This window comes from Candidatus Pantoea rara, from assembly GCF_051136265.1.
Taxonomy (GTDB): domain Bacteria; phylum Pseudomonadota; class Gammaproteobacteria; order Enterobacterales; family Enterobacteriaceae; genus Pantoea; species Pantoea rara.
The window spans coordinates 1,947,150-2,061,498 of record NZ_CP194942.1; the positions used below are offsets into that span (position 1 = coordinate 1,947,150).

General features: G+C 55.8%; 106 protein-coding genes (2 of these 106 only partly in view). 56 read left to right on the forward strand and 50 right to left on the reverse strand.

The window, feature by feature from the left end; all coding sequences use genetic code 11:
• From ttcA to ACR8BF_RS09175, 4 genes are all read right to left on the reverse strand, one after another.
• Positions 1–536, reverse strand: the 5' portion of a protein-coding gene (ttcA, locus tag ACR8BF_RS09160) for a tRNA 2-thiocytidine(32) synthetase TtcA (protein ID WP_434745896.1). The gene continues 400 nt to the left of window position 1, outside the view; 536 of the gene's 936 nt are visible here — the first part of the coding sequence; its start codon is at positions 534–536; the stop codon falls past the left edge of the window.
• A gap of 189 nt (positions 537–725) precedes the next feature.
• Positions 726–884, reverse strand: coding sequence for a hypothetical protein (locus ACR8BF_RS09165; protein WP_434745897.1), 159 nt, complete (start codon positions 882–884; stop codon positions 726–728).
• 685 nt (positions 885–1,569) lie between these two features.
• Positions 1,570–1,827 (reverse strand): hypothetical protein, encoded by a 258-nt coding sequence (locus ACR8BF_RS09170; RefSeq protein WP_434745898.1) that lies wholly within the window; start codon positions 1,825–1,827, stop codon positions 1,570–1,572.
• A gap of 207 nt (positions 1,828–2,034) precedes the next feature.
• A complete protein-coding gene (locus ACR8BF_RS09175; RefSeq protein WP_179895675.1) occupies positions 2,035–2,691 on the reverse strand; it encodes an MgtC/SapB family protein in 657 nt (218 codons plus the stop codon).
• A 184-nt stretch (positions 2,692–2,875) separates the two neighbouring features.
• On the opposite strand from ACR8BF_RS09175, the gene ACR8BF_RS09180 reads away from it, so the two are divergent.
• On the forward strand, positions 2,876–3,151 hold the full coding sequence (locus ACR8BF_RS09180) for a putative hemolysin (RefSeq protein WP_179895676.1): 276 nt from the start codon (positions 2,876–2,878) through the stop codon (positions 3,149–3,151).
• Between the two features lie 46 nt (positions 3,152–3,197).
• Here the strand turns inward: ACR8BF_RS09180 and ACR8BF_RS09185 are convergent, their stop codons facing one another.
• Positions 3,198–4,190, reverse strand: a complete 993-nt coding sequence (locus ACR8BF_RS09185) for a 2-hydroxyacid dehydrogenase (protein WP_179895677.1) — start codon at positions 4,188–4,190, stop codon at positions 3,198–3,200.
• A 145-nt stretch (positions 4,191–4,335) separates the two neighbouring features.
• Between ACR8BF_RS09185 and ACR8BF_RS09190 the strand changes: the two genes are divergently transcribed.
• Genes ACR8BF_RS09190 through ACR8BF_RS09200 form a run of 3 tightly spaced genes read left to right on the forward strand, consistent with a single transcriptional unit; the run spans position 4,336 to position 7,501 of the window.
• Complete coding sequence (locus ACR8BF_RS09190; protein WP_434745899.1) at positions 4,336–6,966, forward strand: YdbH family protein; 2,631 nt, start codon at positions 4,336–4,338, stop codon at positions 6,964–6,966.
• Positions 6,963–7,151 (forward strand): YnbE family lipoprotein, encoded by a 189-nt coding sequence (locus ACR8BF_RS09195; protein WP_003853757.1) that lies wholly within the window; start codon positions 6,963–6,965, stop codon positions 7,149–7,151. Before ACR8BF_RS09190 ends, ACR8BF_RS09195 begins: the two co-directional genes overlap by 4 nt.
• Positions 7,152–7,162: 11 nt before the next feature.
• Positions 7,163–7,501: a YdbL family protein gene (locus ACR8BF_RS09200; RefSeq protein WP_434745900.1), complete on the forward strand. Its 339-nt coding sequence runs from the start codon at positions 7,163–7,165 to the stop codon at positions 7,499–7,501.
• A 65-nt stretch (positions 7,502–7,566) separates the two neighbouring features.
• Here ACR8BF_RS09200 and ACR8BF_RS09205 read toward each other — a convergent pair whose 3' ends face one another.
• Complete coding sequence (locus ACR8BF_RS09205; protein WP_434745901.1) at positions 7,567–8,166, reverse strand: FMN-dependent NADH-azoreductase; 600 nt, start codon at positions 8,164–8,166, stop codon at positions 7,567–7,569.
• Positions 8,167–8,422: 256 nt separating this feature from the next.
• On the opposite strand from ACR8BF_RS09205, the gene hrpA reads away from it, so the two are divergent.
• Positions 8,423–12,325: an ATP-dependent RNA helicase HrpA gene (gene hrpA / locus ACR8BF_RS09210; protein WP_434745902.1), complete on the forward strand. Its 3,903-nt coding sequence runs from the start codon at positions 8,423–8,425 to the stop codon at positions 12,323–12,325.
• Positions 12,326–12,382: 57 nt separating this feature from the next.
• Here hrpA and ACR8BF_RS09215 read toward each other — a convergent pair whose 3' ends face one another.
• The 5 genes from ACR8BF_RS09215 to rstA all read right to left on the reverse strand — a co-directional run bounded on the left by ACR8BF_RS09215 (position 12,383) and on the right by rstA (position 17,704).
• On the reverse strand, positions 12,383–13,192 hold the full coding sequence (locus ACR8BF_RS09215; protein ID WP_179895682.1) for a trypsin-like serine peptidase: 810 nt from the start codon (positions 13,190–13,192) through the stop codon (positions 12,383–12,385).
• Between the two features lie 291 nt (positions 13,193–13,483).
• Entirely contained in the window at positions 13,484–14,014 is a 531-nt protein-coding gene (gene asr, locus ACR8BF_RS09220; RefSeq protein WP_179895683.1) for an acid resistance repetitive basic protein Asr, read from the reverse strand.
• Positions 14,015–14,173: 159 nt separating this feature from the next.
• A complete protein-coding gene (locus ACR8BF_RS09225; RefSeq protein WP_179895684.1) occupies positions 14,174–15,661 on the reverse strand; it encodes a carboxypeptidase M32 in 1,488 nt (495 codons plus the stop codon).
• A gap of 19 nt (positions 15,662–15,680) precedes the next feature.
• Positions 15,681–16,982, reverse strand: coding sequence for a two-component system sensor histidine kinase RstB (rstB, locus tag ACR8BF_RS09230; RefSeq protein WP_434745903.1), 1,302 nt, complete (start codon positions 16,980–16,982; stop codon positions 15,681–15,683).
• Positions 16,979–17,704, reverse strand: a complete 726-nt coding sequence (gene rstA, locus ACR8BF_RS09235) for a two-component system response regulator RstA (RefSeq protein ID WP_179895686.1) — start codon at positions 17,702–17,704, stop codon at positions 16,979–16,981. Before rstA ends, rstB begins: the two co-directional genes overlap by 4 nt.
• 178 nt (positions 17,705–17,882) lie before the next feature.
• Between rstA and ACR8BF_RS09240 the strand changes: the two genes are divergently transcribed.
• A complete protein-coding gene (locus ACR8BF_RS09240) occupies positions 17,883–18,296 on the forward strand; it encodes a hypothetical protein (protein WP_179895687.1) in 414 nt (137 codons plus the stop codon).
• A gap of 18 nt (positions 18,297–18,314) precedes the next feature.
• Here the strand turns inward: ACR8BF_RS09240 and ACR8BF_RS09245 are convergent, their stop codons facing one another.
• Both ACR8BF_RS09245 and ydgH read right to left on the reverse strand, forming a co-directional pair.
• The gene (locus ACR8BF_RS09245) at positions 18,315–19,706 is read right to left on the reverse strand and encodes a basic amino acid/polyamine antiporter (protein ID WP_179895688.1); all 1,392 of its coding nucleotides are present in this window, start codon (positions 19,704–19,706) and stop codon (positions 18,315–18,317) included.
• A gap of 205 nt (positions 19,707–19,911) precedes the next feature.
• Positions 19,912–20,865 (reverse strand): DUF1471 family protein YdgH, encoded by a 954-nt coding sequence (gene ydgH / locus ACR8BF_RS09250; RefSeq protein ID WP_179895689.1) that lies wholly within the window; start codon positions 20,863–20,865, stop codon positions 19,912–19,914.
• A 539-nt stretch (positions 20,866–21,404) separates the two neighbouring features.
• Between ydgH and pntA the strand changes: the two genes are divergently transcribed.
• Positions 21,405–22,937 (forward strand): Re/Si-specific NAD(P)(+) transhydrogenase subunit alpha, encoded by a 1,533-nt coding sequence (gene pntA, locus ACR8BF_RS09255; RefSeq protein ID WP_434744819.1) that lies wholly within the window; start codon positions 21,405–21,407, stop codon positions 22,935–22,937.
• A 3-nt stretch (positions 22,938–22,940) separates the two neighbouring features.
• Complete coding sequence (gene pntB, locus ACR8BF_RS09260) at positions 22,941–24,329, forward strand: Re/Si-specific NAD(P)(+) transhydrogenase subunit beta (RefSeq protein ID WP_179895691.1); 1,389 nt, start codon at positions 22,941–22,943, stop codon at positions 24,327–24,329.
• Positions 24,330–24,375: 46 nt separating this feature from the next.
• Here the strand turns inward: pntB and uspE are convergent, their stop codons facing one another.
• A complete protein-coding gene (gene uspE, locus ACR8BF_RS09265) occupies positions 24,376–25,332 on the reverse strand; it encodes a universal stress protein UspE (RefSeq protein WP_179895692.1) in 957 nt (318 codons plus the stop codon).
• Positions 25,333–25,449: 117 nt separating this feature from the next.
• Positions 25,450–26,202 (reverse strand): FNR family transcription factor, encoded by a 753-nt coding sequence (locus ACR8BF_RS09270; RefSeq protein WP_010244686.1) that lies wholly within the window; start codon positions 26,200–26,202, stop codon positions 25,450–25,452.
• A gap of 317 nt (positions 26,203–26,519) precedes the next feature.
• On the opposite strand from ACR8BF_RS09270, the gene smrA reads away from it, so the two are divergent.
• A complete protein-coding gene (gene smrA / locus ACR8BF_RS09275; protein ID WP_292992390.1) occupies positions 26,520–27,086 on the forward strand; it encodes a DNA endonuclease SmrA in 567 nt (188 codons plus the stop codon).
• Here smrA and ACR8BF_RS09280 read toward each other — a convergent pair.
• A complete protein-coding gene (locus ACR8BF_RS09280) occupies positions 27,083–28,003 on the reverse strand; it encodes a LysR substrate-binding domain-containing protein (RefSeq protein WP_150010199.1) in 921 nt (306 codons plus the stop codon). The genes smrA and ACR8BF_RS09280 overlap by 4 nt on opposite strands.
• A gap of 320 nt (positions 28,004–28,323) precedes the next feature.
• Here ACR8BF_RS09280 and ACR8BF_RS09285 point away from each other — a divergent pair, with 320 nt between their 5' ends.
• From ACR8BF_RS09285 to ACR8BF_RS09300, 4 genes are all read left to right on the forward strand, one after another.
• Entirely contained in the window at positions 28,324–29,658 is a 1,335-nt protein-coding gene (locus ACR8BF_RS09285; protein ID WP_314983977.1) for an aromatic acid/H+ symport family MFS transporter, read from the forward strand.
• A gap of 67 nt (positions 29,659–29,725) precedes the next feature.
• On the forward strand, positions 29,726–31,069 hold the full coding sequence (gene hglS, locus ACR8BF_RS09290; RefSeq protein WP_179895695.1) for a 2-oxoadipate dioxygenase/decarboxylase HglS: 1,344 nt from the start codon (positions 29,726–29,728) through the stop codon (positions 31,067–31,069).
• Positions 31,070–31,473: 404 nt separating this feature from the next.
• Complete coding sequence (locus tag ACR8BF_RS09295) at positions 31,474–32,994, forward strand: carboxylesterase/lipase family protein (protein ID WP_434744820.1); 1,521 nt, start codon at positions 31,474–31,476, stop codon at positions 32,992–32,994.
• Positions 32,995–33,211: 217 nt separating this feature from the next.
• A complete protein-coding gene (locus tag ACR8BF_RS09300; RefSeq protein WP_292992394.1) occupies positions 33,212–34,882 on the forward strand; it encodes a methyl-accepting chemotaxis protein in 1,671 nt (556 codons plus the stop codon).
• Here the strand turns inward: ACR8BF_RS09300 and ACR8BF_RS09305 are convergent.
• Positions 34,840–35,721: a LysR substrate-binding domain-containing protein gene (locus ACR8BF_RS09305; protein ID WP_292992395.1), complete on the reverse strand. Its 882-nt coding sequence runs from the start codon at positions 35,719–35,721 to the stop codon at positions 34,840–34,842. The genes ACR8BF_RS09300 and ACR8BF_RS09305 overlap by 43 nt on opposite strands.
• 125 nt (positions 35,722–35,846) lie before the next feature.
• Between ACR8BF_RS09305 and ACR8BF_RS09310 the strand changes: the two genes are divergently transcribed.
• Positions 35,847–37,013: a methionine aminotransferase gene (locus ACR8BF_RS09310; RefSeq protein WP_434744821.1), complete on the forward strand. Its 1,167-nt coding sequence runs from the start codon at positions 35,847–35,849 to the stop codon at positions 37,011–37,013.
• 57 nt (positions 37,014–37,070) lie between these two features.
• A complete protein-coding gene (locus ACR8BF_RS09315) occupies positions 37,071–37,847 on the forward strand; it encodes a transporter substrate-binding domain-containing protein (protein WP_292992397.1) in 777 nt (258 codons plus the stop codon).
• A 36-nt stretch (positions 37,848–37,883) separates the two neighbouring features.
• On the opposite strand, the gene pepT is transcribed toward ACR8BF_RS09315, so the two are convergent.
• Entirely contained in the window at positions 37,884–39,110 is a 1,227-nt protein-coding gene (pepT, locus tag ACR8BF_RS09320; RefSeq protein ID WP_434744822.1) for a peptidase T, read from the reverse strand.
• A gap of 127 nt (positions 39,111–39,237) precedes the next feature.
• Here pepT and ACR8BF_RS09325 point away from each other — a divergent pair, with 127 nt between their 5' ends.
• Positions 39,238–40,833, forward strand: a complete 1,596-nt coding sequence (locus ACR8BF_RS09325) for an ABC transporter substrate-binding protein (RefSeq protein ID WP_434744823.1) — start codon at positions 39,238–39,240, stop codon at positions 40,831–40,833.
• A 43-nt stretch (positions 40,834–40,876) separates the two neighbouring features.
• Here the strand turns inward: ACR8BF_RS09325 and ACR8BF_RS09330 are convergent, their stop codons facing one another.
• The gene (locus ACR8BF_RS09330) at positions 40,877–41,791 is read right to left on the reverse strand and encodes a LysR family transcriptional regulator (protein ID WP_179895703.1); all 915 of its coding nucleotides are present in this window, start codon (positions 41,789–41,791) and stop codon (positions 40,877–40,879) included.
• Positions 41,792–41,931: 140 nt separating this feature from the next.
• Between ACR8BF_RS09330 and ACR8BF_RS09335 the strand changes: the two genes are divergently transcribed.
• Both ACR8BF_RS09335 and ACR8BF_RS09340 read left to right on the forward strand, forming a co-directional pair.
• Entirely contained in the window at positions 41,932–43,353 is a 1,422-nt protein-coding gene (locus ACR8BF_RS09335; protein WP_292992400.1) for a M20 family metallopeptidase, read from the forward strand.
• Positions 43,350–44,618, forward strand: a complete 1,269-nt coding sequence (locus tag ACR8BF_RS09340; protein WP_434744824.1) for an MFS transporter — start codon at positions 43,350–43,352, stop codon at positions 44,616–44,618. The genes ACR8BF_RS09335 and ACR8BF_RS09340 overlap by 4 nt, the downstream gene beginning before the upstream one ends.
• A gap of 71 nt (positions 44,619–44,689) precedes the next feature.
• On the opposite strand, the gene aldA is transcribed toward ACR8BF_RS09340, so the two are convergent.
• Entirely contained in the window at positions 44,690–46,126 is a 1,437-nt protein-coding gene (gene aldA / locus ACR8BF_RS09345) for an aldehyde dehydrogenase (protein ID WP_434744825.1), read from the reverse strand.
• A gap of 195 nt (positions 46,127–46,321) precedes the next feature.
• On the opposite strand from aldA, the gene ACR8BF_RS09350 reads away from it, so the two are divergent.
• Complete coding sequence (locus ACR8BF_RS09350; protein ID WP_179895707.1) at positions 46,322–46,588, forward strand: DksA/TraR family C4-type zinc finger protein; 267 nt, start codon at positions 46,322–46,324, stop codon at positions 46,586–46,588.
• Positions 46,589–46,591: 3 nt separating this feature from the next.
• On the opposite strand, the gene ACR8BF_RS09355 is transcribed toward ACR8BF_RS09350, so the two are convergent.
• Entirely contained in the window at positions 46,592–46,690 is a 99-nt protein-coding gene (locus ACR8BF_RS09355; protein ID WP_008925225.1) for a YoaK family small membrane protein, read from the reverse strand.
• 42 nt (positions 46,691–46,732) lie between these two features.
• Complete coding sequence (locus ACR8BF_RS09360) at positions 46,733–47,056, reverse strand: hypothetical protein (protein ID WP_434744826.1); 324 nt, start codon at positions 47,054–47,056, stop codon at positions 46,733–46,735.
• A 359-nt stretch (positions 47,057–47,415) separates the two neighbouring features.
• On the opposite strand from ACR8BF_RS09360, the gene rhaT reads away from it, so the two are divergent.
• Positions 47,416–48,450 (forward strand): L-rhamnose/proton symporter RhaT, encoded by a 1,035-nt coding sequence (gene rhaT / locus ACR8BF_RS09365; RefSeq protein ID WP_314983962.1) that lies wholly within the window; start codon positions 47,416–47,418, stop codon positions 48,448–48,450.
• Positions 48,451–48,627: 177 nt separating this feature from the next.
• Here rhaT and rhaR read toward each other — a convergent pair whose 3' ends face one another.
• Both rhaR and rhaS read right to left on the reverse strand, forming a co-directional pair.
• On the reverse strand, positions 48,628–49,494 hold the full coding sequence (rhaR, locus tag ACR8BF_RS09370; protein WP_434744827.1) for an HTH-type transcriptional activator RhaR: 867 nt from the start codon (positions 49,492–49,494) through the stop codon (positions 48,628–48,630).
• A gap of 10 nt (positions 49,495–49,504) precedes the next feature.
• Positions 49,505–50,326 carry an HTH-type transcriptional activator RhaS gene (gene rhaS / locus ACR8BF_RS09375; protein ID WP_179895711.1) on the reverse strand — a complete coding sequence of 274 codons (822 nt, stop codon included), beginning with the start codon at positions 50,324–50,326 and terminating at the stop codon, positions 49,505–49,507.
• Between the two features lie 291 nt (positions 50,327–50,617).
• On the opposite strand from rhaS, the gene rhaB reads away from it, so the two are divergent.
• From rhaB to rhaM, 4 genes are read left to right on the forward strand one after another with little or no spacing between them, the layout of a single operon-like run.
• Positions 50,618–52,090: a rhamnulokinase gene (gene rhaB, locus ACR8BF_RS09380; protein ID WP_292992410.1), complete on the forward strand. Its 1,473-nt coding sequence runs from the start codon at positions 50,618–50,620 to the stop codon at positions 52,088–52,090.
• The gene (locus ACR8BF_RS09385; RefSeq protein WP_434744828.1) at positions 52,083–53,339 is read left to right on the forward strand and encodes an L-rhamnose isomerase; all 1,257 of its coding nucleotides are present in this window, start codon (positions 52,083–52,085) and stop codon (positions 53,337–53,339) included. Before rhaB ends, ACR8BF_RS09385 begins: the two co-directional genes overlap by 8 nt.
• 10 nt (positions 53,340–53,349) lie before the next feature.
• Positions 53,350–54,192 (forward strand): rhamnulose-1-phosphate aldolase, encoded by an 843-nt coding sequence (gene rhaD / locus ACR8BF_RS09390; protein WP_313699429.1) that lies wholly within the window; start codon positions 53,350–53,352, stop codon positions 54,190–54,192.
• Complete coding sequence (gene rhaM, locus ACR8BF_RS09395) at positions 54,182–54,496, forward strand: L-rhamnose mutarotase (RefSeq protein ID WP_179895715.1); 315 nt, start codon at positions 54,182–54,184, stop codon at positions 54,494–54,496. Before rhaD ends, rhaM begins: the two co-directional genes overlap by 11 nt.
• Positions 54,497–54,529: 33 nt before the next feature.
• Here the strand turns inward: rhaM and ACR8BF_RS09400 are convergent, their stop codons facing one another.
• Entirely contained in the window at positions 54,530–55,180 is a 651-nt protein-coding gene (locus ACR8BF_RS09400) for a TetR/AcrR family transcriptional regulator (protein ID WP_313699431.1), read from the reverse strand.
• A 308-nt stretch (positions 55,181–55,488) separates the two neighbouring features.
• Between ACR8BF_RS09400 and bhsA (ACR8BF_RS09405) the strand changes: the two genes are divergently transcribed.
• On the forward strand, positions 55,489–55,746 hold the full coding sequence (gene bhsA / locus ACR8BF_RS09405; RefSeq protein ID WP_003853680.1) for a multiple stress resistance protein BhsA: 258 nt from the start codon (positions 55,489–55,491) through the stop codon (positions 55,744–55,746).
• Between the two features lie 39 nt (positions 55,747–55,785).
• Positions 55,786–56,043, forward strand: a complete 258-nt coding sequence (gene bhsA, locus ACR8BF_RS09410; protein ID WP_179895717.1) for a multiple stress resistance protein BhsA — start codon at positions 55,786–55,788, stop codon at positions 56,041–56,043.
• A 78-nt stretch (positions 56,044–56,121) separates the two neighbouring features.
• On the opposite strand, the gene ACR8BF_RS09415 is transcribed toward bhsA (ACR8BF_RS09410), so the two are convergent.
• The 3 genes from ACR8BF_RS09415 to ACR8BF_RS09425 all read right to left on the reverse strand — a co-directional run bounded on the left by ACR8BF_RS09415 (position 56,122) and on the right by ACR8BF_RS09425 (position 59,271).
• On the reverse strand, positions 56,122–57,306 hold the full coding sequence (locus ACR8BF_RS09415) for a sugar transporter (RefSeq protein WP_179895718.1): 1,185 nt from the start codon (positions 57,304–57,306) through the stop codon (positions 56,122–56,124).
• A 295-nt stretch (positions 57,307–57,601) separates the two neighbouring features.
• A complete protein-coding gene (locus ACR8BF_RS09420; protein WP_179895719.1) occupies positions 57,602–57,862 on the reverse strand; it encodes a hypothetical protein in 261 nt (86 codons plus the stop codon).
• Positions 57,863–58,020: 158 nt separating this feature from the next.
• Positions 58,021–59,271, reverse strand: coding sequence for an MFS transporter (locus ACR8BF_RS09425; protein WP_314983953.1), 1,251 nt, complete (start codon positions 59,269–59,271; stop codon positions 58,021–58,023).
• A gap of 95 nt (positions 59,272–59,366) precedes the next feature.
• On the opposite strand from ACR8BF_RS09425, the gene ACR8BF_RS09430 reads away from it, so the two are divergent.
• The 4 genes from ACR8BF_RS09430 (at position 59,367) to ACR8BF_RS09445 (ending at position 63,977) form a co-directional block, all read left to right on the forward strand.
• Positions 59,367–60,260 carry a LysR family transcriptional regulator gene (locus ACR8BF_RS09430; protein WP_179895721.1) on the forward strand — a complete coding sequence of 298 codons (894 nt, stop codon included), beginning with the start codon at positions 59,367–59,369 and terminating at the stop codon, positions 60,258–60,260.
• Positions 60,261–60,390: 130 nt separating this feature from the next.
• Entirely contained in the window at positions 60,391–61,608 is a 1,218-nt protein-coding gene (gene mlc / locus ACR8BF_RS09435; RefSeq protein ID WP_179895722.1) for a sugar metabolism global transcriptional regulator Mlc, read from the forward strand.
• Positions 61,609–61,721: 113 nt separating this feature from the next.
• Positions 61,722–62,420, forward strand: coding sequence for a dethiobiotin synthase (gene bioD, locus ACR8BF_RS09440; protein WP_434744829.1), 699 nt, complete (start codon positions 61,722–61,724; stop codon positions 62,418–62,420).
• Positions 62,421–62,600: 180 nt separating this feature from the next.
• Positions 62,601–63,977: a nucleobase:cation symporter-2 family protein gene (locus ACR8BF_RS09445; protein ID WP_434744830.1), complete on the forward strand. Its 1,377-nt coding sequence runs from the start codon at positions 62,601–62,603 to the stop codon at positions 63,975–63,977.
• Positions 63,978–64,221: 244 nt separating this feature from the next.
• Here the strand turns inward: ACR8BF_RS09445 and osmV are convergent, their stop codons facing one another.
• Genes osmV through osmY form a run of 4 tightly spaced genes read right to left on the reverse strand, consistent with a single transcriptional unit; the run spans position 64,222 to position 67,660 of the window.
• Positions 64,222–65,358 (reverse strand): osmoprotectant ABC transporter ATP-binding protein OsmV, encoded by a 1,137-nt coding sequence (gene osmV / locus ACR8BF_RS09450; RefSeq protein WP_292992426.1) that lies wholly within the window; start codon positions 65,356–65,358, stop codon positions 64,222–64,224.
• Positions 65,358–66,005, reverse strand: coding sequence for an osmoprotectant ABC transporter permease OsmW (gene osmW / locus ACR8BF_RS09455; RefSeq protein ID WP_003853661.1), 648 nt, complete (start codon positions 66,003–66,005; stop codon positions 65,358–65,360). Before osmW ends, osmV begins: the two co-directional genes overlap by 1 nt.
• Positions 66,006–66,014: 9 nt before the next feature.
• On the reverse strand, positions 66,015–66,926 hold the full coding sequence (locus ACR8BF_RS09460; RefSeq protein WP_179895726.1) for a glycine betaine ABC transporter substrate-binding protein: 912 nt from the start codon (positions 66,924–66,926) through the stop codon (positions 66,015–66,017).
• A 17-nt stretch (positions 66,927–66,943) separates the two neighbouring features.
• Positions 66,944–67,660, reverse strand: coding sequence for an osmoprotectant ABC transporter permease OsmY (gene osmY, locus ACR8BF_RS09465; protein WP_136197944.1), 717 nt, complete (start codon positions 67,658–67,660; stop codon positions 66,944–66,946).
• A gap of 391 nt (positions 67,661–68,051) precedes the next feature.
• On the opposite strand from osmY, the gene ACR8BF_RS09470 reads away from it, so the two are divergent.
• The gene (locus tag ACR8BF_RS09470) at positions 68,052–69,518 is read left to right on the forward strand and encodes an MDR family MFS transporter (RefSeq protein ID WP_314983944.1); all 1,467 of its coding nucleotides are present in this window, start codon (positions 68,052–68,054) and stop codon (positions 69,516–69,518) included.
• A 39-nt stretch (positions 69,519–69,557) separates the two neighbouring features.
• Here ACR8BF_RS09470 and ACR8BF_RS09475 read toward each other — a convergent pair whose 3' ends face one another.
• Together ACR8BF_RS09475 and ACR8BF_RS09480 are read right to left on the reverse strand one after the other, a co-directional pair.
• A complete protein-coding gene (locus tag ACR8BF_RS09475) occupies positions 69,558–69,854 on the reverse strand; it encodes a DUF1161 domain-containing protein (RefSeq protein WP_434744831.1) in 297 nt (98 codons plus the stop codon).
• Positions 69,855–69,899: 45 nt separating this feature from the next.
• Entirely contained in the window at positions 69,900–70,223 is a 324-nt protein-coding gene (locus ACR8BF_RS09480; RefSeq protein ID WP_179895729.1) for a DUF1283 family protein, read from the reverse strand.
• Between the two features lie 290 nt (positions 70,224–70,513).
• On the opposite strand from ACR8BF_RS09480, the gene ACR8BF_RS09485 reads away from it, so the two are divergent.
• Positions 70,514–70,843 carry a YnfA family protein gene (locus ACR8BF_RS09485; protein WP_314983940.1) on the forward strand — a complete coding sequence of 110 codons (330 nt, stop codon included), beginning with the start codon at positions 70,514–70,516 and terminating at the stop codon, positions 70,841–70,843.
• Positions 70,844–70,874: 31 nt separating this feature from the next.
• Here ACR8BF_RS09485 and ydfG read toward each other — a convergent pair whose 3' ends face one another.
• Complete coding sequence (ydfG, locus tag ACR8BF_RS09490) at positions 70,875–71,621, reverse strand: bifunctional NADP-dependent 3-hydroxy acid dehydrogenase/3-hydroxypropionate dehydrogenase YdfG (RefSeq protein ID WP_292992433.1); 747 nt, start codon at positions 71,619–71,621, stop codon at positions 70,875–70,877.
• Positions 71,622–72,021: 400 nt separating this feature from the next.
• On the opposite strand from ydfG, the gene guaD reads away from it, so the two are divergent.
• The 5 genes from guaD to dcp all read left to right on the forward strand — a co-directional run bounded on the left by guaD (position 72,022) and on the right by dcp (position 80,015).
• Positions 72,022–73,350 carry a guanine deaminase gene (gene guaD / locus ACR8BF_RS09495; RefSeq protein WP_434744832.1) on the forward strand — a complete coding sequence of 443 codons (1,329 nt, stop codon included), beginning with the start codon at positions 72,022–72,024 and terminating at the stop codon, positions 73,348–73,350.
• Positions 73,347–74,789 (forward strand): xanthine dehydrogenase small subunit, encoded by a 1,443-nt coding sequence (gene xdhA / locus ACR8BF_RS09500; protein WP_434744833.1) that lies wholly within the window; start codon positions 73,347–73,349, stop codon positions 74,787–74,789. The genes guaD and xdhA overlap by 4 nt, the downstream gene beginning before the upstream one ends.
• Complete coding sequence (xdhB, locus tag ACR8BF_RS09505; RefSeq protein WP_434744834.1) at positions 74,779–77,145, forward strand: xanthine dehydrogenase molybdopterin binding subunit; 2,367 nt, start codon at positions 74,779–74,781, stop codon at positions 77,143–77,145. The genes xdhA and xdhB overlap by 11 nt, the downstream gene beginning before the upstream one ends.
• The gene (gene xdhC, locus ACR8BF_RS09510; RefSeq protein ID WP_434744835.1) at positions 77,132–77,908 is read left to right on the forward strand and encodes a xanthine dehydrogenase accessory protein XdhC; all 777 of its coding nucleotides are present in this window, start codon (positions 77,132–77,134) and stop codon (positions 77,906–77,908) included. The genes xdhB and xdhC overlap by 14 nt, the downstream gene beginning before the upstream one ends.
• Before the next feature lie 61 nt (positions 77,909–77,969).
• The gene (gene dcp / locus ACR8BF_RS09515) at positions 77,970–80,015 is read left to right on the forward strand and encodes a peptidyl-dipeptidase Dcp (protein WP_434744836.1); all 2,046 of its coding nucleotides are present in this window, start codon (positions 77,970–77,972) and stop codon (positions 80,013–80,015) included.
• Positions 80,016–80,054: 39 nt separating this feature from the next.
• On the opposite strand, the gene hpxO is transcribed toward dcp, so the two are convergent.
• Positions 80,055–81,212 (reverse strand): FAD-dependent urate hydroxylase HpxO, encoded by a 1,158-nt coding sequence (hpxO, locus tag ACR8BF_RS09520; RefSeq protein WP_292992439.1) that lies wholly within the window; start codon positions 81,210–81,212, stop codon positions 80,055–80,057.
• 630 nt (positions 81,213–81,842) lie between these two features.
• On the opposite strand from hpxO, the gene ACR8BF_RS09525 reads away from it, so the two are divergent.
• From ACR8BF_RS09525 to ACR8BF_RS09545, 5 genes are all read left to right on the forward strand, one after another.
• Entirely contained in the window at positions 81,843–83,024 is a 1,182-nt protein-coding gene (locus ACR8BF_RS09525) for a glycosyltransferase family 4 protein (RefSeq protein ID WP_434744837.1), read from the forward strand.
• A 67-nt stretch (positions 83,025–83,091) separates the two neighbouring features.
• Positions 83,092–83,337 (forward strand): hypothetical protein, encoded by a 246-nt coding sequence (locus tag ACR8BF_RS09530; protein ID WP_179895738.1) that lies wholly within the window; start codon positions 83,092–83,094, stop codon positions 83,335–83,337.
• Between the two features lie 31 nt (positions 83,338–83,368).
• Positions 83,369–84,523 carry a class C beta-lactamase gene (ampC, locus tag ACR8BF_RS09535; protein WP_434744838.1) on the forward strand — a complete coding sequence of 385 codons (1,155 nt, stop codon included), beginning with the start codon at positions 83,369–83,371 and terminating at the stop codon, positions 84,521–84,523.
• A gap of 88 nt (positions 84,524–84,611) precedes the next feature.
• Positions 84,612–85,064, forward strand: a complete 453-nt coding sequence (gene parS, locus ACR8BF_RS09540; protein ID WP_314983931.1) for a type II RES/Xre toxin-antitoxin system antitoxin — start codon at positions 84,612–84,614, stop codon at positions 85,062–85,064.
• Positions 85,064–85,534 (forward strand): RES family NAD+ phosphorylase, encoded by a 471-nt coding sequence (locus ACR8BF_RS09545; protein ID WP_313702066.1) that lies wholly within the window; start codon positions 85,064–85,066, stop codon positions 85,532–85,534. Before parS ends, ACR8BF_RS09545 begins: the two co-directional genes overlap by 1 nt.
• 34 nt (positions 85,535–85,568) lie before the next feature.
• On the opposite strand, the gene ACR8BF_RS09550 is transcribed toward ACR8BF_RS09545, so the two are convergent.
• The 3 genes from ACR8BF_RS09550 to ACR8BF_RS09560 form a co-directional block, all read right to left on the reverse strand.
• Complete coding sequence (locus tag ACR8BF_RS09550) at positions 85,569–87,386, reverse strand: glycoside hydrolase family 15 protein (RefSeq protein WP_434744839.1); 1,818 nt, start codon at positions 87,384–87,386, stop codon at positions 85,569–85,571.
• A gap of 100 nt (positions 87,387–87,486) precedes the next feature.
• Positions 87,487–88,380, reverse strand: a complete 894-nt coding sequence (locus ACR8BF_RS09555) for an SDR family oxidoreductase (RefSeq protein WP_010244858.1) — start codon at positions 88,378–88,380, stop codon at positions 87,487–87,489.
• A gap of 263 nt (positions 88,381–88,643) precedes the next feature.
• On the reverse strand, positions 88,644–89,678 hold the full coding sequence (locus ACR8BF_RS09560) for a LacI family DNA-binding transcriptional regulator (protein ID WP_179895744.1): 1,035 nt from the start codon (positions 89,676–89,678) through the stop codon (positions 88,644–88,646).
• Positions 89,679–89,901: 223 nt separating this feature from the next.
• On the opposite strand from ACR8BF_RS09560, the gene ACR8BF_RS09565 reads away from it, so the two are divergent.
• The 4 genes from ACR8BF_RS09565 to ACR8BF_RS09580 all read left to right on the forward strand — a co-directional run bounded on the left by ACR8BF_RS09565 (position 89,902) and on the right by ACR8BF_RS09580 (position 95,111).
• Positions 89,902–90,924: an ABC transporter substrate-binding protein gene (locus ACR8BF_RS09565; RefSeq protein ID WP_434744840.1), complete on the forward strand. Its 1,023-nt coding sequence runs from the start codon at positions 89,902–89,904 to the stop codon at positions 90,922–90,924.
• Positions 90,925–91,012: 88 nt separating this feature from the next.
• Positions 91,013–93,238, forward strand: coding sequence for an ABC transporter permease (locus ACR8BF_RS09570; RefSeq protein WP_434744841.1), 2,226 nt, complete (start codon positions 91,013–91,015; stop codon positions 93,236–93,238).
• Positions 93,235–94,296: an ABC transporter ATP-binding protein gene (locus ACR8BF_RS09575; RefSeq protein ID WP_434744842.1), complete on the forward strand. Its 1,062-nt coding sequence runs from the start codon at positions 93,235–93,237 to the stop codon at positions 94,294–94,296. Before ACR8BF_RS09570 ends, ACR8BF_RS09575 begins: the two co-directional genes overlap by 4 nt.
• 23 nt (positions 94,297–94,319) lie before the next feature.
• Entirely contained in the window at positions 94,320–95,111 is a 792-nt protein-coding gene (locus ACR8BF_RS09580; protein WP_434744843.1) for an inositol monophosphatase family protein, read from the forward strand.
• A 35-nt stretch (positions 95,112–95,146) separates the two neighbouring features.
• Here the strand turns inward: ACR8BF_RS09580 and ACR8BF_RS09585 are convergent, their stop codons facing one another.
• Positions 95,147–95,578: a GNAT family N-acetyltransferase gene (locus tag ACR8BF_RS09585; protein ID WP_434744844.1), complete on the reverse strand. Its 432-nt coding sequence runs from the start codon at positions 95,576–95,578 to the stop codon at positions 95,147–95,149.
• A 178-nt stretch (positions 95,579–95,756) separates the two neighbouring features.
• On the opposite strand from ACR8BF_RS09585, the gene hipB reads away from it, so the two are divergent.
• From hipB to ACR8BF_RS09610, 5 genes are all read left to right on the forward strand, one after another.
• Complete coding sequence (gene hipB / locus ACR8BF_RS09590; RefSeq protein WP_434744845.1) at positions 95,757–96,005, forward strand: type II toxin-antitoxin system antitoxin HipB; 249 nt, start codon at positions 95,757–95,759, stop codon at positions 96,003–96,005.
• Positions 96,005–97,318 carry a type II toxin-antitoxin system HipA family toxin gene (locus tag ACR8BF_RS09595; RefSeq protein WP_434744846.1) on the forward strand — a complete coding sequence of 438 codons (1,314 nt, stop codon included), beginning with the start codon at positions 96,005–96,007 and terminating at the stop codon, positions 97,316–97,318. The genes hipB and ACR8BF_RS09595 overlap by 1 nt, the downstream gene beginning before the upstream one ends.
• Before the next feature lie 94 nt (positions 97,319–97,412).
• Entirely contained in the window at positions 97,413–97,619 is a 207-nt protein-coding gene (locus ACR8BF_RS09600; protein WP_136198629.1) for a type II toxin-antitoxin system MqsA family antitoxin, read from the forward strand.
• 242 nt (positions 97,620–97,861) lie between these two features.
• Positions 97,862–99,235, forward strand: a complete 1,374-nt coding sequence (locus tag ACR8BF_RS09605; protein WP_313699170.1) for a M24 family metallopeptidase — start codon at positions 97,862–97,864, stop codon at positions 99,233–99,235.
• A 114-nt stretch (positions 99,236–99,349) separates the two neighbouring features.
• The gene (locus tag ACR8BF_RS09610; RefSeq protein ID WP_434744847.1) at positions 99,350–101,395 is read left to right on the forward strand and encodes an FUSC family protein; all 2,046 of its coding nucleotides are present in this window, start codon (positions 99,350–99,352) and stop codon (positions 101,393–101,395) included.
• A gap of 195 nt (positions 101,396–101,590) precedes the next feature.
• Here ACR8BF_RS09610 and ACR8BF_RS09615 read toward each other — a convergent pair whose 3' ends face one another.
• The gene (locus tag ACR8BF_RS09615; protein ID WP_434744848.1) at positions 101,591–101,926 is read right to left on the reverse strand and encodes a gamma-glutamylcyclotransferase family protein; all 336 of its coding nucleotides are present in this window, start codon (positions 101,924–101,926) and stop codon (positions 101,591–101,593) included.
• A 645-nt stretch (positions 101,927–102,571) separates the two neighbouring features.
• Entirely contained in the window at positions 102,572–103,087 is a 516-nt protein-coding gene (locus tag ACR8BF_RS09620; RefSeq protein WP_434744849.1) for an O-acetyl-ADP-ribose deacetylase, read from the reverse strand.
• Positions 103,088–103,534: 447 nt separating this feature from the next.
• On the opposite strand from ACR8BF_RS09620, the gene uraH reads away from it, so the two are divergent.
• Complete coding sequence (gene uraH / locus ACR8BF_RS09625) at positions 103,535–103,957, forward strand: hydroxyisourate hydrolase (protein WP_292992473.1); 423 nt, start codon at positions 103,535–103,537, stop codon at positions 103,955–103,957.
• 17 nt (positions 103,958–103,974) lie between these two features.
• On the opposite strand, the gene ACR8BF_RS09630 is transcribed toward uraH, so the two are convergent.
• Positions 103,975–104,892 carry a LysR family transcriptional regulator gene (locus ACR8BF_RS09630; RefSeq protein ID WP_434744850.1) on the reverse strand — a complete coding sequence of 306 codons (918 nt, stop codon included), beginning with the start codon at positions 104,890–104,892 and terminating at the stop codon, positions 103,975–103,977.
• A gap of 152 nt (positions 104,893–105,044) precedes the next feature.
• Here ACR8BF_RS09630 and ACR8BF_RS09635 point away from each other — a divergent pair, with 152 nt between their 5' ends.
• Together ACR8BF_RS09635 and ACR8BF_RS09640 are read left to right on the forward strand one after the other, a co-directional pair.
• Complete coding sequence (locus ACR8BF_RS09635; RefSeq protein WP_434744851.1) at positions 105,045–105,794, forward strand: SDR family oxidoreductase; 750 nt, start codon at positions 105,045–105,047, stop codon at positions 105,792–105,794.
• A gap of 180 nt (positions 105,795–105,974) precedes the next feature.
• Positions 105,975–107,075: an NADH:flavin oxidoreductase/NADH oxidase gene (locus tag ACR8BF_RS09640; RefSeq protein ID WP_292992475.1), complete on the forward strand. Its 1,101-nt coding sequence runs from the start codon at positions 105,975–105,977 to the stop codon at positions 107,073–107,075.
• A gap of 43 nt (positions 107,076–107,118) precedes the next feature.
• Here the strand turns inward: ACR8BF_RS09640 and ACR8BF_RS09645 are convergent, their stop codons facing one another.
• Complete coding sequence (locus ACR8BF_RS09645; protein ID WP_313699157.1) at positions 107,119–107,703, reverse strand: NUDIX domain-containing protein; 585 nt, start codon at positions 107,701–107,703, stop codon at positions 107,119–107,121.
• Positions 107,704–107,786: 83 nt separating this feature from the next.
• Between ACR8BF_RS09645 and ACR8BF_RS09650 the strand changes: the two genes are divergently transcribed.
• Positions 107,787–108,536, forward strand: coding sequence for a DeoR/GlpR family DNA-binding transcription regulator (locus ACR8BF_RS09650; RefSeq protein ID WP_434745929.1), 750 nt, complete (start codon positions 107,787–107,789; stop codon positions 108,534–108,536).
• On the opposite strand, the gene ACR8BF_RS09655 is transcribed toward ACR8BF_RS09650, so the two are convergent.
• Positions 108,529–109,047 (reverse strand): glutamate racemase, encoded by a 519-nt coding sequence (locus tag ACR8BF_RS09655; protein ID WP_434745930.1) that lies wholly within the window; start codon positions 109,045–109,047, stop codon positions 108,529–108,531. The genes ACR8BF_RS09650 and ACR8BF_RS09655 overlap by 8 nt on opposite strands.
• Positions 109,048–109,173: 126 nt before the next feature.
• On the reverse strand, positions 109,174–109,572 hold the full coding sequence (locus ACR8BF_RS09660) for a VOC family protein (protein ID WP_434744852.1): 399 nt from the start codon (positions 109,570–109,572) through the stop codon (positions 109,174–109,176).
• A gap of 319 nt (positions 109,573–109,891) precedes the next feature.
• On the opposite strand from ACR8BF_RS09660, the gene ACR8BF_RS09665 reads away from it, so the two are divergent.
• Entirely contained in the window at positions 109,892–110,923 is a 1,032-nt protein-coding gene (locus ACR8BF_RS09665) for an NADP-dependent oxidoreductase (RefSeq protein ID WP_434744853.1), read from the forward strand.
• Between the two features lie 41 nt (positions 110,924–110,964).
• On the opposite strand, the gene ACR8BF_RS09670 is transcribed toward ACR8BF_RS09665, so the two are convergent.
• The 4 genes in view from ACR8BF_RS09670 to ACR8BF_RS09685 are tightly spaced (at most 32 nt apart) and all read right to left on the reverse strand, a layout consistent with a single transcriptional unit that may run on beyond the window.
• A complete protein-coding gene (locus ACR8BF_RS09670; RefSeq protein WP_434744854.1) occupies positions 110,965–111,825 on the reverse strand; it encodes a PfkB family carbohydrate kinase in 861 nt (286 codons plus the stop codon).
• Positions 111,826–111,827: 2 nt separating this feature from the next.
• A complete protein-coding gene (locus ACR8BF_RS09675) occupies positions 111,828–112,685 on the reverse strand; it encodes a MurR/RpiR family transcriptional regulator (protein ID WP_090961029.1) in 858 nt (285 codons plus the stop codon).
• Entirely contained in the window at positions 112,685–113,656 is a 972-nt protein-coding gene (locus tag ACR8BF_RS09680) for an ABC transporter permease (protein WP_434744855.1), read from the reverse strand. Before ACR8BF_RS09680 ends, ACR8BF_RS09675 begins: the two co-directional genes overlap by 1 nt.
• A 32-nt stretch (positions 113,657–113,688) precedes the next feature.
• Positions 113,689–114,349: the 3' end of a sugar ABC transporter ATP-binding protein gene (locus ACR8BF_RS09685; RefSeq protein WP_434744856.1), read on the reverse strand. Its footprint extends 842 nt past the window's final position; 661 of the gene's 1,503 nt are visible here — the last part of the coding sequence; the start codon falls outside the window, past its right edge — the gene reads right to left on this strand; its stop codon occupies positions 113,689–113,691.

The following is a 114,349-nucleotide window of genomic DNA, read 5'->3' on the forward strand; positions in this document are numbered from 1 at the left end:
TCATCGCTCATCAGCTTTGGCGGCATACCTTTCAGTTTTCCGCCGTAGAACATGTTCAGGAACAGCGTCTGCAGGATGTCATCGCGATGGTGGCCCAGCGCAATTTTAGTACAACCCAGTTCAGTCGCAACGCGATAGAGAATGCCACGGCGCAGGCGCGAGCAGAGTGAGCAGGTGGTTTTGCCTTCCGGGACTTTCTCTTTGACGATAGAGTAGGTATCTTCTTCGATAATCCGGTACTCAACGCCCTGGGCTTTAAGATATTGCGGCAGGATGTGCTCGGGGAAGCCTGGCTGTTTCTGGTCGAGGTTAACGGCAATCAGGCTAAAATTGACCGGCGCACTTTTTTGCAGACTGCGCAAAATCTCCAGCATGGTGTAGCTGTCTTTACCGCCTGACAGGCAGACCATGATGCGGTCGCCTTCTTCAATCATATTAAAATCTGCAATGGCTTCGCCGACATTACGACGCAGTCGTTTCTGAAGTTTATTCAGATTGTACTGTTCTTTCTTGTCAACCGTTTGATTATCTTGCATTTTCACCTATCTCAAAAACCAGAAAGCGTAGCTGAAGGGCAAATTACTGTGCGCGCTCAGCCAGACACTTCACTGCGGTGTCACGAATATGCAGCGTATGGTACGGATTGTTGCCACGAATGCCAGTACTGGAGTGAAGTAATCAGCGGATAATCGCTGCCGGAGGCGGCGAGTCGTGGATGCGCGATGTCAGCGGGTGGGAACATTTTCCCACTGACAATCGATCTCACTACTGTACGTTGAGCAGAAGGGCAGTGATGCCTGATTAGCATCAGCCTGCAAATGTTCTTTTTTTGTCGCACAGCCGGCGGTCATTAATATGACAGTGAGAAGTAACAGCGTTTTCATTCATGCTTCCGGATGCGGGAATAAAAACAGCATGCGCCGCTATTAATCAATCCCCTATAAACAGAGGTCCTGTTGGTGCGCTTATGATTTTGCACGAATCAAATTAAATATTTTTTCATAAATCCATTAGCGATGAGTTTGTGAACCGTGATTGATTTTCAGATATCGCATGCTGATAAGTGCCGCCTGTTGAGTATGCGTTAATACTGCGCGTATATAATTACACTTCATCTTGCTGAAAAATAATGTATCGCATTAAAATCAAACCGTTTTGTGTCAGGCTTGTAGATGTTGATGTCGTCTTATTTAGCGCGAATATGTATCATTTACGTCATGATAATCAGTAAATTGTTAAGGAACAGGCGATGGATTGTGCGTATCAGGGAATTATTATAATGTCTGCTTCGACAGCTTATTCGTTTCGCACATTTCGGCAATACAGGCTGCAGATGAAGCCGTTTAATGTCCGGTTATATATGTGAGTAAAATGAATCAAATATTAACGATTATGAGACTTTCGGTTAGACGTCAAAAAATAAAAAAGTATGGCCTCAAATTTATTATGATGCTGTTACTCTTTTTACTCTGCTATGTTGCAGTCATGTATTGTGGCATTTTGCTGCTGGTAAACCGACACGGATTACTGCATTTTCTGCTGCACTGAATGTGCAATGGAGTTGTACTGTCAGCCACAGGCTCTGAAAATCCAGCGATAGGCGTGATGTAAAAAATGCCTGAGTGCTTCAAATAAATCTTCTGCCCCTTCCTCAGCGAGACATTGCCCGGTCTCCAGCGCATTATTTACCGTATTACGATGATCCAGAATCACCATGATGGCGATAGCACCCGCAATCAGCGTAAAAATCAGCACGCTTATCGCTACCCGATTTTTAGGCGCTGAAGCGCATAAGGCATCTTCAGGAAGGTCAGATTTATGAGGCATTGGTTTCCGGATAAAATTATCACACTAATAAACAGTGACAGATTATGCCATCAATTCCAGGCGGGCTCTATGTTTCAGGTCAGGCTGCCAGCGATTCTGATTTTTACAGAAGAGAGTTGAATAGCCAGCAGAGGGCGGTGACTGCCCTCTGCTGGCGGCGGATGCCTGTCTGGCCGTGTCTGAAGAGAAGGGTATATAGAGGGGGAGTTACATCATCTCCAGTGACTGCACGCCCTTAATCTCCATGACCTTATCATAGAGGTGGGCATCGTTTGACTTGCGAGATAGCGTCACCTGAACGCTGAGTTCACACAGACCACTTTCCTCATCACGATTAACCACTGTCACGTTGCCGTAGCGAATGCCTTCGCGCTGCATAACCAGCAGTACCAACGGCACACTTTTAGGCTTAAGGAAAACCAGCAGCGTATGATGTTTGCCGATTAAAAGATGGCTCAGACGGCGGAACACTTCCAGCACCACCAGCGCCAGCACCGTACCATAAATGCCGATCTCATACATGCCGCTGCCGATCACCAGACCAATCGCCGCCGTCACCCATAATCCCGCCGCCGTGGTTAAGCCTTTCACCACCTGCTTCTGAATCATAATGGTCCCCGCGCCCAGGAAGCCCATGCCGCTGACAACCTGGGCTGCAATACGGCTGGGGTCCAGTGCCACATGGTCGCTGGTGAGCATGTCGGCGAAACCATATTTTGACACCAGCATGAACATAGCACTGCCGATACCAACCAGAATATGGGTACGCAGTCCCGCTTCTTTGGCCCGCATCTGGCGCTCCAGGCCAATCAGGCCGCCGAGGATACCGGCCAGGGCGATGCGAATTAACATATCCATTAACATGGCTTAACTCCGAAATAATAGGGGCCGAAAAAGGGTGCCAGTTCAGCGATAACAGGTAAACAAGATAATTCTGCTTGCAAATGATGTCGGAGAATTTTGTAAAAAGCTGTTTCACCTCTCGACCCCTTGTGCTGCCTGACATATGCTGAGCCAGCCTATTACCCCCATTCCCGGAGTCCGACTGATGAAAGCAGCCCCCTTTTTGCTGGCTGGTGCCGCGTTATTACTCTCTGCCTGCAGCAGTAACAGTGATGATAACGAGCCACCGCAACAAGCCACCGCCGCCCATATCCAGCCACGTGTGGTGATGTCTTCCCTGGCAGAAAGCACCTGTTCGAATGCGGGTGGAACGCTGGCGTTTTCGCATCAGCTGGATGGAACGCGTGTGGGAATGTGTCAGTTAGTGAATGGTCGTCGCTGTGATGAGCAAGCGTTGATTGGCGGGAATTGCGCACGCTGATAGACAGGCCGGATGGCTCCGGCCCGCACAGTCATCCTGAGATTAGTCAGGCAGTGAGTCGGTTCGGGCAGTCTTCACCCCGGTCGAGCTGGCTGAGATTATTCAGTGTCGTTTCAGAAATGGCGGTCAGCGCTTCGGCGGTTAAAAACGCCTGATGGCCAGTGAACAACACGTTATGGCACGCTGACAGACGGCGGAAAACATCGTCCTGAATCACATCATTCGACTTATCTTCAAAGAACAGGTCACGTTCATTTTCATAAACATCCATGCCGAGTGCGCCAATCTTCTGCTGTTTTAGCGCGTCAATCGCAGCCTGGGAATCGATTAAACTACCGCGACTGGTGTTGATGATCATGACCCCATCGCGCATCTGTTTAAACGCATCGGCGTTGAGCAGATGATGATTCTCCGGTGTCAGCGGGCAGTGCAGCGTAATAACGTGGGATTCCGCAAACAGCGTCTTCAGATCGACATATTCCGCACCGAGTTCCAGCGCCTGCTCACTTGGGTAGGGATCAAATGCCAACAGCCGCATACCAAAACCTTTCAGAATGCGCATCGTCGCAATCCCGATTTTACCGGTGCCGATAACGCCAGCGGTCTTGTTATGCATGTTGAAGCCGGTCAGCCCATCAAGCGAAAAGTTTGCGTCACGGGTGCGCTGATAAGCACGATGAATACGGCGGTTCAGGGTCATCATCAGGCCGATCGTATGTTCAGCGACCGCTTCCGGTGAGTAAGCCGGCACCCGCACCACCTCCAGCCCCAGCTCTTTCGCCGCGGTCAGATCAACATTATTGAAGCCGGCACAGCGTAGCGCGATAGTTTTCACACCCAGCCCGGCCAGCTCCTCCAGTACCGGACGGCTGCCATCATCGTTTACAAAGATGCAGACGGCATCGCATCCCACAGCGGTTTTGGCCGTACTTTCAGAGAGTAAAAAGTCAAAAAAAACCAGTTCAAAGCCGAACTGCTGATTAACCTGCTCAAGGTATTTCTGATCGTAATGTTTGGTGCTGTATACCGCGATCTTCATCGTTATGCTCCTGCAGAGTGATATTTCAAGGATAACGTTTTCTGACTGACTTTGCTGAAACAGCTGACCTGCACCTGGCGCAGTCCTTCACCTCAGGCAGATTACATGCCATCATCGGCGTCAGGATAGGGTAAGGGAAAGGATTATGGCTTTTATGCCACGGATTTTTCGGCGACGGCTGGCGGCCATTCTGGCGCTGATTCTGCTGCTGCTCGGCCTGATGTTGACAGTGACACAATGGCTGCCAAGGCTGGTCGGCATCTGGCTGCCTGATACGACCCGCATTGAGCTGACCGGTGCACCGCGCTGGCGTGAGGGCGGCCTGTGGTTGCCCCGGATTCGTTATCTCGCAGGCGATTGCTCGCTGGCAACCGTAGAGGCGGTATCACTGGGCTGGCATCAGTCCCGGTGGAAACTCAATGCGGAAGAGCTGACGCTGGATAGCACCTGTCTGCAAAAATTACCTGTTGGTGACGGCAGCACGACAGCGCCCAAAACCCTGGCCGAATGGCAGGCCATGTTGCCGGGCGCTGACGTTCATCTGGGCAAGCTGATCGTCGCGCCGTGGCAGACCTATGCGGGCGCGCTGGATCTGACGCTGGAAAAAGATCGCCAGCAACTCAATTACCAGGGCGATAATCTGCAACTGGCGGCTACGCTGACCGGTCAGCAACTCGCGATCAGCCGCCTGACGCTCACTCATCCCGCACTACCTGAACCCATCACGCTGAGTGGTCATCTTGAGTTACCCACCTTCGCCACGGATCTGCCGGTGAATGGCGAGGTAGCCGGAAAGCTGGCACTCAATGCATTGCCGCATCCGCTGCAACTGAGCCTTAACTGGCAGCATCAGCAGGGCGAGCTGCGCGTGGCAATGGCGGAAGAGAACCGGCCGCTTCTCAGACTGCCCTGGCAGATTAGCCGCGATCAGATTCGGATTGAAAAGGGCGAATACGTCTGGCCACTGGCGGCCCAGCCGCTGTCAGGGTTTGTTAACCTGACGCTGGATAACTGGCAGTCGGGCCTGGAGGGCAGTCAGATCACCGGTCGCATCAACCTGCTGACTCAGGGACGCGGCGGCAAGGGCAACGTGGTCCTGGGCCTCGGTCCCGGCAACCTGAGCCTCACCAACAGCAATCTGCCATTTCAGCTGACCGGCGAAAGCAAGCTGGCTGATCTGCAACTCTATGGTTCCATCCCAGGCGTACTCAGCGGCTCGCTGCTCGATCCTCAGTTAGTACTGCAACCCAAATCGCTGCTGCGTCTGCGGGGTCGACTGCTGTCAACGCTGGAGGTTGATGAGGCGCGCTGGCCGCTGGCGGGTGTGCGACTCTCCTCGCAGGGTATTGATGGCCGCCTGCAGGCTATTCTCAACGCGCACGATGCCAGCTTTGGCCGCTTCCGGCTTCATCTTGATGGTCGCGCCACGGATTTCTGGCCTGATAAGGGCGAATGGAACTGGCGCTACTGGGGAGGTGGCGAGATGTTGCCGCTGCAGGCGCGCTGGGATGTTAAAGGCACTGGCGGCTGGCACGACACAATGATCCACCTGGATACGCTCTCCACCGGATTTAATCAGCTGGCCTATGGCAGCGTTAACGTCGCAAACCCGCGTCTGACACTGACTGAACCCGTAAAATGGCAGCGCGATGCGGCGCAACCTTCCTTCAACGGCCATTTCAGACTGCAGGCGGGGCCGACCCGCTTCAGCTATGGCGGCCGTCTGGCTGACTCCACGCTGGACTTCGAGGCGAAAGGCCGCGATCCCGGCTATTTTCTCTGGCGTGGCGAATTAAAAGCGGGCAAGGTTGGCCCGCTGCGGGTGAACGGCCGCTGGGACGGCGAACGGTTACGCGGCCAGGCGTGGTGGCCGGCACAGTCGCTGACCGTGTTTCAGCCGCTGCTCAGCCCCGACATGAAAATGCAGATTCAGGGCGGCAGTTTGCAGGCACAGGTCGCTTTCTCCGCCGCCAGTGAGCAGGGCTTCCAGGCCGGAGGCCACTGGACGGTTAAACAGGGCAGCGTCTGGACGCCGGACAGTCAGGTGAACGGTATCGACTTCTCACTGCCGTTCAGGTTCCATGAGCAGCAATGGCAGTTTGGTCAGCATGGCCCGGTGTCACTGCGCATTGCCGAGGTGAAGAACCAGTTTGCGATGCAGAATATTCGTGCCGATCTGCAGGGTAACTGGCCGTGGTCTGAAGAGACACCGCTGACATTACAGGATGTCAGCCTTGATGTGCTGGGCGGGCAAATCACGCTGCCATCTCTGCGTATGCCGCAGCATGAACCTGCCAGGGTGTCGCTGCGTAATATCAGCCTTAGCGAGCTGGTGACGGCGCTGAAGCCTAAACAGTTTGCCATGTCAGGCAAGGTTAACGGCGAGCTGCCGCTGTGGCTCAATAACCCGCGCTGGCTGGTGGAGAAAGGGTGGATTGCCAACAGCGGTCCGCTGACTTTCCGGCTGGATAAAGATATGGCAGATGCGATTACCCGCAACAACGTAGCGACCGGCGCCGCACTGGACTGGTTACGCTATATGGAAGTCTCCCGCACCTGGGCGACAATCAATCTGAATAACCTCGGCGACCTCACCATGGCGGCGCAGGTACAGGGCGTCAGCCAGTTCAGTAACCGTCGTCAGACGGTCAATCTCAACTATCGTCATCAGGAAAACCTGTTTCAGCTCTGGCGCAGCCTGCGCTTTGGCGATAATTTGCAATCCTGGTTAGAGCAACATGCGACTTTGCCATCGAACAAGGACACTTCACCATGAGCCTGAGGCCACTACTGGTTCTGGCAGCCGGACTGCTGAGCATCGGCTGCGTGCCGCGCATTGAAGTCACGGCACCCAAAGACCCCATCACCATCAACATGAACGTGAAAATCGAGCATGAGATTCACATCAAAGTTGATAAAGACGTGGAGGCGTTACTGAAAAACCAGAGCGGACTGTTCTGAGGAGATCCACGATGAAACGCATAAGCGCGGCGCTGTTACTCGCCCTGACGATGACGCAACCTGCCTGGGCACTGACGCTGGATGAGGCAAGGCAATCAGGCCGTGCAGGTGAAACGCTCTCCGGCTATCTGGCGGCACGTTCGCAGGACAGTGATACGCTGGCGCTGGTGCAGCGGATTAATGCCGGGCGTCAGCAGGAGTATCAGCGGCTGGCAGAGCAAAATAATCTCTCCACGGCCGACGTTGCCAGTATTGCCGGACAGAAGCTGGTGAGCCGTGCGGCTGCAGGAGAGTATGTGCGCGGCATAAATGGTCAATGGTTGAGAAAAGAAGCAGACAGCAGTCAGTAACAGGCGAAAAAAAACCGGGCGCGAGGCCCGGTTTTTTTACAGCGTCATCCTGAGATGGCTCAGACTTATGCGGTCACGATCTGCTTAATAGCGTCTTTCGCTTCAGCCGTCGCTTTGCTGGCCACTTCCGGACCGTAAGCGATGCCTTCAGCAAACACGAACTCAACATCAGTGATGCCGATGAAGCCCAGGAACAGCTTAACGTATGGGGTCAGCAGGTCGGTTGGGGTGTCTTTATGAATGCCGCCACGGCTTGAGATAACGACCGCAGTTTTGCCTTTAACCAGACCTTCCGGGCCTGCTTCGGTGTAGCGGAACGTCACGCCAGCACGGGCAATCAGGTCGAAATAGTTTTTCAGTTGCGTAGGAATATTGAAGTTGTACATTGGCGCGGCAATGACCACTTCATCATGAGTCTGAAGTTCTGCAATCAGTTCATCGGACAGGTCCAGTGCTTCCTGCTGACGCGGTGACAGTGGCGTATCGGAAGGGCGCATTGCACCCACTAACTCGCCATCCAGAACCGGAATCGGGTTAGCAGCCAGATCACGTACAGTCACTTCTTTACCCTGTGCCTTTGCCTGTTCAACGTAGAAGTCAGCGAGCTGGCTTGATTGTGAGTAGCCTGCGAGGATGCTTGATTTCAGAACTAAAACTTTGGTCATGGTGGTTTCCTGTCTGTAACGCGGAAGAGTTTCCGCTCAATGGTTTACACTCTACGGTTATCGATGGCGCGGTGAAAGCGCAATATTTCGAGACCCATGTTCGAATTTATTGAATAAGCGCAGCCGGGGCCAGCCGCCTGAACGGTTCAGAATGTGCTAAGATACGCGCAATTATTATATTAGATCAGCTGGTTATCCCGGCTTGCAGGGCGCTGCTTCAGGCAGCGACACCGTCTGAGTAAGGTACGTCACAATTATGTCATCTCCCGATACTTCCCCACTGGCAGCGCTCTGGTCACGGCTCGACGGTTTAATGCTGCGCGATCGCCAGCGGCTACAGCGCCGTTTACAGGGTGCCAGAAAAGCCAAAAATCCTGAGGCTCAGCAGGGCATCGCCAGCGAGCTTGAGCAGGAATTTATCACCGCTGAACAGCGCGTGGCCCAGCGCCGCGCGGCGACGCCAGCGATTTCCTTCCCGGATAATTTGCCGGTCAGTCAGAAGCAGCAGGATATTGCTGAGGCGATTCGCAACCATCAGGTGGTGATTGTTGCCGGTGAAACCGGTTCGGGTAAAACCACCCAGCTGCCGAAAATCTGTCTGGCGCTGGGACGCGGTATCACCGGTCTGATTGGCCATACCCAGCCGCGCCGTCTGGCCGCCCGGACCGTGGCAAACCGCATTGCCGATGAGCTCAGCACCTCACTGGGCGGCTGTGTCGGCTATAAAGTGCGGTTCAACGACCAGGTCAGCGATCTGACGCAGATTAAACTGATGACGGACGGGATTCTGCTGGCGGAAATCCAGCAGGATCGCCTGCTGATGCAATATGACACCATCATCATTGATGAGGCACACGAACGCAGCCTGAATATCGACTTCCTGCTCGGTTATCTGCGTGAGCTGTTGCCGCGCCGCCCCGATCTGAAAGTCATCATCACCTCTGCGACCATCGATCCACAGCGCTTCTCCCGTCATTTCAATAATGCGCCGGTGATTGAAGTTTCTGGGCGGACTTACCCGGTTGAAGTGCGCTACCGCCCGGTGGTCGAAGACGCGGAGGATGGCGATCGTGATCAGCTGCAGGCGATTTTTGATGCGGTGGATGAACTGGGGCGGGAAAGCCGTGGCGACATCCTGATCTTTATGAGCGGCGAGCGCGAAATCCGTGATACCGCAGATGCGCTGAACAGACGCGATCTGCCGCACACCGAAGTGCTGCCGCTCTATGCGCGACTGTCGAATGCGGAACAGAACCGGGTATTTCAGTCGCACAGTGGCCGTCGCATTGTGCTGGCGACCAACGTTGCGGAAACCTCGCTGACGGTGCCTGGCATCAAATATGTGATCGACCCCGGTACGGCTCGTATCAGTCGCTACAGTTTCCGTACCAAAGTGCAGCGACTGCCGATTGAACCGATATCACAGGCCTCTGCCAACCAGCGTAAAGGGCGTTGCGGCCGTGTTTCGGACGGTATCTGTATTCGTCTGTATGCAGAAGATGACTTTCTGAGTCGTCCGGCCTTTACCGATCCTGAAATCCTGCGCACCAACCTGGCGTCGGTGATCCTGCAGATGACCTCGCTGGGACTGGGTGATATCGCCGCCTTCCCGTTTGTGGAAGCGCCTGATAAGCGCAATATCCAGGATGGCGTTCGCCTGCTGGAAGAGCTGGGCGCGCTGACCCTGAATGAAGAAAACGGTCACTACAAACTCACCGGCTCCGGGCGTCAGCTGGCACAGCTGCCCGTGGATCCTCGCCTGGCGCGGATGGTGCTGGAAGCGCAGAAATTTGGCTGCGTGCGTGAAGTGATGATCATCACCGCTGGCCTGTCGATTCAGGACCCGCGTGAGCGTCCGGCAGATAAAAAGCAGGCGTCTGATGAAAAGCACCGGCGCTTTGCCGACAAAGATTCCGACTTCCTCGCCTATGTGAATCTCTGGAACTACCTGGCGGAGCAGCAGAAAGCGCTGTCCGGCAATGTTTTCCGTCGTCAGTGCAAAACCGATTTCCTTAACTATCTGCGCGTGCGGGAATGGCAGGATATCTATACCCAGCTGCGGCAGGTGGTGCGTGAACTGGGTATTCCTGTGAACAGTGAACCGGCTGAGCTGCAGCCCGTTCACTGCGCGCTGTTAAGCGGTCTGCTGTCGCATATCGGCCAGAAAGATAGCGATAAACAGGAGTATACCGGCGCACGCAATACCCGCTTCTCTATCTTCCCTGGCTCCGGACTGTTTAAGAAGCCGCCGAAGTGGACGATGGTGGCAGAACTGGTTGAGACCAGCCGCCTGTGGGGGCGCACCGCGGGCCGTATTGAGCCAGAGTGGATTGAGCCGCTGGCGCAGCATCTGATTAAGCGCAGCTACAGTGAACCGCACTGGGAGAAATCGCAGGGCGCGGTGATGGCCGCCGAAAAAGTCACCCTCTATGGCCTGCCGATAGTCGCCGCCCGCAAGGTGAACTATGGCAGCATCGATCCCACGCTGAGCCGTGAGCTGTTTATCCGCCACGCGCTGGTGGAGGGCGACTGGCAGACCCGCCATGCCTTCTTCCGGGCTAACCAGAAGCTGCGCAGTGAAGTGGAAGATCTGGAACACAAATCCCGTCGCCGCGACATCCTGGTGGATGACGAAACGCTGTTTGCTTTTTATGACCAGCGCATTGGCAAAGAGGTAGTGTCGGCGAAGCATTTCGATAGCTGGTGGAAGCAGGCCAGCCGTGAAAACGCCGAGTTGCTGAACTTTGACAAGCAGATGCTGATCAAAGAGGGCGCGGATAAAGTCAGCCAGCTCGATTACCCCAACTTCTGGCATCAGGGCAACCTCAAGCTGAAGCTGAGCTATCAGTTCGAGCCAGGTGCAGATGCGGATGGCGTCACGGTGCATATTCCGCTGCCGCTGCTGAATCAGATTGATGATAGCGGCTTTGAATGGCAGATTCCCGGCGTACGTCGTGAGCTAATCATCGCGCTGATTAAGTCGCTGCCCAAGCCGCTGCGCCGTAACCTGGTGCCAGCCCCTAATTACGCCGAGGCGTTTTTAGGCAGGGTGAAAGCGATGGAGATGCCGCTGCTTGACGCGCTGTCGCGGGAGTTCCGCCGCATGACCGGCGTTACCCTGGAGCGGGAAAACTGGCAGTGGGAACAGGTGCCCGATCATCTGAAAATGACATTCCGTGTGGTGGACGAGCACAATCGCAAGCTGCTGGAAGGTAAAGACCTCACTGCGCTCAAGGCTCAGCTAAAAGATAAAGTGCAGGAAACGCTATCGAAAGTGGCGGATGACGGGCTGGAGCAGAGCGGACTGCACATCTGGAGCTTTGGCGATCTGCCGCGCAGCTATGAACAGAAGCGCGGCAGCTATCAGGTCAAAGCCTGGCCTGCACTGGTCGATGAGAAAGAGAGCGTCGCCATTCGCCTGTTTGACAGCGAGCAGGAGCAGCAAAAAATGATGTGGCGCGGCCAGCGTCGCCTGTTACTGCTGAATGTGCCGTCGCCGGTTAAGTATCTGCATGAGAAGCTGCCGAACAAAGCCAAGCTCGGACTCTACTTTAACCCCTATGGCAAAGTGCTGGAGCTGATCGACGACTGCATCGCCTGTGGCATCGATAAGCTGATAGGGGAAGCAGGTGGTCCGGCCTGGGACCAGGGCGCGTTTGAGCAGTTGCGTGACAAAGTACGTGGTGAACTCAATGAGACCGTAGTGACGATCGCACAGCAGGTTGAGCAGATCCTCACCGCAGTCTTCAACATCAATAAGCGTCTTAAGGGCCGGGTCGATATGACCCTGGCGCTGGCGTTATCTGACATCAAGGCGCAGGTAAATGGTCTGGTCTATCGCGGTTTTGTCACCGGCAACGGCTGGCAGCGGCTGGCCGATACGCTGCGTTATCTGCAGGGCATTGAGCGGCGACTGGAAAAACTGCCTGCCGATCCGCACAGCGATCGTGCCCGGATGTTAAAAGTGCAGGCCGTGGAACAGGCGTATCAGGCGTGGCGCAATAAGCTGCCGCCGCAGCGTCAGGATGATGAAGAGGTGCAGAGTATTCGCTGGATGATTGAAGAGCTGCGCATCAGCTACTTTGCTCAGCAGTTGGGTACGCCGTATCCCATCTCAGAAAAGCGTATTCTGCAGACGATGGAACAGATAGCGGGTTAAGAAGCCAGGGTGCGCGTCGTAACAGGCGCGCACCCAATTGGCAGAGAGTCAGTGCGGTTACTGCGCGAGGGATTCCAGTTTGTCTTTAAACGAGGTGACTGAAATCGCACGGTTGTCAGCCAGGTAACGATCCTTCGCTGCCGGCGCTGAGCTTTGTACCGCGATTAACTGCCAGCCTTTATCGCTTTTGAGCAGCAGCGGTGAACCACTGTCACCCGGCAGAGTGTCACACTGGTGCGACAGCACGGCGCGCTGCGCCCAGCCGGTAATCAGGCAATCGCTGTGAGAATAGAGCGTATCGAGATGATCGGCCGGATAGCCCGCCTGCGTCACTTTACGTCCGGTCAGCTTAAGAGCGGCAGTGAGATCGCTGCGTGAGCCATCAAACAGCGGAATAGGCGTAATCGCTGACGGCGGATTGCGTAAAATCACGATGCCGTAATCATAAGGTGCTGCACTGCTCGGCACGATCCAGCCTTCACCATCCGCTTTTAGTTTTGACGCCAGCGAAGGTTCAACCCGCGCATCAATATCATGAAGCTCGTAGCGCCAGCCTTTATCGCTGGCCATAAATCGCAGCGCAACCGGCTTATCGAAATTTCCTGGCGGGGAGAGCAGACAGTGTCCGGCCGTCAGCGCCAGATGCGGAGAGATGAGCGTGGCAGTACAGAGGTTGCCGCTTTCGGTTTCCAGCTGACCAATGGCATCCCAGGGGGCCGCGGTAATATCGGTAATGGCCTGGCGATGATCTTTGCCGAAAAACAGCATCTTAATTTCAGCAGGAGTGGGTGAGTCGTCGTCATCATCGGCATGAACCGTGGTGACAAAACTGAAGAGTCCAACCATTAACAGGGTAGCCAGGCGCATAGAAATCTCAATGGCGAGAAAAGTTAACGTTATTGTTATTACGTAAGTACGGTAACTATAGTCGGTGAGCGTTGAAAAAGGGAGTTTTATTGGTTAATCAGTACGCTACAGCTTCTAAATAAAAAAGCTGGCTGCAACAATGCCACACAGGATCATAACAAGCAGAATAATTTCGAAGCGATAGCGACGCACTATTTCATCCACTCTCGTCATTTCATCCACTCCAGTAAAGAAACACCCGGCAGAACCGGGTGTTTTAAATCATCATGTGGCCGTGCGCTGAAGGCGACCTTAGTTTTTAGCTGCTGGTTTCACAACTTTTTTGTGGTGAACTTTTTTAGCAGCCTGAGCTTTCTGAGCGGCTGGTTTAGTTACTTTTTTGTGGTGAACTTTTTTAGCAGCCTGGGCTTTCTGAGCGGCTGGTTTAGTTACTTTTTTGTGGTGAACTTTTTTAGCAGCCTGGGCTTTCTGAGCGGCTGGTTTAGTTGCTTTTTTGTGGTGAACTTTTTTAGCGGCCTGTGCTTTCTGATCAGCAGGTTTTACCGCTTTCTTGTGGTGAACTTTTTTAGCAGCCTGCGCTTTCTGCGCTGCATCTTTTTTCACTGCTTTTTTGTGGTGAACTTTCTTAGCAGCCTGAGCTTTCTGAGCGGCTTTATGGTGTTTCTTGTGCGCAGTTTTGTGAACGGTTTTAGCCGGTGCTGCAGCGGTAGTGGTAGTTGTTGCGGCTGGCGCAGCAGCTGGAGCAGCTGTGGTATCAGCAGCGAAAGCAACAGAAGACATACCCATAGCAGCGGCGACAACCAGTGCAAATAATTTTTTCATTGCAAATCCCTCGGAGACTATTTTTTCATGTGTAGCCCACTGCGGGGCCGGTGAAGAGACTATAGGGAAATCAATGAACGGTGTCCGTGGGTGTTTGGTATCGGCGTGTAACCGATTGTACAAAGGCGGGAAAGGGCGGTCAGATGACCGCCCGAAAGCTTAGCTATTCAGGTAGCGTTGTTCAAGATGCTGGCGGAAGAAAGCCGGATTCAGTGCTTCGCCAGTAGCGTTTGTCAGTAACTGGTCGGTGGAAAAACGGCTGCCGTGCTGCCAGATATTCTGTTGCAGCCAGTCGAATACCGGCTGCAGCTCACCATGCTGAATCAGCTCACTGAGCTGTGGAATGGCGTTCTGTACCGACCGGAACAGCTGCGCGGCGTACATGGCGCCCAGCGTATAGGTTGGGAAGTAGCCAAATGCACCATCAGTCCAGTGGATATCCTGCATACACCCATCGCGGTAATTACCGCGGGTATCCAGGCCCAGCGACTGCATCATCTTCTCATCCCACAGCGCAGGGATATCCTCAACCTCGATCTCGCCTTCGATCAGCGCCTGCTCGATTTCGTAGCGCAGAATGACATGTGCCGGATAGCTGAGCTCATCGGCATCAACCCGGATCAGGCCGGGTTTCACCTGCTGGGCCAGGCGCACGAAATTATCCGGCTGCAGGGCGGGCTGATCGCCAAAGGTGGCGATCACCTGCGGCATAATACGCTGGAGGAATTCGCGGCTGCGACCCAGCTGCATCTCCATAAACAGACTTTGTGATTCGTGGATAGCTGTAGAGCGCGCCAGCGCTACCGGCTGACCGCGCCACTGCTGCGGCAGATTCTGCTCATAGCGGGCGTGACCGGTTTCGTGAATCACGCCCATCATGGCGCTGAGAAACTCATTCTCGTTGTAACGGGTGGTAATACGCACATCTTCCGGCACGCCGCCGCAGAAGGGATGCGCACTGATGTCGAGGCGGCCGTGGTTAAAGTCGAAACCCAGGGTTTCCATGATGCTGAGACCGAGCTGACGCTGTGCAGGCACGGCGAACGGACCCTGAGGCGTAATACAGGGCTGCTGCGCCTGTTTTTCCACTACCTGCTGCAGTAAGTCAGGCAGCCAGGTTTTCAGTTCGCCAAAGGTCGCATCCAGCCGGGCGCGGGTCATCCCCGGCTCATAGAGATCCAGCAGCGCATCGTAACGGGAGCAGCCACTGGCGTCGGCGCGGCGCTGAGCCTCTTCACGGCTCAGACGCACTACCTCTTTGAGGTTGGCGGCGAAACCCTGCCAGTCATTGGCTGGACGCTGAGTGCGCCACGCATGTTCGCAGACCGAACCGGCGATCGATTTTGCTTCAACAAAATCATCTGGCAGCAGGCTGGCTTGCTGATATGCGCGCTGCATCTCGTTGAGATTGGCACGTTCGACATCGTTCAGCGACTGCTGTTCAGCGGCTTTAAGCCACTCGCCGACCTGAGGAGCGGTGAGGATCTGGTGTTGCAACACGCTCATTTCTGCCAGCGCTTCACCACGCGCCTGACTGCCGCCTGGCGGCATGGTGGTCTGCATATCACATCCTGCAATGGCTGTGACGTGACTGAAGCGGGAAAGACGCTGGAAGGTTTTGGTAAGTTGTTGATACGCTGAGGTCACGCAGGACTCCTTGTGGTTTTTAACGCAGCGGAATTTCCCGCAAGGTTAGATCAACCGGCCAGCAAAAGCGAACGCTGGCGCCGCCCAGCGGGCTGGACTCAATAGTAACATTGCCGCTCAGTGCCTGGGCTATAGAGTGCACAATCGCCAGGCCGAGTCCGCAGCCACCTGTGGCGCGATCGCGGCTGGGATCAAGCCGGACAAAGGGTTCGAAAACGCGCTCACGCTCTTCCGGCGGAATACCCGGGCCATCATCTTCAACCTGCAGACAGCCAGTCGGGCCGTCGAACCATAAACTGACGCGCAGCCGATGTTGGGCATAGCGCAGTGCATTGTTCACCAGGTTATCCAGCACCCGCTCCATCAGACGGGTATCAGAAATGCCGATGTTTTCCCGCTGTGGCAGGTCAAGGTCAAGGCGTATGTCCGGGTTGATGGTGCGGAAATCGTCCAGTCGTTCGCCTAGCCAGCAGGCCAGATCCAGCGATTTCAGATTGAGATCGACGCGGGGTCGGTCAAGGCGCGCATAGGTCAGCAGTTCCTCAATCAGACTTTCAAGCTGGCCGATGTCGCGATTCAGCGCTACCCGTTCGCCATCTGTGAGGTTGTCGCTCATCTCCAGCCGATAACGCAGACGCACCAGCGGTGTCCGCAGCTCATGCGCGATGCCATCAATGAGCTGCTTCTTGCTGGCGACCAGCGTGTTGATATTCTCGGCCATCTGGTTAAACGCGATGCCGAGCCGGAACAGGCTGGAGGTGCTGTCAAAATGGGTGCGCACATCCAGCTCACCACGGCCAAAGCGCTGAGCTGCTTTCTCCAGTCGCTGCATCTCCTGCCAGTGGGGACGCAGCCAGATAAACACCGGCAACGCCAGCGACATGCCTATAAACACCAGCAGGGCAATATCCAGCAGGCGCATCTGATGCAGATAGAAAAGATAGGGAATAGGCCCCACTGATAATACATAGTGGCTGCGCGGGATATGCTGCAAAAAGGTGTACTGGTCATCGAGCGCGACAATCTCCCCGGCGCGCAACCGACGCATATTGCTCTCATCAAGCTGATATTTGTTCATCGGCTCAATATGCAGGTCGAATGACAGGCCGAGATCGAGACTCTTGATGGTTTTATTCCAGTCGCGCGGCGGGATCTCGCGCAGTTCGCTACGAATCAGATAGAGCGAACTGGCCATCAGGTCATTCATCGACTGGCGGCCTGCGCGCTCAGCAGTAAACTTGTAGACCAGACCCACCAGTAGCGCCATCACCAGAAAGCAGACGAATAGCAGCAGATAAAACTGAATAAAAAGCTTTCTCATAGTCCGCGGGTATCCCAGGCCTGAGGCGCAAACAGATAGCCTTTATTACGGATGGTTTTAATGCGAAATGGCTCGGTGGCGCTGTCATGCAGCTTTTTACGCAGACGGGAGATTGCCACGTCGATGCTGCGGTCCAGGCCGTCATAGCTGACGCCACGCAACGTTTTCAGCAGCGCATCCCGGTTAAGTGTCTGTCCCGCATGGCTGGCGAGCACCCACAGCAGATCGAAATCTGCGGTGGAAAGGGCGATCTGCTCCTCAAACAGCGTGACCTGGCGGTTCAGAGCATCAATGGTCAGCGAGCCAAAACGCAGCATGCGGTTGGCGGCAGGTGCGCTCGGTGTATCTTCGGGCTGTCCCTGATGGGACTGACGCAGATGCAGGCGCAGGCGAGCCAGCAGCACCGCGGGCGGGGTGGTTTTCAGGATGTAATCCTGCGCACCCATCTCCAGGGCCAGAATATGGTTCATGTCGCTGTCGAGTGAGGTGAGCAACACGATCGGCCCCTGCCAGTTGGCCCGCAGGTCACGGCAGATGGTCATGCCGTCCTTGCCTGGTAACATGATATCCAGCATCACCAGATCGGGCTGCTGTTCAACTATCACTGATTCAGCACGGTCACCACGCGTCTCAACGATCACCTCAATATCATGGCGGCCAAGGTAAGCCGCAATCAGCGAACCCACTTCGGGTTCATCTTCTACATAAACAATTTTGTTCATAGTTCACAGAGCAGAGACAGGAGTGAATGAAAGCATATCTTTTCCTGGTCCTGAGCTCTACGTTATCGCACGAAATATCCGTGGCTTGCTGGTATACAACCGGCAAAATGTGCAATCATTAGCGCGGCCTTTTTGCGCCAGGTTTGGGATATTGATGATTACCATGAGGAGCGTTAGTGTGTCTGATAAAGAGCTGGCATCAGCCATATACCCCGACCGCATCTGCTTCAATTACAGTGACTTTCTTTCCGCTTCCTGCAAAAAGCGCTGGAGCTTCGTCGATGCTATTTATGGTGTAATGCCGATCTTTGGCATGGTGACACGTAAATCAGCACACCGTTTACAGGGCAGTGACGACCCGTTAAAAGAATTAGCATTACAAATCATTTCTACTCAGGTTAGCGACGAAATTAACATTGCGCGCCTGATTACTCTCGCGGAACAGCAGCAGATCAGCCGCTTCGATATCCAGCTCCCTTATCCGCTGTCAGCGGAGCAGCTGGACGCGATCCATCATGAATATTCGAAGCCGCTGAATCTCACACAGCAGGATGACCTGCTGTGTGTCTCTATTCCGGCACTTTCACACTAAGAGCCGCTACCATCAGGTTTACGTTGTCAGTTGCCACACTGCGGGCAGCGTCGCGGCAATCAGCAATCCCATCGCAATCCTCTCCAGCGAAGTCAGCGAAACATCTGCGCGGCCGCCGCGTCGGGCAAACAGAAACAGCAGCAGGCCCGGTGTATAGAGCACCACTGACATCATCAGATGCAGGGGGCCCGAGGCGTAGAGCAGCCAGATGCCATAGACGCTGGCACCCACGCCAACCGCCATCGCGAGCGGCTTATGCTGTCCGTGCACCACTTTGATCAGATATAACCCCACCAGCAGATAGGGCACCAGAATCATCTCCGATGCAATGGTCAGCAGGTTATTGTAGTTAGCACCGGTCAGAGCAATCAGAATCAGGCAGAGCTGAATACTGCCGTTGGTCAGCCACAGCGAGGCGGCTGGCGCGTTATGGCGATTCTGCCGGGCAATACTGCGCGGAAACGCACCCTGTTGCGCGGCAATCAGCGGCACTTCAGCGGCCATAATCGTCCAGCTCAGATAGGCACCACAGACCGAGATAATCAGGCCCACCGCGATCACCGCATCGCCCCAGTTGCCCATCAGTCGGGTCATCAATCCCGCCATGGACGGGTTACGCATCCCGGCCAGTTCAGCGCGCGGCACCACGCCCAGCGAAAGCAGTGTCACCAGCAGATAAACCAGCAGCGCAGCCAGCACGGCGAAGAGTGTGGCGCGGCCCACATCCTTTTTCTGGCGCGCGCGAGCAGAAACGACGACCGCACCTTCCACCCCGATAAAGACCCACAGGGTAATCAGCATGGTTTGCTTGATCTGCTCCCAGAGCGGCTGTCCCAGCGTGACCCCGGAAAAATCGAAGCGAAAGCGATCATAGTTAAACGCCATCACCGCCAGCACAATAAACAGCAGCAGCGGCACCAGCTTGCCCAGCGTCGCCATCAGATTGATGCTTGCGGCGGTCTGCACGCCACGCAGCACCAGCCAGTGAACCAGCCACAGCAGCACGGATGCACCCAGCATCGCCTGCCAGGTATTGCCATCACCAAAGATAATGCGATCTGGCGTATCGGTGAAAAAGCTCAGGGCAGAGAAGACAATCACCAGATAAGAGACGTTGGCGATTACGGCGCACAGCCAGTAGCCCCAGGCGGAACAGAAACCCATCAGTTCGCCGAACCCGGCGCGGGCGTAGGTAAAGATACCGCCATCCAGGTCGGGTTTAAGGCGGGTCAGTAGCAGCATGGCCAGCGACAGAAAGATAATTCCGACGCCAGTAATCAGCCAGCCCAGCAGCAGCGCTGCCGGACCGGCCACTGCGGCCATGTTTTGTGGCAGACTGAAAACGCCTGCGCCCAGCATCGAGCTGAGTACCAGCGCCGTCAGTGCGCCGAGACCTAATTTTTTCTCCAAAACAACCTTCCCGCTAGCATACATGGCTGGGTAAACCGGAGTTATCGCTGGGTTATGTCAGCCCAGGGGCAAAATTCAGGGACAATATCCGGTAAAACAGGCGGTGGATTTTACGGAGTGTGGCAGGGGATCGCAATGCGTGACTATGCAAAACAGCGCAGCAATTATGCAAACAGCAGGGCGGCGGGCGCCGCCCTGTGGGGGATTACTTAAACAGGTCAGCAGTCACGGTCAGGTTACCGCCGCTCTGGTTCTGCCACTGACGGGTGACATGATAGAACTTCGCACCTTTATCAGCCGCACGCTTCGCCACTTCTTCTGAAATCTCAGTAGGCGTACCGAAGTGGCCGGTGAAGGTCACGGTATCAAACGGCTGCATCTGCGCGGCCGTAATCGCGTTGACTTCCTGCACCGATTTACCGTTAGGCAGGTTTACCGTGTAACGCTTACCGGTAGAGCTTTGTGTTTCGAAGAAACGGCCCACTTTGTTGCTTGGGGTTTCAGATGAGGCTACGCCTGGAATCTCTACGCTGGCTGCCGCCGCGCCACCGGTTGCCAGTGCAGCTTTACCCGCTTCTGAATCGGCTGGAATGGCATTGGGTGTCTGCACGGCGCGTTCTTTAGCATCCGCTTTATAGACATAGGCAGTGACGTACTGGTTGCCGCCGCTATTAGCATCGATCTGGCGAACGATAAAGAAGGAGGCCGCGCCTTTCTGTTTTGCGGCTTTTGAAATCGCGTCGTTTACGTCCGGCTGGCTGGCAAAGAAACCGCTGACCGAAACGGTATCGAACGGTTCGAGTCTGTACGCTTCTGCTTTTGGCAGTTCGTTGATGCCATTAAAGCGACGATACGTCGTTGACTCGGAGGCTGCCGGGGCATCGGCTTTATAGAGGTCAGCCGTCACGCGCCAGTTACCGCTGTTACCGTTACTGTCGTTGATCGCCTGGATGTAATAAGAGGCAGCGCCCATCTGATCTGCACGCTTAGAGACTGCATCGGCAGCGTCGCCGATGGCGTTGAAACGGCCGGTGATATTAATACGTTCGAATGGCTTCAACGCGGCCGCTTTTTCTGGCGTTAACTCCTGCGCAGCGAATGCGTTGGCTGCCAGCAGGGACAACAAGGTGGACGCCAGAATAGTGTTCTTCAGCTTCATAAAAATAATCCTTCGCCTTACGCAAAAATGAGTACGAAAACGTGCTGGACTCTTGATGTATAACAGATTAGCCGCTGATTATTGCATGATATAAACAGACTGTCGCAGCGATTTTTTGTGTCAGATCGCGTTATTCAACCATGATTTTTTCATTTGTTTGTCATCAAACGCCGTTACGGCCCGTTTTGGTCATGGTTACCACTAAAAGCGATAACTATTAGCAGTTAAACAGTTAAATTATTGTTAATTAAAGGTTTTTATTGATGGTTAATTCGCCCATACATCATTATCCCCGGCAGAATATCTGCCTGCTATGGTGTTTTGCAGTGTGATAACGCAGGTTTTTTAGCAGAACGCTGAATAATTGGGTGAATGTCATCACTCTGTGCAGCCGCTATAGATCGCTTGTCACATTTTAAGTAGGTTATAAACACTTTGAAATACCTGCATTTCAACTATAAGCAGCTGAAACAGCGTTTCAGTTGCGGTGTGGCAATGCAGATTCGGGCCATCATCTTTCACCGATGAAAGGAAACACTATGTTAATTGGAATACCCAAGGAAAGGTTGCCAAACGAGTCACGCGTGGCCGCCACGCCAAAGACCGTGGAACAATTCATCAAACTGGGTTTCAGCGTCACCCTTGAGCATGACGCAGGTAAACGCGCCAGCTTCGACGATGAAAGCTATATCGCAGCCGGTGCCACACTCAGCAACAGAGAGCAGGTCTGGCAGTCCGATATCGTGCTGAAGGTGAATGCACCGGATGACGAAGAAATTGCGCTGACCCGAGCGGGCAGCACGCTGGTCAGTTTTATCTGGCCCGCACAGAATCCCGACCTGCTTTCAACGCTGGCTGCACGTCAGGTCACGGTCATGGCAATGGACTCGGTGCCGCGTATTTCACGGGCGCAGTCGCTGGATGCCCTGAGCTCCATGGCTAACATTGCCGGTTATCGCGCCATTGTTGAGGCAGCGCATGAATTTGGACGCTTCTTTACCGGCCAGATTACGGCCGCCGGTAAAGTGCCACCGGCAAAAGTGATGGTGATTGGGGCTGGTGTTGCCGGCCTGGCAGCGATTGGCGCAGCAGGCAGTCTGGGTGCAATTGTCCGGGCATTTGATACCCGTCCTGAAGTCAAAGAACAGGTGCAGAGTATGGGCGCCGAATTCCTCGAACTCGACTTCGAAGAGGACGCGGGCAGCGGTGATGGCTATGCCAAAGTCATGTCCGAGGCATTCATTAAAGCGGAGATGGCGCTGTTTGCCAGTCAGGCTAAAGAGGTGGACATCATTGTCACTACGGCGCTGATCCCAGGTAAACCCGCTCCGAAACTGATCACCGAAGAGATGGTCGCCAGCATGAAGCCAGGCAGCGTAATTGTTGATCTGGCGGCGCAGACCGGCGGTAACTGTGCACTGACCGTCGCAGATCAGGTCACCGTCACACCTAACGGCGTCAAAATCATTGGCTACACCGATCTGCCGAGCCGTCTGGCGACGCAATCTTCCCAGCTTTATGGCACTAACCTGGTCAACCTGATCAAACTGCTGTGTAAAGAGAAAAATGGCGAAATCCAGGTCGATTTTGAGGATGTGGTGGTGCGGGGCGTCACCGTGGTGCGCGAGGGTGAAGTCACCTGGCCGGCTCCGCCGATTCAGGTCTCGGCAACGCCAAAAGCTGCACCGACAGCCGCGAAGCCAGCAGAGAAAATTGAAGGGAAGCCCGTTTCTCCGTGGCGCAACACTCTGCTTATCGCCCTGGCTATCGTACTGTTTGGCTGCCTGGCCAACGTGGCACCCGCCGATTTCCTCTCCCACTTTACCGTGTTCGCCCTCGCCTGCGTGGTGGGTTATTACGTGGTATGGAACGTCAGTCATGCGCTGCATACGCCGCTGATGTCCGTGACCAATGCCATATCCGGCATCATCGTCATCGGTGCGGTGTTGCAGATGGGGCACGGTGGCTGGGTCACCTTTATCTCCTTTATTGCCGTGCTGATTGCCAGCATCAATATCTTTGGTGGCTTTACCGTCACCCAGCGCATGCTGAAAATGTTTCGTAAGGGGTAACACATGTCTGGCGGATTAGTCACTGCAGCCTATATTGTGGCTGCGATTCTTTTTATCTGTAGCCTTGCCGGTCTCTCGCGTCATGAGACTTCTAAGCGGGGTAATATTTTCGGTATCAGCGGGATGGCGATTGCGCTGGTCGCCACCATCTTTGGCCCGGACAGCGGTAACGTGGTCTGGATTCTGCTGGCGATGGTGATTGGCGGTGCTATCGGTATTCGTCTGGCGAAGAAAGTCGAAATGACCGAAATGCCGGAGCTGGTGGCAATTCTGCACAGCTTTGTCGGTCTTGCCGCGGTACTGGTAGGCATCAACAGCTATATCGATCATGCGCCTGGCCTGCCAGCGGTGATGGAGAATATCCATCTCAGCGAAGTGTTTATCGGTATCTTTATCGGTGCTGTCACCTTCACCGGTTCGCTGGTGGCCTTTGGCAAACTGTGCGGCAAGATCTCCTCAAAACCGCTGGCGTTACCGCATCGTCACAAGCTGAATCTGCTGGCACTGGTGGTCTCGTTCCTGCTGTTGCTTTGGTTTGTAAATACCAGCAGCACCGCTGCACAGGTCTTTGCACTGCTGCTGATGACGGTGATTGCGCTGGCGTTTGGCTGGCATCTGGTCGCGTCGATTGGCGGTGCCGATATGCCGGTCGTGGTGTCTATGCTGAACTCCTACTCTGGCTGGGCCGCTGCGGCTGCCGGTTTCATGCTCAGCAACGATCTGCTGATTGTGACCGGTGCGCTGGTCGGTTCGTCCGGTGCGATTCTCTCCTACATCATGTGTAAAGCGATGAACCGTTCGTTTATCAGCGTGATAGCAGGTGGATTTGGTACTGACGTCAGCAGTGGTGATGAAACGCAGGAAGCGGGCGAGCATCGTGAGATCACGGCTGAAGAGACTGCCGAGATGCTTAAAGCTTCCAGCTCGGTAATTATCACTCCAGGCTATGGCATGGCAGTGGCCCAGGCGCAGTATCCGGTTGCGGAGATGACTGCCCGGTTGCGCGCCCTCGGCATCAACGTGCGTTTCGGCATCCACCCGGTAGCGGGGCGTTTGCCGGGTCACATGAACGTACTGCTGGCCGAGGCCAAAGTGCCTTATGACGTGGTGCTGGAGATGGACGAAATCAACGACGATTTCAGTGACACCGACACGGTGCTGGTCATTGGCGCTAACGACACGGTTAACCCGGCGGCGCAGGATGATCCCCGCAGTCCGATTGCGGGCATGCCGGTGCTGGAAGTCTGGAAAGCGCACAACGTCGTGGTCTTTAAACGCTCAATGAATACCGGCTATGCCGGGGTGCAGAATCCGCTGTTCTTCAAAGAGAATAGCCAGATGCTGTTTGGCGATGCCAAAGCCAGCGTGGAAGCGATTCTCAAAGCGCTGTAATAAAAAAGGGCGGCCAATCAGCCGCCCGTCTTCTGTCAGAGGAGGATCACTCCTCCTCATCCTCTTCATCATCCAGATCAATCGGCGATTTGAAATCGTCAGGCTTAAGCGCCAGCAGATCGCAACGCAGATGGTCAATCACCTGTTCCGCCGTATTGCCCAGAAACGCCGCTGACAGGCCGGTGCGCCCGATGGTGCCCAGCACTACCACACCGGCACCGAGATGCACCGCCAGATCGGGAATGACCTCTTCCGGCAGGCCTTTAGCCACGTGGGTAAACTCTTCACCAATTGAGAATTTCTGGCGCAGGGCTTTCATTGCCACCAGATGCTGACCCCGGATGGCGTCGTTATAAACACTGGGATCAAAATCGGGCAGCTCGATAGCAATATTGATAGGGGTAATCGGGTAGGCACCGACCAGATGCACTTCGGTCTGATTGACTTTTTCCGCCAGCTTCACTGTTTCACGAATCAGTTTCTGATTCAGGCCATCGTGATGTGGCTCTTCACTGGCAAGATTGACCGCGACAATCGCTTTACCCCCTTCCGGCCAGGGCTGATCTTTGACCATCCAGACCGGGCACGGGCATTTACGCAGCAGATGCCAGTCGGTCGGGGTAAAAATCACGGACTCCAGGCGATCATGCTGATGCGCCATCTTGAGCACCAGGTCATGCTGGTGGGCAAGCACTTCCTGAATAATGGCCTCAAAAGGACGGTTGTGCCAGATGACCTTGATATCGATTTCGACACCGGCATCAAGATAAGCGCGGGCCTGCTCGCGGATCCATTCGGTACGCTGGCTGATGACGCCCTGGCGCATAGACGCGCGCTCATCCGGCGAAAGCAGGGTGGTCATTTCATATGAGAAGTCATAGATAGGCAGGAAGGCTTTGATTCTTCCGCCAAGGCGTTGATTCAGATAGACCGCACGTCGCAGCGCGGGCTGATCGTCTTGCTGGGCATCAATGGCGACCAGAATGTTTTGGTACTGGGACATGAGGCGTTCTCCTTAAACCAGAGCGACTGGAATTAAGATAGCCTATGTTGAACAGCGGAAGAAGTGAAAAAGTTACTGCCGGATCAACAAAATAAGATTTATTGATCCGGCTGCAAATCAGGCGGCCTGATGGCTCTGACCCGCTAGCTCTTCCAGCAGGGCGTGGTTTTCAATGGTGATGTATTTGCCTTTCACCGCCAGCATGCCGGACTTCTGGAAACGACCCAGCAGGCGGCTGATGGTTTCAACCGTCAGGCCCAGATAATTACCAATGTCGCCTCGCGTCATGGTGAGGCGAAATTCACGCTGTGAAAAACCGCGCTGACCGAAACGACGGGAGAGGTTCCAGATAAACGCCGCCAGGCGCTCTTCGGCATTTTTCTTCGACAGCAACAGGATCATATCCTGGTCGCCTTTAATTTCACCGCTCATCAGACGCATCATCTGCTGACGCAGGGCCGGCATTTTACCCGACAGGTCATCCAGTGTTTCGAACGGGATCTCACAGACCATGGCTGTTTCCAGCGCCTGCGCAAAGCTGGGGTGGCTGGAGCCCATGATGGCATCAAAGCCGACTAAATCGCCCGCCAGATGGAAACCGGTGATTTGCTCATCACCCTGTTCGGTAATGGTGTAGCTTTTAATGGTGCCGGAGCGAATCGCATACAGAGACTTAAGTTCATCTCCCGCTTTGAAAAGGGTTTGCCCTTTCTGAATGGGTTTTTTACGCTCAATGATATTGTCGAGCTGATCCAGCTCATGTTCATTTAACGTGAAGGGGATGCAGAGTTGACTGATGCTGCAATCCTGGCAGTGAATGGCACAACCGCCCGACTGAATACGACGAATGCTGCGTTTTTCAGGGATCATAATGGTTTGCTCGACGATTATTGACTGGGGTCAATTTTAACATTATTTGTGCTTAAGGGAACTCATCCGAGCAGTTTTACACCCACAAACATTATGGGTGAAGCACACAACGTCAAACGCTGATGTGACGGGCTTCTCAGAACGCCGGAACACCATACTGTCACGATAAGTTTCCGCTTATATGATTTGCTACACGGTTCTGCACTGCCCGTTACGTTCGAAAAAGTGGGGGTGGTCCGGGGGTTGCAGCATTTGCTACGCTAACTGTTAAAGCCTGAATTGCCCACTCGATCAATTTAACCAGGTGTGAGAAAACCATGAACCTTGATGATAATGATCTCTTTCGGGATGCCATGGGCGATGTCACGCCGTTAAAAGACACCACCACGACCCTGTGGCTGAAAGCGCCGTCGACCAAAGCGCCTCGCAAACCACCGGGCGAATCTGAGCAGGAGAACTTCCTGACGCGGGGTTATCTGGAGATTGTGCCGCTTAATACGCCGCTGGAATACAAAGCCGACGGCATCCAGCAGGGGATTCTGGATAAACTGCGTCGGGGTGAGTACAAGCTGGATGCCAGCCTGAATCTGTTGCGGCAACCGGTGGAAACCTGCCGTCAGGCACTGTTCAACTTTATGATGCAGGCACACAAGCAGGGCTTGCGAAATCTGCTGATTATTCACGGTAAAGGCCGTGATAACGAATCCCATGCCAACATTGTACGCAGCTATCTGGCACGCTGGTTACAGCAGTTTGATGACGTACAGACTTTTTGCGTCGCTCAGACCCGCCATGGCGGAGGCGGGGCACTGTATGTGGGATTGCGTAAAACTGACAAAGCACGCCTTGAAAACCGCGAGCGGCATGCGAAACGCAGCCGCTAGCTATGAAACTTACGAATGGTGGACATTAACACTTCGGCACTCAGACTCAGTTCTGCGCCGGTGCGGGTAATGATGCCCACTGGCTCGCCCGGCCCGGACGAGTTGATCGGCAGCGCACAGACCGCGTTGTGGCTGAGGTCTTCTTTAATCGCCCCGGAGGGAACGAACCAGATATAGTCGTAGCGCAGCGCCAGCTGGCGCGCCAGGGAAGTTGAGGAAGTCTCAATGCAGTGCGGGGGCAGGGTACAGCCCTGTTCATCCAGCATCTGCTGCGCAATGCGGCGCGGCGCGGTTCCCTCGGGGGAAATGACAACCGGCCACTGCATGGCACGTGAAAGAGTGACGTTGTCACTAAGTAATGGATGTTCTGGCCTGACCACAAGCTTCAGCGACTCCAGAAACAGCAGTTCATAGGTTAGCCCGGTCATCATGTCGCTGTCTGCCATCCGGCCAATGCCAATGTCAAACTCCCCGCCGCGTAATCCCGCCAGCAGTACATTGTTATGCAGCGTGGCCACCTGAATAGTGGTATTGGGCTGCAATTGATGAAAACGATCGAGGATGCGAGGCAGCATCCCCATCGCGGCCGTGGTTAATGCCCCCAGCCGGATAATGACTGGCGCATCGCCCGGCTGCTCATTAAAACTCTGTCCGGCATGGTTCAGCGCGTCGAGCACCCGCACCGCGTGGGTCAGAAACTGCTCCCCCATCGTTGTCAGCTGCGCGCCCAGCCGGCCACGTTCAAACAGACGGACGCCCGTTAACTCTTCCAGTTCATTCAGAGTTTTAGACAGGGCAGGCTGGCTCAGGTTAAGCGTCTCAGCTGCCCGGCCCAGAGTACCTTGCTGCGCGACCGCAACAAAGGTATGTAAATGGCGCAAGCGAATGCGCTGATTGAAAAGGATATTTTTTTCCATATCCTAAACTTAATGAGAATGACCGTCATCAGGCAACTGTTTAAAATGAATTCTGTTAACTTTGCTGCAAATTTATTTTAACAAACAGCGCAGAATGCGCGTTTTATTAAATAACTCACTGATATAAAAGCAGTCAGCACAAAATAGCTGTGAAGTGCTTACTCTCTGGACGGCGCTGAATCAACAACTTACCGGTTTAAAGCTGAATAATTCTCACTATCAACTAAAATTCTGACCGTTTAACATTAACGATCGGCTATCATAAACGCCGTTTTTTTTACTTAAACTGATGCCAGATTCCGTTATTCAGGGAGTGTTCATTGACCAGTGTCGAGGCGGTAGATGTCCGCCAGCTTATCAACCAGCAGGCGCTGAGCCACTGGCAAAAGCGGCTTATTGCCCTCTGTTTCATTGTGGTTGCTCTCGATGGCATGGACATTGCGATCATGGGGTTTATTGCACCGACGCTGAAAGCCGCATGGAGCGTAACGAACCATCAGCTCGGGGTTGTCATCAGCGCCGCCTTAATCGGACTCGCGCTGGGTGCGATGGTAGCGGGGCCGCTGGCTGACCGCTATGGTCGTCGCATGATGATTATTCTCAGCGTCTTCTTTTTCGGTCTCTGGACCCTGGCAACGGCGCTGTCGCAGAACATCGAACAGATGATGCTGTTCCGCTTCCTTACCGGAGTGGGACTGGGTGCGGCGATGCCCAACGTCGGCACGCTGGTGGCGGAATATTCGCCTGAGCGGCGCCGGGGCTTTCTCATCACGGTTGTCTTCTGTGGCTTCACTTTCGGGGCCGCCTGCGGGGGCTTTGCCGCCTCCTGGCTGATACCGCGTTATAACTGGCACTCCGTGCTACTGCTTGGTGGCATTCTGCCGCTGCTGCTGCTGCCATTTTTGATTCGCGGCCTGCCGGAATCGGTGCGATTCCTCATCAGCCGTGGCGCACCGTCTGAGCGCATTCACGCTATCCTCGACAGAATGATGCCGGGCAAAACCCATCCCGGCTGTGCGTTTTACGCGCCGGAGGCAACGGTGCCTGCAGGCAGCGCGATAGGCACCGTCCTGTCACGCCGCTATCTGTTTGGCAGCGCCATGCTGTGGGGCGGCTATTTTATGGGGTTGTTCATGGTCTACCTGATAGGCAGCTGGCTGCCGTCGCTGGTGAATACCCTGGGCATGTCGGTCACCGAAGCGGCGATTATCACTGCGATGTATCAGGCTGGCGGGACGCTGGGATCGCTGTTTGCAGGCTGGATGATGGACCGCTTTAACGCTAACCTGGCGCTCGCGGCGATCTACGGCTGCGGCGGGCTGTTTATAGTCGCACTCGGCTTTTCGCCTGCGGAAGTGGGGATGATGAGCACCATCGCCTTCTGTAGTGGCTTCTGTTTTAACGGTGCTAATACTGGCATGAATGCATTATCTGCGAGCTATTATCCGACTCACGCCCGTGCCACCGGCTCCAGCTGGATGCATGGTGTGGGCCGTATCGGCGCGATTTTAAGCGCCTTTGTGGGTGCGGAGATGCTGTCGCTCGGCTGGTCTTTCAGTTTCATCTTTCTGCTGCTGGCGATACCGGCTGTGATCACCACCCTGATGCTGCTGTTAAAAAACCGCTACGGCTTTAAGCCGATCACAGATTCGTGATTTTTTCCGCTGACTCCAGCGCGTTGCATTACATTAGCAGCAACGCTCATGGTACCAGGTGGATAAGATGGACAACTTTCTCAGCGCGGATCTCATCCGCACCCGTTTCTCTCAGGCGATGTCAGTCATGTATCAGCAGGAAGTGCCGCAATATGGCACGCTGATGCAGCTGGTAGCGACCGTCAACGACCGCGCGCTGGAAGCGGATATCGCGCTGAAAGATCGCCTCACGGCCGCCGATGAAATCGGCCGACTTAACCTGGAACGTCATGGTGCGATCCGTGTGGGCACGGCAGAGGAATTAGCCACACTGCGGCAGCTATTTGCGGTAATGGGCATGCATCCTGTGGGCTATTACGATCTCTCTCAGGCCGGGGTGCCGGTACATTCTACGGCGTTCCGGCCGGTCAGCGATGCGGCGCTGCGGCGCAATCCCTTCCGGGTTTTTACCTCGCTTTTACGCCCTGAACTGATCGACGATGAGGCGCTGCGCGAAAAAGCAGCGGAGATTCTTGCTGCGCGCGACATTTTCACACCCCGTTGCCGGGAGCTACTGGAACAGCATCAGCAGCAGGGCGGATTAACCGACGATCAGGCCACTGAATTTGTTATAGAAGCCCTGGAAACTTTCCGCTGGCATGCCCACAGCAGCGTCGACAGTCAGACCTATCAGGCGCTGAACCAGCAGCATCGACTGATTGCAGATGTGGTCTGCTTTCCCGGCTGTCACATCAACCATCTCACGCCGCGCACGCTGGATATCGACCGTGTCCAGCAACTGATGCCATCCCGTGGTATCGATCCGAAAACCCTGATCGAGGGGCCGCCACGTCGTCAGGTGCCCATTCTGCTGCGTCAGACCAGCTTCAAAGCACTGGAAGAGCCGATCATCTTTAAGGATGGTCATCAGGGAACACATACAGCACGCTTCGGTGAAATCGAGCAGCGTGGTGTGGCGCTGACGCCTGCAGGGCGTGCGCTCTACGATCGGCTGCTCAGTGAGGCGGGCAGCGGCCAGGATAATCAGCAGCACCAGCAACATCTGGCGGCGATTTTCCGTGATTTCCCTGACGATGAGACCACGCTGCGCCAGCAGGGACTGGCCTGGTTCCATTATCGCCTGAGTGAAAAAGGCATCGCGACGCCGCCTGCTCAGGGGGAATCGCTGGAGACGCTCCTTAACGAGGGGCGTGTGCTGGCAGATCCCATCATCTATGAGGATTTCCTGCCCGTCAGCGCGGCGGGCATTTTTCAGTCCAACCTCGGCGATCGGGTGCAGGTCCGCTCGGCAGGCCAGTCAAGCCGGCAGGCGTTTGAAGCCGCGCTGGGCGCCGCCGTGCTGGATGAGATGGCGCTGTATGAAGAACGCCAGCAGCGATCGCTGGCTCAGTGCGGCATCCGAACGGCCTGAGTGTATTTGCGGGCAACACCCCGGTTGCCCGCAACATGGATGGTACTGAAGCAGAACAGCCACGACTGTTTACTCATCGTCACCTGAAAACCCAACGCTTAACCCGTTAGCGCAGGTTTACGCGCGTGAGTATCTTGATCTGTTAGGCTACTGACTGAATAAGTGCAGCAGAAGCACCCATGATGATAGCCGAACGACGCTCTCACGTGTGCTGGCCGTCTATCACCCCTTTCATGAGTGATAAACGACGTTAAAGCATCTTCTCAGATGACGCTCTCAACCTGTTGATGAGCCTGTTTACGCCTTCCTCTCACTCTTCGGCATATTCTGCAAATCCCTCCCATACCTGGACAATGCTGGCAGGCCTGCAAATAATGGAGGAACGTTTGAACAGGGAAACAGGAATGAAAAACGAAACAGGTCTGAGGATCATGACTGCTGAGGGTGAGTTGCGTGGATGCATGGACGATGACCTTTTCGTATTCAAAGGTATACCTTATGCCGCGGCACCGGTTGGCGCATTGCGCTGGCGTCCGCCTCAGCCGGTCACGCCCTGGCATCAGGTGCGCGACGCCACCGCGTTTGGGGCCTCTGGCTGGCAAAATCGGACCTATTGCCAGGCGGTGGGCGGCGGCGATCCCGGTGAGTTCAGTGAAGATTGCCTCTACCTGAATGTCTGGACACCCGATGTTGAGCCGTCAACGCCACTGCCGGTGATGGTCTGGCTGCACGGTGGCGGCTACACCATCGGCGCGGGCGGGCTGGTACCTTACAGTGGCAAGCCGCTGGCATCACTCGGCGCGGTGGTGGTTACGCTCAACTACCGGCTCGGCCATCTCGGTTTTTTCGCTCATCCGGCCCTGGATACTGAGTATCCAGCTGCGGGTACGGTGAATAACTTTGGTTTGCTCGATCAGATTGCCGCACTGCAATGGGTGCAGCGCAACATTCCTGCTTTTGGCGGCGATCGCCGTAATGTGACACTTTTCGGAGAATCCTCTGGCGCACGGAGCGTTCTGTCGCTCTGCTGTTCTCCGCTGGCCGAAGGGTTGTTTCATAAAGGGATCGTGCAGAGCGCCTATAGTCTGCCTGACACGCCACTGAAAAAAGCGCGTCAGCAGGGCGTGGCAGTGGCCCGCCATTTGGGCCTGCCACCCGATGCCAGCGCCGATGCGTTACGCGCACTGCCTGCCGATGCCTTCTGGTCGCTGGAAGGGGCGCTGGCAATCCCGCCAGTTCCGATCGCCGGTGATGCCGTCCTGCCCGAGCCGATGCTGAAAACCTTTATGGCTGGCAAACAGCACCGTCTGCCGCTGATGGCGGGCAGCAACAGCGATGAAGCCAGCGTGCTGGAATATTTTGGCGTGGACGCTACCGCCGTGTTGCATCAGCTGCGGGCGAAAAATCGTCTTACTTACCGGACGCTTAAATGGATGTATGACATCCATGACGATCAGCGGCTTGGACGTGCTGTGGCGCGCGACATGGCCTTTAGTCTGGTGCCGTGGCTGGTGATGCGGGCGCAGCACAATGCCGGAATGCCCGGCTGGCGCTACTGGTTTGATTATGTCTCTGAGCATGCGCGCGATCTCTATCCTCACGGTACCTGGCACGGCAACGAAGTGCCCTATGTTCTGAATACGCTGACCCTGATGCCCGATCCCAATGAAGCGCGGCCATTCAGTGAGGCCGATCGGGCATTTGCCGCGCGGGTTAGCAAGTACTGGTTTACCTTTGCCCGGGATGCCACAGAATATAAGCATCAGCTGGAGGGCGAGGTGGTCTGGCCAACCTGGCATCCCGGTAATGACGTGACGATGTCACTCGGCTCGGATCGAGAGAGCGGGCTGGTTTTGAAACGAAACTTTATGCGCGCCCGTATGCGGCTTTTCCGGCTGTTAATGACGCGAATGGTCAGGCTTTAAAAATGGCCCTGAAGATTAGGCTGCTAACCATTAAGTTTCACGAATGGAATAAATCTACTTATTTAATTTTAACTTTATGAATTTAGTTATTTTTATTCTAAATAATCCTATTTAACGCTGTAAATTAATAGGTAACAAAACCGTTACATTTTCACTATCACATGCCGATATACCTCCTATGCCCGACGCTTCGGGTCAACGTGTATAGGATTTTGGTATGGGAATGCTCAAAAATTTTACCATTCGTGCAGTAATGCTCACGATTCTGGGACTGTTTTGCTTACTGTGGAGCGGCGTCGGGCTATATAGCATCCACTCTCTTGGCGCGCTCAGCGAAGGCAACGATGTTGACCGTCATCTGGTTGAGCAAATGACAGTGCTGAGCAAAGGGAACGATCAATATTTTCGTGTCGTTACGCGCTTATCCCGCTTGATGGAAGTCAAAGCGGCAGGCAAAGCGCTGACCGATGAGTCTTATGCCCCGGTGCAGCAGGCGCTGGATGGTATGACCCAGCAACTGGCGCGCTTTAAACAGCTGGCCCCCGGTCCTATGACCCCGGAAGTGGTGGATGGCGTGATTCAGACCTGGCAAAAGTTGCTGGATGAGGGTGTGACGCCACAACTGCAGCTGGCCCGTCAGGCTTCACCTGATGCCTATCGCCAGCAGGCGAACAACGTTACACCGCCTCTCAGCCGCGCCTTTGGCGTCAGCGCAGAGAAATTCAGCCAGGGGGCAGCTCAAAAGCTGGATGCTACGCGTGTTGAGGTGGATCACCTTACTGCGATGACCAAGACGATTATCACCATCACGGTGATTATTGGCCTGTTTATTCTGCTGTTTACTGACCGTTATCTGGTGGCGATGCTGGTTCGTCCGCTGGAGAGCATTCGTAACCACTTTGCTGTCATCGCCACGGGCGACCTCAGCCAGCCGGTATCCGATTTCGGTCGCAACTGCGTCGGCAAACTGGTCCCGTTGCTGAGCGCCATGCAGGACAGTCTGCGTGAAGCGGTCAGCGCTATCCGCAGCGGTACAGAGAATATCTCGCGCGGTGCGGCAGAAATCTCTGCCGGGAACAATGACCTCTCTTCACGTACCGAAGAGCAGGCCGCTGCGCTGGAGCAGACTGCAGCCAGCATGGAGCAACTGACGGCGACGGTGAAATTCAACGCCGACAACGCCCGTCAGGCGAGTCTGCTGGCAGAAACCGCGACCACCACGGCACAACGTGGCGGCCAGCTGGTCAGTGAAGTGGTCACCACCATGGATGGCATTTCCGGCAGCTCGAAGAAGATTGCAGAGATCACTAACGTGATTAACGGCATCGCCTTCCAGACCAATATCCTGGCGCTGAATGCCGCCGTCGAAGCGGCACGTGCCGGTGAACAGGGCCGGGGCTTTGCAGTCGTGGCATCTGAAGTGCGTAGCCTGGCGCAGCGCAGTGCCAATGCGGCCAAAGAGATTGCGACGCTGATTGAAGAGTCGGTTCAGCGTGTAGGTAAAGGCGCCGAACTGGTGAACACCACCGGCGGCACCATGAATAATATTCTGAAGTCGGTACAGGATGTCGATGCGATCATGAAGCAGATCGCGTCAGCCTCGGAAGAGCAGAGCAAAGGCATTTCCCAGGTGGGAACAGCCGTCACTGAAATGGACAGCGTGACACAGCAGAACGCCTCACTGGTTGAAGAGGTCTCCGCCGCCGCGAGCGCGCTGGCACTGCAGACGGAAGCGTTACAGGCCTCTGTATCGAAGTTCCGCCTCTCCAGCGACCACAAGAGCGCACCGGCTATCAGCAACAGCAACAAACCTGCCGCGCCAAAAGCCCCTGTGCTGAGTGCGCCTCAGGTCAAACCTTCTGACAGTGGTGACTGGGTGACTTTCTGATCCCTGCTAAGCCATGCCACCAGTTCCGCCAGGAGCGGTGGCGCATCCTTTGCTGGCCGTTGCAGTAAACTGTAAACGGCACCGGTTTTAACCTCGCCAGCGAACGGCTTAATCAGCCTGCCGCTGGCAACATCGCTCTCCACCAGATTGCTGTCGGCAATCGCCACGCCAAACCCCTGAATGGCTGCACTGATCGCCAGGTCCATCGTGGCAAAATGTTGATTCCGTTTCATGCTCAGCGTCACCTGCTGCGCCTGCAGCCAGCACTGCCAGTCACGCATATCCGCTGTGGGATGCAAAAAGGTCATTGCGGTCAGCGCAGCCGGCGAGTCCGGGCAGGGCTGCTCAGCCGCCATTACCGGCGTCAGCGACTCACTGAACAGGCAGATCCCCTCAGGATGCGGCTTGCCATAGACAATCGCCGCATCAAAATTCTCAAGCTGCGCAGCATGATCCAGCGTCGTCGTCAGGGCCACATGCAGTTCCGGCCGCTGTTGTTCAAGTGCCATCAGCCGGGGCACCAGCCAGCGCATTGCACAGGTTGGCGCTTTGAGGCGAATGCTGGCCTGACTGCGGCGAACCTTTTCGCTGGCCTGAACCATCATTTCAAAACCCTGACTGAACTCGGGCAGCAGCGCGGCGCCCTGTGGCGTCAGGCGCAGGCCGCGTGCGTGGCGGTCAAATAGCATTACGCCCAGCCACTGCTCCAGCGCGGCAATCCTGCGACTGACCGCGCCCTGCGTCAGGCACAATTCGCGGGCAGCATGGGTCAGATTGAGATGACGGGCGGTGACCAGAAAGGCGTGAATGGCATTAAGCGGCAGCGATAATCGCGACACGGTGAACCTCAGCTATGCATTTTTATCATGGCTATTATGATGACATTTCGCTTGCCGACTCAAGTCTCAGCCCGTTCAATAGTTATTTACCGCATCTGACCGGTTATCCCTCTGACGGAGAGAATATGTCCCTGAAAACGCCTGTCGCTTTCCACTCAAAATTGCCGGACGTCGGCACGACTATTTTTAGCGTGATTGGCCAGCTCTCGGCGCAGCATCAGGCGATTAATCTGTCGCAGGGCGCGCCAAATTTCCCCTGTGATCCGGTGCTGGTCGACTCAGTCAGCCGTGCGATGCAGGAAGGGCATAATCAATATGCCGCCATGATGGGGCTGCCCGCCTTGCGCGAGGCGCTTGCCAGCAAAGTGCAGGCGCTCTATGGGCAGAGATATGATGCTGCCAGTGAAGTGCTGATCACCGGCAGCGCCAGCCAGGGGCTCTATATGGCGATTACTGCGCTGGTGCATCAGGGCGATGAGGTGATCTTCTTTGAACCGGCATTTGATAGTTACGCGCCGGTGGTACGACTGCAGGGCGGAACGCCAGTAGGCCTGAAGTTGCAGGTGCCATCGTTTGCCATCGACTGGGCTCAGCTGCGGGCCGCGATCACGCCGCGTACCCGCATGATCATCATTAATACGCCACACAACCCCAGCGCACAGGTACTGACCCCCGAGGACCTGAATCAGCTGGCTGCATTGATTCGCAATACCAACATTTTGGTGCTCTCCGATGAGGTTTATGAACATATTCTGTTTGATGGTCTTCCGCACTGTGGAATGGCGACCCATCCGGAGCTGGCGGCGCGCAGTGTCATCGTCTCATCGTTTGGCAAAACCTTCCACGTCACCGGCTGGCGGGTAGGCTACTGCCTGGCTCCGGCAGAGCTGATGACCGAACTGGTGAAAGTACATCAGTTTATGATGTACGCCGCCGATACGCCGATGCAGGTTGGATTTGCTCACTATCTGCAGACGCCGGAAAACTATCTGTCGCTCAACGCTTTCTATCAGCAGAAGCGTGATCGGCTGATCGCCCTGATGCAGGCCTCCCCGTTCCGGTTGCTGCCGAGTGCCGGTTCTTTCTTTATGCTCGCCAGCTATGGACATTTCAGTGACGAACCAGACAGTGAAATGGTAAAACGTCTTATCGTCGATCACGGTGTGGCAACCATACCGCTGTCGGCGTTTTATGTGGATGGCACAGACAACAAACTGATTCGTCTCTCTTTTGCGAAAGACGAGGCGACACTAAAGGCTGGCGCGGCTGCGCTATGTGCTTTTTCTCACTGAATCACGCCACCGCGTGATGCACCGGGAACAGGTAACCAGGAATTTTCGGGGTAAATAATGAAGAAACTGAACGCGCTTTTTCTCGCTCTGGGCATGATGACATCGGTACAGGCACTGGCACAGGATTTACGTTACGGTGTTGAGTCACAATATCCGCCGTTTGAAAGCCGCAATGCAAAGGGTGAGCTGGAAGGTTTTGATATTGAGCTGGGCAACGCCATCTGCAAGGCAGGCAACTTCAGCTGCCACTGGGTCGAGAGCAGCTTTGATGCGCTGATCCCGGCACTGCAGGCGAAGAAATTCGACGCCATTAACTCGGCGATGAACATCACCGAAGCGCGCGCCAAAAGCATCGCGTTTACTCAGCCGATCTACCGTATTCCGACCATGCTGGTGGCGAAAAACGGTGAAAATCTGGCACCGACCGCCGACAGTCTGAAAGGTAAAAACATTGGGGTCTTGCAGGGTTCCATTCAGGAAACCTACGCGAAGAAACATTGGGAGACGCAGGGCGTCACGGTCACGTCGTATCAGGATCAGAACCAGGTTTACAATGACATGGTCGCGGGACGCCTTGATGGTACGCTGGTGATGTCCGCTGCCGGTCAGTCGGGTTTCCTCGATAAGCCACAGGGCAAAGGCTTTGGCTTTGTCGGCAAGCCTGTCGAAGATGACGCGATTCTCGGCTCGGGCATCGGATATGGCCTGCGTAAAGATGACGCGCAGCTGAAGCAGTCACTGGATACGGCAATCGCCAAAGTGCAGGGCGATGGCACCCTTAAAAAGCTGGCTGAAAAATACTTCCCAGGTATTGATGTCAGCGCGAAACCATAATCGCAAGCGGGCGCGTCCTGCGCCCGATTTTCCTGCTTAACCCGCGGCCAGATAACAGAGTTTTTCCGCCACCTGATAGGATTTCACAAACGACGTAACTGGCAGGAACTCGAAACGTGAATGGAAGTTATGCGCGCCGGTAAAGAAATTCGGCGTCAGCAACCCTTTGGCTGACAGCGCAGCCCCATCCGTGCCGCCACGCATCGGAATTACCTTCGGTTCAATCTCCAGCGCGTCAAAGGCGTTGAAGATCAGGTCAATCGCCCGACGATCCTCACCCAGTGCATTACTGATATTGCTGTAAATATCGCTAATGGTGATGCTCACCTCGCCGGTCGGATAACGCGTCGCGAGCTCCTCTGCCGCCTGCTGTAACTGCTGCTTGCGCGCCGCGAAGCTGGCGAGATCAAAATCACGAATCGAGGCTTTAAGCGTCGCCCTGCTGGCATTGGCCTGAATCTCATTGAACCAGATATAGCCTTCGCGACCTTCGGTGTGCTCCGGGGTCTGCTGCCGATCAAACAGGCTGATGTAGTCATGGGCCATCAGCAGCGGATTGACCAGCACGCCTTTGCCCGACATCGGATGTGCCGGTACGCCGGTAAACACAATCTCTGCAGCGGCACCATTGAAGTTTTCATACACGACTTCGCCCAGTTCGCAGCAGTCGATGGTCCAGGCAAAATCGACATTAAAACGCGTTTCCAGATCCAGCGCTTTCGCACCGCGCAGGCCAATCTCTTCGTCCGGCACAAAGGCCACAACAATGTCGCCATGGTCGCCTTTAAGGTTCGCCATCAGTGTCATCACGACGGTAACCGCCGCTTTGTTGTCTGCGCCCAGCACGCTGGTGCCATCACTGAAGATCACCTGCTGACCCAGATAGGGCGCGATCTCCGGATGTTCATCACGGCGCAGCCAGATAGCCTGCTCTGCATTCAGACAGAGATCTTCGCCCTGCCAGGTGAGGATCTGCGGGTGGATATCGGGCGACAAACCAACATCCACCGTATCGATGTGCGTAATAAAGCCGATGCGTGGCGCGTCAGGACGGTTGCCGCGTTTCACCGCCGTCACCGTGGCATGTTCATCAATGACCACTTCATCCAGCCCTAAAGCGCGCAATTCATCCGCCAGCAGTTCCGCCATGGCGTGCTGGCTCGGTGTGCTGGGCAACGATGTCGATTTTGCATCGCTCTGACTGCTGACGGCGAGGTAACGGAAAAAACGTTCGGTGAGTTGCGACTCAAGTTTGTCTGTCATCACTATTCCTTATTAGTCAGCCACTGGCAGGGTTCGCTATGGTGCCGAATCGTGCTATCAATGAAGCATCTGAATGATTCATTTAGATATTGTGATCACCGGAAGTCAATACAAAGCGAGGATAATAATGAAAATCAAGATAGCCACCTTAGCGCTTGTTACGGCTGGGATAGCGCTGGCTGGCAGCGTGAACGCCAAAACGCTGGTCTACTGTTCTGAGGGATCGCCAGAGAATTTTAACCCTCAACTCTATACCTCCGGAACGAGTGTTGATGCCAGTGCCGTACCGGTCTTTAACCGGCTGGTAGATTTCACGCCCGGCACCACCAATCTGGTCCCGAGCCTGGCGGAACGTTGGGAGATCAGCCCGGATGGCACCGCATACACCTTCCATCTGCGCAGGAACGTGAAATTCCAGAGCAACAAACAGTTTAAACCCAGTCGCGACTTCAACGCCGATGATGTGATCTTTTCCTTTATGCGCCAGATGGACCCGAAAAATCCCTACCACAATGTGTCTGGCGGTACCTATTCAAACTTCGAAAGCCTTGAACTCTCCACGCTGATTAAAAATATCGACCGGGTTGATGACCACACTGTGCGCTTCACGCTCGCCCATCCGGAAGCCCCGTTTCTTGCCGATCTCGCCTGGTATTTCGCCTCTATCCACTCGGCAGAATACGCAGACGCCATGCTAAAGGCAGGGACGCCGGAAAAGGTCGATATGAACCCGATAGGCACCGGCCCGTTTGAACTGGTGCAGTACCAGAAAGATTCCCGCATCCTCTATAAAGCGTTCCCGGACTACTGGCAGGGCAAGGCGAAACTCGATCGGCTGGTCTTCAGCATTACGCCTGACGCCTCCGTGCGTTACGCCAAACTTGAGAAGAACGAGTGTCAGGTCATGCCATTTCCAAATCCCGCCGATCTGGACAAAATGCGCGCCAACCCGGACATCACTCTGGAACAGAAGGCGGGTCTGAACACCGGCTTCCTGGCGTTTAACACCACTAAAGCACCCACCGACAACGTCAAAGTGCGGCAGGCGCTGGCGATGGCGATCAATAAACCGGCGATCATCGAGGCGATATTTAAAGGCACCGGCACGGTCGCAAAAAATATTTTGCCGCCCGGCGTCTGGAGCGCGGACAAAGATCTGAAGGATTACGACTACGATCCCGAAAAGGCCAAAGCGTTGTTGCAACAGGCTGGCGTTAAACCAGGCACCGAAATTGCGCTCTGGGCGATGCCGGTTCAGCGGCCCTATAATCCGAATGCACGCCGCATGGCGGAGATGATCCAGTCAGACTGGGCCAAAGTCGGCATCAAAGCCAACATCGTCAGCTATGAGTGGGGCGAATACCTGAAGCGCGTCCGCAGTGGCGAGCATCAGGCCGCGCTGATGGGCTGGACGACTGCGACCGGCGATCCGGATAACTTCTTCGGCCCGCTTTACAGCTGCACCTCTGCGCAGGGCGGTTCTAACTCCTCCAAATGGTGCTACCAGCCATTCGAGAAGTTAATCACCGACGCCCGCGCCGAGCCGGATCAGGGCAAACGCACCGCGCTTTATCTGCAGGCGCAGCAGATAATGCATGACCAGATGCCCGCCGTGATGATTGCGCACTCCACTATCTTCGAGCCGGTACGCAAATCGGTGAGCGGCTATCAGGTCGATCCGTTCGGCAAGCATATCTTCTATCAGGTGGATATTAAGCAGTAAGCCGTGGCAGTTAACGTCAATGGCCCACGCATCAGTGGGCCCTTCATCTCATCCTCACCTGCTGATCCATCTCTGTCAGTCGCTGCTGTAAAAACTGCAGAAATAGCGTCAGCGCAGCGCTACGCTGACGTCCCGACACCGTCTGAAGCTGCAACGTCCGCTGACTCAACTGATCTACCCCCATTGACCGCAACACCAGATTTTGCGCATCGCGCTCAAACAGCAGAGTGAACGCGCTACAGATAGTCACCGCCTGCGGCGTATGCAGCAAAAAGTGATAAAGCGTAGCGAAATAGTCGCAGGTCAGCACCGGCTCCACCACGCAGTCATTCATCTGACAGGAGAGATCAAACAGCTGCCGGACGGTGGTGTGATGGCCCGGCAGCGCCAGCGGCCAGCGATGCAAATCGCCCAGCGTCACTTCACGTGACGCCAGCGGATGTGACTCATGCATCGCCAGTAACACCGGCGCAGACCATGAGCCGAGCACCTCAACGCTGCGTTCCGGCTGCAGACTAAACTGCAGCGCCACATCGCATTCACCCGCCCTGACGCAGGCCGCCACGCCCTGAGAATGCGTCACATTAATCGCAAACAGCGCGCCGGGATTCGCCAGGCGAAACTCCGCCAGCAGGCCCGGCAACAGACTGAAGGCCATCCCATCCGTGCAGGCGATACGGATCAGGCTGCGGCGTACCGCTTTCAACCCTTTAATCTCCGCCAGCGCATATTCCATATCGAGCTGACTTTTGCGTACGTGATGCGCAAAAATCTCACCCGCCTCATTCAACACCATGCCGCGTGCATGACGTTCAAACAGCGGCACCCCGACCTGTGCTTCCAGCCGCTGAATCTGACGACTGATCGCCGACACCGCGACAAACAGTTGCTCACTGGCGGCGCTTAGCGAACCGCACTCAACCACCGCCAGGAAATAGCGGATTTCGCTGCTTAACATGATCACTCCGGCGAAACGCATCAAAAAAGGGCAGTCAGCCTTTGCTTTAAAAGCAAGGCTCACTCGATAAATTGATAATTGTGGCAAAGAGAGAAGTTTGTCAAAGATAAAGCACGATAAAAATAACAGACAGGGCAAACATGACAGAGCAACAGGCAGTGGACCAGGCGATGCATTATTTCGACAGTGGTGAGTTTCAGCAGTTGCTGTCACGGCGCGTCGCCTGCGTGACCGAAAGCCAGCACGCCAGCAGAAAGGCAGAGCTGAATCACTATCTGCAGCAGGAAATTGGCCCGCAACTGGCGAAGATGGGATTCAAACTCCACCCGTTTGACAATCCTCAGCCCGGCAGCCCGCCGTTTCTGATCGCCACCCGCATCGAAGATCCACTAAAACCGACACTGCTCTGCTATGGCCACGGCGATGTGGTATTTGGCGACGATGAAAACTGGCGCGAAGGCTTATCGCCGTGGCAACTCACTGCTGAAGACGATCGCCTGTATGGACGCGGCAGCGCAGACAATAAAGGGCAGCATTGCATCAACCTCGCGGCGCTGGAACAGGTGTGGCAGGCGCGCGGTGGAAAGCTGGGCTTCAACTGCAAAATCCTGTTCGAAATGGGCGAAGAGATCAGTTCCCCAGGGCTGGCGGCGATCTGCCAGCAGCAGCAGGCGTTGCTCAAGGCCGATCTCTTTATCGCCTCTGATGGCCCCCGACTCAACGCACTGCGGCCGACGCTGTTTCTGGGATCGCGTGGCGCGGCGAACTTTCGTCTGACTATTCGGGCGCGTGACAACGCCTACCATTCTGGCAACTGGGGCGGACTGCTCAGTAATCCCGGCACCCAACTGGCCAATGCGATCGCCTGTCTGGTGAATGCGCAGGGCGCGCTGCAGGTCGCTGCGCTGAAGCCGGACTCCTTAACCGACGCGGTACGCGCCATCCTCAGTGATATTGAGGTGGGCGGCATGCCGGGCGATCCGGCGCTGGCGGAGGGCTGGGGTGAGCCGGGTCTGACGCCTGCAGAGCGACTTTATGGCTGGAACACGCTGGAGGTGCTGGCCTTTGAAACCGGCAATCCGGCGCGCCCGATGAACGCCATTCCGGGCAGCGCCACGGCGGTGTGTCAGCTGCGATTTGTTGTTGGCACCGACTGGGAAAACCTGGTGCAGCATGTCGAAAGTCATCTGCGCCAGCACGGCTTTGAGAACGTCAGCGTCGAGTTTCTGCGCGGCTCACCCGCGACGCGGCTCGATCCGCAGGATCCACTGGTGGCCTGGGCGCTGGATACGCTGGCGCGTAGCAGCGGTAAAAAACCGGCGCTGCTGCCCAATCTTGGCGGTTCACTGCCCAATGAAGTCTTCGCCGATATCCTCGGCCTGCCGACGCTGTGGGTACCGCATTCCTATCCCGCCTGCGGCCAGCACGGCGTTAACGAACATATGCTCAACACCATTGCACGTGAAGGCCTGGCGATTATGACGCGGCTCTTCTGGCAACTGGGCGAAGAGGGCGAACAGCTGATGACGCGCCACCATCAGTGGCGGAGAGGTGAACAATGAGCAGCATCGCGCAGACGACCCCGCAGGTGAAACCGAGCCTGCACAAAACGCTGTTCGCCACCTGCATCGGTAACGCGCTGGAGTGGTTCGACATCGCGGTCTATGGCTTTTTCGCCAGCTACATCGCGCACGTCTTCTTTCCGGTCAGCGATCCGTCGGTGTCGCTGCTGCTGACCTTTGGCAGCTTCGGTATCTCCTTCTTAATCCGTCCGCTGGGTGCCATTGTGCTGGGCAACTATGCCGATCGTCATGGCCGCAAAAAGGCGCTGCTGCTGTCGATAAACCTGATGATGCTGGGCGGGGCGATCATTACATTTATGCCGGGCTACGCCACTATCGGTCTGGCCGCACCGCTGTTGATCATCCTGGCGCGTCTGATCCAGGGTTTCTCAGCCGGGGGCGAATTTGGCAGTTCCACCGCCTTCCTGGTGGAGCACTTTCCTGAGCGCAAAGCCTTTATCGCCAGCTGGCAGTTCGCCACTCAGGGTGCCAGCACGCTGATGGCATCAGCATTCGGGCTGGGGCTGACGCACTGGCTGAGCGAAAGTGAGATTCAGACATGGGGCTGGCGCATCCCGTTTGCCTTCGGCCTGCTGATTGGGCCGCTGGGGATCTACATTCGTCGCCATGTCCAGGAGCCCGCCAGCTTTGCCTCGCAGGAAAAGGAATCCGCGCCGCTGAAAACGCTGTTCGGGCGGCAGAAAGCGCTGATCACCCTGGCGATTGGCGTGATGGTGATTTCGACCGCAGTAAACTACATGCTTAACTACATACCGACCTACGCCACCAAAACGCTGCATCTGCCGGGGTCGGTCGCTTTCACCGCCACGCTGATCGCGGGCATTATCCTGACGGTAGTGACGCCCATCATGGGATTGTGGGCAGAGCGGATTGGCCGGTTGCCGCTGATGTGGGGATCGCTGCTGTTGCTGATGGCTACCATCTATCCTGCTTTCAAATGGATGGTCGATCACACCACGCCGACCACGTTGATCCTGCTGGTGGCCTGGATGGCACTGCTGAAGTCGGTCTATTTCTCGACAGTGCCGTCGGTGATGGCCGATCTCTTCCCGGCGACCACGCGCGCCAGCGGCATGGCGATCAGTTACAACGTGGCCGTAACGGTATTTGGCGGGTTTGCGCCACTGATTTGCAGCATGCTGATTGCCGCCACCGGCAGCAGCCTGGCACCAGGCTATTACCTGATGGCCGTGGCGGTACTGAGTGGCATCGCGCTGCTGCGCTGTAATAAGCGGGTGGCATAACAAAATGGGCCGGTTAGCTGGCCCATTTTGTGACTGACAAAGTCAGGAATGGGAGGCGGTAAGATCGAGCCTTAACTGAACTGCAGGTAAGCAACATGGGTCTGCAGAAACTCTTCCAGACCATGTTTCCCATCGGCACCGCCGACACCCGACTTACGCCATCCGGCATGAAAGCCCTGCATTGCTTCGAAATTCTCACGATTAACGTAGGTCTCGCCGAACTTCAGCTTCCGCAGCGCAGTCATGGTGGTATTGAGATTACGGGTATAAATCGACGAGGTCAGCCCATACTCGCAGTCGTTAGCCAGGGCGATCGCCTCATCCAGTGTTTTGAAAGTCATCACCGGCAGCACCGGGCCAAAAATCTCCTCCTGCATAATTGCCATCTCCTGACGCACATCGGTCAGCAGAGTCGGTTCAAAGAAAAATCCTCTATCTCCTGCGCGCTTACCGCCCAGCACGACTTTGGCTCCGGCAGCGACAGCTTCCGCCACTTTCTGCTCCACCCGGTCCCGTGCTGCAGCCGTAATCAGCGGGCCCATGTCGATATCGTTGCGTTGTGCCGGATCACCAAATGTCACCTGCTGAAACGCTGCGGTCAGCGCGTGGATAAAACGATCGTAAATGCCTTCCTGCACATAGACCCGCTCTGCGCAGTTACAGACCTGACCGCTGTTGATCATCCGCGAACTGACAATCGCCTGGACCGCCAGCTCAAGATCGGCATCATCCATCACGATAGCCGGCGCTTTGCCGCCCAGTTCCAGCGATACCCTGGTGACATTTTTAGCGGCGGCTTCCATGGTAGCGATACCTGCGCCGACGCTGCCAGTCAGGCTCACCAGCCCGACTTTAGGGTTTGCCGCCAGCTCCTGTCCCACTTCCGGACCCAGTCCATAAACAATGTTAATCACGCCCGCAGGCAGGCCGATCTTTTGAATGATGTCGGCAAACAGTGCCGCATTGTTCGGCGTCAGTTCACTGGGTTTGATCACGATAGTGTTGCCAGTGATCAGGGCAGGCGCCGCTTTGCGGGCAATCAGGAAGAAGGGGAAGTTCCAGGGCAAAATCCCGGTGGTTACGCCAATGGCCTTTTTAAACAAGAAGATGTTTTCGTTGGGACGGTCACTGTTTATGATCTCACCTTCATATCGCCGCGCCCACTCGGCCATATAATCGAGATAGTCAGCGGTAAACAGCACTTCAGTTTTCGCCAGTCCCTGGGTTTTGCCGCCCTCGGCCACAATGGTTGCCGCCAGTTCGGGCTCGCGGTCGCGGATGGCGCTGGCAATTTTGTGCAGCCAGGCACCGCGCTCAACCGCCGGCAGCGCTTCCCATCCCGGCTGAGCCGCTTCCGCAGCGCTGATGGCACGGCTGGCATCCTGACGCGTGCCTTCGGGGATACGTGACAGCAACGCCTCCGTCGCCGGATTGATCACCTCAATCCACTGGTCACCCTGATGGGCGACGAACTCGCCATTAATATAATGTTGATGATGTGTTGTCATTCGCTTAGCTCTCCGCTTCGATACGTTGCAGTAATGTGATAGCAGGGTGAAACAGATTGCTGAACGTGACCTTTAGCTTATTGCCAGCTTGCGAGTCCGGCTGGCAACCAATCACAGATATCGGTGAGTTCTGCGGCAAAAACGTCAATCTGTTGTAGATTTAAAGGAGTGAAGTTGTGAAACAGGGGGGAAATAATGGCAAGCGGATGGGCAGCAGAAGGCGCAGTACAGGAACAAATTGATAGTACCGTTAATGACGGCATTGAGCGGGTAAGACAATCGATTGGGCAGGGCGAAAGCGCCACCGAATGTGAACTCTGCGGCGAACCGATTCCGGAGGCGCGTCGTCAGGCGCTGAAAGGCGTGCACTACTGCGTGGCGTGTCAGGAAAAAATCGATAAACAGCAGCAGACCAGCAGTTTATATAATCGTCGGGGCAGTAAAGACAGTCAGCTGCGCTAATTCTCAGGAGCCTGGCATCGCCAGGCCGCTGCCGATAAACCATGCCAGAAAGCCCACGCCCGCCACGATGATGGCGATCGGAAACAAAATTCCAATTCTCATATTCAACCTACTGCAAACAGCGTTTCAGGGGCCACGATCTTATCATGAGATCTGGAGGACTGCGCGGTGGGTTTTCAGCAGGGTAAAGAGCTGGAACTGCGTGGCATCGTTCTCCTCGCGCAGGACCTCCCCTTTTTTATAAAGAATATGATGCACATGGCCGAGCTGACGCCAGACCACAATTGCTGAGGCGATAAGCGCGCAATGCTTCTCCGCCTGCAGACACTCAATGGTGGCGTAGTGGGTTTCATCCATGCTGTTCACAAACACCCTTATCGCCTCTGCGGGTAATATCGCCCGGAGATCATCCAGCATTACCCGACTGACCGACTGCGAAAGAAAAAGCGTTAACCACTTTGATGTCATTCCAATCCCTGTACCGTTCACTTTTCCCCAGTTTATACGACCTTGCCTGCGCTAATGAAAGGCTTCTTTGCAGATTTGCCACCATACCAGCGTAGATGGCAGTCAGATCAGAATTGTGCTGCACCACACGGCAAAACTAGAAAAAAGATAGGATAATAAGCAAGTTACCTTATTTATGGTCCGATTTTATAACAACTGTGAAATTGTGATCCCTGATGTGAATAACGGGTAAATATTGCCACTCCGCTGCAGCTTCCGGCATTTATCCAAAGGCTGAGGAATTCCTGCAAAACGTAGACTGCCTGCTGAGCGGAAGCAGACAGGTTTCCGACAGGCCTCAACCTAACCGGGGAATAACAATGAACAGTGCCATTATTGCGGGCATCTTCTGGCATTTTGTCGGCGCTGCCAGCGCCGCGTGTTTCTACGCGCCTTTTAAACAGGTGAAAAGATGGTCATGGGAAACCATGTGGTCAATTGGCGGCCTGATGTCGTGGCTAATTTTGCCCTGGGCGGTGAGTGCCATTTTGCTGCCGGACTTCATGGCCTACTACAGCAGTTTCACGCTGTCGCAACTCACGCCGGTATTTCTGTTTGGCGCGATGTGGGGTATAGGCAATATCAACTACGGGCTGACTATGCGCTATCTTGGGATGTCGATGGGCATCGGTATCGCGATTGGCATTACTCTGGTGGTCGGTACGCTGATGACGCCGTTGTTGCAGGGGCGGTTTGGTGAGCTTTTCGCCTCGGCGGGTGGTCGGTTAACGTTGCTGGGTGTGCTGGTGGCGTTGATAGGTGTCGGGATTGTGTCACGCGCCGGTCTGTTAAAGGAGCGGGCGCTGGGGATTAACGCAGAAGAGTTTAATCTCAGGAAGGGACTTGTGCTGGCGGTAATGTGCGGCATCTTCTCGGCCGGTATGTCGTTTGCGATGGATGCGGCGAAACCGATGCATCAGGCTGCCGCTAATCTCGGCATCGATCCGCTCTATGTCGCTTTACCCAGCTACGTCATCATCATGGGCGGCGGGGCACTGGTCAATCTGGGCTTCTGTTTCTGGCGGCTGGCCACCCAGCCAGCGCTGTCAGTGCGTAAAGACTTCTCCGTCGGGAAGTCGCTGCTGATTGCTAATACCGCATTTGCCGTGCTTGGCGGCACCATGTGGTATCTGCAGTTCTTCTTCTACGCCTGGGGACATGCCCGAATTCCTGCGCAGTATGACTATGTCAGCTGGATGCTGCACATGAGCCTGTACGTCTTATGTGGGGGGCTGGTTGGGCTGCTGATGAAAGAGTGGAAGTCAGCGGGACGTCGCCCGGTGAGCGTATTATCGATCGGCTGTGTGGTGATTATCATTGCCGCTAATATTGTCGGTCTGGGTATGGCGGCCTGATAGCGAATACTGATGCTGACTTTACGCTGTAAGGGCCTGAATAGCAGGCCCTTAGAGTGATCAGAATGGTGGTCAGTTTGTATTTAGGGCGCTTTTTAGCGGATTTATTCCTGCTGTTTTTTTACGGAAAATTGCTCGCTAAAGGGGGCGACATAGTGCGTTTCACACAGGCCCGTCTTATTCAGACTCGGTACTCTTAAGCACCTGCCGGGGTGCGATAAATCGCTGACGCCAGGCGCTGGGCGTTAAGCCGGTATCACGGGTGAAAACCACCGAGAAATAGTTACTGTCATCAAACCCGCAGCGGGCGGCGATCTCACTAATCAGACAATCCTGGGTGCGCAGCAGATATTTTGCCTGACAGAGCTGCAGCTGACGAAGGTAATGACCAATGGTCATGCCAGTCTGCTGGCGGAAAAGATGTCGCAGTGCCCGTTCGCTGAGCTGATTCTGTTGACAAAACGCCGCCAGATCGAAGGGCCGGGCAATGGCACCCTGCAAGGCCGACATCAGCAGATCCAGCTGTTCGCCCTCCGGCAACGCCCAGGGACGGTCGGCGGCATAGCCGTGGCGGCGCAAAATCAGCGCCAGCTGTAAAAACAGCGCCTCTGATAGCTGAACAGAGAGAGGATCGCTTTTACGGCTTTCACGCTCAAGCTGGCTGATCACGGCCCGGGCCAGCGCCATCCCTCGGGTGGTCAGCCTCCAGCAGCCCGGTTTATCGGTACCCTGGTGCGGCAGCAACTTATTCCAGTCAAGGGCAAGCCCAAAGCGATCACGGCAGTAGAGGATGTTATCCAGCACCAAATCATTGACGCTGTCGTAGCTGTGGCAGTCACTGTCGCGAATATAAAAAATGTCGCCGCAGGTTATCAGCCAGGGGCGATCGTTGAGGACATGCAGGCCATTTCCGCGCCAGACAATCACAATTTCACTGAATTCGTGTCGGTGCGGCGGGAAAGAGGGTTGTGGCATCCTTTCGGCCACCGCCACGGGTAAATTCGTGGCGGGAAAATAGTCATCCCGACTGAGTATCAACGCCATGTTGCCTCCTTTACATCATATGCTGGCGCTCCGCTCGCGGTGCGCAGCCAAATTCGCGCCTGAACAGGGTCGAGAAGTGGTTACTGTCACCAAATCCACACTGGAAGGCAATGTCGGTAATACGCATATCACTGTGACGCAGCAGATGACGGGCCTGCAACAGCCGCAAACGGTTCAGATAACGCTGCGGCGTGCTGCCGGTTTGATGCTTCATCTGTCGATGCAATGTACGCAGCGAGAGTGAAAAGCGATCGGCCAGTTCATCCCAGACGATCTCGTCACTGTAATGATCGCCCAGCCAATCGAGCAGGCGATGCAGCCGCGCCTCCTGATCCTGACTCTGTCCATCAATACAGGCTTCACGCAACAGCACCAGCAGCTGTAAAAAAAGCTGCTCCTGCCGCGCCTGTTTTTCCAGCGACCAGGTCTCATCCTGCTGCATCTGCGCCGCCACGCTAAGCGCCTGCGTCATCACTTTATGATTGATGCGCCAGTGAGAGCTGTATTGCCCATCCTGATCGCAGGGCAGTAAAGCCTGTAGCCCGGAAAGAAAACGAAATGCGCCGGGGCTGCGATAGAGCACGTTAGTCAGGCAAAGATTATCGGTCTGTTCATAGAGATGACGATCGTGATCGCGCACAAAGCAGACGCAACCGGCGCACAGCGTTTGTGGCTGACCATTAAAAACATGAATGCCAGAACCTTGCTCAACCAGCACAATCTCATGGAAATCATGATGATGTTCCGGAAAGGCTGCCTGGGGTATCCGGGGTTCAATCGCGATGGCGTAATCACCTTCGGGGAAAAAATCCGCACTGTGCAATATTGTCATGATCATCTCTCGCTGCTTCACTAAACCGTAGGGCAGTCTAATCAGCACGCCGCTACCTTACCTTGAATTTTCAGCCTGACTCAGCAGGAATCATGCTGATATTTCAAGAAATCCTCAGCAGTTAACAGATTTGCGGCAGGGGTCACATCCTCCTGACTGCTGCCTCTGTGATCTCTCTCACGAAGTTCTTTGCAAGTCTGCCAGGGCTTATCCGGCGCTGGCACTCCGGGGAAGGTGTTAAACCAGTAAGGTTTTTAATCTGTGACGACTCAATCACAGGGAACCGTCGCCATGACCAGGAGAAACATTGTTGCTATCGATCTCGGCGCATCCAGCGGACGAGTTATGCTCGCTCGCTGGGATGCCACACAGCGCAAACTCGCGCTGCAGGAGGTCCGGCGCTTTAAAAACAGGCGTCAGCGTCGTGCCGGTTATGACTGCTGGGATCTGGCGATGCTGGAGCATGAGATCCGCAGCGGACTGGCTCAGTTAGAGGAAGAGGGTATCGTGCCTGACAGTATTGGCATCGACACCTGGGGTGTTGATATGGTGCTGCTGGATGCACAGGGCGAGCCGGTGGGTGAGGCGGTCAGCTACCGCGATGCCCGCACCCACGGCCTGATGGATCAGGCGCAGCAGGAACTGAGTCGCAGAGCGATCTACGCCCGAACCGGCATTCAGTTTCTGCCATTCAACACGCTCTATCAGATGCGCGCCCTGCATCAGCAACAGCCCGACTGGCAGGCACGCGTGGCGTATGCGCTGATGATTCCTGACTATCTGCATTATCGCCTGACGGGCAACCTCAACTGGGAATACACTAACGCCACTACCACGCAGATGCTCAATATTCATAGCGGCGAGTGGGATCGCGACTTGCTCGCCTGGGCGGGGGTGGATGCGCGGTGGTTCGGTCAGCCACAGGCGCCGGGCAATACTGTTGGTCACTGGAGCAATAGCGCAGGCATCCCGGTTCCGGTGATCGCCGTCGCCACCCACGACACCGCCAGCGCGGTGCTGGCAACGCCACTGATGCAGGACGATGCCGCCTATCTCAGCTCCGGAACCTGGTCGCTGATGGGCTTTGAAAGTCTGCAGCCCTATGCCAGTGACGCTGCGCTGCGCGCCAATATCACGAATGAGGGCGGTGCAGAAGGCTACCGGGTATTGAAAAACATTATGGGCTTATGGCTGTTACAACGCGTCTGCAGCGAATTACTGATTGACGATCTCAGCATGCTGATTGACGAAACAGCCCGCCAGCCCGCCTGTGTGTCTCTGATCAATCCCAACGATGCCCGCTTTATCAATCCCGACAGCATGGTGAACGAGATTCAGAACGCCTGCGCAGAGCAGGGAATGCCGGTGCCGCAGTCTGCCGCCTCTCTGGCACGTTGCATTTTTGATAGCCTGGCGCTGCTCTACCGTGAAGTCATTCACGAACTGGCCGCGTTGCGCGGTAAGGCATTCAGCCAGTTGCATGTGGTGGGCGGCGGCAGTCAGAACCGCTTTCTTAATCAGCTTTGCGCCGATGCCTGCCAGATTCCGGTACTGGCCGGGCCGGTTGAAGCCTCTACGTTGGGTAACGTGGGTTGCCAGCTGATTGCGCTGGGTGAACTGATTGATGTGGCTGATTTCCGCTGCAGCGTTATCAACAACTTCCCACTCGAAAAATTCGAACCTCAAACTCACAGCGTCTTCAGTGCCAGTCAGGCACGTTTCGCAACGCTGAGTCAACCCGCTAAGGAACCCGCTTATGACTAAGCAGATTGAACAGGCTTTTGAACTGGCTAAACAACGCTACGCCGATAATGGGGTTGATGTTGAACAGGCTATCCGTCAGCTGGACCGGATCCCGGTCTCGATGCACTGCTGGCAGGGGGATGATGTCCGGGGATTTGAGAATCCACAGGGCGCACTAACCGGTGGTATTCAGGCGACGGGTAACTATCCAGGGCGGGCACGGAATGCCAGTGAATTACGCGGTGATATTGATAAGGCGATGTCGCTGATCCCCGGCGCTAAACGCCTTAATCTGCACGCCATCTATCTGGAAAGTGACAAGCCGGTAGATCGGGACGCCATTGAACCTGCCCATTTCGCCAACTGGGTTGCCTGGGCTAAAGAGCATAACCTGGGGCTCGATTTTAATCCCAGTTGCTTCTCGCATCCGATGAGTGCAGACGGGTTTACGCTGTCGCACAGTGACAAAACTGTGCGTCAGTTCTGGATCGATCACTGCAAAGCCAGTCGCCGCATCTCCGCGTATTTTGGTGAGCAGTTGGGCACGCCCTCAGTGATGAATATCTGGGTGCCGGACGGCATGAAAGATATCACAGTGGATCGACTGGCCCCGCGTCAGCGTCTGATGAGCGCGCTGGATGAAGTCATCTCAGAAAAACTTAACCCGCAGCACCATATCGATGCAGTTGAGAGCAAGCTGTTTGGCATTGGCGCAGAGAGTTACACCGTAGGTTCCAATGAGTTTTATCTCGGTTACGCCGCCAGCCGTCAGACAGCGCTGTGCCTGGATGCCGGGCATTTCCATCCCACCGAAGTCATCTCCGACAAAATTTCTGCCGCGATGCTCTATGTGCCGCGTCTGCTATTGCATGTCAGCCGTCCGGTGCGCTGGGACAGTGACCATGTAGTACTGCTGGATGATGAAACCCAGGCGATCGCCAGCGAAATCGTCCGCCACCAGTTATTCGACAAAGTGCATATCGGACTCGACTTCTTCGACGCTTCCATTAACCGGATTGCTGCCTGGGTTATCGGCACACGCAACACTAAAAAAGCGCTGCTGCGTGCCTTGCTGGAGCCCACCGACCGTTTGCGTCAGGCCGAAAACAGCGGCGATTACACCGCGCGTCTGGCCCTGCTGGAAGAGCAAAAATCGCTGCCGTGGCAGGCGGTATGGGAAGCGTGGTGCCTGCGTCATGACGTTCCGGCTGATGCCAGCTGGTTAAGCGATGTCCATCATTATGAACAACAGATCTTGAGCCAACGTTAAGGATTTCACTATGCAAAGCATTCTTTCTTCCGGGTTTGTTAAGGGAATGGTCAAAGCGACCAGCGATATGTGGCTGAAGGGCTGGGACGAGCGTAACGGCGGCAACGTCAGCCTGCGTCTGCTGGAGGAGGAGGTCAAACCCTTCATCGCCGATTTCTGCAAAGCACCACGCTGCATTGAGCTGACACAACCCGCACCCGCGCTGGCGAACGACTGGTTTCTGGTGACCGGGTCAGGGAAATTTATGCGTAACGTCCAGATCGATCCGGCAGATTGCCTGGCGCTGCTGCAGGTTGATGACAAAGGGCTCTCGTACAAAATTCACTGGGGCCTGTCGAATGGCGGTTTGCCAACCTCCGAGCTGGCGTCTCACTTTCAGTCTCACGCGGTGCGTAAAGCGGTCAGCAAGGGTGTAGATCGGGTGATCATGCACTGTCACGCCACCAACTTTATGGCCCTGAGCTATGTGGTGGAGATGGATTCTGCCCGCTTTACCCGCCTGTTATGGGAAGGCAGCACCGAATGTCTGGTGGTATTCCCGGATGGCGTGGGTGTACTGCCATGGATGGTGCCTGGCACCGATGAAATCGGCACCGCAACAGCTGGTCAGATGCAGTCGCACACCCTGGTGATGTGGCCGTTCCACGGCGTCTTTGGTACAGGTCCGACGCTCGATGAGACTTTTGGTCTGATAGACACAGCGGAGAAATCGTCCGAAGTGATCGTCAAAGTGCTGTCGATGGGTGGGATTCGTCAGAGTATCACCACAGAACAGCTGGTCGCGCTAGGTGAGCGCTTCGGCGTTAAGCCCTGGCAACCCGCATTGGATGTGGGGCCAGCTAATGTTGCGTAAAGCCTTTGTGATGCAGGTGAATGCAGACTGTCATGCGGAATATGAGCGTCGCCACTCACCGATCTGGCCGGAACTGGCTGAAACCCTGAAAGCACATGGTGCGCACAACTATGCTATCTGGCTGGACGCCGAACGGCATCTTCTGTTTGCCAGCGTAGAGATTGAATCTGAGGAGCGCTGGAACGCGGTGGCAAAGACAGAGGTGTGTCAGCGCTGGTGGACCTCAATGAAAGATCTGATGCCATCGAATGCGGATAACAGCCCGATGAGTCAGCCGTTGAAACCGGTTTTTTTTCTGGAATAGCAGAGGGAAAGGGCGGCATCGCCGCCCTGATATCTACCGTTTAGCCTGACACAAGCCCGTCAGTGTCGGCCACATCGCCATTAGCGTATTAATAATGCCTTCCAGATCGTCACGATCCACGCCTTCACGCGCACGAACCGACATGCCCTGCAGCATACAGCCCAGATAGCGGGACAGCGCTGGAATGTTCACTGACGCACTCAGTTCACCACGATGCTGACGCGCCAGCAGAAAATCGCTTAACACATGTTCCTGAGACTGATGCTGCTGTTGCAGCATAGAGGCAATCTCTTTCGACGCCGCCGACAGAGTGGTTGAGGTACAGATAAAGAAGCAGCCACCGGGGGAATCGCGTTCGGTAAAACAGGCAGCGGTGGCGCGGAAATAGCCTTCAATCGCACGGTCCACCGGTAACTGGTCATCGCCTAATGCCGCTTCCCGCCATGCGCTGAACTTTTCCACATAGCGCTCCATCGCGGCGCGAAACAGCCCCTCTTTATTTACAAATTCTGCGTAAAGGGTCGGCGCTTTAGCACCGGTTGCGGCTACCAGATCGGCCAGAGACGTGCCTTCATATCCGTGTGTCCAGAACAGTGTCAGCGCTTTATCGAGCGCAGCTTCGCGATCGAACACTTTGGGCCGACCACGGCATTTCTTTACATCGCAATCCTGAACCTGACTCATACACCCTCACTGACAGTAAAACATCCTATTAAATTACCGATCATTATAAAAATGTGCAAGGCCCGCTATGAAGGTCGCCAGCAGGAGTTGCCATTTTGTGCGCCAGCGCAATCTTACCGCCCCTATGGTTAAGTCAGAAAAGGGGCTGAAGCCCATAATCACGCCACTTCGCGATTAAAATAACGCTCATTAAATAAATATTGACGGCGGGTCACATAGGAGTCTATCATTTGTTTAACGGTCGTTAATTAAATGACGGCAACCCAATTTAGTCCAACCGAATTCAACTATCTAATAGAGAGAATATTATGAAAACCATCAAAACCACCCTGGCAGCTCTGGCACTGACTACCCTGACTTTTGGCGCTTATGCCGCTGACCTCGTGACCAGCGAACCGTCTAATCAGCAGCCTGTAGGCACCATCTCTGTACAGGGCGGCACCAACCTGACCTCCCTTGAATCGCAGCTGAGTGCCAAAGCGGATGAAGCCGGTGCGAAATCGTTCCGCATCACCTCAACCAGCGGCCAGAACAAACTGCACGGCACAGCTGTGATTTATCAGTAATTGTATTTTTTCAACAGATTAAGTGAGAAGGGGTTCGTTATGAAACGTATCAACATGATAGTGGCTGCTACTTTACTTAGCGGCCTCTCATTTGCCAGTGTGGCGGCACAGCAGGTCAGCAGTACACCACTGGATCAGCAAAAAATCGGCGTCATTAGCGCAACGGGCAGTACTAATCTGACTTCGCTGGAGCAGCAACTGTCAGAAAAGGCCAGCGATGTCGGGGCAAAGTCTTTCCGCATCACTTCGACCTCTGGCAGCAACAACCTGCATGGCACAGCCGTTCTGTATAAGTAAAAGCACGATAAATATTCATAAACAGGCTTCAGATAAACCGACTTATCTGAAGCCTTTTTTTATTCTTCAGTCACAGCCTTATCCGTTGCTCCGCAACTGGGGATAGCGACGGAAGATGTAAACACACCAGAGTAACGCCACCAGACCAATCATCCCGCCGACGTTCCCGACTTCCGCCATGCTCAGATGCAGACTGACCTGATTGCCCAGCAGCGCGCCCGCGCCAATACCGATATTGTAAATGCCGGACATCAGCGACATCGCCACATCTGTGGCATCCGGTGCCAGCGATAACACCCGCACCTGCATTCCCAGTCCGATCATCATCATCGCCATGCCCCAGACAACGCACAGCGTTGAAATAGCGGCAGGTCGGACGGCAGCAAAAATCAGTAATCCCATGCACAACGTGATCAATGCAATGGCAGCTATTAGCAGCCCGGAGGGGAATTTATTGCCGAGGGTACTGAACAGCACGCTGCCCACAATACCGGCTGAGCCAAACAGCAGCAGCAGCAGGGTCGTGAAGTTGCCACTGGAATGGGCGACGTTCTGCATGAACGGTTCGATATAGCTGTAAGCGGTGTAATGCGCGGTCACCACCAGCGTCACCAGCAAATACATGCTGACCAGCGCAGGACGGCGAAACAGCATCGGCACACTGCTCAGCGAGCCGGTATGCTCACTCGGCAGACGCGGCAGGATCCGCACCAGCATAATCATCAGCACCAGCGCCGAAAGGCCAATCGCGCCGAAGGTGGTACGCCAGCCCAGATACTGACCGACTACGCGACCAATCGGCACACCCAGCACCATCGCCAGCGCGGTACCCGTCGCCAGCATACTCAGTGCCTGCGTTTTCTTACCGGCTGGTGCAACGCGAATCGCCAGGGAGGCGGTGATCGACCAGAACACCGCGTGAGACAGGGCGATGCCTACGCGGGACACCATCAGCGACCGGAAATCCCAGGCTACGGTTGAAAGGACATGGCTGACGATAAAGATCAGGAACAGCACGCCCAGCAACAGTCGTCGCTCAATATTACGGGTCAGCAGCATCAGCGGCAGTGAGAGTAGTGCGACCACCCAGGCGTAGATGGTCAGCATGATCCCGACATCCGCCGTTGGCATGGAAAAGTCCGCCGCGATATCGGATAGCAGGCCAACCGGCACAAATTCGGTGGTATTGAACACAAAGGCAGCGATAGCCAGCAATACCACGCGTAGCCAGGCAGTTTTACGTGAAACAGTTGTTGATTGCATGAGGAGTCAAGTCAGTCAGAAAAGCGAATTTGGATGTGGCAGAAACACCCAGCGAAAGTGACCTGCGTCACAAATTAACCGCTATTGTAGTAAATAAACCGGGAAGAGAAAGCTTATAAACGTCTTTTAATGCTGAATTTTTTTATCACCTGATTACAGCGCGATAGGCAGAGGTTATTGATCGCGATGATATGCAGGATTGATTTGCAGCAGGGATGTGTCTTTAAGCAGAAAGTATTGAGACTATTGAGACAGCGCAGCGGGAAGCGTTTTACCACTGGGCTGTCCGATGGGATTAACGCGAAGGCGGGGTGTGCTTCAGGGCCACACTGAGCTGAGCGGCCTGCTGTTCGGTGTTATTGAGCGGACAACAGTTTTCACAACCGATTGCACCCGCATAATATTTTTTCGCCTGCAAAATGGCGGCGTTCACGTGGTAAAAACTACCCAGAAACAGCCTGTTATCTATGTCCGGAAGATGGGAGCAACCCGCCGCATGAACAACATGATTATCGTTATATCCCGATTGTTTATTGACGTAATAGTAGAGAGCCACAGGCGTTCCTTGTTGCCGTGTTAAAAGGCAAAGCAGATGAATTATTACAATAAAAAGAATTATAGCGGGAAACAGGCGCTTTGTTTGTTGTGGATCTGAATGAAGCGTTCAGCATGATGCGCCGCCAGGCCCGCTGAGGCCTGGCGAAAGAGGGGGTGTCAGAGTTTTTTACTGTGCAGACGCCACGCTACGGCCAGCGCCAGAATCAACAGGAAGCTGATAAACAGCGTAATCCCGCGCCAGCCAAAGTTATGCCAGAACACCCCGCCCAGCGTGCCCGCTACGCTGGAACCCACGTAGTAGCTGAACAGATAGAGTGAAGAGGCCTGTCCGCGAGCACGGCGAGCACGCGGACCAATCCAGCCGCTGGCAACCGCATGAGCAGCAAAAAAACCGGCGGTGAACAGCATCATCCCCGGCAGGATCAGCCAGAGGGAGTTAAAGGCTGTAGCCAGCAAGCCCAGCAGCATGATGGCGGTTGCGCCCAGCATTACCGGTCCACGCCCCAGCCGGCTGGTCAGCGCGCCTGCTTTAGGCGAACTCCAGGAGCCCGTCAGGTAGACAACCGATAACAACCCTACCACCGCCTGACTGAGATGCCAGGGCGCGTCCAGTAAGCGATAGCCAATGTAGTTGAACAGGGTGACGAAGGCGCCCATCAGCAGGAAGCCTTCGGCAAACAGCCACGGCAGGCCCGGATCGCGCCAGTGCAGCCGGAAGTTAATCAACAGATTACGAGGACGCAGCGTAATGGGCCTGAAATGACGCGATGCTGGCAGGATCTTCCAGAACATCAGCGCGGAGGCCAGCGAAAAACAGCCAATCACCGCCACGGCGATCCGCCATGAGAAGAGGTCGGTCAGGACGCCGCTCAGCAGACGCCCGCTCATTCCGCCTATGGAGTTACCGCTGATATACAGCCCCATCGAAAAGGCGACGACTCGCGCATCCATCTCTTCACTAAGATAGGTCATGCCCACCGCCGCAACGCCGCTGAGCGACAGGCCCATCAGCCCACGCATGATCAGAATGCCGTGCCAGCTGGTCATCGTAGCCGAGAGGAGTGTACAGATAGCGGCGAGCATCAGGGCGGTCACCATCACCGATTTACGCCCGATGGCATCAGAGAGCGGACCGGTAACCAGCAGGCCCAGCGCCATCAGGCCGGTAGAAATGGAGAGCGACAGGCTGCTGGTCGCCGGAGAGACACCAAACTGCTGTGACAGCACCGGCAGAATGGGCTGCACACAGTAGAGCAGGGCAAAGGTTGCCAGTCCGGCGGAGAAAAGGGCCAGCGTCACACGCATAAATTTGGGCGTTCCCCGGCGGATATAACCTGAAGCGGCAGTGGACTCTGGCGCAGCAGGCACCGCTTCATCATCCACTGTTGCCTGAATTGAGCGACTCACACATCTTCCTCTATGTCAGAAAACCTGTCGTCAGCTTAGGAAAGCGGCATTATGATGTCTAATATATTAATAATCTCAAATGAGATGTTTAACATATGAATATCGAGCTGCGTCATCTTCGCTACTTTGTGGCGGTCGCCGAAGAGTTGCATTTCGGGCGGGCAGCCCAGCGCCTGAATATCTCTCAGCCCCCGCTCAGCCAGCAGATTATTCAACTGGAAGCGGAAACCGGCGCAAAGCTGTTTAATCGCAACAACCGCAGCGTGCAACTTACCGCTGCCGGGCATCAGTTGCTGAGCGATTCCCGCGCGATTCTGTTGCAGGTTGAGCAGGCCGCCGATCGCGCTGCCCGTTTGCACCGGGGCGAAGAGGGAGAGCTGCGGATCGGCTTTACCTCGTCTGCTCCGTTTACCGCCGTGGTTTCCGATGCGCTGTTCCGCTTTCGTCAGCGCTGGCCGCAGGTGCATATTCATATGCAGGAGATCAACACCCGCCAGCAACTGGCACCGTTGCACGATGGTCGGCTTGATCTCGGCGTAATGCGCAACACGCCGCTGCCAGCCGATCTGCGGCATCAACTACTATTGAGCGAGCCGCTCTATGCCGTGGTGCATAAGGCGCATCCGCTGGCTGACGCCGACAAAATCTCTGTAACTGCCCTGGCATCTGAACCCTTTGTCTTTTTCGATCCTCAGGGCGGAACCGCGCTCTACAGCGATATTCTGGCGCTGCTGCACCGCTATCACATAAAGCCCTACATCACCCAGGAAGTGGGTGAGGCGATGACCATCCTTGGGCTGGTGGCAACCGGTCTGGGCGTTTCTATTCTGCCTGCCTCATTTCGGCGTGCACGGCTGGCCGATCTGGTCTGGTTGCCATTAATGGAAGAGGATGCCATTTCAGAGTTGTGGCTGGTCTGGTCAGCCGGACGCGAGATGAATGCCCAGATGGAGAACATGATGGCGTTGTTGCGGGAAAATCGGCCCTGAAGCGCCCGTCTCAGCGCATCAATATGTGCGATAAATCACATTTCTAATCAAATATTTGACGCTGTCGCCTGATCTGCCTCACCATGGCGCATGTTTATTTAGAAGCGCGAAAATAACCGGGAGCAGGGTTGTGAATCCGGACAGTCAACCTGGCCACATTGACCAGATCAAGCAGACCAATGCAGGTGTCGTTTATCGATTAATTGACCGTCACGGTCCCATTTCGCGTATCGAACTTTCCCGTCGTGCCCAGCTCGCCCCGGCCAGCATCACCAAAATTGTGCGTGAAATGCTGGACGCGCATCTGGTACAGGAGACTGAATATCAGGATCCCGGCAGTCGTGGCCGTCCGGCGATTGGCCTGATACTGGATACCGACGCCTGGCACTATCTGGCGATCCGCCTGCACCGCGGCGCGATGACCTTTACGCTGCGCGATCTCAGCAGTCGGTCGCTGGTTGAAGACAGCCTGCCGCTGCCTGATGAATCTGCGCAGCCGCTACTCACTGCACTGATTGAACAGGTTGATGCCTTTTTTATCCGTCATCAAAAGAAGCTGGAACGCCTTACGGCGATTGCTATCACTCTGCCTGGGCTGATTAACGCCGCCTCCGGCGTGGTGCATCGTTTGCCGGGTTATGAAGTGCGCGATATGCCGCTGGGCGATACACTGGCGGCGCGAACCGGCTTACCGGTGTTTGTACAGCACGACATTTCAGCCTGGACGCTGGCGGAGTCGCTGTTTGGTGCCTCACGCGGTGCCCAGGATGTGATTCAGATTGTCATTGATGAAACCGTGGGCGCTGGTGTCATCAGTGGCGGTCAGCTGCTGCATAAAAGTGGCAGGGCGCTGGTCGAAATCGGCCATACCCAGATCGACCCTTACGGTCAGCAATGCTACTGCGGAAATCATGGTTGTCTGGAGACGGTCGCCAGCACCGGCAGCCTGCTGGCGCTTGCGGCACAGCGTCTGCCTGCCCAGCCCGACAGCCTGCTCAACAATCAGCCCCTGACGCTGGCGTCACTGTGCGTGGCCGCGCAGTCCGGCGATCGCCTGGCGCGCGACACCATCGCCAGCGTCGGTCATCACGTTGGACGGATTCTGGCGATGATGGTCAATATCTTCAATCCACAACACATTCTTATCGGTTCCCCTCTTAATGCCGCCGCTGATGTGCTCTTTCCTGCTGTGAGCAATACCATTCTGCAGCAGTCACTCCCTGCCTACAGCGCGAGTATCCAGCTGGCACCCACTGAATTTAGCGAGCCGGGAACGCTGGGGGGGGCCGCGCTGATCAAAGACGCGCTGTATAACGGACATCTGTTAGTGAAACTGTTGCAAGGTTAAGCAGACCTGAACTTGCGCTAACGCAATCCGCTCACATTCTCCATTCTTTAAAATGCCGGTTCGCAGCAAGGTTAATCACCGATTAACCGCGACGGTTTGAGAGGAGAAGTTGAGTGAACAGACTATTTGTTACCGGCACCGATACCGCAGTGGGCAAAACGGTGGTGTCACGCGCCCTGTTACAAAGTTTTATTCAGACTGGATGCAGTGCCGCCGGCTACAAGCCCGTTGCGCGCTGTGCGGTCAAAACCGCTGATGGCCTGCGTAACAAAGATGCACAGGTTCTGCAAAGCGCTTCCTCTGTCGATCTGGCCTATGAGGCGATCAACCCGCTGGTCTTTCAGGAGGAGGAGATCTGCACCCATCCGGGCCAGAATATCGATTATGGCTTGCTGACCCGTGGCTTAACCAGCCTGGTGCAGCAGGTCGATCGCGTGGTAGTGGAGGGAACGGGTGGCTGGCGCAGCCTGATGAACGACGGACGCCCGCTCTCATGCTGGGTTGTTGAGCAGCAACTGCCGGTGGTGCTGGTGGTTGGCATCCAGTCAGGCTGTATCAGTCACGCTCTGCTCACAGTAGAGGCGATAGCACGGGATGGGCTGCCGCTGGTCGGCTGGGTAGCGAATCGCATCAATCCGGGCCTGGCACAATACAGCGACATTATTGAAATTCTGCAAGAAAAAATCGGGGCGCCGCTGCTGGGTGAATTGCCTTATCTGCCGCGTGCAGAGCAGCGCGATCTCACGCCTTACATCGATATTTCCCTGCTGGAGCCTGACACGCTGCACGCTGCGAGTGCAAAGATCGCCTGAATATGAAACAAACCAAGTCATCCAGGTCGGTGGTGAGTCTAAAGTTTCAGGCTGACCACTGGCTCTCTTTAAAAATTTCCACTTAACATTTAATAACCTGGCCTGCATCACACGAAAAGGTGACGTCATGGCGCAGAAAATGCATTAACTCCGCTTATCACACAGAGCCGGAGTACTTCCATGTCGCATTCGCACGAGAAAGGTTTGTTATATGGGCTCGAAGCCCGCATTGGTCCCGTCCCGGCATTTTTCGCCGCGCTGCAACATCTGCTCGCCAGTGTGGTGGGCATCATCACACCACCGCTGATCATTGGTTCAGTGCTGGGCCTGCAGGCCTGGCTTCCTTATCTGATCAGTATGTCGCTTTTTGTTTCCGGCTTAGGCACCTTTATGCAGGCCAGACGCTTTCATGGCATCGGGGCGGGGATGATCTGCCTGCAGGGAACCAGCTTCGCCTTTCTGGGCGTGATCCTGTCCGGTGGCCTCATGGTGAAAGGGCGCGGCGGTTCGCCGGAAGAGATTATGGCGATGCTGTTTGGCTGCAACCTGGTGGCGGCGCTGATTCCGGTACTGATCAGTCGCTGCGTCGGTTCGCTGCGCAACGTACTGACGCCGGTAGTGACCGGTACGGTGATCACCCTGATTGGCATCAGCCTGATTAAAGTCAGCATCACCGACTGGGCTGGCGGTCACAACGCGACCGATTTTGGCTCGCCGGAGAACCTGGCGCTGGGTGCGCTGACGCTGCTGGTGATTGTGGCCCTGAACCGTTCACGCAACCGCTGGGCGCGGCTGGTGGCAGTAGTGGCTGGCATCACGGTGGGATGTGTTGCGGCGGCCTTAACCGGCCATTTACAACTGCACGTCGCGCCGGAGAGCAACTGGCTGGTGCTGCCTGCCTTCTTCCGGTTTGGCTTCGCCTTTGACTGGACTATCTTTCTGCCGATTGCGCTGGTATCCGTCATCGCGGTGATTGAAGCGGTTGGCGATCTTACCGCCAACTGCCTGATTTCCCGGCAGCCGATCACGGGCCAGCCTTTTCAGCAGCGGCTGCAGGGCGGTATTGTCGCCGATGGCCTGAGTTGCGTGCTGGCCGCGGTCTTTTCCGCCTTTCCTAACACCACTTTCGCGCAGAACAATGGCGTGATTCAGATGACCGGGGTCGCCAGCCGTTATGTCGGTATGCTGCTGGGAATAATGCTGGCGTTGCTGGGACTCTTTCCGTTTACTGGGTCGCTGCTGCAGCAGATCCCGCCGTCAGTGCTGGGCGGGGCAACCATTGTGATGTTTGGCAGCGTGGTCGCGGCGGGTATCCGGGTGATGACTCAGACGCCGCTGGGCCGCCGAGAGATGCTGATTGTGGCGATCTCATTCGGGATTGGTCTGGGCGTGGAAGCGGTGCCGGAAGTGCTGAAGCAGTTCCCGCCGCTGATTAACAATTTGTTTGGTCATGCGGTGACGACTGGCGGGATTCTGGCGATCGTGCTCAATCTGGTGCTGCCAGACGAGGCACCTGCGTTGGAAGAGGTTGAGGCAGAAACGCTCACGGAGAGCTAAAAAGCAGAAGGGCCGATGTATCTCTCACAGACAACGCAGAAACTCAAAGCCATAGGAGCATAGGCCTGCAGCAAAGCATCACAGACTATCCGGTCTCGCCCGTTTCGCGCCGTCCTGGCGCGGGACGCTTTCCTCCTTTGACCGTGTTCCCTTCGCATTTATCTTTTGTGTTGCTGTCTGCTTTAGCCTGATGAGGGTTTCTCTGCGATTGAAAGGGCCACTGTGGCCCTTTTGTCTGGCTGGACTAGGGATTCAGACGACGACGGGTACGGCCTGAGCTGAGATAATCCGCAATATAATCCTGCGAAATCTCCCCACTGTAGCGACCGTCTTCATCGACAATCGGCATCCAGACCGTGTTGTGCTCATAGAGTTTTGACAGCACCACGCGAAGGTTCTCTTCGGCTTTACCGGTAACCTTAAAGGTATGCAGCTTCTCTTCACAACGGCCACTCACGTTACGCGCCTCACGACGTTTCACAAAGCCCAGCGGCTTGCCATCCTCATCGACCACGGTAATCGATCGCATATCGTTCTCATCCATGGTGCCAAAAGCTTCATCCAGTGGCGTCGAGCGGCGCACGGTGATAGTTGGCTGCTGATCGGTCACGTCACCCGCCTGCACCAGTAACAGACGCTTAAGCGTGCGGTCCTGGCCAACAAACGAACCAACAAAATCATTGGCCGGCGTGGCCAGCAGCTCATCCGGGCTGGCGCACTGCACGATCTTACCCTGGCCAAATACCGCGATGCGATCGCCCAGCTTCAGCGCCTCATCAATATCATGGCTCACCAGCATCACGGTCTTCTTTAACTGACGCTGCATGTCGAGAAACTCATTCTGGATCACTTCACGGTTAATCGGGTCGACGGCACCAAACGGCTCATCCATCAGCAGCACCGGTGGATCCGCAGCCAGGGCACGAATCACGCCGATACGCTGCTGCTGACCGCCGGACATCTCTCGCGGATAGCGATGCAGAAACTTAGTGGGGTCCAGTGCGACCATACTCATCAGCTCGGTGGCACGTTCACGGCACTGTTTCTTGTTCCAGCCCAGCATGCGTGGCACGACGGTAATGTTCTCCTCAATGGTCATGTTGGGAAACAGACCAATCTGCTGGATGACATAGCCAATATTGCGGCGCAGGGTGGTGGTGTCCTGGGTACTGGTATCTTCGCCATTAATCAGGATCCGGCCACTGGTGGCGGGAATCAGACGGTTAATCATCTTCAGCGTGGTGGTCTTACCGCAGCCCGATGGCCCCAGCAGTACGCACATCTCACCGGCTGGCACATGCAGGCTGACGTTATCGACGGCTTTATTCGTGGTGCCGTTTTTCTGAGTAAAGGTTTTCGTCAGGTTTTCCAGCGTAATCATTATCGAATCCCCTTTGGAGTGAGCGCCTGCTGTAAACGGTGCAGCAGCCAGTCAAGAAAAATAGCCAGCAGACAAATCATCAATGCCCCGGCAATTAACATACGAATATCACTGCCGCTGATACCATCCAGCAGCAGCTGGCCCAGGCCGCCCGCGCCAATCACGGCGGCAATCGCCATCACGCCAACGTTCATCACTACGGCAGTACGGATGCCGCCGAAAATCACCGGCAGCGCCATCGGGATTTCAACCCAGCGCAGACGCTGCCAGAAGGTCATGCCGATGCCCCGACCGGCTTCACGCAGACCGTCCGGCAGATTCTCCAGCGCGGTGTGGGTATTGCGCACAATCGGCAGCAGCGAGTAGAGGAACACGGCGGTAATCGCCGGCAGCGCGCCAATGCCCTGACCGATCAGCGAAAATACCGGAATCATCAGACCAAACAGCGCAATAGTAGGAATGGTCAGCACCACGGTGGCGATACCGAGAATTGGCGTTGCCAGCCATCTGACGCGCACGATCAGAATGCCAAGCGGCACACCAATCACAATGGCCAAACCGACTGCCACCAGCACCAGCCAGCTGTGCTGCCAGCTCAGGGTGAGCAGAGTGCTCCAGTTATCCATGATGTAGTGAAGGGTATCCACAGTGCCTCCTTACAGCATGTTTTTAGATTGAAGGAAATCACGCGCCACGTTTTCCGGTGACTCATGATCGATATCGACCCGCTTGTTCAGCTCTGTGATCGCCTCATCGGTGATCTGCGCAGAAAGCTGATTAAGCGCGGTATCCAGCCCCGGATGGCTCGCCAGCACATCCTGACGCACGACCGGCGTCACGTTGTAGCTTGGGAAGAAGTGTTTATCATCCTCCAGCACTTTCAGGTCGAAGCCCTTAACCCGTCCATCGGTGGTGTAGATCAGACCGGCATCGACGAATCCATCGCGAATGGCGTTGTAAACGAGACCCGGGTCCATCTGGCGTATCTGCGGACGATCCAGCGCCAGGTTATAGGTCTTCTGCAGCGGCTTCATACCATCGGAACGACCGGAGAACTCCAGGTCCAGACCAAGACGCCAGTTATGATCCGGGTCAGATTTACGCACCTGCTCAATCTTCGCAACCAGCTGCGACATCGTGCTGATACCTTCTTTTTCGGCCCGTGCACGGGTCATGGCAAAGGCATAGGTATTGTTCATCGGTGCCGGGTTAAGCCAGACCAGCCCGAGCTTTGCATCCAGCTTTTTCACCGTCTCATACGCCTGCTGTGAAGACATGGGCTGATTGATATGGTTAAAGATGATCAGTGACGTACCGGTATATTCCCAGACCATATCAATCTGCTTATTCAGCAGTGCATTACGACCAATGGTGGTGGCGATATTACGTTTAGGAACCACCTCAAAGCCTTTCTTCTGCAGCCACAGCACCGTCATCGCGGACAGAATATGCTGCTCGGTAAAACTTTTGGTTGCCATCACCAGCGGGGCGGCAGCCTGCGCCGTCTGGCTTAGCAGCAGCGTCGCAGTCAGCGCGACAACGCTTTTCTTAATCCACTTCGTTAGCATTACAAAGCTCCTTGTGGTCAGGCCGCAGCATGCGGACTCAGAAAGCGGCCCAGCGCGGCCAGCATCATATCCAGGACCAGCGCCACCAGTGCGGTGGCAACGGCGCCCAGAATCAGCGTCGGGAAGTCATTCAGATAGATACCCGGGAAGATCAGTTCACCAAAGCTGCTGGCACCAATCAGGAAGGCCAGTGGAGCGGTGCCGACGTTGATGGCGGTGGCGATGCGCACGCCGGCGAGGATCACTGGCATGGCATTGGGCAGTTCAACCTGACGCAGACGTTGCCATTTAGTCATGCCGATGCCGTTGGCGGCCTCAATCAGCGACGGAGGAACCGCACTCAGGCCGGAGAAGGTGTTGCGGACGATGGGCAGCAACGACGCCAGAAACAGCGCAATCAGCGCCGGACGATCGCCAATGCCGATTATTACCATCGCCAGTGCCAGCACCGCGAGCGGTGGCAGGGTGTTACCTACATTGAAAATCTGCATCACATATTCGGCCCAGCGACGCGCAAACGGGCGACTGAGCAGAATGCCGCTGGGAATACCGACCAGCAGAGCGAACAACATTGACCAGAAAACTAAGAAGAGGTGTTGCTGCCCGAGATAGAGCAGATCGACTTTACGTGCGACCAGCTGATCCCAGCCTAAGCCCCAGATCAGCACTGCGATCACCGCGACCACTGCAAGCAGTGCCAGACCGGCGCGTTGAGCCAGTGAAGCATTTTGCATAGGAGAATCTCCCTGATGACGATCTCAATTGTTATACGAACCCTAAGCAGTCTGACAGGAGCGACAAAAACTGCCACCGCACCCAAAACCGAAACTGCGATAAAATGTAGATAAAATGACTGTTTATCCACTCTTTTTCAGCGAATACCGAATAAGATAGGGTAATGCTATAACAGGCCTTTTTTGCACAAGCCAGCTTTTAAGCCATATATCAGGCAGATAGAAACAGGTTAAAATGGTGTTAAAGCCGCATAGCCGCTGGGCTAATGCGACAATAAAAAAAATTCATCGACTTTGGTGACACCGTCACAGATGGCGCAGAAGATGCGCACGCGCGGGAAACTGCTTTGGCTGTTTTTGCGCTAGCCTTGCAGATTAAAAAAGGAACCCTATGACTGAAAGCGCACAACTCCAGACCGGACATCGCCACTGGATCTTAATTGCCTGCATGCTGGCGATGTTTATGGCGGCCATTGAGGTCACCATTGTCGCCACCGCGATGCCCACCATCATTGCTGACCTCGGCGGTTTCTCACAGTTTGGCTGGGTCTTCTCCATTTATCTGCTGACTCAGGCGGTCAGCGTACCTCTTTATGGGCGGCTGGCGGATATGGTGGGGCGCAAAACAATGTTTTTTGTCGGGACCGCAATCTTCCTGGCGGGATCGGTGCTGTGTGGCTTTGCCCATACCATGACCTGGCTAATTCTTTTCCGGGCATTTCAGGGCCTGGGAGCAGGTGCAATCATGCCACTCAGCTCCACCATCGTGGCGGATATCTATTCGCCGCGCGAACGTGCCAGCGTGCAGGGCTGGCTCTCGAGCGTATGGGGTGTGGCAGCGATCGTCGGGCCGCTGACCGGTGCCTGGCTGGTGCAGCATTTTAGCTGGTCGGTGATTTTCTGGGTCAATCTGCCGATTGGCCTGATCAGCATGCTGATGCTGGCGCGCTGGCTACCGGCGCACCAGAGGGAGGAGAAATCGCAGCCGCTGAACCTGGCAGGCAGCGGCTGGCTTATGCTCTGCGTGACGGCCCTGCTGGTGGCGCTATTGCAGGCAGAACAGCTGGGCATCTGGCTGGTACCGTTCCTGATGTTCTCACTGTTCGCGGGCTGGCAGCTTAAGCGCCATGAGCAGCGTTCAGCGGCACCGCTGTTTCCACTGATCATCTGGCGCAGCCGGCTTATCGTGGCCGGTAATGCGGGCAATCTGATTATCGGGGCGGCCATGATGGGCATCAGCGCGTTTTTGCCCACCTGGATCCAGGGGATTCGCGGCGGCTCACCGTTACAGGCGGGCAGCGTGCTGGCGATGATGTCGATAGGGTGGCCGCTGGCCAGTACCCTGAGCGGCAGACTGATGCTGCACACCTCTTATCGTTTTACCGCCCAGCTCGGTGCGCTGTTGCTGGTCACCGGCAGTGCCTTGCTGCTGTTCTTACAGCCTGCAAGCTCTCTCTATCAGGCGGGCTTCACGGCGTTTCTGATTGGGACCGGTATGGGGATGACCAGCACCACGTTTCTGGTCTCTGTGCAGAACCAGGCGGACTACCAGATCCGCGGCATCTGTACCGCGTCAATCATGTTCAGCCGGATGATCGGCTCGGCAGTGGGGACGGCGATTATGGGCGCAGTGCTGAACCTTAACCTGCAATGGCGACTGCCACAGGTACAGGATCCGGTACAGCAGATTATGTCCGAACCCAGTCGTCAGCAGTTGCAACCGGAAACCCTGCAGCAGATGGTGGCTGCTATTGCGACATCACTGCACTGGGTGTTCGTCGTGGCACTGGTAATAGCACTGTTTGCGGTAGGTGTGGCGTGGATGATGCCGCGTCAGCGGCCGGAACAGGCGGACTAGCAGGCAGGGCGACAGAATGTCGCCCTGATTCGACTCTGACTATTGTGCAGGCGCGTCCTGCGAACTGCCGGCACTGGCGGGGACGCTGGCTTCATCGTCACGGCCTGTACGCTTATAAACAATCTTTTGTGTGTCGTTTTCACAATGTCCGACGACCTGACCGCCCGCCTGATCAACCTGATCGTTGGCGACGACGTCGAGACTAAAACCTGATTCAGGCACACCGTTCTGAATAATTTTCTGGCTGATATCGGCTTTCATCGACTCACAGGATGCCTGTGCCATCAGCGGCAGAGCTAAAAATGCCGCGCTTAACAAAACCCTCTGTAGCTTCATCACGTCTTCCTTATGTTAGTCGTCCGTCATTACTATAGCTCAAAATTACGGCGCGACCGGGCGACCTGAACGGCGATCCAGACAACGCAGGGTGTTTGGTTCCCAGTAAGCGTTGAGATTGAGGCTCTGCTCGCATTTGTCGCGGGTATCAAAGGCACGATCGGTCTTATCAAACTCTTTTTCGACGCGAGTGTTCACTTTATTACGCAGCATGCGCGTGTCATTCCATTGCTCTTTATCCTGGCGCGCCGCTTCGTTGCCCAGCGCGGTGCTGCCATCTTCAATGATCAGACGATTCGTGTTCGCAGTGGCAGTGAATGCCGCAGAGGAGAGCAGAACCAACAGCACGGCAGGGATCATTTTTTTCATCACAATATCCTTTAGTTAACGCAAAAACCGGCATCTGCGATGGCGGTTGCAGCGGGTACTTTACGAGCCTATCTATCCCATCAGGCGTCATTGTTGCAGTCAGTCCCGACGCGGACAGCGTGGAGAAACCACAGCGTACATGTCATACGTCAGGTACGTGAGGAGGGTGAGCACTGTCAGGGTCTGGACTGGCAAATAAAATAGCCTGATGGCATAGATTCTTAGTATATCATCGGTGTTTATTTGCCAACCAGCGGTGAGTCGTTTGTTTACGTTCAGGAGAGGTAAGGGTGCTAATTAAGACCGTCTTGTTGTTTTTTGTTACAGCACTGGCGGAGATTATCGGCTGCTTTCTGCCGTGGCTGTGGCTGAAAAAAGGCGGCTCAGTCTGGCTGGTATTGCCCGCTGCGGCCAGTCTGGCGCTGTTTGTCTGGCTGCTGACCCTGCATCCTGCCGCCAGCGGACGGGTTTATGCGGCCTATGGTGGCGTCTATGTGCTCACCGCGCTGCTCTGGTTACGGGTAGTGGATGGCGTAAAGTTAAGCGCATGGGACTGGAGTGGGGCACTGATCGCGTTCAGCGGCATGCTGATCATCGTTCTGGGCTGGGGACGCGGATAGCGCCAGCCAGGCGGGCTGGCGCTGCAGAGCGTTACGGCTTGTGGACTTTCAGGCCCGCCAGCGTCTGGCTGACCGGCATCATCTCAAGGCTGTTGATGTTGACATGCTTAGGCAGCATGGCGACCCACCAGACCGCCTCTGTCACATCTTCTGGCGTCAGTGCTTTAGCCCCTTCATAAACCTGACCCGCTTTATCATCGTCGCCTTTAAAACGCACGCTGGAAAACTCTGTGCCGCCCACCAGACCCGGCTCGATGTCGGTCACGCGCAGCGCGGTGCCGTGCAAATCGGTGCGCAGATTAAGGCTGAACTGTCGCACAAACGCTTTAGTGGCACCATAAACGTTGCCACCGGCATAAGGCCAGCTACCGGCAATCGAACCGATGTTGATGATATGACCCACATCACGCTCCACCATCTGTGGCAGCAGGGCGCGGGTCATGTAGACCAGGCCTTTGGTATTGGTGTCGATCATATTTTCCCAGTCTTCAACGTTGGCCTTGTGCGCAGGCTCAATGCCCAGCGCCAGACCGGCGTTGTTGACCAGCACATCGATATTGCGCCATTCCGCCGGTAACTGCGCCACGGCCTCTTCAATGGCGGCACGGTTACGTACATCCAGCTGCACGGTATACAGGTTTTCGCCCAGCTCATCCTTCAGCGCTTTCAATCGTTCGGCGCGGCGTCCGGTGGCGATCACTTTGTGACCATTTTCAATAAAGCGGCGGGTGATGCTTTCACCAAAACCGGCGGTCGCACCGGTGACAAAAATAATCATCTCACTGTTCCTTATGCCATTTTCAACGTTGATGGCTTCACCATAGCATTTCATTTCTGCTTCTGCGCGTGGAAAAGCGACCCGGCCTGTAAACGGATTTTACTTTGCTATCCGCTGCGCCTTTACGGGGCAGTCTGCACCTTAAAAGGGCAGCTGTGCGGGCAGCAGGCCATGCTCAAAATGTTCAATGAGCCCCATTTTAACTAGCAACCGTTTGCATGTGCTATGCAAACGGTTGCTAAGCTGTCAGGGGGCTAATTTCGTTGCGCAACACCTGGGATGGCCTTATTTATTGAAATATAAGGGATTTCTTTGATGGAGGTTCTGGCACGCAGGTTGCAAGGTGTTAAAGAGAGAATCATCTGCAGATATTAAATCGCGCTTTCAGAAAGGACAAAGCATGCTATCAGCAACCGACACGGCGATACGCGCCAGCTTCTTTGACTTCACTGGCGTGGCGGATCATCCCGACGACCTGGTCGGGCAGGCGCGCTATCTGGAGGATGGGGTGCTGCTGCTGCGTGATGGTCACGTGGCAGGGCTTGAGAGCTGGGAGAACAGTGAGGCGATGCTGTCGGGTCATCCGGTGACTGATCTGCGCGGCAAAGTGATCGTGCCAGGTTTTGTCGATACCCACATTCATTATCCGCAGACAGAGATGATTGGCGCATTTGGCGAACAGCTTCTGGAGTGGCTGAATCACTACACGTTTCCGGTCGAAGCGCAGTATCACTGCCCCGATCACGCTGCAAAAATGTCCGCCTTTTTCCTGCATCAGTTGCTCTCTAACGGCACCACCAGCGCGCTGGTGTTTGGCACCGTCCATCCGCAATCGGTGGAAGCGCTGTTCAGTGCGGCGGAAGCCCTGAACATGCGGCTGATCGCCGGTAAAGTGATGATGGATCGCAATGCGCCCGATAATCTTACTGAAACGCCGGAGCAGAGCTACCAGCAGACGCGGGCGCTGATTGAACGCTGGCACCAGCGTGGACGGCTGAGCTACGCCCTGACGCCGCGCTTTGCGCCGACCTCATCCCCGCAGCTGCTGGCAAAAGTACAGCAACTGCGTCAGGAGTTTCCCGATACCTGGCTGCACACCCATCTCAGCGAAAACCCACAGGAGGTCGCCTGGGTGAAAGCGCTGTTCCCGGAGCGCGAGGGCTATCTGGATGTTTATCATCATCATCAGCTGACCGGCCGACGCAGCGTCTTTGCGCACTGCCTGCACCTGGAAGAGAAAGAGTGGCAGTGTCTGCACGATACCGATTCTTCAATCGCTTTCTGTCCCACTTCAAACCTGTTTCTCGGCAGCGGCTTGTTTAACATTAAGCGCAGCTGGCAGCAGGGCGTGAAAGTGGGGATAGGCACCGATGTCGGTGCAGGCACCACCTTTAACATGCTGCAGACCCTGGGTGAAGCCTACAAGGTCGGTCAGCTGCAGCACTACCGGCTCAGTGCCGCCGAAGCCTTTTATCACGCCACGCTGGGCGGGGCGCGCGCGCTGGATCTCGACCATGCGATCGGGAATTTCAACATCGGCAAAGAGGCGGATTTTGTGGTACTCGACCCGGCGGTGTCTGCGCTGCAGCAGTTGCGCATCGGTAACAGCAAAGATATCTGGGAAAAATTATTTGTCTTAATGACACTGGGCGACGACCGCAATATTGCCCAGACCTGGGTCGGTGGTCGTCCGGTCTGGCAGCGCGATGCACAGGAGCAAGCGGCATGATCCAGTTTCTGTTAAACAACCAGCTGGTCAGCGAAACTGCGCTCGACCCGAATCTCACTGTACTTAACTATCTGCGCACCCGTCAGCATCGCCCTGGCACCAAAGAGGGGTGTGCTTCAGGTGACTGTGGCGCGTGCAGCGTCACTCTCGGCAAAGTCGTCGGGGGAGAAATGCAGTATGAAACGGTCAACAGCTGCCTGACGCTGGTCTCCGCGTTGCAGGGCAAACAGCTGATTACGGTCGAGGATCTGCGTCACGGCCGCGCACTGCATCCTGCGCAGCAGGCGATGGTCGACTGCCACGGCTCACAATGCGGATTCTGCACGCCAGGTTTTGTGATGTCGCTGTTCAGCCTGCAAAAAAATACAGCGGGCTGGGATCGTCATCAGGCGGAGACTGCACTGGCAGGCAACCTCTGCCGCTGCACCGGTTACCGGCCAATTATGGCTGCCGCCGAACAGCTTTGCTCGCAGCCGGTCACGGACCAGTTTGATCACAGCGCGGCTGCCACTGTGCAGCGGCTGGAAGCACTGGCCACCCTGGAGATGCAGGAGATAGGCGGCGAAGGTCGCCGCTGCTTCCTGCCGAAAACGCCGGCTCAGCTGGCGGCAATCTATCTGGCACATCCCGATGCGAAGCTGATTGCCGGTGGCACCGATCTCAGCCTGCAGATTACTCAGCAGCATAAGCGAATCCCGCTGCTGATTGCGCTGGAGCAGGTTGCCGCGCTGAAAGTCTGCAGCGAATTTGACGACCACTACCTGCTGGGCGCAGGCGCATCACTCCAGCAGGTCAGCGAGTTTCTTGCCAGCCGGATTGCCGGCGTCAGCGAGATGCTGCAGCGTTTTGCCTCGCTGCAAATCCGCCTGCAGGGCACACTCGGCGGTAACATTGGCAACGCCTCACCGATAGGGGATGCCTCGCCGGTACTGCTGGCCCTGAATGCCAGCCTGTTGTTACAGCGCGGTGAGCAGCAGCGCAGCCTGCCGCTGGACCAGTTCTTTACCGGCTATCGCCAGACGCAGCTGGAAAAAGGGGAGTTTATACGCGCCATTCGCATTGATAAGGTGACAGTGTCACCTGATTTTGTCGCCTGGAAAGTTTCCAAACGGCTGGATGATGATATCTCTGCCGTGTTCGCCGCATTTAATGTGCAAATTGAACAGGGCGTGGTGAGTTCTGCCCGCATTGCCTTTGGCGGCATGGCAGCGACACCGCAGCGTGCCCGTCACTGTGAACAGGCACTCATCGGTCAACCGCTGAATGCCGTGACGGTGTCACGTGCAGCCACGGCGCTGGCAGAGGACTTCCAGCCGCTTTCCGATTTCCGCGCCAGCAGTGACTACCGCCTTCAGGTGGCGCGAAACCTGCTGCGCCGCTACTGGCATCGCCACAACGGCGAAATCACCTGCCTTGAGGTCTCCCGCTATGTCTCATAATCGTCCTGAACTCAACGAAGCCGTGATCAAGGCGCAGTATGCCGCAGAATTACAGAGTGGCGTGGGTCGCAGTCACCGTCATGAAAGTGCGGAAAAACATGTCTCCGGCGAAGCGCGTTTTATTGACGACAAGCCAGAGCTGCCGGGTCTGCTGCATCTTTGTCCGCGTCTGAGCGAGCACGCGCATGCGCGCATCCTGGGTATAGACGTGCAGCCGTGCTACGCGATTCCTGGCGTCGTGAGCGTCCTGACCTGGCAGGATGTGCCGGGCATCAATGATGTTGGACCGCTGGAGCCAGGCGATCCGCTGCTGGCCCATGACAAAGTGGAATATCTGGGACAGATCGTGATCGCAGTGGCGGCGGAATCCCCTGACGCTGCGCGTCTGGGCGCAGCCGCGGCGGTGATTGAGTACGACGTGCTGGAACCGCTGCTGGATGTGGAGCAGGCGCTGGCGCAGGGCAGCTTTGTACAGGAACCCCACGTCCATCAGCGCGGTGACGTGGAAGCAGCGCTGGCGCGCGCGCCGCATCGGGTCAGCGGGTCGTTTCACATTGGCGGCCAGGAGCATTTCTATCTGGAAACCCAGACGGCAATGGTCATTCCGGGCGAAGATCAGCAGCTGCAGGTTTTCTCCTCAACCCAGAACCCTACTGAAGTGCAGAAGCTGGTGGCGGAAGTGATGGGCATCAGCCTGAATCAGGTGACGATTGATATGCGCCGGATGGGCGGTGGATTTGGCGGCAAAGAGACGCAGGCGGCCGGTGTGGCCTGTCTCTGCGCTATCGTGGCGCGTCAGACCGGCCGGGCGGCGAAGATGCGGCTCTCACGCCGCGACGATATGCGCGTTACCGGTAAACGCCATCCGTTCTTTGTGCGCTACGACGCAGGCGTTGAAGAGGATGGTCGTCTGTGTGGCATCAAAATCGATCTGGCTGGAAACTGCGGTTATTCGCTGGATCTTAGCGGATCCATTGTCGATCGTGCCATGTTTCACGCCGATAACGCCTATTACCTCGGTGATGCATTAGTTACGGGTTATCGCTGCCGTACCAACACCGCCTCAAACACCGCCTATCGCGGCTTTGGCGGACCGCAGGGTATGGTGGCGATCGAACAGATCATGGATCACATCGCCCGCCACCGTGGGCTGGACCCGCTGGCGCTGCGTAAGCGTAACTACTATGGCAAGCAGGATCGCAACATTACCCATTACCACCAGCAGGTCGAGGACAATCTGCTGGATGAAATCACCGAACAGCTGGAGCAGAGCAGCGACTATCAGGCACGTCGCGCGGAAATCACGGCGTTCAACGCCCGCAGTCCGCTGCTGAAACGTGGTCTGGCGCTGACGCCGGTAAAATTCGGCATCTCTTTTACCTCCAGCTTCCTCAATCAGGCGGGTGCGCTGATCCTGATTTACACCGATGGCACGGTACAGCTGAATCATGGCGGTACTGAGATGGGCCAGGGGCTGAACACCAAGGTGATTCAGATTGTCGCCGAAGTGCTGCAGATTGAGACCGATAAAATCCAGATCACCCCCACCGACACCGGTAAAGTGCCTAATACCTCGCCGACAGCGGCCTCCAGCGGCGCTGACCTTAACGGTAAGGCGGCGCAGAATGCGGCTGAAATCCTGCGCGACCGCATGACCGCCATGCTTTGCGAACTGCATCACTGCGACGCGGCAACGGTGAGCTTCCGCAACGGCGTGGTTCGTGCCGGAGATAAACATTACACCTTCGCCGAAGTGGCGAAACTGGCCTGGCTGAATCAGGTGCCGCTCTCCGCCACCGGCTACTACCGCGTGCCGGGTATTCATTACGACCGGGTGGCCGGGCGTGGCACGCCATTCTATTACTACGCCTATGGTGCGGCCTGCTGCGAGGTGGTGATCGACACCTTAACCGGTGAGTCCCGCCTGCTGCGTGCCGACATCCTGCATGACGTCGGGGCCTCGCTGAACCCGGCCATCGACATTGGCCAGGTCGAAGGCGGCTTCGTTCAGGGCGTTGGCTGGCTCACCTGCGAAGAGCTGGTGTGGAGTGATAAAGGCCAGTTGCTGACTGATGGTCCGGCGAGCTACAAAATTCCCGCCATCAGCGACATGCCGGCGGACCTGCGGGTGACGCTGGTAGAGAACCGCAAAAACCCGAAAGATACGGTGTTCCACTCCAAGGCCGTCGGTGAACCGCCGTTTATGCTGGGTATCGCCGCCTGGTGCGCACTGCAGGATGCGGTCGCCAGCGTGGCCGATTACCGGCAGCATCCGTTGCTGGATGCGCCCGCCACGCCGGAGCGCATCTTCTGGGGCGTGCAGCGCCTGACGGGAGCCATTGATGATCTACCATGACTGGATCGGCGTGCTGCATCAGTTACGTGAAAAACGCCAAAGCTGTGTATTAATCACTGTGCTGAGTGAGCACGGTTCGGTGCCACGTGACAGCGGCAGCAAAATGGTCGTCACCCGGCAGGAGAGCTTTCTCACTATCGGAGGGGGTCATCTGGAGTTTGCGTGTATCGCTCAGGCACGGGCAATGCTGCAGAGCGGGGCGACCGCACCACACACCGAGGATTTCAGTCTTGGCGCGCGGCTCGGACAGTGCTGTGGCGGTAAAACCACGCTGCTGTTTGAGCCACTGCTGCAGGCGCAGCCGGAAATCTACCTGTTTGGCGCGGGCCACGTCGGACAGGCGCTGGTGAACCTGCTGGCAACGTTACCCTGTCACATAAACTGGATCGACACCCGTCCAGGGCAGTTCAGCCACGTTCCCGCGGGCGTGGTCACCTGGCAGCCGGAGGACCCGGTCGACTGCGTGGCGCAGGCGCCTGTGGGCAGCTATTTCATCATCATGACCCATCATCATCCGCTCGACTTTGAGCTGTGCGAAGCGGTACTGAAACGCAGCGATTTTCGCTATGCCGGGTTGATCGGTTCAGAGACCAAAAACCAGCGTTTCCGCTACCGGCTGGCAGGCAAGGGTGTGGCGGACGAACCGCTGGCGCGCCTGCGCTGTCCGATTGGCCTGCCGGACGTCAAAGGCAAGCTGCCCGCTGAGATTGCGGTGGCGATTGCCGGTGAAATTATCAGCGTTTATCAACAGCAAATCGCCTGAGTTGTGACCTGCGCGGCAACCTGTCAGGATAAGACTTTGCGATGCCCATCAGGAGCGAACCATGAACGCCCGTCAGAATCCCTTCTTTAGCGTCAGCACACTGCCTTATCAGGCACCTCCCTTTGACCAGATTGAGGAGCAGGATTTCCTGCCTGCGCTGCAGGCGGGCATCGAGGAGAAGCGTCAGGAGATCGAGGCGATCGCCCTGAACAGCGAAGCGCCTACCTTTCTTAACACCTTCGAAGCGCTGGAGAAGAGCGGACAACTGCTCAACCGGGTGAATCTGGTCTTCGGTGCCATGACCTCGGCGCATACCAGCCCCTTTCTGCAGCAGGTGGATGAGGAGATAGCACCCCAGCTTACCGCGCTTAACGATGACATCATGCTGAACCGCCCGCTGTTTTCACGGCTCGACGCGGTCTATTTGCAGCGCGCTAAACTGGATGCCGAATCAAAACGGCTGGTCGAGGTGATCTGGCAGCGTTTCCAGCTGGCGGGCGCCAATCTGCCGGAGGCGCAGAAGCAGCAGCTCAAAGCGCTGAATCAGGAAGCCGCACGGCTCAGTACCCGCTTCACCAATAAACTGCTGGCCGCCACTAAAGCAGGCGGACTTGTCGTTAATGATGTGCAGCAGCTGGCGGGACTGTCACCGGCCGATCTGCTGGTGGCGCAGACGGAAGCGCAGGCGCGCGGGCTGGAGAAAAGCTGGCTGCTGGTGCTGCAGAACACAACGCAGCAACCCGCGCTGCAGAGCCTCGCCGATCGCGCGACCCGTGAAGCACTGTTTAAGGCGGGCGTAACGCGCACGGAAAAAGGCGATGAGAACGACACCCGCGAGCTGGTGTTACGGCTGGCGCAGGTCAGGGCGGAACAGGCCCGGCTGCTGGGATTTGCCAGCTATGCCGAGTGGAAACTACAGGATCAGATGGCAAAAACGCCCAGGGCTGCGCTGGCGTTTATGCACAACATCGTGCCGGCTGCGCGCGCACGTGCCGAACGTGAAGCGGCGGACATCCAGCAGACTATCGATCAGCAGCAGGGTGATTTTACTCTACAGGCCTGGGACTGGCGTTTTTATGCCGAACAGGTAAGGCGTGCCCGATACGATCTTGATGAGAACCAGATTAAGCCCTACTTTGAGCTGAATTCGGTGCTGCAGAATGGGGTGTTTTGGGCGGCGACGCAGCTCTATGGTATCCGTTTTACTGCGCGCCAGGATCTGCCGGTTTATCATCCCGACGTGCAGGTCTATGAAATTTTCGATGCCGATGAGACGCCGCTGGCGCTGTTTTACACCGACTTCTTTAAGCGCGACAGTAAAGGCGGCGGTGCCTGGATGAGCAACTTCGTCAACCAGTCAACGCTGCTCGACAGCAAACCGGTGATCTACAACGTCTGTAACTACACCAGACCGCCCGCCGGTGAACCGGCGCTGCTGAGCTGGGACGACGTCATCACGATGTTTCACGAGTTCGGCCACACGCTGCACGGGCTGTTTGCCAGCCAGCGCTATCCGAGCCTGTCGGGCACGGAAACCCCGCGCGATTTTGTCGAGTTTCCGTCGCAGATCAATGAGCACTGGGCAAGCGAGCCGGCAGTGTTCCGCAACTACGCCCGTCACTATCAGACTCAGGCGCAGATGCCCGCTGAGCTGCATGAAAAGATCGTCCGGGCTGCGACGTTCAACAAAGGCTATGAGATGAGCGAGTTGCTGGCCGCCGCGCTGCTGGATCTTCACTGGCACAGCATCAACCGTGATTCCGCACCACAAAGCGTGGAGGGATTCGAGCAGCAGGCCTTGCAAGGCGACAATATGGCGCTGACGGCGGTGCCGCCGCGTTATCGTTCCAGCTATTTCCAGCACATCTGGGGCGGGGGCTATGCCGCAGGTTATTACGCCTATATCTGGACGCAGATGCTCGCTGACGATGGGTATCAGTGGTTTACGGAGCAGGGTGGACTGACGCGTGAGAACGGCGACATCTTCCGACAGAAGATCCTGTCGCGGGGTAACAGCAGCGATCTCAAAACGCTCTATGAAAGCTGGCGAGGCGCGGCGCCACAGCTGGAGCCGATGCTGAAAAATCGCGGTCTGGCGGATTCATAACCTAAAGGGCTGTCATGCTGACAGCCCTCCTTTTTTGGGTCAACCCAGCGGGCCGCCTTCAATGGTTTCGCACATTCCGGCCAGCACCCGCTCACCGGTTTCACTTTTCAGTGACTGATACCACTCCGCCGTGACCGCCGGGTCGTGCGCATGGGTTACGTCACAGCGTTTGCGCGCTTTCAGCACCAGATCTTTTACCCGTTCAACGCGTCGCGCCTGATAGCGCAGCAGTGCATCTTCGATGCCCAGCGAATGCGAGGCCAGCGTGGAGGCCAGTACCACGGCATCTTCCATTGCCGCGCAGCCGCCCTGACCGATATCGGGCGTGGTGCTGTGGGCCGCATCGCCCAGCAGAGCAACCCGTCCTTTTACAAAACGGCTGAACGGTTCGATGTCGTGGATCTCAACCCGATTGGTGGTGTCCGGATTAATCGCCGCAATCAGCTGCTGCACCGGCTCCGCCCAGCCCTGGAAATAGCCGGTCAAATCCGCTTTCACCGTGCTGCGATCCTGGGGCAATCCCTTCGGCAGCGGCACATCAAAGAAGAAGTAGAACCGATTGCCGCTGACCGGCATCAATGACACACGTTTGCCGTCATTCACAAAGGTGGTCCACTGGTCGGCGGGCGCAATGCGATCGTCAATAGTGACCAGCCCATTCCAGTTAACGTAACCGGCATAACGGCGCTCCAGCTTCTCTTCCAGCACATACTCGCGGATCACCGAATGGGTACCATCTGCGGCAATCAGAAAATCGCCGCGGGCCTGACTGTTATCGGAAAAGGTGGCGATCACGCCGTCTGCGGTCTCTTCAACCTGGATCACCCGCTTACCAAACTGCACCCGCTCACGGCCAAAGGTATCAATCAGCATCGCCTGCAGCTCGGCGCGCGCCACCGGACAGGGATACTCGCCCACCTGTTTCACCATCGGCTCCATGCTGAAGCGGGTCAGGGGGGCGCCGGTCGTGCCGTCGTGATAAGCCATATAGGCCATATTGCCGCCCAGCTGACGCAGTGCGGTTTTCATTCCCAGCGCATTCAGGCATTTAACCCCGTTGGGCCAGATGGAAATCGCCGCGCCGACGGGCTTCATTTCCTGTACGGCTTCATAAACTTCCACGTCGATTCCGGCTTTCTCCAGCGCAATGGCGCTGCTCATTCCGCCAATACCGCCACCAATCACGATTGCTTTCATATTGCTCTCCTGTCTGCATACCTTATTCCTGCAACTTTTGTACCAGAGAGGTGCCTGCGCGACGGATTGCCATTAAATGATTTAAAATCATTAAGTTATATTTATTCAGGCCGGTTATTTTGCACGCTGGGTTTCTGACGTAGTGCACGCTGAAGTGGCAAATTGACGGACTAAAAGGGTGCATAGACGAGTAAACTGCATCCTTTGTTTCATCAATGTCGTCTTTACGGATGGTACGTCTCAGGGTCAGTAAGGCGTCAGAGGACGCCCGCCAAACCTGTATGATCCCGCCCCCGTATATTACGTTAAAAGTTATAAACTAAAGGGACGCTTCGTCTTAATATCATTCATCATAAATAATAAAATATTGACATAAAAATGGCGCGGATGCTGTCTTAAAAATCCCCGATTCATCAAGGGTGAGTTGGCCTGACATATCTGCATACACCTGTTAATAAAAAAATAACCCTGGGAATCAGAGACAACGGTGGCCGTTTAATCACCGGGATGAATCATTAGAAAAACTGTGGAATGTGCGTCTGGAGGGGCTTTTAGGATATTGCTCAAACCTATCCACAGCAATCGCGTGATATAGATCACTCTGGACATAAAGGACTCTGGAAAATGACCATGAAAATTGGAATCACCAATAACCAGTATCCGGAGCAACGTAATATCTTAGTTAATCCGGATAACCAGTATATCAACCTGAAAAAGAGCAATCTTTTTTACTTTATTAATCCGTTACGAACCCGTTTGCTTAAAAAGAATAAAACTTTTGTCTTTCAGCCTGTGCCTTTTTCAGGGGCATCGCGGGCTGACATCCTGCATCTGTTTAACGAAGTCGCGATCACCCAGCAGAAGTGGGTCGCATCCTTTGAAACGGAGCTGCCGCGTGTGCTGCCGGTTGCGGGTGTTGCCAAGCAGGATAACCCTGAGCTGAAACGCCTGATCCCTTATCTGTTAAAAGATAACTGCCTGGGGCTGATTGCTATCTCAGACGCTACGCTGAACATTCAGATGAAGCTGTTCAAACCGGATATCGCTCAGCAAATTCGCCGCAAAACCCTGGTGCTGCATCCGCCACAGAAGCTATTCGTTCAGCATAAAGCGCCGCGACAATCCGGCGTGCTGAAACTGATTTTTGCCGGTAACGAGTTCTATCGCAAAGGCGGGGCTGAAGTGGTACTGGCAATCAGCGAGCTGATTGAAGAGCGTAAAGTAGACGAGTCGCAGCTGGATGTGCAGCTGATTGGCGATCTCGCCAAGCGTCGTAACGTGGCTCACCGCCAGTTCCAGGATGATGAGGCTTTTTACACGGGCACTGAGAACCGTATCAAACGCTATCGATGTTTCACGCATCATTCTCAGATGGAAAACAGTGCGCTGATGCAGCTGTTCCGTCAGAGCGATGCCGGACTGTTACCGACCTGGCAGGAGACCTACGGTTTCTCGGTGCTGGAAATGCAGGCCAACGGCTGCCCGGTGATCACCAGTAACGTTCGCGCATTGCCCGAAATTAATCCCGCCAGCGCGGGCTGGGTGATTGCGAGTCCCCTGAACGCTGACCGTGAATACAGCATTACCTCGGCAGAGCTGAAAACGCAGCTGCGCCAGTCGCTGGTGGAGGGGCTGAAATCAACGATCCTGGCCATCATCGAACGTCCCGAAATGCTGCAGGAAAAAGGTGAGGCGGCCATTCTGCGTATCAAAGAGCAGCACGATACCGATCGTTATGTTGCCCGGCTCAACGATATCTACAGCCGTGGCGTAGTAAATGTCACCCAACATCCCCCTGTTGTCTCAATTTGATTAGATTTCTCTGACGGGGCGCGCCAGACTGGCCATACTTAGTGCAGCGTCCCACTGGAGAACTCTTATGAAAATTATCCTTACTCTGCTGCTGTCCGGATTACTGGGTAGCAGCGCCTTCGCTCAGCCCGCACCGCTTTTTCCGGCCCGCGCACCCCTGGTTCAGTTGACGCCCGTCGCTGCACGCTGCGATCTCTCGGCCTGCCAGACCAACTGCTACACAGAGCAATCCCACTGTAACACCCGGGACAGCGGTGCCTGCAGTTCACAGGCTCAGATGTGCGTGCAGGCCTGCGCCAGCCAATGTAAATAATTCAATTCAGTAAAGAACCCTTTTGTTGCCAATGAAAAAGTCTTTGTTTTACTTTGCGTTATTGTCTTTCTGTGCCAGCTGTGTTGCCGCCGATCTCTCTTCACAGCAGGTCACTTCTCTGGTTAAAGCCACGATCGACCCGCTGATGGAGCAGCAGGCGATCCCCGGCATGTCGGTGGCGGTGCTTTATAAAGGCCGGGCGCAGTTCGTGAACTTCGGTGTGGCCGATCTTGATTCAGGCCGCCGGGTCACGGAAAACACGCTGTTCGAGCTGGGCTCGGTGAGTAAAACGTTTACCGGTACCCTGGCCGGGATCATGATCCGCAACGGCGAAATTCGCCTTAACGATCCGGTGCAGAAGGTCTGGCCGCAGCTGACGGGTGAGCAGTGGCGACGGGTGCGCATGCTGCATCTGGCGACCTATACCGCGGGCGGTCTGCCTTTACAGCTGCCCGATGACGTCACCGATCAGGCTTCGCTGCTCAGCTTCTATCAAAACTGGCAGCCAGAGGCCGCGCCTGGCACCCTGCGTCAGTACTCGAACGCCAGTATTGGTCTGTTTGGTTCGCTGATGGTGAAGGGCGATTATGAGCAGGCGATGACGCGAAATGTGTTTCAGCCGCTACGCCTGACGCGTACCTATATCACCGTGCCACCGTCGATGATGCTGAATTACGCCTGGGGCTATAAAAATGACCAGCCGGTTCGGGTCTCGCCCGGTATGCTGGATGCCGAAGCCTATGGCATTAAATCCACCGCGCGCGACATGCTCACCTTTATGCAGGCCAGTGTGGATCCCAACCGTTTATCTTCGGGCAATGCCGTGCTACGTAATGCTATCCGCACCGCGCAGTCGCGCTATTTTAAAGTCGGGAATTTCTATCAGGGACTGGGATGGGAGATGTACGACTGGCCTGTTACTGCCGACACGATAATCAGCGACAATGATAATGGTGTTGCGCTGAAACCGCGTCCGGCGACTCTGATCAATCCGGTCGGGCCGTCGCAGAGCGCCAGCTGGGTGCATAAAACCGGCGCCACCAACGGATTTGGTGCCTACATCGCCTTTATTCCTGAGCAGAACAGCGGCATCGTCATCCTCGCCAATAAGAATTACCCCAACCCGCTGCGCATCAGGGCGGCATGGCAGATTCTTCAGGCATTACAGCAGGGCGCGCCTGAATAACCCGCATTACGCCTGCTCGTTATGGGGCATGCTGGCACCCGCTGTTCATTTGCGCTAAAATAAAAATCAAATGAACAGGAGGGCTGCTATGTCCATCGCCATCTATACACCCACTCAGCACCGTCGCGCTACGTCGCTGCTGCATGCCCTGAATCTGCCGGAAACACTGCCTGATGCGCATCAGCGCATTGCGGTGGGGTTCAGCAGCAGCGTACTGAAACGCACGGCGTCATTGTCCACCTTTGACGAGGGCTGGTTATGCCGTCTGGCGGGCATCGATCGCACCACCTACAACCGCAAAGTGAAAGATCCTGAGCAGACTTTTTCGCCCGATCAGAGTGGACGCATCTATATGCTGATCCGCGTTCTCTCAGCCGCCAGCAAACTGTTTCGCGACGACAGAGAGCGTCTGGTGCAGTGGCTGGAAACCCCCGCCAAAGCGCTGGGCGGTAAAAAGCCGGCGGAGATGACCACCACGGTGGCGGGCGCAGAAGCAGTGATTAACCTGATTGGCCAGCTTGAGCATGGCGTGATCCCCTGATGGCGGTGCCTTTTTTTCGCCTGGTGAAGAGTGAGTATGCGATGACCGCGTTTGATGGTTTTGGTGCCCGGACTTATGGCGGGCGCTGGAATTCTGTCGGAACGGTTTGTGTCTATATGGGATCGAGCCGTGCGCTTTGTGTGCTGGAGGCGCTGGTGCATCTCACCATTCAGGATCTGGCGCACAACTACTCAATGCTGGCGATTAGTGTCCCTGAATCGCTGATTACCGAACTGTCGCTGGCGGCGTTACCCGATGACTGGCAGGCCGATCCTGCGCCCGCGTCTACGCGACAGATCGGTGACGACTGGCTCGCCAGTCCGGACAACGGCCTGTTGCTGAAGGTGCCGAGCACGCTAACCGGTGAATGGAATGCGCTGTTCAATCCCCGTCATCCGGCGGCGGCCGGCATCGTCAGTAAGGTGGTGGTGGAGCCGTTTTTCTTCGATCCGCGCTTTCGGCTGCAGTAGCGCACTGAGTCGCCGCTTTCCCCAGCGCCTCTGCTCACGCCTGCGATTCTGAAAGCGCCTGCGCCGCGCAAATCAACGCCAGATGGCTCAGTCCCTGCGGCATATTGCCGCGCCAGCTCTGACTGCGGACGTCATACATCTCATTGAAGATATCGACGTTACCGTGGCCATCCAGCCTGTCCAGAATCTCCTGCATTGCCTGTTCTGCCCGGTTTACTTCGCCCATCTTTGCCCAGGCTTCTACCAGCCAGAAAGCGCAGGCAAGGAACGTACTCTCTTCCTGCCTGACGCCGCTGTAGCGATAGAGCATGGCGCTGCCATCGCCCAGCGCCTGCTGAATCGTATGGTAGGTCGCGAGCATCCGCTGCGGATTGACCGCGTTACCATAGCTGTGTACCAGCGTCAGGGACGCGTCGAGGCGATCGTCACTGCCGGCGTAAAAGAGGTAAGCCTGTTTCTGTTCTGACCAGCAGTGCGACTCGATCCAGTCACGGATACGGTCACGTTCCCGCTGCCATCGGCCCAGCCAGGTTGGTTCGACATGCTGACTCTCTGCCAGCGCCACCGCCCGATCCAGCGCCATCCAGCAGGCCATTTTGGAATGCGTATAGTGTTGCAGCTCTGGCAGCTCCCAGATGCCGCAATCTTTCTGCCGCCAGTGATCGGCGCAGCAGTTCGCCAGTTCAGCCAGCATGCGCGCGGTGGTGATATCCAGCACGTGTCCCGCCTCAATGAAGCGCTGCGCGGTGACCAGCATGTCGCCATACATACTGAGCTGCAGCTGGTCGCGGGCATTATTGCCGACCCGCACCGGCTGCGAGTTCTGATAGCCGCTCAGCGGAGGATAGCGCTCAGCGGGCACTTCATCGCCGTTCAGGGCATAGCAGGCGCGCAACCTGACGCCGTGACGCATGATAGTCTGCGACAGCCATGAAAACGCCGCCTTACAATCTTCCAGCGCCCCGATATAGACGAACGCTTTAATAATCAGGCAGGCGTCGCGCACCCAGGCGTAGCGGTAATCATAATTTTTCTCGCCGCCGATCCCCTCCGGTAAGGACGTCGTCGCGGCAGCGGCCAGTGCGCCGGTCGGAGAATACCAGAGAAACTTCAGCGACAGGGCAGAGCGCTTTACCAGCGCCGGGTAGCTGCCCTCATAACTCAGGCTCTCCACCCAGCTGGTCCAGCCGGTGTGGCTGGTTTCAATCCGCTGGTCAATAGCCTCCAGCGGCGGCACCGCCAGCGGCTCTTTCTCGGTCACCAGCAGCGCGCAGAGCGAGCGGGAGCCGGCCGTGGTGCGCAGCGTGGCGCGCACCTGCTCATCATCCAGTTGGGTAATCTGAATATCATCACTGGTGCGGAACATCGCCATAATCTCCGCGATATGAAACACCTTTCCCTTCTCATTGTCGGCCACCCACGGTGAGCGGGTTTCGGCGGCGGTGCCGAAGCGCAGGGTGATCGCCATTTCTACTTCACCGGTGACACCCTCGATGCGGCGTGCCAGTTCGCACCACGGCAGACGGCCCGCCAGCGTGCTGTTAATCGATTCGGTCAGCAGCACGGTGCCGCTTTCCGTTTCAAAGCGGGTCTCCAGCACGTTGCTATTGTCACGATAGCGGCGCGAGACCTGATAGGGTGCGGACGGGGCGATCTGAAAGTAGCCACCGAGTCCGGCATCAAGCAGGCGATCAAACAGGGGTTTCGCGTCGAGATTGGGCGCGCACCACCAGTCAATGGATCCATCCGGTGCAATCAGCGCGACCGAACGGCCTTCACCAATGGCGGCATAATCACCCAGACCCGCAAAGCCATTTTCTCTGACCGGCGAATGAAGGATCGGGTTTTTCATGGTCTGCTTCCTTATTTGACTTTTTCACTGTCGCGGGGCGTGTTGACGGGGCAAAAGCGGGACAAAAAAATGGCCGCATTATGCGGCCATCAGAGTGTGGTTACAGCGTGCCTGTGCCACCATCAGAACACCAGACCTGACCGGAGGAGTAGCTGCTCTCGGTTGAGGCCAGGGTGACGTAGAGTGGGGCGATCTCCACCGGCTGGCCCGGACGGCCCATCGGGGTATCGGCACCAAACTGCTTCACTTTCTCCATCGGCTGTCCGCCGCTGGACTGTAGTACGGTCCAGTATGGGCCTGGCGCCACCGCGTTAACCCGGATGCCGTCGCCACCCAGCTGCTTGGCCAGGGATTTGGTAAAGGCAACAATCGCTGCTTTAGTCTGCGCATAATCGAGCAGAATATCGCTGGGTTTAAACGCCTGCACCGACGAGGTATTAATAATAGACGCACCACGAGGCAGATATTCCAGCGCCGCTTTAGTGATCCAGAACATAGCATAAACGTTGGTTTTAAACGTCGCGTCAAAATCTTCCGTACTCAGGGTACGAATGGACTCATTAAATTGCTGACGACCGGCGTTATTAACCAGAATATCCAGGCCGCCTAATTTATCGGCAGCTTCTTTAACCAGCTGCTGACAGAATTCTTCAGAACGAATGTCGCCAGGAATAGCGAAAACCTTACGGCCTTCCGCTTCAATTAATTTAATCACTTCATCGGCGTCGGGCTGTTCTTCCGGCAGGTAATTAATCACCACGTCTGCGCCTTCACGGGCATAAGCGATAGCCACTGCACGACCAATACCGGAGTCACCGCCGGTAATCAGCGCCTTACGGCCAGTGAGTCGGCCTGTGCCACGATAGCTGGTTTCACCGTGGTCGGGAACCGGGATCATCTTGCTGGCAAGGCCTGGCGCCTGTTGTGGCTGGTCCTCAAAGGGAGGCTTAGGAAATTGATCCAGATCGAGCGTCTTGTTAGTTGGTGTAGCCATTGTATGCTCCTTGAACAGAGTTATCTGAGACATTAAGCCTGGCACAAATGTGATATTTGTCACATCTGACTGCTGATTCATTGAGCAGATAAAACCAGAGAAACTTAATAATGCAGATAAAGCGTAGTCACGAAATCGGAATATTGTGACGCAACATCCGATTATTTTTCAGTGCAGGAGGAGGATATTTAAAGCGAAGCGTGGAAGTGGGTGGGGATTATTTACGCGAATAAAGCGTATCGGCAGAAAATAAAACAGGATGGTTAACCGCCGCGTACTGAACCCCGCCAGACCACATCTACCGGATATATTCTGCGCTCCTGCTGCTGTTCATTTTTGGGCATCAGTGTCTCCGGTTGCGCTTCCGTCTCCACCAGCCAGGCAATGGCATCGCGGGCGAACTGTTCTACCGGCTGGGCAAAGGTCGTGAGGTTGTATGAGGCCCAGCCCGATTGCGGAATATTGTCGTGGCCTATGATGCAGAGATCCTCCGGAATGCGCAGCGCAAAGCGGTGACGGACCTCATCCATGAAGCCGCAGGCGAGCAGGTCGGTGGCACAGTAGACCGCATCAGGACGCACTTTCCGCGTCAGCAGACGCTGGGCCAGAATCTGTCCGCTTTCATAGGAGGTCGAACCGAACCGCTCCACCTGAACTGTAACCCCCGCTTTCTGCGCTGCTGCCAGAAAATCCGCTTCACGTTTCAGCAGGCTCGGTGTGCCCGCCAGCGAATTCACAAACGCGATGCGGCTGCAGCCCGCCCGGACAAAGGCGTTAACGGCCATTTCGGCAGCAGGGCGGGAGTCGAGATTGATATTGAGCGTGCCGGGCAGGGACTCGTCCCGGTTTATCAGGACCAGATGCTGACCATGTTTGTAGCAGAGCCGGGTAATGCCGCTGTCCGGCATACCGGAGAGGATAATCGAGGCGTCGGCGCGGAAATTGATCGCCTGCTGCAGCGCGGCGGAAACGCGGGCATCCGAACGGTCGGTGTTAATCAGCATCGCCACTTTTCCTGCTTCCTGAAGGTACTGGGTCATCCAGCGCACCAGGCTGGCACGGTAGGGCGTGTCCACCTCGGAAGCAATTAAGCAGACGATGCCGCTGCGGTTGCGCACCAGGCCGCGCGCCAGATGATTGACGTGATAGCCCAGCTCTTCTGCCGCTTTCATCACCCGCTGACGGGTGGCCTCCGACACACTGGCACCTGGCGTAAAGGTGCGGGAGACTGCTGAACGGGAGACGCCCGCCCGATCAGCGACATCCTGCGCACTCACGACCGCTTTAAGCTGCTGCATCTTTTTTCCCCGTCCCACCGTTGTCTGCACTGAGTCTGCCTGAAATTGCAAGGCTGTGCAAAAGATAAGCGCGGGGTAAAGGTTTCAAATTTGTGACAGCGTCTGACAATTGCGTAACAACTGAATTGACAGTGCGGCGGGGTCGCCGTACTACTTTGCCCATACGTTTGCACACATGTGCAAAAGCTGGCGCACCTGCGTCATTCAGCCCCAGGAGAACATCATGCGTTATTCCTCTCTGCTCGCTGCTGTCATTGTCTGCCCTATGGTGCCGTTTGCTGCCTCGGCGGCGGGCCTTAATATGATCTGCTCAGCGGATGTAGTGGTATGCGAACAGATGACCACGCTATTCAGTCAGCGTCATCCTGATATCAAACTCAGCATGGTGCGACTCTCTGCGGGTGAAGCCTATGCCCGTATCCGCAGCGAAGCACGCAATCCCCGCACCGATATCTGGTGGGCGGGCACCGGTGATCCGCACATGCAGGCCGCCGAAGAGGGCTTAACTCAGCCCTACAAATCCCCCCTGCTCGATCAGCAGCAGCCCTGGTCACAAAAAGTGGCAGAGATCTCCGGTTACCGCACCGTGGGCGTCTATGCCGGTGCGCTGGGATGGGGCTACAACACCAGACTGCTGGCAGAGAAAAAGCTGAAAGTTCCGGCCTGCTGGGCTGACTTACTTGACCCTGGCTTTAAAGGCGAAATTCAGATCGCCAATCCCAACTCGTCCGGCACGGCCTATAACACCCTGGCGACGCTGGTGCAGATCATGGGCGAAGACAAAGCCTTTGATTACCTGAAGAAGCTCAACGCCAACATCTCGCAGTACACCAAGTCCGGCTCGGCACCGGTTAAAGCCGCCGCGCGCGGTGAAACCACCATCGGCATTGTCTTTATGCATGATGCCGTGGCGATGGAAGTGGATGGCTTCCCGATTAAGCCCGTCGCGCCCTGTGAAGGTACCGGCTATGAGATTGGTTCAATGTCGATCATCAAAGGGACACGTAATCTGGCAAACGCCAAAGTCTGGTATGACTGGGCGCTCAGCGCTGAGGCGCAGTCACACATGAAAGAGGCGAAATCGTTCCAGCTGCCCTCCAACCGCACGGCGGAGATCTCTGAATATGCGCCGCGCTTCGAGAACATCAAGCTGATTGATTATGACTTCAAAACCTACGGTGACTCGGCCAAACGCAAGGTGCTGCTGGGCCGCTGGGATAAAGAGATTGGTGCCAGCGCGCAATAACGGTGGCGTTCACCTGGCTTTCTGAGTCGGGTCTGTGCCAGACCGCGGTGGCGTAAGCCTGATGTCCGCTTCCTGATCGAGGTGATTTATGAATGCGCACAATCGTCGCTTAACCGGCACGCTGCTGGCGGGAGCCGTCGCGCTGACGCTGCTGCCCTGGTATAGCCTGGAGCAGGGCTTCTTCAGTGGAGACTGGCTGTTCAGCTTATGGGGTGATGAAAACAACGCACCGGCGCTGGGACAACTCGCGTTACACCGCTGGCTGGGTATCGCCGTGGCGCTGTGGCTGCTCTCTGCGGCCAGCATTTTTCTGCCCCCGGGTCGCACGCGCAGCACGCTGCTGCTGCTTTTCAGCGTCTGCGGTATCCTGTTTCTGGTGCTGGAAGGGCATGCCATCGGGTTCAGTGGCTGGAGCTGGCTGTGGCTGGAAAACCTCTTTGGCCCGCTGGCGCAGGGGCAACCGGCGATGGGCGCGGGCGCGCTGTTGCTGCTGACCGTCTTTTTACTGATTTTCGCCTTTGCGCTGGCGGAGCGCGGCGTGCTGAAGGGTGATGCCTTTGTGGTGGCGTCGATTGTGCTGCTGGTGGCGCTGGTTACCACCTTTGTGCTCTATCCGGTAATGAGTCTGTTTGTCGCCTCAGTGCAGGATATTGACGGCAGCTTCAAACCGGATGGACTGATTGCCAATATGCAGGACCCTGCGATCTGGAGCCTCTCCTGTTTAACCGGCGACACCTGCGGCACGGCCTGGCGCACGCTGGGACTGGCGCTGATGACCGCCAGTGGTTCTGTGCTGCTGGGCCTGGCGTTTGCGCTGGCGGCCACGCGCACCTCGCTGCCGTGCAAGAAAGCGCTGCGGATGCTGACCATTCTGCCGATTATCACGCCACCGTTTGTTATCGGACTGGCGCTGATCCTGTTGTTTGGCCGCTCCGGCGTGGTGACAGAATCGCTGGCGACGCTGTTCGGCATCGAACCGGGCCGCTGGCTCTATGGCATGACCGGCATCTGGATTGCGCAGGTGTTGTCGTTTACCCCGATTGCGTTCCTGGTGCTGATTGGCGTGGTTGAGGGCGTCAGTCCGTCACTGGAAGAGGCCTCTCAGACGCTGCGTGCCAGCCGATGGCGCACCTTCTCCCGCATCTCGCTGCCGCTGATGGCGCCAGGTCTGGCCAACGCCTTCTTAATCAGCTTTATCGAAAGCATGGCTGATTTCGGTAATCCGATGGTGCTGGGCGGCAGTCACGGCGTCCTCTCAACGGAAATCTTCTTCTCCGTGGTCGGCGCACAAAACGACCCGAGTCGCGCGGCGGTGCTGGCAATGATCCTGCTGGGCTTTACGCTGACCGCGTTTCTGGTGCAGCGCGTCTGGCTCTCCGGAAAAAGCTTCGCCACCGTGACCGGCAAAGGCGACGGTGGCCGTCACGTGATGCTGCCGCGTCCGGTGCGCTACAGCGTCTATGGCATGGTCATCCCGTGGGGACTCTTCACCCTGGTGATCTACGGCATGATCATGATTGGTGGCTTTGTGCAGTCGTGGGGACTGAATAATAATCTGACGCTGGATCACTATATCCGCGCCTTCAGCATCAGCGTGAATCAGGGGCAGCTGGTCTGGAGCGGCGTCGCCTGGAATTCTTTCTGGACCACGCTGGAGATTGCCCTGATCGCCGCGCCGCTCACCGCCATTGTAGGGCTGCTGACGGCCTGGCTGATTGTGCGGCAGAATTTTGCCGGCCGTCAGACGTTTGAATTCATGCTGATGCTGAGCTTCGCCATTCCCGGCACGGTCATCGGCGTGAGTTATGTGATGGCCTATAACCTGCCGCCACTGGAGATCACCGGCACCGCGATGATCCTGATCGCCTGCTTTGTCTTCCGTAATATGCCGGTCGGCGTGCGTGGCGGTATTGCGGCGATGAGCCAGCTGGATAAAAGCCTGGATGAAGCCTCACTGACCCTGGGCGCAAACAGTTTCCGCACGCTGCGTAAAGTGGTGCTGCCGCTGCTGAAACCGGCGATCAGCGCTGCGCTGGTTTACGCCTTTGTGCGGGCGATTACCTCGATCAGCGCGGTGATTTTTCTGGTCAGCGCCCAGTACAACATGGCGACCTCTTACATTGTCGGGCTGGTGGAGAACGGTGAGTATGGCGTCGCGATTGCCTACTCCTCGGTATTGATCGTGGTGATGCTGCTGATCATTGGTCTGTTCCAGCTGCTGGTGGGCGAACGCCGTCTGCGCCGTGTAACCCAACCGTCGGTGATTGTTGCCGCACCCTCTGCATCCACTCTGACTCAGGAGAGAGCCGTATGACGACCATTAACGCCGGATCGGTAGTGTTTGAACATGTCGCGAAGCGTTTTGCCGGTTTTACCGCGGTGCCGGATCTGTCGCTCACTGTAGAGCCGGGCACCCTGGTGACACTGCTCGGGCCGTCCGGCTGCGGCAAGACCACCACGCTACGGCTGCTGGCCGGTCTGGAACATCCCACCTCGGGGCGGATTCTGATTGGCGGCAAAGATGTCACCCATCTGCCCGCTAACGAGCGCGACGTAGCGATGGTGTTTCAGTCCTATGCGCTGTTTCCCCATATGAATGCTATCGACAATGTTCTTTATGGGCTGCTCTCCTCAGGTATGAACAAACGTGAGGCGCAGGACCGGGCGCGCGAAGGGCTGAAGCTGGTGGGGCTGGAGAATCAGGGACAAAGGCTGCCGTCTGAGCTTTCTGGCGGACAGCAGCAGCGTATTGCGGTAGCGCGTGCGCTGGTGCTGGAACCGCAGGTGCTGCTGCTTGATGAGCCGCTGTCGAACCTCGATGAGCGTCTGCGCCGTCGGGTGCGCACCGATATCCGTGATCTGCAGCAGCGGCTCGGGTTTACCGCCGTCTACGTGACTCATGACCAGGAGGAGGCGCTGGCGGTCTCCGATAAAATTATTGTCATGAAAGAGGGGGATATTGCTCAGCAGGGCGCACCGGAGACGCTTTACCATTCGCCCAATTCGGTCTTTATCGCGGACTTTATGGGGGAGGCGAATATTCTGCCTTGTGAAGTTGAAGAGGCGGATGCGGATGACGCGCTGGTCCGCCTGGGTAATCAGCGCTTTCGGGTGCGCGGTGCCGGTGCAAAAACCGGCAGTGCCCAGCTGGCGGTGCGACCGCAGTTTATTACCCTGTCCGGCGATGGTCAGGGCGCCTTGCAGGGAGAAGTGATTCACAGCACCTGGCTGGGCGACCATATTGAATATGAAGTCGCCACCGAGCTGGGCGCGCTGTTTATTATCGATCCGCAGATGGAACAGCGTCTGCCGCTCGCCACCACGGTCGGCGTCAACTTTAAGCCGCAGGGTCTTGCCCTGATTGCCCGTTAATCTGATTAACCCAAGGAGTTCACATGGAATCGCAGGAAATAATGGCGCGACTGGCTTTAGCGGAGGCCGTTGCCCGCGAAGGTGGCGCGACCGCGCTAGCATACTTTAACCGCCGCGACACGCTGGTGGTGGAGACCAAGTACGATTTGCAGGATGTGGTGTCAATTGCCGACCGTGAAGTGGAGCAGCTGATCGCCCGCCGCATACGGGATGCGTTTCCCGATGATGGCTTTCTGGGTGAGGAGTCGGGGCTGCAGACGGGACACTCTGACTATACCTGGGTGGTTGATCCGATCGATGGCACCAGCCCGTTTCTTAATGGGATGCCAAGCTGGTGTGTTTCAGTGGCGGTGCTGCGGGGTGATGTGCCGGTTATCGGGGTGATTTTCGCACCCACCTATGAGGAGTGCTACGTGGCGGCGCTGGGGCAGGGCGCGACGCTGAACGGGCGTAGCCTGCAGGTCGATCCCACACGCACCCTGCAAAATCACGTGACCGGCTTTGGTGCTAACAGCTATGTCTCTCCGCAACAGGTGGGCGAGATTGTGGCCGCGCTGCTGTCGGCGGGCGGTAACTTCATCCGTATTGGCTCCGGTGCGCTGATGCTGGCATGGGTCGCCGCCGGTCGGGTCGTGGGTTACTACGAACCTTATATGCACGCCTGGGATTGCCTGGCGGGTTACTGCCTGGTGAAAGAGGCGGGCGGCTGGTACCACCCGTTTAATATTAAAGGCGACCGCATAACCAAAGGGGCGCAGGTTCTGGCCGTGGCTCCCGGTGCCGAAGTGGACCTGCGGCGCATCGCCGGTTTGTGACCCTGTAACGCTGGCTGTATGGATTATGGTCAGCGTTATTCTTTTAACCTGAGCGTTTTCGTCAGGTAATGACGCTGCATCCCGGTTTGTGGAAAATCGGGCAGGGACATCTGCTGCTGATAACCCTGTTTCTGATAAAACGGCAGAGCCTGGAAACTGAAGGTATCCACCAGCGCAAAGAGACATCCCTTCTTAATTGCTTCCTGTTCCGCAGCTTCCATCAGCGCGCGACCCAGACCGCTGCCACGAAGCATTTCGTCCACCCAGAGAAAATCAATGCAGAGCCAGTTTCCTTTGCGCGAGGCGATCAATCCTCCGCGCAACACGCCTTCTGCATCTTTGTGAGAAACCGACAAAGGGCCCCAGTTCTCACGGCTGATAAACTGCCGATTGTAAGCCCCTAATCCTGCCAGCAGCGCTTCCCGGTCGTGGTCGTTTTCCTGATGGGTAAGGGTAAATGTGTTCATCCTGTTCCTCTCATCTCTGTGGGTGTTTTTATCCTCTATAAGGGATAATTGTTATCTTATCCCCTATGAGGTATAAAATGGTAATTATCCCCGTTAGGGTATAAGCTGTGATTTATCCCCTGTCGGGGATAACGTGTCTGCGCTATGCTTACAGCCTGTGATCCTGAAGGAGCTACCCATGATATACAGCCCGCTACAGCTGGTAAACCGGCTGAAGCTTATCCGCCAGCGCAATGGCTGGACCCAGAGTGAGCTGGCGAAAAAGGTCGGCCTGAAACAGGCCACTATCTCTCACTTTGAAAATGCGCCGGACAGCACCTCGCTGGCCACGCTGTTTAAGTTGCTACAGGCGCTGGAAGTGAGTCTGGACGTTCAGGAGAAAGAGGAGGTCGCAGCACCTTCTTTGCATGATGAGGATGAGTGGTGATGCAAAGGCTGATTGCGTGGATGAACGGCGAGCGGGTGGGCGTGCTGACCCGGCAGCGAAACGGCGCTCATGAGTTTCAGTACGATACCGGCTGGCTGAGTAATCCACTCTCCAGGCCGTTGTCACTCTCAATGCCGTTACAGGTTAAGGCGATCACCTCACACGCCGTGATTAACTTCTTCGACAACCTGCTGCCGGATAGCCCCTTGATTCGCGACAGAATCGTGGCGCGCTACCAGATTAAATCCCGACAGCCTTTTGACCTGTTGCAGGAAGTGGGACGTGACAGCGTCGGGGCGACCATGCTGTTGCCGCCCGATATGCCGCTGCCTGCACTCCAGGCCCGCTATCAGGTGCTGGACGAAGCCCGACTCGAAAATGTGCTGTCGGCCTATCAGTCCGATATTCCGCTGGGGATGCTGCGTGAAGAGACCGATTTCCGCATCTCGGTCGCGGGGGCGCAGGAGAAAACCGCGCTGCTGCTGACGGAAGAAGGCTGGAGCATTCCGGCCGGTGCCACCCCCACCTCGCACATTATTAAGCTGCCGATCGGGGAAATTAAACAGCCGGCCGCAACACTGGATATGCGTGAAAGCGTGGAGAATGAGTATCTCTGCCTGGCGCTGGCCCGCGCACTGGGTATCGACGTGCCGCAGGCGAGCATTATCCGGGCGGGAAAGATGCGTGCCCTGGCCGTAGAGCGCTTTGACCGCCGCTGGTCACGGGATAAAACCCGGCTGATTCGCCTGCCGCAGGAGGATTTCTGTCAGGCGCTGGGGCTACCATCCTCGACCAAATATGAGTCTGACGGCGGACCGGGCATTGCGGAGATCATGCAGATACTGATGGGATCGCGCAACGCCATAGAAGATCGCTATCGCTTTATGATGTTTCAGGTGTTTCAGTGGCTGATTGGCGCCACTGACGGTCACGCCAAGAACTTCTCGCTGTTTATTGAGCGCGGCGGCAGTTATCGACTGACCCCTTTTTATGATGTGATCTCCGCATACCCGGTACTGGGCGGCACCGGACTGAATAAACGTGCGCTGAAACTGGCGATGGGGTTGCGTGCCACTAAGGGAAAGAAGACAGAGATCGACAAAATCTTCCCGCGCCATTTTATCGCCACGGCGAAGCAGGTGAGTTTTGATCGTGACAGCCTGCAGCAGATCTTCGACTTCTTTATTAAGATGTTTCCCCAGGCAGTGGTCTCGGTTCGTGATGCGTTGCCGGCCGATTTCCCGCAGCACATTGCCGACGCCATTTTCAGCCACTCACTGATTATGATGGAGCGATTACGGCATACAGAGTGAAGGCAGGTAATATCCTGAAAAGCCTGTGTTCCCCTATATCGCTACGCAGCTGTCAGCTATGCTTATCTGATCGATTTATCAGGGGAGTAAAGGTATGAAGTGTCCGGGATGTGAAGGAGAGGCGTTTGTGTATGCCACGCGCGACGTCAGTCTTAATACCGGGAATCCGGATGACGTTGTGCCGGATGTGAAGGGCGATCACTGTATCCGCTGTGGGGCAGTAATCATGAATGCCGGCACGGCAGAGCAATATCCCGAAAAGGCGGAAGCGCTTGAGAATGCAGGCGTGCCTGTCAAATAACCTCCAGAGCCCGCTGAGTGCGGGCTTTCTTTTATCCGCCTTACCCTGTTCTGCCCTGTATAGCGGCGAATCACCCATAAAAAAGCCTGCACACGGCAGGCAAAATCGTTGCAAGGGATTGGCCATCTTTTGATAACACGCAACGAGTAAGTTGTGTGAGGGTGGCACCGTACAGGAGAAACATCAGGGTTACCCTGGAAACGGAAAATATCACACCCTCAATCTGGCCACTGGAGTACGTTATGGATGCCAATCGCTATGCCCTGGAATTGATCCCGCCGCCGCCGGTGTTTTCGGGTGTCGCCAGCCCGGTGATGTCTGATGAAACGCTGCATCGTCGTCTGGCCGCGATTATTCAACGGATGCAGCAGCAGCAGATTGCGCAGCTGATTATTTATGCCGACAAAGAGCATGGCAGCAATTTTGAATATCTGGCGGGATTTATTCCGCGCTTCGAGGAGGCGTTGCTGGTGGTGAATCAGCAGGGCGAGCTTACCTATATCATGGGTAATGAGAACCTCAAGCTGGTGCCTTTTGCACGCAATCCCGGTCACTGTCTGCATGCGCCGGTCTTTTCTCTGCCTAATCAGCCCATGCACGGGGAGCAGCCGCTGGAGCAGCTGTTAACCGAGGCCGGGATTGTCGCGGGAGAACGTACCGGGCTGGTGGGCTGGAAATTGCTTACTGGCAGACTATTCGATCTGCCGCATTTCATCTGTGAAGCAGCGGCTCAGGCGGCGGGTGGCGACGCGCAGCTGGTAAACGCGACCGGACTGTTTATTTCACCCGACAACGGGGCGCGCTGCGTAAACTGCGCCGATGAAGTGGCGTTTTATGAAGCTGGCGCTAATCTTGCGTCAACCGCAATGCTGGCTGCGCTGGATAGCGTTGAGCCGGGCGTCACGGAGAAGGCATTAGGGGCAAAGCTGAACGCAGAAGGGCAGCCAGACACGGTAGTTACCATTGCTGCGACCGGCGATCGTTTCGCGCATGCCCGGCTTTATCCCTCTGATAAACGGATTGCAGAAGGCGACAAACTTTCGCTGACCACCGGCTATAAAGGCGGGCTGACCAGCCGTACTGCGTATGTCGTCAGTAGCGCCTCCGGGTTACAGTGTCACGTTTCTGACTGGTTAACCCGGCTGGCGATCCCCTACTATCATGCGGTTGTCAGTTGGCTTGAGCAGTTGCGCATCGGGATTACTGGCGGTGAACTCTATTCGCTTATCGAAACGGTCCTGCCCAAAACGCAGTACGGCTGGCATCTTAATCCGGGGCATCTGGTGGCTGACGAAGAGTGGCTGAGTTCGCCCATTTATCCCGATTCACCCATTACACTGAAGAGCGGTATGCTGCTGCAGATCGATATCATTCCGTCGGTGCAAGGTTATGGTGGCTGCAGTATCGAGGATACGGTCGGGCTGGCCGATACAGCCTTGCGTCATGCGCTGGCGCGCACTTATCCGGAGGTCTGGCAGCGTATGACGCAGCGCAAAGCGTACCTGACAGAGGTGCTGAAGATCCGGTTGCCGGATGAGGTGATTTTGCTCTCTAACACGGTAGGGTATCTGCGCCCTTTTTTACTGGATAAGCGCCGTGCGCTGGTACGCCAGTAAAGGATTAACCGGCCGGATTCGGCCGGTAATAATTTGTAAAATTTAACTGAGAGTAAAACGCAGGCGCATCTGTCAGGATACGCGCCTCAGAAAGTTCCTGGTTGCTCTCATCAGATGAAATGGTTTACCAAAAACGCGGTTTTGTTTGCCTGCAAAACCTCTCTTGCCGCGTTTATCGCACTCTCTGTGGCGCTCATTCTTAACTTCGAAAAACCCGCCTGGGCGCTGACCACCGTGTTTGTCACTTCGCAACTCTATGCGGCATCAACCGTCTCGAAATCGTTGTTTCGGTTGTTGGGCACGCTGCTGGGCGGCATCTTTATTCTGCTCATCTATCCTGAAACCGTGCAGTCGCCGGTACTGTTTAGCCTCTGTGTGTCGCTGTGGGTGACGGTTTGCCTTTATCTTTCTCTGCATGACCGCACGCCGAAGAGTTATATCTTTATGCTGGCCGGCTACAGCGCGGCGATTATGGGCTTTCCTGATGTGGATACGCCATCGGCGATTATCAATACGGTCATTTCACGTATTGAGGAGATTACGCTGGGCATCCTGTGCAGCACGCTGGTTCACCGGCTGGTGTTTCCGGTGTCGATGCATCATCTGCTGGGGCAGAGCGTCAATCTCTGGTTTCAGAACGCGCGCAAACTCTGCGATGAACTGATCAGCGGGATGGCCAGGAACAAATCGCTGGAGCGGGAAGATATCCTGATCCAGATGGCGGGCTATCCGCTGAATGTTGAAACGTTGCTGACGCACTGTGTCTATGAGGGCGAAGCGGCGCGTAATGTCATCCGTCTGGTCAGCGTGCAGTATCAGCATCTGACCTATCTGCTGCCGACTCTGACCGCGATTGAGTCACGGCTGGGCGTGCTGGCGGAACTGAACATTCGTTTTCCGCTGTGCGTCACCGACGTGTTTCAGGAATTTCTGTTGTGGCTGCATCACGACCGCATTAATGATATCGCCGGGCTGCGAGAGGCGATTGCCGTCAGTCAGGCGACGCTGGAAGAGCAATGGCGTGCAGGGCAGCTGGCAACTGAAGAGAGTCTGCTGCTGATTGGTCTGCTGGAGCGAATGGCTAACTTTGTGCGTATTGCCGATGCCTATGAGAATGTCAGCGCGCGCGCCGGGGATCTTTACAGCCACGGGGATGGGGCGGCGATCCGCACTATCCGGGAACATCGTCATATTGATAAAGGTCTGCTGAGACTGTCCGCGCTGACCGCTTTTCTGGCGACCTTTCTTTCCAGCCTGTTCTGGATTGGCAGCGGCTGGGCTGACGGCGCTAATGCGCCTTTGATGGCGGCGATCATCAGCTCATTTTTTGCCAGTGTTGATTCCCCGGTGGCGCCGATGAAGTTGTTCGTGAAAGGGGTGGCGATTGCGCTGGTGGTCAGTCTGTTCTACATCGCTTTCCTGATCCCACAGGCGAATACCTTACAGGCGCTGATGATCTGCCTGCTGCCTGGTCTGATGCTGCTCAGTCTGGTGATCGCCAATCCGGCGACCAATCTGATTGGGCTGAGTGTCGCCATTCAGATCCCGGGTTTTATCGGCTTAAGCCATCACTTTGTGCCGAACCTGATCGTCACCCTGAATGCGGCCATCTCGTCGATGGTGGGGATTATGTTTGCCGTGGTACTGACAGCACTGATCCGCAACAAGCGACCGTCATGGATTGCCAGAAGAGCAGTACAGCGTGGGCTGCGCGACCTGTTAGGGTTTGTCAAAATGGTGGAGCGCAACTCCGCTACGTTGTTGTCACGTCAGCAATTTATTGCCCGCATGCTCGACCGGGTGAACATTATTCTGCCGCGTAAACGGCTCGATCCGGTGCCGGATATCGTGGTGGGAGGGTATCTGATTACGGAAACCTGGCTGGGTGCTAACTGTTACGACTTCTATGCACGCTATCGCGACGTGCTGGAGAGTCACCGGATTGATAGCGGGCAGATGTTTCACGAGCTGGCGCTCTATCTGAAGCGCAAGATGAAGTCGCTGCAGTTAGCGCCGCATCAGGATCTGCTGGAAGAGCTGGATCTGTTGCTGCTGCGGCTGGAGCCGATTGCCCGACAGGAAAGTGCCGCTGTCGCACCTTTAATCCATCTGTTCAATATCAGGGTGTCACTGTTTCCGCATCAGCGCTGGCCGGAGTAAAGGTGCAAAGGGGGAGCTGGTGGCGCTAACAGAGCATGGGCGTTAAAAGAAGGTGTTTTAGTTACATCATACATTATGCTTTTCTTTAAAATAATGTCGGGCATCGTGCCCATTTATCGGGTCTGGTAATGAAAGTGGCGGCTGACGTCAGCAAAAAGAGCAGGGCGCGCGTAACAGGATGCAGCCTGAATATTTTCAGCTGTTTACCGGTGACTGAAGCTGATAAATCCACGCGGTGTAATGCTGATTCTCCCCGACATAAACGCGAACTTCGACGCGATCATAACCATCCTCAAACGCGTCCAGCATTGGCCAGTGAGCGTCCAGCTGATCGGAGACAAACAGATATCCCGGCACTTTGGGGCCATGTTCATCCAGAATGATGCCAGGAAAATCGGCCGCCGCGCCCCAGCCACGCTCATAGAAAGTGCCATTCACCGAGCCTGCCAGCCATTCTCCGCCAATGTTTTCCAGAATATGGGCATTCTCGCGGCCCGGGCAGAGCGTGCCGTAGACAAACAAACGTTTCATTTTCTCTCATCATGGAATCCGTCGAAGCCAGCAACTTTAACGTGCCTGTAATCTGATGTCATGTGGCTGTGCGGATTTTCTGGAATGGAGGGATAAGCGGGCCAGGAACATGGGTCGACATGACGCGCTGTGACAAATCCTGCGGTCAAAGGGCCACGCAGGCATCTCAGAATTCACGTAGCGTTGCCATTTTGGTTGAGCATTGGAACCTCAGTGAAACCGGAGATTCCTGATGAAATGGACAGTGCGGTATTTTCGTTATCCAATCTGATTGCGTGACGATGAGCTGCAGGATGACAATCAGCACAGTACAAAGTCATGAGAACAGTGCGCTCAGCCTGGAAAGGTTCCTGACAACAACGAACACCCAAAAATGAAAGCGCGGAACTGGCTGTGAAAGGAAGGCGGATAGCAGTCTGCGAAAATTGCGCAGTCTGACGGGTGTGATAAGCTGAGCAACACAATCAGAATCCGGGAATTCAGCGATGTACGGGCATCATAATCAGAGTACGTTTCAAAGGTCGTATAATGTATATTATGTTAAATAAGGAATGTGTTTTCATTATCTCCGCTTTCAGCCCGCTTTTCCTCTGACAAACCTGGGTGCTCTGACTGATAAACGCCTCCCCTTACCTGTGCAAATCGTCAGGCCAGTAACTTAAGATACAGATCATAATTTTCCGCATCAAAACAGACTAAGTTAACCTTCTCAATTGTGCGGTTCTCATCCAGACTGTGCTTAATGACTTCTAAGGCAATCGCTGCGGCGCGTTCTTTAGGGAAACCATAAATCCCTGTGCTGATGTTGGGAAACGAGACCGTTTTGATGCCGTGGTGTCCGACGAGTTTAAAACAGCTCAGGTAGGCACTTTTTAACAGTGTATCTTCATTATGTCGTCCATCGCTCCAGCGCGGACCAACCGTATGGATGACATAATCCGCTGGCAAATTCCCTGCGCCGGTAATCACGGCTTCACCGACTTTGCATCCACCCTGACGATTGCGGATTGCCTGGCACTCAACCAGAATCACTGGCCCGCCAGCGCGATGGATTGCCCCATCCACGCCACCGCCACCCAGTAACGAAGAATTGGCTGCATTAACAATCGCTTCTGTAGCTATTCTGGTAATATCGCCCTGAATTACGTTTATTTTGTTCATCTGACCCCACATGTTTTACTCTGGTGATGAGCACGAATTTGCTGATCCTGTGCTTCGTTGCTGTCATAAGACAAGTTTTAAGATGAATTCAAATATAGCCTTAATCTGATGTCCGGTGTGCCGGCTTTGATGGGCTGCCTGCCTCAGAGCCTTATTGATCGCATCAATTCCATTGCACCTGTCATATAAAACCGATTTAAGCCTGTCGCCGCCCTGCTTTTTGCTACTAAGTTTAAAGAAAATTTAACCTGCCGATTTTTTCCTGCTGAGTGATTGCTGCACCGGTGCCTGACTCTGGATTAATAGAGCAAATGTATGATGTAACTAAAGACAGCTCGCTTTCTCGGAAATTTCACATTTCCGGCCACTAATTACCTCTTTGGCTTCATGCGCTTTACTCTCTGTGCACTGTCACCCGACTTCAGACAATCAATAAAGGAAACGTTGATGAAAACTTCATATGCTTTGATCGCAACATTACTCATGACCTCTGGCGCATCCGCCATCGCAGCCCAGCCTGCTGCGGCTAAAAACCCGCTGAGCGTGCACGTTCTTAATCTGCAAACCGGTCAGCCTACGGCAGGCATTGAGGTTGAACTGGATCAAAAGCAGCAGGATAACTGGGTGAAACTGGCGTCAGGCGTTACCGACAATAACGGTCGCATCAGCGCCCTGTTCCCGCAGGATAAAACCGCCAGCACAGGCAGTTACCGCGTCGTGTTTAAAACCGGTGACTTCTATAAAAAGACCAACCAGAAAACCTTCTTCCCGGAGATCCCTGTTGAATTCAACATGGAAGCCAGCGGTGAGCACTACCATATCCCCTTACTGCTGAGCCCGTTTGGTTACTCAACCTATCGCGGCAACTAATCTGCCCGGTCCGGCACTCAGGTGCCGGATTCCCCCGCTACCCGCGCCGGAAAGCACTCCACCAGCCAGTCAATAAACACCCGTAGCCGTTGTGTCACGTGCCGGTTTTGCGGATACACCACATGAAACGGATAACCCGCAGGACGCCAGTCTCGCAGGATCTCTACCATTTCGCCCTGCCGCAGAATCGACGACAGCGAATAACTGAACGTCTGAATAATCCCCAGCCCGGCCAGTCCCGCCGCCAGATGTGCATTACTTTCATTTACGCCAATGCGATGCGCGCTGGTAATCTCAATTTTCTCGCCCTGACGTTCAAATCGTAACGGAAATGGCTTGCCGGTTTGCGGCGAAAGATAACTCACCAGTCGGTGCCCATTGCGGAGTTCATCCGGATAAGCAGGAACGCCAAATGCTTTCAGATAAGCGGGTGTCGCGCAGGTAATCAGTGTGGCGTGCCCAATCAGACGGGCAATCAGCGAGGAGTCGCCCAGCGGGCCACCCCGGATTACACAATCAATGTTATCGCTAATCAGGTTGGCCGGACGATCGGAGACGCCAAGGTCGAGCGTAATGTCCGGATAGCGGGCAAAGAAATCGGGCAGCAACGGAATGAGAATATCACGTGCGGTAGACCCGCCGATATCTACGCGCAACAGCCCGCGCGGCTTACTGCGCCGTGCATTAAAACAGGCATCAATATCCTCAAGATTGTGCAGAACACGCAGCGCCTTCTCATAGTATTCCTGCCCTTCCGCAGTGACGGTCACACGCCGGGTGGTGCGCTGAAGTAGCCGAACGGAGAGATGCGCTTCCAGCTCCTGAACCAGTTTGCTCAGCGTCGCTTTCGGCATGTTCAGCGAATCCGCCGCACGGGTAAAACTGCCGCTTTCTACTACCCGTGAAAAAGCTTTAATCGCCAGCAACTGATCCATTCCTTTCCCCTATTATCCACCCACATGGATAGTCATTTTCATTTTAGCGGATTTATCCGTCAATCCTCCGATCTTACAGTAGCCATCAATCCGGCAGCCAGGCTGACCGGGAAAAGCTAAATCTGTCAAAGAGACCATTCGGAGAAGAGCATATGAACGCATCACTCGCAGGAAAAATTGCATTGGTTACAGGCGGAACAAGCGGCATTGGCCTGGCCACCGCACGGGAACTGGCGGCACAGGGTGCGCAGGTTTTTATCACCGGCCGACGCCAGGCGGAGCTGGATGCCGCCGTCGCTGACATCGGCGGATCCGTCAGCGGCATCCGGGCTGACGCCTCACAACTGCACGATCTCGACGACGTTTACTCCCGCATCGCGGCGCAGGCCGGACGGCTGGATATTCTGTTCGCCAACGCCGGAGGCGGCGACATGCTGCCACTGGGCGCGATTACTGAAGAGCACGTTGACCGGATCTTTGGCACCAACGTGCGCGGCGTGCTTTTTACTGTCCAGAAAGCCCTGCCTCTGCTGGTTGATGGTGCGTCGGTGATCCTGACTGGTTCAACCGCAGGGACACAGGGTACAGAAGCGTTTAGTGTCTACAGCGCCAGTAAAGCGGCGGTGCGTAACTTTGCCCGTTCGTGGGCGCTGGATCTGAAAGGTCGCGGCATCCGGGTTAATGTCGTCAGTCCAGGTCCGGTCCGCACGCCAGGACTGGGCGACCTGGTAAGTGAAGATCAGCGTCAGGGCTTGTTTGATGCGCTGGCCGCACAGATACCGCTTGGCCGCCTGGGTGAACCGCAGGAGGTTGCCCGAACTGTGGCATTTCTCGCATCTGATGCTGCCAGCTTTATCAATGCGACAGAACTGTTTGTTGATGGCGGAATGGCGCAGGTCTGAGTGCGGATAACAGACCCGGTTTTAACGGCAGCGGGGTCTTCACCTCGCTGTCTTAGCGCAGCGGTTTACTCGGTTAAGCCCAGCCGCATTCACAAAAAGTCACGTTGCAGTCATCCCGCCTGGTAAATCCCCCGCTATAGTTATTGCCTGTCCCGTCCGTCATAACACCATGGAGATAATATGAGCCAACTTTTTTCCACTGTCTCGCTGGGCGAACTTACGCTGGATAACCGCATTGTGATTGCGCCGATGTGCCAGTACTCCGCTGAAGCAGGCAATGCGACCGCCTGGCACCGAATCCATCTTGGCCAGCTGGCCTTTTCCGGCGCTGGCCTGATGATTATTGAAGCCACTGCCGTCGAGGACATCGGCCGTATCTCTCCCGGCGACCTCGGGTTATGGAATGATGATAATGAAGCCGCGCTGAAAACGGTTCTGGACGATGTGCGCCGCTATTCCTCCATTCCGATCGGTATGCAGCTGGGCCATGCGGGACGCAAAGCGTCGTGTGCCGTTCCCTGGGAAGGCGGTAAGCAGATTGCGCCTGATGCCGGTGGCTGGCAAACCGTGGGCCCGTCAGCAATAAGTTACAGCGAGGGTGAAGTTAAACCGCTGGCCATGAGTATTGACGATCTGCAGCGAGTGAAACAGGCCTTTGTCGATAGCGCCCGTCGCGCGGTGCGCCTGGGTATTGAGCTGATTGAGGTGCATGCCGCGCACGGCTATCTGCTGCATCAGTTCCTTTCGCCGCTGTCGAATCAGCGCAGTGATGAGTATGGCGGTTCGCTGGAAAACCGACTGCGCTTCCCGCTTGAAGTCTTCAAAGCTGTTCGTGAAGCCGTACCCGCTACCGTGCCGGTTGGCGTGCGCATTTCCGCGACTGACTGGGTCGAAGGCGGCTGGGAAATTAAACAGTCAATTGCCTTCTCCCGTGAGCTGGAAGCGCTGAACTGCGCCTATATTCACGTCTCAAGCGGTGGCCTGTCAGAAAAACAGAAAATTAGCGTTGGTCCGAATTATCAGGTGCCGTTCGCACGCGATATTCGTGAGCAGGTGTCAATTCCGGTCATTGCAGTTGGCCTGATAACTGAACCCCAGCAGGCAGAAGATCTTCTGCAACAAGGCGAAGCTGACCTGGTGGCGCTGGCGCGCGGCATTCTCTATGACCCACGCTGGCCATGGCACGCTGCGGCCGCTCTGGACGGCAAAGTGCAGGTTCCGCCGCAGTATCTGCGTTCTGAACCGCACGATGTAAAAGGTATCCTGACGCAGGATCAGTAAATGTTTACGGGCAGACCACCTTAGTGGCGGTCTGCCCGCTCTCTTATAAAATACCTTTCAGGCGCAGATGCTGGAGCAGCATGATGGTTTTGGCATCCACAATCTCACCCTGATCAATCGCCTGTAGTGCCTGGTCGAAAACGATCTCCAGCACCTCGATATCCTCACCCTCCTCTGCTATTCCGCCGCCTTCCCCGCTGCGCTGCTGGTCGCCATATTCAGCAATGAAGAAGTAGAGTTTCTCAGTCACCGAACCCGGGCTCATAAAGGCTTCAAACACCTTCTCCACCCGGCTGACGCGAAAACCCGTCTCCTCTTCCGCTTCGGCAACAATACGCGCTTCCGGCGAGGCGTTATCCAGCAGACCGGCGGCCGCTTCAATCAGAAAGCCATCATGCCCGTTCAGGAAAACCGGAAAGCGAAACTGCCGGGTCAGCACGACCGTGCGTTTATCACGGTTATAGAGCAGGATCACCGCGCCGTTACCCCGGTCATAGGCTTCCCGATTCTGATCCTGCCAGCGACCATCACGGCGCAGCAGCGAGAAAGTGTATTTCTTCAGGGTATACCAGTTATCTGACAGCAACTGCTCGTTGATGATGCGTACGCGGGGATGGTTCTGTTGCATGATGCGCTCCGGGATAAGTAGACAGCCTTCACGCTATCATGCACAATCGTGCAACTTCAAGAAAAAACATGCAGATCAGAATCATGCTATCCAGCCAACGAAAACAGAAAATACTCGCCCTGCTCGCCCAGGAAAAACAGGTGCAGTCGCGCGACCTGAGCCAGCGCTTTGGGCTATCTGAAGACTCTATTCGCCGTGACCTGCGTGAACTGGCGGCCGAAGGATTGTTACAACGGGTGCATGGCGGCGCACTGCCGGTTTCCGCTGCGCTGGGCACGTTTGAAACACGCAAAAGCGTGCAGACGGCGTCTAAACAGATTATCGCGCAGAAAGCAGTTTCGCTGATCCAGCCGGGACAGATTGTGCTAATCGACGGCGGGACCACCAGCGCGGAACTGGTGCGACGGTTACCTGCGACGCTAAACTTTACCGCCATCACGCACAGTCCCAGCGTGGCGCTGGCGTTAGCCGATCATCCACGGGTAGAGATCATCCTGATTGGCGGGCAGCTCTATAAGCATTCCGTGGTCACGGTGGGTGCAGCAATGCTGGAGTCGATCAACCGCATCAACGCCGATCTCTTTTTTATGGGCGTCACCGGTGTGCATCCGGCTGCAGGGCTGACCACCGGGAATTTTGAAGAGGCGACGGTGAAGCGAGCGCTGGCAGGACGCGCAGCAGAAACCGTGGTGCTGGCGTCCGCCGAAAAGCTGAATTCGGCGTCGGCGTTTGCTATTGGCGATCTGTCGCTGGCGAGTACGCTGGTCGTCGAAACACAGCCGGACGAGGCGCTGCAACAGGCGCTCAGCCAGCATAGTGTGACGATCATCTGAGATCGTAGCAGGCCTGCAGCGCAAGATGCGGGCCGGTCAGTGGTCGCTGTGTCTCGGGAAACTGCTGTGCAGCGGGCGTCATTGAGCTTTGCGCCATGGCTACGGCAACGGCTCCCTGCTGATAAGCCTGCTCTGCCGCAGCCGCAATCAACGCAAAATAGCGCGTTGTGTCCCCGGCTTTAAATGCCGCCCAGGCACCCTCCACCAGCGCGACCTCTACCTGGCTATCGGGCTGACAGAACAGTGCCCGCGTCGCCGCCAGCGTTGATTCTGCCGCGCAGAGCGCCACTGTCGGACCCGACTGACGCTGCAGCGCCTTCGCTAACATCCCATCGGTGCGCATAACCCGATCCTGCACGGAGAAATCATCGGCAACCGGCCCCAGCGTTGAGCAGGTGATCAATACGGCATCAAACTGCGGCAGCAGCGCGTTAATCAGGTTTGCGATACGGCAGCGTAACTCCGCCGTCATCCCGCCGCTGCGTTCCGCCTCTGCCAGCAGCGCAGGCATCACCAGATGATTTAATGGCGGATTGTCACGCGACAATGCGCTGGCGGCATTATCAAATATCGCAATATTACTGGCGGCGGTATGGAAGCAAAGAATATTCAGGATAAGCTCCGGTTTTTCAGAAGGTCAGCGTGCAGGTGGCCATGAGGCACGCTGGATAACGACACGATAACCATCCCTGTCGATAAATGTCACGCCCCGTTGATCCCAGTAGGGATTAAATGATGGCACGCGCCGGAATCCTGCCTCTTTCATGCAGGCACATCGGGCCAGCCAGTCAGGCTGTTGTGGAATGTAGAGCACCAGCAGATCGTCATCGGTTGTTGATGGCCGGATGGGATGGGTAGGACAGAGCGTGAATTCAAGATGCCAGCCCAGCCCTTCAGCCCCCAGCATCACACCACTAAACCCCTGATGGTCAGTAAAGTTACCCATTTCTCGCAACCCCGGCCCCTGGCAATAGATCTGACTGCTTTGCGTCAGGTCAGTCACCGGTCGGGCAATACGCAGATGCTGAATAGTCATGGTTCTCTCCCTGATGAGTGCACTGATATTTATCACAATGTTCAGAGCTTCCTGTGACGCTGGATGCGTAACCACTTCCCTGGCACTTCCATCAAAGCGCCGTTTTTTGCAAGAAGATGTGAATATCCTTCAGCGTAGTCCGGGGCCGGAAATCGCCCTGCAGTCGGCGTGCCGCTGCGGTTAGCATGCAGTTCCGGTTATCTGATAAGTCATCTTACCGCTCAGAGCGCTAAATGCGTTCCCGCTGCAGTCATCTACACTTTCCCGGTATTCATACGGTAATGCCCTGTGCATTGCCCGGCTATAAAAGGAAGACAATATGACTGAACAAGCAACCCAGAACCACGCCTGGTTACTGGCTTCACGCCCACACGGTGAGCCGACCAAAGAGAATTTCCGTCATGTGGCTCAGCCCGTCCCGGAAATCAAAGAGGGTGAAGTGCTGCTGAAGACTATCTACCTCTCGCTTGACCCCTACATGCGTGGCCGGATGGACGAGGGTAAATCCTACGCCGCGCCAGCAGAGCTGGATCAGCCAATGGTGGGCGGCACCGTCTGTCAGGTCGCCGAATCGAAAAACAGTGACTTTAATACCGGTGACTGGGTGCTGGCGCAGAGTGGCTGGCAGGAATATGCCGTCTCCGATGGCAAAGAGATTGCGAAGCTGGGCAACGATCTGCCCCATCCCGCATGGGCGCTGGGTATTCTCGGTATGCCAGGCTTTACTGCCTACATGGGTCTGATGGATATCGGTCAGCCAAAAGCGGGTGAAACGCTGGTCGTTGCCGCCGCAACCGGTCCGGTGGGCGCAACGGTCGGCCAGTTGGGTAAACAAAAAGGCTGCCGTGTCGTGGGTGTGGCGGGCGGTGAAGAGAAGTGCCGTTATGCGGTCGATACGCTGGGCTTTGATGCCTGCCTTGATCACCACAGCGCCGACTTTGAAGAGCAGCTGAAAAACGCCTGCCCGGATGGCATCGATATCTACTTCGAAAACGTCGGTGGCAAAGTGTTCGATGCCGTGTTCCCGCTGCTTAACACCGCAGCGCGCGTGCCGGTCTGTGGTCTGGTCTCGGCTTACAGCCAGCGTGAACTGCCTCAAGGCCCGGACAGAACCTCGCTGATCATGGCGGGAATTCTGAAACGCCGTATTCGTATGCAGGGCTTTATCATCTTCCAGGATTATGGTGACCGTTACCCTGAGTTCCTGGAGGCGATGCGTCCGCTGGTGGAGAATAAAAAAATCCACTATCGCGAGCACATGATTGAAGGATTAGAGAACGCGCCACAGGCGTTTATCGATATGCTGAATGGCAAGAACTTCGGAAAAACCGTAGTGAACGTCGGCGCATAATTGCGTTAGCGTGCCGCGTCACTGACGTGGCACGCCATTAATCAGTGCCGCTGCCGGGAAACGTGTTCGGCAGCCGCACAGTTAGCGTCACTGACCGCTTCTCCCAGCGTTGCGCCGACGCTCAGGCGCTGACACAACACCCCGACAAAACAATCTCCGGCACCGTGCGTGCTGACCAGTTTTACTTTCTGCGCCGCCAGCGTATGGGTTTGTCCCGCCTCGCTGTAAGCCACGCCGTATTCACCCGCTGTCACCACCACTCGGGCAAAGCGTCCCGCCAGCGATTCCGCGGCTGTGCGCGCTGAGTTCAGATCCTGCACGTTAATCCCGCACATATCACGGGCCTCGATGGCGTTCACCACCAGCAGATCGATACAGCCCTCAAACGCCGCCGACAATGCGCGGGCGGGCGCGGCATTAACACAGACCGTAATCCCCCGCTGATGTGCCGCCTGGGCCGCAAAGAGATTGACCGCTTCAGGAACTTCATTTTGCAGCACCAGCAGAGAGACATCCTGCCAGAAGCCGGGCTGTTCAAAGGTCGCCAGCGGGATCTGCTGATTGGCATTGGAGACCACGACCGCACCGTAATCCCCTTCGGCATCGGTAATCGCCACGCTCATTCCGGAGGGAAGCTCATCGATCACGCTCACCTGCGTGCAATCGACACCGGCCTGCTGCAGATGATCCAGCAGAAATTGCCCCTGCTGATCGCGACCCACCGAACCGGCAAAGCGCACCGCTGCGCCCGCACGGGCCGCCGCTACCGCCTGATTACCGCCCTTTCCGCCAAACTTATAGTGACAGGCGCTGCCCATCACCGTTTCGCCTTTCTCCGGACGATGATGCGCGTCCAGCATAATGTCGTAATGAAGACTGCCGGTGACTGCAATTTTGCTCATAACTAGAATTCCCGCAGATCCTGAACCGCATGCTGGGTTTTCATCAGGTTTTTCTCCGCCCGCTTCAGATCTTTCTTTGCGATAGCGACAAACAGCGCATCCAGAATATTGAGCTGGGCGATGCGTGACGCGGCGTTTTCACCCAGCAGATGCGATCCCTGAGAGGTTGAATTGAGGACCACATGCGCACTCTGCGCGATCGGGGATTCAGCGTAGTTGGTAATGGCGATCACCTTCGCGCCATTCTTCCCCGCCAGTTTGACCGGATCGTTCACCGCACGTGTCGCACCCGAATGGCTGATGGCGATAACCACATCGTCATCAGATAACACGGCGGCTGACATCAGCATGATGTGGGCGTCGTCATAGGCGGTCGACTTGATGCCAATCTTCAGCATCTTGTGCGACAGGTCCCGTGCCACGGCGGCAGAACCGCCCACGGCATAGAGATCGATATGACGCGCTTTAAAGATGATGTCCGCCGCACGATTAAATTCAGAGACATCCAGAATCGATAAAGTCTCTTCAATTGCCTGGATAGAGGTTCTGAACACTTTGGCCAGCAACTGCTCCGACGAATCATCCGGCTCAATTTCCGCATGCAGTCCCGCCACTTCAGACTGGTTGTAATAGATCAGGCCACTTCTGAAATGCCTGAAGCCAGTGAAGTTAAGTTTTTTAGTAATCTTAACGATCATCGCTTCAGAGACATTATTCTCCTGCGCAATCTCCTTGAGAGAGGACTGCTCGGTAATGTCGGTTCGGGCAATGATTGCCTCCGCCACACGTCGTTCTAACGGCGTCAGCTGGGGCAAACGCATACGAATCTGAGCGCCAATGGCTCGCGGATCTTGCTTCATTACTTGCCTCGGGTCGCCCGGTCAATCAACATCGCTATGATAATAATAAGGCCGGTAGCGAGCAATTGGTAAAAGGCCTGAATGTTCAGTAAGGTCAAGCCATTACGTAGCACTCCGAGGATCACCACGCCAATCAGCGTGCCGAAGATACTGCCCTTGCCGCCCATCAGTGATGCACCACCAATGGCCGCCGCCGCAATAGCGTCCAGTTCCCACAGGTTGCCGATTGTCGGCTCAGCAGCACCCAGACGACCAATCAGAATCAGCGAGGCCAGTGAGGCCAGCAGACCGGAGAAGATGTAAACCGTGACCTTGGTGCGCTTCACCGGCACACCGGCGACCCGCGCCGCCTCTTCATTACCGCCAATCGCCAGAATATATTCCCCCAGCGGGGTCTTATTCATCACCGTCCAGAGCACCAGCGCAATCACCGCGACAATCACAATCGGCGTCGGAATACCCAACAGCATGCTGTTAATCAGCGTGCGGAACTCCAGCGGAATACCGAAGACCGGATTGCCGCCGGTATAGATCAGCGCGATGGCCCGGAACAGCGACAGGCCGCCCAGCGTAACGATAAACGGCTGCAGCCCGGCATAGGCGATCAGTGAACCGCTGAACAGCCCGCACATCGCGCCCACACCCAGCGTCGCGAGGATCGCCAGCGGTACCGGCACACCCGAGGTCATCAGCGTGGCACCCAGCACCGCGGAGAGCGCTGCGGTGGGACCGACCGAGAGGTCAATCCCGCCGGAGATAATCACCAGCGTCATGCCCAGGGCAATCAGGGCGTTGATCGAAGACTGCTGCAGAATATTCAGCAGATTGGGCACCGTGAAAAACACCGGCGACAGAAACGAAAATGTCACCACGATAATCAGTAAGCCAATTAAGGTACCGGCATCGCGTACGTTAAATTTAAGCCGCAACGCGGGTCGGGTACCCGGCCCGGTAGATGTCTCAGTCGTCATAGTTATAACCTTAAATAGTGTCAGGTAAGCGGTCAGGCGGTCTGGTCGATATCTTTAATGGCATAGCGGGCGATGTTCTCTTCGGTGATCGCGCTGCCGGTGAGCTCTTTGGTAATCCGTCCCTCACGCATCACCAGTACCCGGTCAGAGATGCGCATGATCTCGGTCATCTCTGACGACACCACCACAATGGCTTTGCCCGCCTGGGCCAGTTTTTCGATCAGGTGATAGATTTCAGACTTGGCGCCAATGTCGATACCGCGCGTCGGCTCATCAAACAGAAACACATTGGCATCTGCTGCTACCCAGCGGCCGATGATCACTTTCTGCTGATTGCCGCCGCTCAGCGTGCCGATGGTTTTCTCAATGTCGAGCGGGCGCAGTTTCAGGTCGGCCATGACCGTCAGCGCCTCGCGGTCCAGTCTGGCCTGACTGATCAGACCCACCGACGTGAAGCGGTGCATCGACGGCAGTGCCATATTCATCTTCACCGCCCGCTCTTTGACAATGCCCTCTTTTTTGCGGTCTTCCGGTACCAGGCCAATGCCCGCTTTAATCGCCGCACGCACGTTGTGGTTCTTCACCGCAACACCGTTGACGCTCACCGTGCCACAGGTGCGCCTGTCGATACCGGCAATCAGCTTCAGCAGTTCCGTGCGTCCCGCGCCCACCAGCCCCGCAATGCCCAGCACT

Bases quoted from the DNA above. Each gene is read 5' to 3' on its own strand.
- ACR8BF_RS09330 (WP_179895703.1), bottom strand. From the start codon at position 41,791: ATGTTAAGCAGCGAAATCCGCTATTTCCTGGCGGTGGTTGAGTGCGGT.
- ACR8BF_RS09175 (WP_179895675.1), bottom strand. From the start codon at position 2,691: ATGTTAATGGATATGTTAATTCGCATCGCCCTGGCCGGTATCCTCGGC.
- ACR8BF_RS09400 (WP_313699431.1), bottom strand. From the start codon at position 55,180: ATGAGTCAGGTTCAGGATTGCGATGTAAAGAAATGCCGTGGTCGGCCC.
- parS (WP_314983931.1), top strand. From the start codon at position 84,612: ATGTCCATCGCCATCTATACACCCACTCAGCACCGTCGCGCTACGTCG.
- ACR8BF_RS09635 (WP_434744851.1), top strand. From the start codon at position 105,045: ATGAACGCATCACTCGCAGGAAAAATTGCATTGGTTACAGGCGGAACA.
- ACR8BF_RS09650 (WP_434745929.1), top strand. From the start codon at position 107,787: ATGCTATCCAGCCAACGAAAACAGAAAATACTCGCCCTGCTCGCCCAG.
- xdhC (WP_434744835.1), top strand. From the start codon at position 77,132: ATGATCTACCATGACTGGATCGGCGTGCTGCATCAGTTACGTGAAAAA.
- ampC (WP_434744838.1), top strand. From the start codon at position 83,369: ATGAAAAAGTCTTTGTTTTACTTTGCGTTATTGTCTTTCTGTGCCAGC.
- uraH (WP_292992473.1), top strand. From the start codon at position 103,535: ATGAAAACTTCATATGCTTTGATCGCAACATTACTCATGACCTCTGGC.
- ACR8BF_RS09665 (WP_434744853.1), top strand. From the start codon at position 109,892: ATGACTGAACAAGCAACCCAGAACCACGCCTGGTTACTGGCTTCACGC.
- xdhA (WP_434744833.1), top strand. From the start codon at position 73,347: ATGATCCAGTTTCTGTTAAACAACCAGCTGGTCAGCGAAACTGCGCTC.
- rhaB (WP_292992410.1), top strand. From the start codon at position 50,618: ATGACCAGGAGAAACATTGTTGCTATCGATCTCGGCGCATCCAGCGGA.
- ACR8BF_RS09325 (WP_434744823.1), top strand. From the start codon at position 39,238: ATGAAAATCAAGATAGCCACCTTAGCGCTTGTTACGGCTGGGATAGCG.
- hipB (WP_434744845.1), top strand. From the start codon at position 95,757: ATGATATACAGCCCGCTACAGCTGGTAAACCGGCTGAAGCTTATCCGC.
- ACR8BF_RS09415 (WP_179895718.1), bottom strand. From the start codon at position 57,306: ATGCAATCAACAACTGTTTCACGTAAAACTGCCTGGCTACGCGTGGTA.
- ACR8BF_RS09555 (WP_010244858.1), bottom strand. From the start codon at position 88,380: ATGGCTACACCAACTAACAAGACGCTCGATCTGGATCAATTTCCTAAG.
- ACR8BF_RS09630 (WP_434744850.1), bottom strand. From the start codon at position 104,892: ATGGATCAGTTGCTGGCGATTAAAGCTTTTTCACGGGTAGTAGAAAGC.
- ACR8BF_RS09185 (WP_179895677.1), bottom strand. From the start codon at position 4,190: ATGAAGATCGCGGTATACAGCACCAAACATTACGATCAGAAATACCTT.
- bhsA (WP_179895717.1), top strand. From the start codon at position 55,786: ATGAAACGTATCAACATGATAGTGGCTGCTACTTTACTTAGCGGCCTC.
- rhaD (WP_313699429.1), top strand. From the start codon at position 53,350: ATGCAAAGCATTCTTTCTTCCGGGTTTGTTAAGGGAATGGTCAAAGCG.
- ACR8BF_RS09560 (WP_179895744.1), bottom strand. From the start codon at position 89,678: ATGCAGCAGCTTAAAGCGGTCGTGAGTGCGCAGGATGTCGCTGATCGG.
- rstB (WP_434745903.1), bottom strand. From the start codon at position 16,982: ATGAGAAAGCTTTTTATTCAGTTTTATCTGCTGCTATTCGTCTGCTTT.
- pntA (WP_434744819.1), top strand. From the start codon at position 21,405: ATGTTAATTGGAATACCCAAGGAAAGGTTGCCAAACGAGTCACGCGTG.
- hglS (WP_179895695.1), top strand. From the start codon at position 29,726: ATGGACAACTTTCTCAGCGCGGATCTCATCCGCACCCGTTTCTCTCAG.
- ACR8BF_RS09655 (WP_434745930.1), bottom strand. From the start codon at position 109,047: ATGCCTGCGCTGCTGGCAGAGGCGGAACGCAGCGGCGGGATGACGGCG.
- rhaM (WP_179895715.1), top strand. From the start codon at position 54,182: ATGTTGCGTAAAGCCTTTGTGATGCAGGTGAATGCAGACTGTCATGCG.
- ACR8BF_RS09530 (WP_179895738.1), top strand. From the start codon at position 83,092: ATGAAAATTATCCTTACTCTGCTGCTGTCCGGATTACTGGGTAGCAGC.
- ACR8BF_RS09335 (WP_292992400.1), top strand. From the start codon at position 41,932: ATGACAGAGCAACAGGCAGTGGACCAGGCGATGCATTATTTCGACAGT.
- ACR8BF_RS09205 (WP_434745901.1), bottom strand. From the start codon at position 8,166: ATGACCAAAGTTTTAGTTCTGAAATCAAGCATCCTCGCAGGCTACTCA.
- ACR8BF_RS09280 (WP_150010199.1), bottom strand. From the start codon at position 28,003: ATGGAAAAAAATATCCTTTTCAATCAGCGCATTCGCTTGCGCCATTTA.
- ACR8BF_RS09350 (WP_179895707.1), top strand. From the start codon at position 46,322: ATGGCAAGCGGATGGGCAGCAGAAGGCGCAGTACAGGAACAAATTGAT.
- aldA (WP_434744825.1), bottom strand. From the start codon at position 46,126: ATGACAACACATCATCAACATTATATTAATGGCGAGTTCGTCGCCCAT.
- ACR8BF_RS09315 (WP_292992397.1), top strand. From the start codon at position 37,071: ATGAAGAAACTGAACGCGCTTTTTCTCGCTCTGGGCATGATGACATCG.
- osmY (WP_136197944.1), bottom strand. From the start codon at position 67,660: ATGCAAAATGCTTCACTGGCTCAACGCGCCGGTCTGGCACTGCTTGCA.
- pntB (WP_179895691.1), top strand. From the start codon at position 22,941: ATGTCTGGCGGATTAGTCACTGCAGCCTATATTGTGGCTGCGATTCTT.
- ACR8BF_RS09445 (WP_434744830.1), top strand. From the start codon at position 62,601: ATGTCGCATTCGCACGAGAAAGGTTTGTTATATGGGCTCGAAGCCCGC.
- ACR8BF_RS09355 (WP_008925225.1), bottom strand. From the start codon at position 46,690: ATGAGAATTGGAATTTTGTTTCCGATCGCCATCATCGTGGCGGGCGTG.
- ACR8BF_RS09360 (WP_434744826.1), bottom strand. From the start codon at position 47,056: ATGACATCAAAGTGGTTAACGCTTTTTCTTTCGCAGTCGGTCAGTCGG.
- smrA (WP_292992390.1), top strand. From the start codon at position 26,520: ATGAACCTTGATGATAATGATCTCTTTCGGGATGCCATGGGCGATGTC.
- ACR8BF_RS09595 (WP_434744846.1), top strand. From the start codon at position 96,005: ATGCAAAGGCTGATTGCGTGGATGAACGGCGAGCGGGTGGGCGTGCTG.
- ACR8BF_RS09470 (WP_314983944.1), top strand. From the start codon at position 68,052: ATGACTGAAAGCGCACAACTCCAGACCGGACATCGCCACTGGATCTTA.
- ACR8BF_RS09270 (WP_010244686.1), bottom strand. From the start codon at position 26,202: ATGATCCCTGAAAAACGCAGCATTCGTCGTATTCAGTCGGGCGGTTGT.
- osmV (WP_292992426.1), bottom strand. From the start codon at position 65,358: ATGATTACGCTGGAAAACCTGACGAAAACCTTTACTCAGAAAAACGGC.
- xdhB (WP_434744834.1), top strand. From the start codon at position 74,779: ATGTCTCATAATCGTCCTGAACTCAACGAAGCCGTGATCAAGGCGCAG.
- ydgH (WP_179895689.1), bottom strand. From the start codon at position 20,865: ATGAAGCTGAAGAACACTATTCTGGCGTCCACCTTGTTGTCCCTGCTG.
- ACR8BF_RS09615 (WP_434744848.1), bottom strand. From the start codon at position 101,926: ATGAAACGTTTGTTTGTCTACGGCACGCTCTGCCCGGGCCGCGAGAAT.
- ACR8BF_RS09480 (WP_179895729.1), bottom strand. From the start codon at position 70,223: ATGAAAAAAATGATCCCTGCCGTGCTGTTGGTTCTGCTCTCCTCTGCG.
- ACR8BF_RS09620 (WP_434744849.1), bottom strand. From the start codon at position 103,087: ATGAACAAAATAAACGTAATTCAGGGCGATATTACCAGAATAGCTACA.
- ACR8BF_RS09170 (WP_434745898.1), bottom strand. From the start codon at position 1,827: ATGCCTCATAAATCTGACCTTCCTGAAGATGCCTTATGCGCTTCAGCG.
- ACR8BF_RS09340 (WP_434744824.1), top strand. From the start codon at position 43,350: ATGAGCAGCATCGCGCAGACGACCCCGCAGGTGAAACCGAGCCTGCAC.
- ACR8BF_RS09475 (WP_434744831.1), bottom strand. From the start codon at position 69,854: ATGAAGCTACAGAGGGTTTTGTTAAGCGCGGCATTTTTAGCTCTGCCG.
- ACR8BF_RS09600 (WP_136198629.1), top strand. From the start codon at position 97,413: ATGAAGTGTCCGGGATGTGAAGGAGAGGCGTTTGTGTATGCCACGCGC.
- rhaT (WP_314983962.1), top strand. From the start codon at position 47,416: ATGAACAGTGCCATTATTGCGGGCATCTTCTGGCATTTTGTCGGCGCT.
- ACR8BF_RS09525 (WP_434744837.1), top strand. From the start codon at position 81,843: ATGAAAATTGGAATCACCAATAACCAGTATCCGGAGCAACGTAATATC.
- ACR8BF_RS09165 (WP_434745897.1), bottom strand. From the start codon at position 884: ATGAAAACGCTGTTACTTCTCACTGTCATATTAATGACCGCCGGCTGT.
- ACR8BF_RS09580 (WP_434744843.1), top strand. From the start codon at position 94,320: ATGGAATCGCAGGAAATAATGGCGCGACTGGCTTTAGCGGAGGCCGTT.
- ACR8BF_RS09575 (WP_434744842.1), top strand. From the start codon at position 93,235: ATGACGACCATTAACGCCGGATCGGTAGTGTTTGAACATGTCGCGAAG.
- ACR8BF_RS09680 (WP_434744855.1), bottom strand. From the start codon at position 113,656: ATGACGACTGAGACATCTACCGGGCCGGGTACCCGACCCGCGTTGCGG.
- asr (WP_179895683.1), bottom strand. From the start codon at position 14,014: ATGAAAAAATTATTTGCACTGGTTGTCGCCGCTGCTATGGGTATGTCT.
- guaD (WP_434744832.1), top strand. From the start codon at position 72,022: ATGCTATCAGCAACCGACACGGCGATACGCGCCAGCTTCTTTGACTTC.
- ydfG (WP_292992433.1), bottom strand. From the start codon at position 71,621: ATGATTATTTTTGTCACCGGTGCGACCGCCGGTTTTGGTGAAAGCATC.
- ACR8BF_RS09460 (WP_179895726.1), bottom strand. From the start codon at position 66,926: ATGCTAACGAAGTGGATTAAGAAAAGCGTTGTCGCGCTGACTGCGACG.
- ACR8BF_RS09570 (WP_434744841.1), top strand. From the start codon at position 91,013: ATGAATGCGCACAATCGTCGCTTAACCGGCACGCTGCTGGCGGGAGCC.
- rhaR (WP_434744827.1), bottom strand. From the start codon at position 49,494: ATGGCGTTGATACTCAGTCGGGATGACTATTTTCCCGCCACGAATTTA.
- ACR8BF_RS09670 (WP_434744854.1), bottom strand. From the start codon at position 111,825: ATGAGCAAAATTGCAGTCACCGGCAGTCTTCATTACGACATTATGCTG.
- ACR8BF_RS09645 (WP_313699157.1), bottom strand. From the start codon at position 107,703: ATGCAACAGAACCATCCCCGCGTACGCATCATCAACGAGCAGTTGCTG.
- ACR8BF_RS09295 (WP_434744820.1), top strand. From the start codon at position 31,474: ATGAAAAACGAAACAGGTCTGAGGATCATGACTGCTGAGGGTGAGTTG.
- ACR8BF_RS09640 (WP_292992475.1), top strand. From the start codon at position 105,975: ATGAGCCAACTTTTTTCCACTGTCTCGCTGGGCGAACTTACGCTGGAT.
- ACR8BF_RS09385 (WP_434744828.1), top strand. From the start codon at position 52,083: ATGACTAAGCAGATTGAACAGGCTTTTGAACTGGCTAAACAACGCTAC.
- ACR8BF_RS09190 (WP_434745899.1), top strand. From the start codon at position 4,336: ATGGCTTTTATGCCACGGATTTTTCGGCGACGGCTGGCGGCCATTCTG.
- ACR8BF_RS09545 (WP_313702066.1), top strand. From the start codon at position 85,064: ATGGCGGTGCCTTTTTTTCGCCTGGTGAAGAGTGAGTATGCGATGACC.
- ACR8BF_RS09200 (WP_434745900.1), top strand. From the start codon at position 7,163: ATGAAACGCATAAGCGCGGCGCTGTTACTCGCCCTGACGATGACGCAA.
- bhsA (WP_003853680.1), top strand. From the start codon at position 55,489: ATGAAAACCATCAAAACCACCCTGGCAGCTCTGGCACTGACTACCCTG.
- dcp (WP_434744836.1), top strand. From the start codon at position 77,970: ATGAACGCCCGTCAGAATCCCTTCTTTAGCGTCAGCACACTGCCTTAT.
- rstA (WP_179895686.1), bottom strand. From the start codon at position 17,704: ATGAACAAAATTGTTTATGTAGAAGATGAACCCGAAGTGGGTTCGCTG.
- pepT (WP_434744822.1), bottom strand. From the start codon at position 39,110: ATGACAGACAAACTTGAGTCGCAACTCACCGAACGTTTTTTCCGTTAC.
- hrpA (WP_434745902.1), top strand. From the start codon at position 8,423: ATGTCATCTCCCGATACTTCCCCACTGGCAGCGCTCTGGTCACGGCTC.
- ACR8BF_RS09310 (WP_434744821.1), top strand. From the start codon at position 35,847: ATGTCCCTGAAAACGCCTGTCGCTTTCCACTCAAAATTGCCGGACGTC.
- ACR8BF_RS09300 (WP_292992394.1), top strand. From the start codon at position 33,212: ATGGGAATGCTCAAAAATTTTACCATTCGTGCAGTAATGCTCACGATT.
- ACR8BF_RS09430 (WP_179895721.1), top strand. From the start codon at position 59,367: ATGAATATCGAGCTGCGTCATCTTCGCTACTTTGTGGCGGTCGCCGAA.
- ACR8BF_RS09195 (WP_003853757.1), top strand. From the start codon at position 6,963: ATGAGCCTGAGGCCACTACTGGTTCTGGCAGCCGGACTGCTGAGCATC.
- ACR8BF_RS09180 (WP_179895676.1), top strand. From the start codon at position 2,876: ATGAAAGCAGCCCCCTTTTTGCTGGCTGGTGCCGCGTTATTACTCTCT.
- ACR8BF_RS09610 (WP_434744847.1), top strand. From the start codon at position 99,350: ATGAAATGGTTTACCAAAAACGCGGTTTTGTTTGCCTGCAAAACCTCT.
- ACR8BF_RS09565 (WP_434744840.1), top strand. From the start codon at position 89,902: ATGCGTTATTCCTCTCTGCTCGCTGCTGTCATTGTCTGCCCTATGGTG.
- ACR8BF_RS09605 (WP_313699170.1), top strand. From the start codon at position 97,862: ATGGATGCCAATCGCTATGCCCTGGAATTGATCCCGCCGCCGCCGGTG.
- ACR8BF_RS09585 (WP_434744844.1), bottom strand. From the start codon at position 95,578: ATGAACACATTTACCCTTACCCATCAGGAAAACGACCACGACCGGGAA.
- uspE (WP_179895692.1), bottom strand. From the start codon at position 25,332: ATGTCCCAGTACCAAAACATTCTGGTCGCCATTGATGCCCAGCAAGAC.
- hpxO (WP_292992439.1), bottom strand. From the start codon at position 81,212: ATGAAAGCAATCGTGATTGGTGGCGGTATTGGCGGAATGAGCAGCGCC.
- ACR8BF_RS09550 (WP_434744839.1), bottom strand. From the start codon at position 87,386: ATGAAAAACCCGATCCTTCATTCGCCGGTCAGAGAAAATGGCTTTGCG.
- rhaS (WP_179895711.1), bottom strand. From the start codon at position 50,326: ATGACAATATTGCACAGTGCGGATTTTTTCCCCGAAGGTGATTACGCC.
- ACR8BF_RS09215 (WP_179895682.1), bottom strand. From the start codon at position 13,192: ATGCGCCTGGCTACCCTGTTAATGGTTGGACTCTTCAGTTTTGTCACC.
- ACR8BF_RS09660 (WP_434744852.1), bottom strand. From the start codon at position 109,572: ATGACTATTCAGCATCTGCGTATTGCCCGACCGGTGACTGACCTGACG.
- ACR8BF_RS09675 (WP_090961029.1), bottom strand. From the start codon at position 112,685: ATGAAGCAAGATCCGCGAGCCATTGGCGCTCAGATTCGTATGCGTTTG.